102 protein-coding genes, 4 tRNA genes, 3 other RNA genes, 13 pseudogenes and 1 riboswitch (2 of these 123 cut by a window edge) are annotated in these 115,343 nt (G+C 47.4%); of the genes and pseudogenes, 102 read left to right on the top strand and 20 right to left on the bottom strand.

Translation table 11 applies throughout. The features are described 5' to 3' along the window. A protein-coding gene (locus DXA97_RS02555; protein WP_118718466.1) for a PLP-dependent aminotransferase family protein crosses the window boundary here: on the top strand, nt 1-417 show its end. Its footprint begins 996 nt before the window's first position; only the last 417 of its 1,413 coding nucleotides appear in the window; the start codon falls outside the window, past its left edge; its stop codon occupies nt 415-417. A 101-nt stretch (nt 418-518) separates the two neighbouring features. Here DXA97_RS02555 and DXA97_RS20000 read toward each other — a convergent pair whose 3' ends face one another. Further along, entirely contained in the window at nt 519-1,193 is a 675-nt protein-coding gene (locus DXA97_RS20000) for a hypothetical protein (protein WP_182436778.1), read from the bottom strand. 214 nt (nt 1,194-1,407) lie between these two features. Here DXA97_RS20000 and DXA97_RS02545 point away from each other — a divergent pair, with 214 nt between their 5' ends. From DXA97_RS02545 to ytvI, 14 genes and pseudogenes are all read left to right on the top strand, one after another. Beyond that, nucleotides 1,408-1,692: a co-chaperone GroES gene (locus DXA97_RS02545; protein ID WP_118543715.1), complete on the top strand. Its 285-nt coding sequence runs from the start codon at nt 1,408-1,410 to the stop codon at nt 1,690-1,692. 44 nt (nt 1,693-1,736) lie between these two features. Further along, nucleotides 1,737-3,358, top strand: a pseudogene (groL, locus tag DXA97_RS02540) (chaperonin GroEL). Nucleotides 3,359-3,810: 452 nt separating this feature from the next. Further along, nucleotides 3,811-5,263 (top strand): annotated as a pseudogene (guaB, locus tag DXA97_RS02535) (IMP dehydrogenase). Nucleotides 5,264-5,555: 292 nt separating this feature from the next. Beyond that, entirely contained in the window at nt 5,556-6,002 is a 447-nt protein-coding gene (locus tag DXA97_RS02530; RefSeq protein ID WP_118718465.1) for a hypothetical protein, read from the top strand. Further along, nucleotides 5,980-6,306: a hypothetical protein gene (locus tag DXA97_RS20650; protein WP_243107529.1), complete on the top strand. Its 327-nt coding sequence runs from the start codon at nt 5,980-5,982 to the stop codon at nt 6,304-6,306. Before DXA97_RS02530 ends, DXA97_RS20650 begins: the two co-directional genes overlap by 23 nt. Further along, on the top strand, nt 6,224-6,937 hold the full coding sequence (locus DXA97_RS02525; protein ID WP_243107528.1) for an ABC transporter permease: 714 nt from the start codon (nt 6,224-6,226) through the stop codon (nt 6,935-6,937). The genes DXA97_RS20650 and DXA97_RS02525 overlap by 83 nt, the downstream gene beginning before the upstream one ends. 91 nt (nt 6,938-7,028) lie before the next feature. Next, a complete protein-coding gene (gene cdaA / locus DXA97_RS02520; protein ID WP_243107527.1) occupies nt 7,029-7,925 on the top strand; it encodes a diadenylate cyclase CdaA in 897 nt (298 codons plus the stop codon). After that, on the top strand, nt 7,903-9,261 hold the full coding sequence (locus DXA97_RS02515; RefSeq protein ID WP_118718464.1) for a CdaR family protein: 1,359 nt from the start codon (nt 7,903-7,905) through the stop codon (nt 9,259-9,261). Before cdaA ends, DXA97_RS02515 begins: the two co-directional genes overlap by 23 nt. 16 nt (nt 9,262-9,277) lie before the next feature. Next, nucleotides 9,278-9,541 carry an HPr family phosphocarrier protein gene (locus tag DXA97_RS02510; RefSeq protein WP_118718463.1) on the top strand — a complete coding sequence of 88 codons (264 nt, stop codon included), beginning with the start codon at nt 9,278-9,280 and terminating at the stop codon, nt 9,539-9,541. A gap of 33 nt (nt 9,542-9,574) precedes the next feature. Further along, nucleotides 9,575-11,289: pseudogene (ptsP, locus tag DXA97_RS02505) on the top strand (phosphoenolpyruvate--protein phosphotransferase). Between the two features lie 100 nt (nt 11,290-11,389). Continuing rightward, on the top strand, nt 11,390-12,679 hold the full coding sequence (locus DXA97_RS02500; RefSeq protein WP_118718462.1) for an O-antigen polymerase: 1,290 nt from the start codon (nt 11,390-11,392) through the stop codon (nt 12,677-12,679). Nucleotides 12,680-12,834: 155 nt separating this feature from the next. After that, nucleotides 12,835-14,031, top strand: coding sequence for a pyridoxal phosphate-dependent aminotransferase (locus DXA97_RS02495; RefSeq protein ID WP_118718461.1), 1,197 nt, complete (start codon nt 12,835-12,837; stop codon nt 14,029-14,031). 135 nt (nt 14,032-14,166) lie between these two features. Then, nucleotides 14,167-15,224: pseudogene (hisC, locus tag DXA97_RS02490) on the top strand (histidinol-phosphate transaminase). Between the two features lie 231 nt (nt 15,225-15,455). Then, a complete protein-coding gene (gene ytvI / locus DXA97_RS02480) occupies nt 15,456-16,568 on the top strand; it encodes a sporulation integral membrane protein YtvI (RefSeq protein ID WP_118718459.1) in 1,113 nt (370 codons plus the stop codon). A 172-nt stretch (nt 16,569-16,740) separates the two neighbouring features. Here ytvI and DXA97_RS02475 read toward each other — a convergent pair whose 3' ends face one another. Beyond that, on the bottom strand, nt 16,741-17,823 hold the full coding sequence (locus tag DXA97_RS02475) for a DUF4349 domain-containing protein (RefSeq protein ID WP_118718458.1): 1,083 nt from the start codon (nt 17,821-17,823) through the stop codon (nt 16,741-16,743). 258 nt (nt 17,824-18,081) lie between these two features. Between DXA97_RS02475 and guaA the strand changes: the two genes are divergently transcribed. Continuing rightward, nucleotides 18,082-19,626: a glutamine-hydrolyzing GMP synthase gene (guaA, locus tag DXA97_RS02470; protein WP_118543702.1), complete on the top strand. Its 1,545-nt coding sequence runs from the start codon at nt 18,082-18,084 to the stop codon at nt 19,624-19,626. A gap of 292 nt (nt 19,627-19,918) precedes the next feature. On the opposite strand, the gene DXA97_RS02465 is transcribed toward guaA, so the two are convergent. Further along, nucleotides 19,919-20,449: a helix-turn-helix transcriptional regulator gene (locus DXA97_RS02465; RefSeq protein WP_009247529.1), complete on the bottom strand. Its 531-nt coding sequence runs from the start codon at nt 20,447-20,449 to the stop codon at nt 19,919-19,921. A gap of 448 nt (nt 20,450-20,897) precedes the next feature. On the opposite strand from DXA97_RS02465, the gene DXA97_RS02460 reads away from it, so the two are divergent. The 15 genes and pseudogenes from DXA97_RS02460 to DXA97_RS02390 all read left to right on the top strand — a co-directional run bounded on the left by DXA97_RS02460 (nt 20,898) and on the right by DXA97_RS02390 (nt 32,944). Then, nucleotides 20,898-21,086: a transcriptional regulator gene (locus DXA97_RS02460; RefSeq protein ID WP_009247528.1), complete on the top strand. Its 189-nt coding sequence runs from the start codon at nt 20,898-20,900 to the stop codon at nt 21,084-21,086. Then, nucleotides 21,087-22,178: a site-specific integrase gene (locus tag DXA97_RS02455; protein WP_009247527.1), complete on the top strand. Its 1,092-nt coding sequence runs from the start codon at nt 21,087-21,089 to the stop codon at nt 22,176-22,178. After that, nucleotides 22,168-22,503 (top strand): hypothetical protein, encoded by a 336-nt coding sequence (locus DXA97_RS02450; RefSeq protein WP_009247526.1) that lies wholly within the window; start codon nt 22,168-22,170, stop codon nt 22,501-22,503. Before DXA97_RS02455 ends, DXA97_RS02450 begins: the two co-directional genes overlap by 11 nt. Beyond that, nucleotides 22,493-23,647, top strand: a complete 1,155-nt coding sequence (locus tag DXA97_RS02445) for an AAA family ATPase (RefSeq protein WP_009247525.1) — start codon at nt 22,493-22,495, stop codon at nt 23,645-23,647. Before DXA97_RS02450 ends, DXA97_RS02445 begins: the two co-directional genes overlap by 11 nt. Before the next feature lie 354 nt (nt 23,648-24,001). Beyond that, nucleotides 24,002-25,140: pseudogene (locus tag DXA97_RS02440) on the top strand (plasmid recombination protein). Nucleotides 25,141-25,166: 26 nt separating this feature from the next. Continuing rightward, on the top strand, nt 25,167-25,544 hold the full coding sequence (locus DXA97_RS02435) for a TnpV protein (protein WP_009247523.1): 378 nt from the start codon (nt 25,167-25,169) through the stop codon (nt 25,542-25,544). 453 nt (nt 25,545-25,997) lie between these two features. After that, nucleotides 25,998-27,542, top strand: coding sequence for an ATP-binding cassette domain-containing protein (locus DXA97_RS02430; protein WP_009247522.1), 1,545 nt, complete (start codon nt 25,998-26,000; stop codon nt 27,540-27,542). 84 nt (nt 27,543-27,626) lie between these two features. Then, complete coding sequence (locus tag DXA97_RS02425; protein WP_009247521.1) at nt 27,627-28,124, top strand: aminoglycoside nucleotidyltransferase; 498 nt, start codon at nt 27,627-27,629, stop codon at nt 28,122-28,124. Nucleotides 28,125-28,713: 589 nt separating this feature from the next. Next, on the top strand, nt 28,714-30,171 hold the full coding sequence (locus DXA97_RS02420; protein ID WP_243107526.1) for a type III restriction endonuclease subunit R: 1,458 nt from the start codon (nt 28,714-28,716) through the stop codon (nt 30,169-30,171). A gap of 4 nt (nt 30,172-30,175) precedes the next feature. Further along, nucleotides 30,176-30,610, top strand: a complete 435-nt coding sequence (locus tag DXA97_RS02415) for an SWIM zinc finger family protein (RefSeq protein ID WP_118718457.1) — start codon at nt 30,176-30,178, stop codon at nt 30,608-30,610. A gap of 188 nt (nt 30,611-30,798) precedes the next feature. Then, a complete protein-coding gene (locus DXA97_RS02410; protein WP_118543683.1) occupies nt 30,799-31,332 on the top strand; it encodes a hypothetical protein in 534 nt (177 codons plus the stop codon). Further along, the gene (locus DXA97_RS02405; protein ID WP_118718456.1) at nt 31,319-31,516 is read left to right on the top strand and encodes a helix-turn-helix transcriptional regulator; all 198 of its coding nucleotides are present in this window, start codon (nt 31,319-31,321) and stop codon (nt 31,514-31,516) included. Before DXA97_RS02410 ends, DXA97_RS02405 begins: the two co-directional genes overlap by 14 nt. Nucleotides 31,517-31,671: 155 nt before the next feature. Then, the gene (locus DXA97_RS02400) at nt 31,672-31,920 is read left to right on the top strand and encodes an EamA family transporter (RefSeq protein WP_182436777.1); all 249 of its coding nucleotides are present in this window, start codon (nt 31,672-31,674) and stop codon (nt 31,918-31,920) included. Next, entirely contained in the window at nt 31,917-32,426 is a 510-nt protein-coding gene (locus DXA97_RS02395; RefSeq protein ID WP_118718454.1) for a hypothetical protein, read from the top strand. The genes DXA97_RS02400 and DXA97_RS02395 overlap by 4 nt, the downstream gene beginning before the upstream one ends. A 20-nt stretch (nt 32,427-32,446) precedes the next feature. After that, entirely contained in the window at nt 32,447-32,944 is a 498-nt protein-coding gene (locus tag DXA97_RS02390; RefSeq protein ID WP_118543686.1) for a MazG family protein, read from the top strand. Nucleotides 32,945-33,129: 185 nt separating this feature from the next. Here the strand turns inward: DXA97_RS02390 and DXA97_RS02385 are convergent, their stop codons facing one another. After that, nucleotides 33,130-33,660 (bottom strand): NAD(P)H-dependent oxidoreductase, encoded by a 531-nt coding sequence (locus DXA97_RS02385; protein ID WP_118718453.1) that lies wholly within the window; start codon nt 33,658-33,660, stop codon nt 33,130-33,132. A gap of 601 nt (nt 33,661-34,261) precedes the next feature. Here DXA97_RS02385 and DXA97_RS02380 point away from each other — a divergent pair. The 17 genes and pseudogenes from DXA97_RS02380 (at nt 34,262) to DXA97_RS02305 (ending at nt 48,685) form a co-directional block, all read left to right on the top strand. Then, a complete protein-coding gene (locus tag DXA97_RS02380) occupies nt 34,262-35,641 on the top strand; it encodes a Na+/H+ antiporter NhaC family protein (protein ID WP_118718558.1) in 1,380 nt (459 codons plus the stop codon). Nucleotides 35,642-35,656: 15 nt separating this feature from the next. Then, nucleotides 35,657-36,010: a TIGR04076 family protein gene (locus DXA97_RS02375; protein ID WP_118529945.1), complete on the top strand. Its 354-nt coding sequence runs from the start codon at nt 35,657-35,659 to the stop codon at nt 36,008-36,010. An 18-nt stretch (nt 36,011-36,028) separates the two neighbouring features. Then, nucleotides 36,029-37,075 (top strand): aldo/keto reductase, encoded by a 1,047-nt coding sequence (locus tag DXA97_RS02370; RefSeq protein WP_118718452.1) that lies wholly within the window; start codon nt 36,029-36,031, stop codon nt 37,073-37,075. A gap of 18 nt (nt 37,076-37,093) precedes the next feature. Then, complete coding sequence (locus DXA97_RS02365) at nt 37,094-37,390, top strand: hypothetical protein (protein WP_243107524.1); 297 nt, start codon at nt 37,094-37,096, stop codon at nt 37,388-37,390. Between the two features lie 472 nt (nt 37,391-37,862). Then, nucleotides 37,863-38,075, top strand: coding sequence for a DUF6219 family protein (locus tag DXA97_RS02360; protein WP_117649891.1), 213 nt, complete (start codon nt 37,863-37,865; stop codon nt 38,073-38,075). Between the two features lie 3 nt (nt 38,076-38,078). Further along, a complete protein-coding gene (gene bcp / locus DXA97_RS02355) occupies nt 38,079-38,537 on the top strand; it encodes a thioredoxin-dependent thiol peroxidase (RefSeq protein ID WP_118718451.1) in 459 nt (152 codons plus the stop codon). Further along, nucleotides 38,534-39,286, top strand: a complete 753-nt coding sequence (gene yaaA / locus DXA97_RS02350; RefSeq protein WP_118718450.1) for a peroxide stress protein YaaA — start codon at nt 38,534-38,536, stop codon at nt 39,284-39,286. Before bcp ends, yaaA begins: the two co-directional genes overlap by 4 nt. A 125-nt stretch (nt 39,287-39,411) precedes the next feature. Then, nucleotides 39,412-39,807: a transcriptional repressor gene (locus DXA97_RS02345; RefSeq protein ID WP_118543350.1), complete on the top strand. Its 396-nt coding sequence runs from the start codon at nt 39,412-39,414 to the stop codon at nt 39,805-39,807. After that, nucleotides 39,800-40,366: pseudogene (locus DXA97_RS21815) on the top strand (flavin reductase); the annotation flags it as partial. The gene DXA97_RS02345 and the pseudogene DXA97_RS21815, both read left to right, overlap by 8 nt. A gap of 72 nt (nt 40,367-40,438) precedes the next feature. Continuing rightward, nucleotides 40,439-40,980 (top strand): annotated as a pseudogene (gene rbr, locus DXA97_RS20435) (rubrerythrin). A 27-nt stretch (nt 40,981-41,007) separates the two neighbouring features. Then, a pseudogene (locus tag DXA97_RS02335) lies at nt 41,008-41,954 on the top strand (L-lactate dehydrogenase). Nucleotides 41,955-42,426: 472 nt separating this feature from the next. Beyond that, entirely contained in the window at nt 42,427-42,657 is a 231-nt protein-coding gene (locus DXA97_RS02325; protein ID WP_279221126.1) for a transposase, read from the top strand. 195 nt (nt 42,658-42,852) lie between these two features. Next, entirely contained in the window at nt 42,853-43,170 is a 318-nt protein-coding gene (locus tag DXA97_RS02320) for a helix-turn-helix transcriptional regulator (RefSeq protein ID WP_117449860.1), read from the top strand. Nucleotides 43,171-43,302: 132 nt separating this feature from the next. Next, nucleotides 43,303-43,378, top strand: a riboswitch (cyclic di-GMP riboswitch). A gap of 107 nt (nt 43,379-43,485) precedes the next feature. After that, nucleotides 43,486-43,710 carry a response regulator gene (locus tag DXA97_RS02315; protein ID WP_347561436.1) on the top strand — a complete coding sequence of 75 codons (225 nt, stop codon included), beginning with the start codon at nt 43,486-43,488 and terminating at the stop codon, nt 43,708-43,710. A gap of 168 nt (nt 43,711-43,878) precedes the next feature. Then, nucleotides 43,879-44,622, top strand: coding sequence for an ABC transporter substrate-binding protein (locus DXA97_RS20640; protein ID WP_243107523.1), 744 nt, complete (start codon nt 43,879-43,881; stop codon nt 44,620-44,622). Between the two features lie 17 nt (nt 44,623-44,639). Next, complete coding sequence (locus DXA97_RS20635) at nt 44,640-45,728, top strand: hypothetical protein (protein WP_243107522.1); 1,089 nt, start codon at nt 44,640-44,642, stop codon at nt 45,726-45,728. A 5-nt stretch (nt 45,729-45,733) separates the two neighbouring features. Further along, a complete protein-coding gene (locus DXA97_RS02305) occupies nt 45,734-48,685 on the top strand; it encodes a response regulator (RefSeq protein WP_118718449.1) in 2,952 nt (983 codons plus the stop codon). A 52-nt stretch (nt 48,686-48,737) separates the two neighbouring features. Here DXA97_RS02305 and DXA97_RS02300 read toward each other — a convergent pair whose 3' ends face one another. From DXA97_RS02300 to DXA97_RS02290, 3 genes are all read right to left on the bottom strand, one after another. Next, the gene (locus DXA97_RS02300; protein WP_279221119.1) at nt 48,738-49,169 is read right to left on the bottom strand and encodes a PAS domain-containing protein; all 432 of its coding nucleotides are present in this window, start codon (nt 49,167-49,169) and stop codon (nt 48,738-48,740) included. Further along, nucleotides 49,166-50,020 (bottom strand): YitT family protein, encoded by an 855-nt coding sequence (locus DXA97_RS02295; protein WP_118718448.1) that lies wholly within the window; start codon nt 50,018-50,020, stop codon nt 49,166-49,168. The genes DXA97_RS02300 and DXA97_RS02295 overlap by 4 nt, the downstream gene beginning before the upstream one ends. A gap of 118 nt (nt 50,021-50,138) precedes the next feature. Next, a complete protein-coding gene (locus tag DXA97_RS02290; protein WP_118718447.1) occupies nt 50,139-50,579 on the bottom strand; it encodes a peptidylprolyl isomerase in 441 nt (146 codons plus the stop codon). Nucleotides 50,580-50,737: 158 nt separating this feature from the next. Here DXA97_RS02290 and DXA97_RS02285 point away from each other — a divergent pair, with 158 nt between their 5' ends. The 3 genes from DXA97_RS02285 (at nt 50,738) to DXA97_RS02280 (ending at nt 53,224) form a co-directional block, all read left to right on the top strand. Next, on the top strand, nt 50,738-51,544 hold the full coding sequence (locus tag DXA97_RS02285) for an amidohydrolase (protein WP_243107521.1): 807 nt from the start codon (nt 50,738-50,740) through the stop codon (nt 51,542-51,544). Between the two features lie 39 nt (nt 51,545-51,583). Then, the gene (locus tag DXA97_RS20630) at nt 51,584-51,889 is read left to right on the top strand and encodes a M20/M25/M40 family metallo-hydrolase (protein WP_243107520.1); all 306 of its coding nucleotides are present in this window, start codon (nt 51,584-51,586) and stop codon (nt 51,887-51,889) included. 240 nt (nt 51,890-52,129) lie between these two features. Beyond that, a complete protein-coding gene (locus DXA97_RS02280; RefSeq protein ID WP_118718446.1) occupies nt 52,130-53,224 on the top strand; it encodes an iron-containing alcohol dehydrogenase family protein in 1,095 nt (364 codons plus the stop codon). Between the two features lie 19 nt (nt 53,225-53,243). On the opposite strand, the gene brnQ is transcribed toward DXA97_RS02280, so the two are convergent. Next, nucleotides 53,244-54,620, bottom strand: coding sequence for a branched-chain amino acid transport system II carrier protein (gene brnQ / locus DXA97_RS02275; RefSeq protein WP_118718445.1), 1,377 nt, complete (start codon nt 54,618-54,620; stop codon nt 53,244-53,246). Between the two features lie 198 nt (nt 54,621-54,818). Between brnQ and DXA97_RS02270 the strand changes: the two genes are divergently transcribed. The 19 genes and pseudogenes from DXA97_RS02270 to rplT all read left to right on the top strand — a co-directional run bounded on the left by DXA97_RS02270 (nt 54,819) and on the right by rplT (nt 72,813). Next, nucleotides 54,819-55,250 carry a LysR family transcriptional regulator gene (locus DXA97_RS02270; protein WP_118718444.1) on the top strand — a complete coding sequence of 144 codons (432 nt, stop codon included), beginning with the start codon at nt 54,819-54,821 and terminating at the stop codon, nt 55,248-55,250. After that, nucleotides 55,133-55,714 carry a LysR family transcriptional regulator substrate-binding protein gene (locus DXA97_RS02265; protein ID WP_182436776.1) on the top strand — a complete coding sequence of 194 codons (582 nt, stop codon included), beginning with the start codon at nt 55,133-55,135 and terminating at the stop codon, nt 55,712-55,714. The genes DXA97_RS02270 and DXA97_RS02265 overlap by 118 nt, the downstream gene beginning before the upstream one ends. A gap of 605 nt (nt 55,715-56,319) precedes the next feature. Beyond that, nucleotides 56,320-57,363, top strand: coding sequence for a phenylalanine--tRNA ligase subunit alpha (pheS, locus tag DXA97_RS02255; protein WP_118718441.1), 1,044 nt, complete (start codon nt 56,320-56,322; stop codon nt 57,361-57,363). A gap of 20 nt (nt 57,364-57,383) precedes the next feature. After that, the gene (gene pheT, locus DXA97_RS02250; protein ID WP_118718440.1) at nt 57,384-59,804 is read left to right on the top strand and encodes a phenylalanine--tRNA ligase subunit beta; all 2,421 of its coding nucleotides are present in this window, start codon (nt 57,384-57,386) and stop codon (nt 59,802-59,804) included. Nucleotides 59,805-59,957: 153 nt separating this feature from the next. Continuing rightward, nucleotides 59,958-60,185 (top strand): preprotein translocase subunit SecG, encoded by a 228-nt coding sequence (secG, locus tag DXA97_RS02245; protein WP_118718439.1) that lies wholly within the window; start codon nt 59,958-59,960, stop codon nt 60,183-60,185. A 57-nt stretch (nt 60,186-60,242) separates the two neighbouring features. After that, on the top strand, nt 60,243-62,387 hold the full coding sequence (rnr, locus tag DXA97_RS02240) for a ribonuclease R (protein ID WP_118718438.1): 2,145 nt from the start codon (nt 60,243-60,245) through the stop codon (nt 62,385-62,387). 14 nt (nt 62,388-62,401) lie between these two features. Then, a complete protein-coding gene (gene smpB / locus DXA97_RS02235) occupies nt 62,402-62,866 on the top strand; it encodes an SsrA-binding protein SmpB (RefSeq protein WP_118718437.1) in 465 nt (154 codons plus the stop codon). Nucleotides 62,867-63,106: 240 nt separating this feature from the next. Further along, complete coding sequence (locus tag DXA97_RS02230; protein ID WP_118718436.1) at nt 63,107-64,147, top strand: branched-chain amino acid aminotransferase; 1,041 nt, start codon at nt 63,107-63,109, stop codon at nt 64,145-64,147. 187 nt (nt 64,148-64,334) lie between these two features. After that, nucleotides 64,335-64,674: a transfer-messenger RNA gene (ssrA, locus tag DXA97_RS02225) on the top strand. A 104-nt stretch (nt 64,675-64,778) separates the two neighbouring features. Beyond that, a complete protein-coding gene (locus DXA97_RS19885; protein WP_147355534.1) occupies nt 64,779-65,135 on the top strand; it encodes a hypothetical protein in 357 nt (118 codons plus the stop codon). Further along, nucleotides 65,090-65,773, top strand: coding sequence for a DUF5688 family protein (locus DXA97_RS02220; RefSeq protein ID WP_118718435.1), 684 nt, complete (start codon nt 65,090-65,092; stop codon nt 65,771-65,773). Before DXA97_RS19885 ends, DXA97_RS02220 begins: the two co-directional genes overlap by 46 nt. Nucleotides 65,774-66,061: 288 nt before the next feature. After that, a pseudogene (locus DXA97_RS02215) lies at nt 66,062-66,667 on the top strand (DNA/RNA non-specific endonuclease); the annotation flags it as partial. A gap of 228 nt (nt 66,668-66,895) precedes the next feature. Next, the gene (locus tag DXA97_RS02210) at nt 66,896-68,275 is read left to right on the top strand and encodes a hypothetical protein (protein WP_118718434.1); all 1,380 of its coding nucleotides are present in this window, start codon (nt 66,896-66,898) and stop codon (nt 68,273-68,275) included. Then, complete coding sequence (locus DXA97_RS02205) at nt 68,242-68,514, top strand: hypothetical protein (protein WP_147355533.1); 273 nt, start codon at nt 68,242-68,244, stop codon at nt 68,512-68,514. The genes DXA97_RS02210 and DXA97_RS02205 overlap by 34 nt, the downstream gene beginning before the upstream one ends. 495 nt (nt 68,515-69,009) lie before the next feature. Next, entirely contained in the window at nt 69,010-70,947 is a 1,938-nt protein-coding gene (thrS, locus tag DXA97_RS02200; RefSeq protein ID WP_118718432.1) for a threonine--tRNA ligase, read from the top strand. A gap of 157 nt (nt 70,948-71,104) precedes the next feature. Further along, nucleotides 71,105-71,419: a DUF1540 domain-containing protein gene (locus tag DXA97_RS02195; RefSeq protein ID WP_118543373.1), complete on the top strand. Its 315-nt coding sequence runs from the start codon at nt 71,105-71,107 to the stop codon at nt 71,417-71,419. A gap of 278 nt (nt 71,420-71,697) precedes the next feature. Further along, entirely contained in the window at nt 71,698-72,192 is a 495-nt protein-coding gene (infC, locus tag DXA97_RS02190; protein ID WP_118543374.1) for a translation initiation factor IF-3, read from the top strand. 33 nt (nt 72,193-72,225) lie between these two features. Continuing rightward, entirely contained in the window at nt 72,226-72,423 is a 198-nt protein-coding gene (rpmI, locus tag DXA97_RS02185) for a 50S ribosomal protein L35 (RefSeq protein WP_118543375.1), read from the top strand. Nucleotides 72,424-72,456: 33 nt separating this feature from the next. Continuing rightward, nucleotides 72,457-72,813 carry a 50S ribosomal protein L20 gene (gene rplT / locus DXA97_RS02180; protein WP_118529968.1) on the top strand — a complete coding sequence of 119 codons (357 nt, stop codon included), beginning with the start codon at nt 72,457-72,459 and terminating at the stop codon, nt 72,811-72,813. A 65-nt stretch (nt 72,814-72,878) separates the two neighbouring features. Here rplT and DXA97_RS02175 read toward each other — a convergent pair whose 3' ends face one another. Further along, nucleotides 72,879-74,351, bottom strand: a complete 1,473-nt coding sequence (locus DXA97_RS02175; protein ID WP_118718431.1) for a sensor domain-containing diguanylate cyclase — start codon at nt 74,349-74,351, stop codon at nt 72,879-72,881. A gap of 242 nt (nt 74,352-74,593) precedes the next feature. Between DXA97_RS02175 and DXA97_RS02170 the strand changes: the two genes are divergently transcribed. The 12 genes and pseudogenes from DXA97_RS02170 (at nt 74,594) to DXA97_RS02115 (ending at nt 83,953) form a co-directional block, all read left to right on the top strand. Next, a tRNA-Leu gene (locus DXA97_RS02170) sits at nt 74,594-74,677 on the top strand. Between the two features lie 30 nt (nt 74,678-74,707). Continuing rightward, nucleotides 74,708-74,780: transfer RNA gene (locus DXA97_RS02165), tRNA-Asn, on the top strand. 4 nt (nt 74,781-74,784) lie between these two features. Beyond that, nucleotides 74,785-74,868 (top strand) — tRNA-Leu (locus tag DXA97_RS02160). A gap of 262 nt (nt 74,869-75,130) precedes the next feature. Beyond that, a tRNA-Leu gene (locus DXA97_RS02155) sits at nt 75,131-75,214 on the top strand. 128 nt (nt 75,215-75,342) lie between these two features. Continuing rightward, complete coding sequence (locus DXA97_RS02150) at nt 75,343-76,353, top strand: deoxyguanosinetriphosphate triphosphohydrolase (RefSeq protein WP_118718430.1); 1,011 nt, start codon at nt 75,343-75,345, stop codon at nt 76,351-76,353. Nucleotides 76,354-76,397: 44 nt separating this feature from the next. Then, nucleotides 76,398-78,172, top strand: a pseudogene (gene dnaG / locus DXA97_RS02145) (DNA primase). 62 nt (nt 78,173-78,234) lie between these two features. Next, nucleotides 78,235-79,353, top strand: coding sequence for an RNA polymerase sigma factor RpoD (gene rpoD / locus DXA97_RS02140; protein ID WP_118718429.1), 1,119 nt, complete (start codon nt 78,235-78,237; stop codon nt 79,351-79,353). A 29-nt stretch (nt 79,354-79,382) separates the two neighbouring features. Beyond that, entirely contained in the window at nt 79,383-80,036 is a 654-nt protein-coding gene (locus DXA97_RS02135; RefSeq protein ID WP_243107519.1) for a class I SAM-dependent methyltransferase, read from the top strand. Nucleotides 80,037-80,066: 30 nt separating this feature from the next. Beyond that, the gene (locus DXA97_RS02130) at nt 80,067-80,864 is read left to right on the top strand and encodes a Nif3-like dinuclear metal center hexameric protein (protein WP_118718428.1); all 798 of its coding nucleotides are present in this window, start codon (nt 80,067-80,069) and stop codon (nt 80,862-80,864) included. 78 nt (nt 80,865-80,942) lie between these two features. Continuing rightward, complete coding sequence (locus DXA97_RS02125; RefSeq protein ID WP_118718427.1) at nt 80,943-82,598, top strand: nucleoside kinase; 1,656 nt, start codon at nt 80,943-80,945, stop codon at nt 82,596-82,598. 54 nt (nt 82,599-82,652) lie between these two features. Beyond that, nucleotides 82,653-82,999, top strand: an RNA gene (rnpB, locus tag DXA97_RS02120) — RNase P RNA component class A. Between the two features lie 96 nt (nt 83,000-83,095). Next, nucleotides 83,096-83,953, top strand: coding sequence for a hypothetical protein (locus tag DXA97_RS02115; RefSeq protein ID WP_118725772.1), 858 nt, complete (start codon nt 83,096-83,098; stop codon nt 83,951-83,953). A 112-nt stretch (nt 83,954-84,065) separates the two neighbouring features. Here DXA97_RS02115 and abc-f read toward each other — a convergent pair whose 3' ends face one another. Beyond that, nucleotides 84,066-86,084: a ribosomal protection-like ABC-F family protein gene (abc-f, locus tag DXA97_RS02110; protein WP_118718555.1), complete on the bottom strand. Its 2,019-nt coding sequence runs from the start codon at nt 86,082-86,084 to the stop codon at nt 84,066-84,068. Nucleotides 86,085-86,261: 177 nt separating this feature from the next. Between abc-f and DXA97_RS02105 the strand changes: the two genes are divergently transcribed. The 7 genes from DXA97_RS02105 to DXA97_RS02080 all read left to right on the top strand — a co-directional run bounded on the left by DXA97_RS02105 (nt 86,262) and on the right by DXA97_RS02080 (nt 92,183). Continuing rightward, on the top strand, nt 86,262-86,936 hold the full coding sequence (locus DXA97_RS02105) for a redox-sensing transcriptional repressor Rex (protein ID WP_118718425.1): 675 nt from the start codon (nt 86,262-86,264) through the stop codon (nt 86,934-86,936). Between the two features lie 178 nt (nt 86,937-87,114). Beyond that, on the top strand, nt 87,115-88,656 hold the full coding sequence (locus tag DXA97_RS02100) for an NAD(P)H-hydrate dehydratase (protein ID WP_118718424.1): 1,542 nt from the start codon (nt 87,115-87,117) through the stop codon (nt 88,654-88,656). Between the two features lie 37 nt (nt 88,657-88,693). Beyond that, nucleotides 88,694-89,272, top strand: coding sequence for an alanine racemase (locus tag DXA97_RS21810; RefSeq protein WP_347561425.1), 579 nt, complete (start codon nt 88,694-88,696; stop codon nt 89,270-89,272). Next, nucleotides 89,239-89,862, top strand: coding sequence for an alanine racemase (gene alr / locus DXA97_RS21805; RefSeq protein ID WP_347561435.1), 624 nt, complete (start codon nt 89,239-89,241; stop codon nt 89,860-89,862). Before DXA97_RS21810 ends, alr begins: the two co-directional genes overlap by 34 nt. 129 nt (nt 89,863-89,991) lie before the next feature. Next, nucleotides 89,992-90,339, top strand: coding sequence for a type II toxin-antitoxin system PemK/MazF family toxin (locus tag DXA97_RS02090; RefSeq protein WP_118718423.1), 348 nt, complete (start codon nt 89,992-89,994; stop codon nt 90,337-90,339). Between the two features lie 93 nt (nt 90,340-90,432). Further along, nucleotides 90,433-91,347 carry a hemolysin family protein gene (locus DXA97_RS02085; protein WP_118718554.1) on the top strand — a complete coding sequence of 305 codons (915 nt, stop codon included), beginning with the start codon at nt 90,433-90,435 and terminating at the stop codon, nt 91,345-91,347. 98 nt (nt 91,348-91,445) lie between these two features. Beyond that, nucleotides 91,446-92,183 (top strand): YebC/PmpR family DNA-binding transcriptional regulator, encoded by a 738-nt coding sequence (locus DXA97_RS02080; RefSeq protein WP_118718422.1) that lies wholly within the window; start codon nt 91,446-91,448, stop codon nt 92,181-92,183. 109 nt (nt 92,184-92,292) lie between these two features. On the opposite strand, the gene DXA97_RS02075 is transcribed toward DXA97_RS02080, so the two are convergent. The 5 genes from DXA97_RS02075 to DXA97_RS02050 form a co-directional block, all read right to left on the bottom strand. Continuing rightward, complete coding sequence (locus tag DXA97_RS02075) at nt 92,293-92,649, bottom strand: hypothetical protein (protein ID WP_118718421.1); 357 nt, start codon at nt 92,647-92,649, stop codon at nt 92,293-92,295. Further along, nucleotides 92,649-93,368, bottom strand: a complete 720-nt coding sequence (locus tag DXA97_RS02070) for a hypothetical protein (RefSeq protein WP_182436775.1) — start codon at nt 93,366-93,368, stop codon at nt 92,649-92,651. The genes DXA97_RS02075 and DXA97_RS02070 overlap by 1 nt, the downstream gene beginning before the upstream one ends. A 263-nt stretch (nt 93,369-93,631) precedes the next feature. Further along, complete coding sequence (locus DXA97_RS02065) at nt 93,632-93,949, bottom strand: hypothetical protein (RefSeq protein WP_118718419.1); 318 nt, start codon at nt 93,947-93,949, stop codon at nt 93,632-93,634. A gap of 307 nt (nt 93,950-94,256) precedes the next feature. Continuing rightward, nucleotides 94,257-95,531 carry a 3-phosphoshikimate 1-carboxyvinyltransferase gene (gene aroA / locus DXA97_RS02055; RefSeq protein ID WP_118718417.1) on the bottom strand — a complete coding sequence of 425 codons (1,275 nt, stop codon included), beginning with the start codon at nt 95,529-95,531 and terminating at the stop codon, nt 94,257-94,259. Between the two features lie 104 nt (nt 95,532-95,635). Next, nucleotides 95,636-96,736 carry a prephenate dehydrogenase gene (locus DXA97_RS02050; protein ID WP_118718416.1) on the bottom strand — a complete coding sequence of 367 codons (1,101 nt, stop codon included), beginning with the start codon at nt 96,734-96,736 and terminating at the stop codon, nt 95,636-95,638. A gap of 295 nt (nt 96,737-97,031) precedes the next feature. Between DXA97_RS02050 and DXA97_RS02045 the strand changes: the two are divergent. The 4 genes and pseudogenes from DXA97_RS02045 to DXA97_RS02030 all read left to right on the top strand — a co-directional run bounded on the left by DXA97_RS02045 (nt 97,032) and on the right by DXA97_RS02030 (nt 101,579). After that, a pseudogene (locus DXA97_RS02045) lies at nt 97,032-99,133 on the top strand (elongation factor G). Between the two features lie 4 nt (nt 99,134-99,137). Further along, nucleotides 99,138-100,055 (top strand): type II CAAX endopeptidase family protein, encoded by a 918-nt coding sequence (locus DXA97_RS02040; protein WP_182436774.1) that lies wholly within the window; start codon nt 99,138-99,140, stop codon nt 100,053-100,055. Between the two features lie 208 nt (nt 100,056-100,263). Beyond that, the gene (locus DXA97_RS02035) at nt 100,264-100,695 is read left to right on the top strand and encodes an Lrp/AsnC family transcriptional regulator (RefSeq protein ID WP_118718414.1); all 432 of its coding nucleotides are present in this window, start codon (nt 100,264-100,266) and stop codon (nt 100,693-100,695) included. Nucleotides 100,696-100,796: 101 nt separating this feature from the next. Further along, complete coding sequence (locus DXA97_RS02030) at nt 100,797-101,579, top strand: N-acetylmuramoyl-L-alanine amidase (protein WP_118718413.1); 783 nt, start codon at nt 100,797-100,799, stop codon at nt 101,577-101,579. Between the two features lie 111 nt (nt 101,580-101,690). On the opposite strand, the gene DXA97_RS21800 is transcribed toward DXA97_RS02030, so the two are convergent. Next, nucleotides 101,691-101,927: a hypothetical protein gene (locus tag DXA97_RS21800; protein ID WP_347561424.1), complete on the bottom strand. Its 237-nt coding sequence runs from the start codon at nt 101,925-101,927 to the stop codon at nt 101,691-101,693. Further along, nucleotides 101,893-102,624, bottom strand: coding sequence for a radical SAM protein (locus DXA97_RS02025; RefSeq protein ID WP_347561423.1), 732 nt, complete (start codon nt 102,622-102,624; stop codon nt 101,893-101,895). Before DXA97_RS02025 ends, DXA97_RS21800 begins: the two co-directional genes overlap by 35 nt. A gap of 220 nt (nt 102,625-102,844) precedes the next feature. Here DXA97_RS02025 and ssrS point away from each other — a divergent pair. From ssrS to DXA97_RS01980, 8 genes and pseudogenes are all read left to right on the top strand, one after another. Next, nucleotides 102,845-103,022, top strand: a non-coding RNA gene (gene ssrS / locus DXA97_RS02020) — 6S RNA. Nucleotides 103,023-103,169: 147 nt separating this feature from the next. Next, a complete protein-coding gene (locus tag DXA97_RS02015) occupies nt 103,170-104,417 on the top strand; it encodes an AI-2E family transporter (RefSeq protein WP_118718412.1) in 1,248 nt (415 codons plus the stop codon). Beyond that, the gene (locus DXA97_RS02010; RefSeq protein ID WP_118718411.1) at nt 104,414-106,690 is read left to right on the top strand and encodes a SpoIID/LytB domain-containing protein; all 2,277 of its coding nucleotides are present in this window, start codon (nt 104,414-104,416) and stop codon (nt 106,688-106,690) included. Before DXA97_RS02015 ends, DXA97_RS02010 begins: the two co-directional genes overlap by 4 nt. 264 nt (nt 106,691-106,954) lie before the next feature. Beyond that, nucleotides 106,955-108,172 carry a 6-phosphofructokinase gene (locus DXA97_RS02000; RefSeq protein ID WP_118718409.1) on the top strand — a complete coding sequence of 406 codons (1,218 nt, stop codon included), beginning with the start codon at nt 106,955-106,957 and terminating at the stop codon, nt 108,170-108,172. Between the two features lie 186 nt (nt 108,173-108,358). Beyond that, complete coding sequence (locus DXA97_RS01995) at nt 108,359-108,871, top strand: SEC-C metal-binding domain-containing protein (protein WP_118718408.1); 513 nt, start codon at nt 108,359-108,361, stop codon at nt 108,869-108,871. Between the two features lie 160 nt (nt 108,872-109,031). Continuing rightward, nucleotides 109,032-109,784 carry a class I SAM-dependent methyltransferase gene (locus tag DXA97_RS01990; RefSeq protein WP_118718407.1) on the top strand — a complete coding sequence of 251 codons (753 nt, stop codon included), beginning with the start codon at nt 109,032-109,034 and terminating at the stop codon, nt 109,782-109,784. A 94-nt stretch (nt 109,785-109,878) separates the two neighbouring features. Then, nucleotides 109,879-110,759: pseudogene (gene hslO, locus DXA97_RS01985) on the top strand (Hsp33 family molecular chaperone HslO). Between the two features lie 79 nt (nt 110,760-110,838). Further along, entirely contained in the window at nt 110,839-111,384 is a 546-nt protein-coding gene (locus tag DXA97_RS01980; protein ID WP_118718406.1) for a DUF5662 family protein, read from the top strand. A 12-nt stretch (nt 111,385-111,396) separates the two neighbouring features. Here the strand turns inward: DXA97_RS01980 and DXA97_RS01975 are convergent, their stop codons facing one another. The 3 genes and pseudogenes from DXA97_RS01975 to DXA97_RS01965 form a co-directional block, all read right to left on the bottom strand. Then, a complete protein-coding gene (locus tag DXA97_RS01975) occupies nt 111,397-111,690 on the bottom strand; it encodes a hypothetical protein (protein ID WP_118718405.1) in 294 nt (97 codons plus the stop codon). 156 nt (nt 111,691-111,846) lie between these two features. After that, entirely contained in the window at nt 111,847-112,644 is a 798-nt protein-coding gene (locus DXA97_RS01970; RefSeq protein WP_182436773.1) for a hypothetical protein, read from the bottom strand. Between the two features lie 292 nt (nt 112,645-112,936). Continuing rightward, a pseudogene (locus DXA97_RS01965) lies at nt 112,937-114,549 on the bottom strand (CTP synthase). A 229-nt stretch (nt 114,550-114,778) separates the two neighbouring features. On the opposite strand from DXA97_RS01965, the gene ftsH reads away from it, so the two are divergent. Next, nucleotides 114,779-115,343: the 5' end (the start) of an ATP-dependent zinc metalloprotease FtsH gene (gene ftsH / locus DXA97_RS01960; RefSeq protein ID WP_118718403.1), read on the top strand. The gene runs 1,517 nt beyond the window's last position; only the first 565 of its 2,082 coding nucleotides appear in the window; its start codon is at nt 114,779-114,781; the stop codon falls past the right edge of the window.

The raw sequence follows: 115,343 nt of genomic DNA, 5'->3' as shown, positions 1-115,343 counted from the left end.
CAGACATCATTCTATGCGTCTACGGTATCGCGCATTGACCAGAATATTTTGTACCAGTTTTTGTCACAGGGATATTTTGAGCGGCATCTGAACCGTATGCGAGCGATATACAAGACAAAACACGATCTTTTGATCGAACTGATCGAGCCGTTGAAAGAGCAGTTTGAAATCCGCGGAGAACATGCCGGGATCCATATTCTGCTGACTTCGAAATATAATCGGTCCGAGCAGGAACTGATCAGCCTGGCGGCAGAAGCCGGGGTTAAGGTTTATGGACTGAGCAGTTATTTTATCCATCCGGAGCATAACCACCGGTCAGCCACGGTTGTGCTGGGCTATGCCAGCCTGAATGAAGATGCGATCCGGGAGGGCGTAGGAATTTTGACCCGATGCTGGAAGAAAGGGGCATGTAAGTAAAGCCTGGAACAAGCGGGCTGGAAGAAATGAAAAGAGACAGACCGGAAAAAAACGGATCGCGCATCCCCCGAAAAGGAATGCGGATCCGTTTTTTATACCTGTTATGCTTCGGTATCGTCGCTGACTGTGGTTGCGGCTGGCTCTTTAGCAGATGCCTGTCCGTTATTTACCTGTTTTTCTTCCTCAGCCACATCCTCTGCGGAAGTGTCCGTGACCGGAGTATCTTCTGGGGTGATGTCCTCTGCCTTGTCTGCAGCATCCTCCAGTTTTTCTGCGGTTTCAGCCATGGCGTCTTCTACGGTTTCTGTGATGTTCTCAACAGCATCCTCGGTTTTAATGACAGCGTCTTCTACCGCACTTTCCGTTTTTTCTACGACATCTTCTACAACAGTTTCTGCTTTTTCGGCAGCATCCTCAGCGGCACTGCCTGCCTTCTGTGCACCGTCGCGAGCTACGCTGACAGCCTCGCGGGTATTGTCTGCCACGATCGCAGCAGCATCCTTTACCATGTTTTTGGCTGCACTTGCGGCGTCCTTAGCGGCATTCATCATGTCACCTGCAGCTACGAGAAATTCATCCTTGTCGGCGTGAAGAGAAACGTAGTTGCGGCTCATGGTGCTGTCCGGAACCTCGGTGTCGTCCTCATCCTCGAAATCGTGAAAATCCTCGTCCAGTTCCTTATTGAATGACCGGTATTTCGTGAGATAAGAAATGCCGGCAGCAGCAGCTCCTGCAATCGTTGCCAGGACCATAAGCTTCCCAAATTTTTTTGCCATAATACACTACCCCTTTCCTGAATATCTGTCTTGCGTTTATTTTAATACGAAGATGTGAAAAAGAAAAGGGTCAACTTATAAAAAAATAATAAAATTAGCACTCGATACTTGACAGTGCTAACAACTCGTGCTATAAATGGTAATGTACATCAGAGAGGGGAGTTTTTAAGGCCCCGTGAAAGAAAAAAAGATTCGATGTAAGGAGGAGTTATCCATGAAATTAGTACCGTTATTTGATCGGGTTGTATTAAAACAGCTTGTGGCAGAGGAGACTACCAAATCTGGTATCGTACTTCCGGGCCAGGCAAAAGAAAAACCACAGCAGGCAGAGGTTATCGCAGTAGGTCCTGGCGGTGTGGTTGACGGCAAAGAGATCACCATGCAGGTAAAACCGGGTGATAAGGTTATCTACTCCAAGTACTCCGGAACCGAAGTAGAGGTTGAGGACGAGAAGTACGTTGTTGTAAAACAGAATGATATTCTGGCAGTTATTGAATAAGAGATTAAACATTATTTATTGATAGAAACTGGAGGAATTTAGTCATGGCAAAACAGATTAAATATGGCGTAGAAGCAAGAAAAGCCCTGGAGGCAGGTGTTAATCAGTTAGCAGATACCGTTCGTGTAACCCTTGGACCGAAAGGAAGAAACGTTGTTCTGGATAAGTCTTTCGGTGCTCCGCTCATCACCAACGATGGAGTGACCATCGCAAAAGAGATCGAGCTGGAAGATCCGTTTGAGAACATGGGCGCACAGTTGGTAAAAGAAGTAGCAACCAAGACCAACGATGTAGCTGGTGATGGTACCACCACCGCAACTGTTCTGGCACAGGCTATGATCAACGAAGGTATGAAGAACCTGGCAGCAGGCGCTAACCCGATCGTATTAAGAAAGGGCATGAAGAAAGCAACCGAGGCTGCAGTTGAGGCAATCGCAAAGATGAGCCAGCCGATCTCCGGCAGAGACAGCATCGCACGTGTTGCATCTATTTCTGCAGCAGACGATGAGGTCGGCGAGATGGTTGCAGACGCTATGGAGAAAGTTTCCAAAGACGGCGTGATCACCATCGAGGAGTCCAAGACCATGAAGACTGAGCTTGACCTGGTAGAAGGTATGCAGTTCGACCGTGGTTATGTTTCCGCTTATATGTGCACCGATATGGATAAAATGGAAGCAAATCTGGATGATCCGTACATCCTCATTACCGATAAGAAGATTTCCAACATCCAGGAGATCCTTCCGGTTCTGGAGCAGATCGTACAGTCTGGTTCCAAACTGCTGATCGTTGCAGAGGACATCGAGGGCGAGGCACTGACCACCCTGATCGTCAACAAATTAAGAGGTACCTTCACTGTTGTTGGTGTGAAAGCACCGGGCTACGGCGACAGAAGAAAAGAGATGTTAAAGGATCTGGCTATCCTGACCGGCGGTACCGTTATCTCCGAGGAGCTTGGTCTTGAACTGAAAGATACCACTATGGAGCAGCTTGGCCGTGCAAAATCCGTAAAAGTTCAGAAAGAGAACACCATCATCGTTGACGGCTGCGGCAACAAGGACGAGATCGCAGCAAGAGTTGCACAGATCCGTGCACAGATCGGTGAGACCACTTCTGAGTTTGATAAAGAGAAACTGCAGGAGCGTCTTGCAAAACTGGCAGGCGGCGTAGCAGTCATCCGTGTCGGCGCTGCAACCGAGACCGAGATGAAAGAAGCAAAGCTTCGTATGGAAGATGCACTGTCTGCAGCAAGAGCAGCAGTAGAAGAGGGCATCATCGCAGGCGGCGGCTCTGCATATGTTCATGTAACCCAGGAGATCAAGTCTGTAGTAGACAGCCTTGAGGGCGATGAGAAGACCGGTGGTAAGATTATCCTGAAAGCTCTGGAGGCTCCGCTGTTCCACATTTCTGCAAACGCAGGTCTGGAAGGCTCTGTTATTATCAATAAGGTAAAAGAGTCTCCGGTAGGCTATGGCTTCGATGCATACAAGGAAGAGTATGTTGATATGATCAAGGCTGGCATCCTGGATCCGGCTAAGGTTACCAGAAGCGCACTGCAGAACGCAACCAGCGTAGCATCTACCTTCTGACCACCGAGTCTGTAGTAGCAAACATCAAAGAAGAAACTCCGGCAATGCCAGCCGGCGGCGGCATGGGCGGAATGATGTAAGACGCGACCAGGGAAAACAAGCGGCTGCGAAGCAGACATTTGTTTTCCCAGCGTCTTAACGAGTGAACCGTCTGCGACAGCAGACATGGAGCGCGTCAGCGCGGGGTTCACGAGTCTAGACTACTAACGAGTGAACCGTCTGCGATAGCAGACATAGAGCGCGTCAGCGCGGGGTTCACGAGTGAATCTTTGGTGAAAAATATAATACCCACAACCTCACAGGCGGAATTGCCCCTTTCGGAGCGGTTCCGCCTCTTCTTTTTTCAATAAAATTCCTCACGGACAAATTCCTTTCAGAAGTATTTGACAAGCGGACAGAAATTTGCTACAATATGCAATTAATAAGTTCAATAGATTCAATGGAGCCGAAATATTAGCTGTGCTAATAAAATAACGGCGCTACACATTGAAATATTATGAACCAAAAAACAAAAGAAAGAGAGGAACGAATAATGGGTACAATTATTGGTGAGGGCATTACGTTTGACGATGTGCTCCTGGTGCCGGCTTATTCCCAGGTTATTCCGAATCAGGTAGATTTAACCACTTATCTGACCAAGAAGATTAAACTGAACATTCCGCTTATGAGTGCGGGCATGGATACCGTTACAGAGCATCGTATGGCAATTGCATGGCGCGTCAGGGCGGTATTGGTATCATTCACAAGAATATGTCAATTGAAGCGCAGGCAGAGGAAGTAGACAAGGTGAAACGTTCGGAGAATGGTGTCATCACTGATCCGTTTTTCCTCTCCCCGGAGCATACCTTAAAGGATGCTGACGAGCTTATGGCAAAGTTCCGCATCTCTGGTGTCCCGATCACAGAGGGTCGCAAGCTGGTTGGTATCATCACCAACCGTGACTTAAAGTTCGAGGAGGATTTCACTAAGAAGATCAAAGAGTGCATGACCTCCGAACATTTAGTTACAGCAAAAGAGGGCATTACCCTTACTGAGGCAAAGCGTATCCTTGCAAAGGCAAGAGTAGAGAAGCTGCCGATCGTTGATGATGATTTCAACTTAAAAGGACTCATCACCATCAAGGATATTGAAAAACAGATCAAATATCCGCTGTCCGCAAAAGACGAACAGGGCCGTCTGCTCTGTGGCGCGGCTGTCGGTATCACCGCAAACGTGCTGGAGCGTGTAGAGGCTCTGGTAAAAGCACATGTTGATGTTGTTGTTCTGGACTCCGCACACGGACATTCCGAGAATGTTCTGCGCTGTGTCAGAATGATCAAGGAAGCATACCCGGATCTACAGGTTATTGCAGGAAACGTTGCAACCGGTGAGGCAACCAAGGCTCTGATCGAGGCTGGTGTAGACGCAGTTAAGGTTGGTATCGGACCTGGTTCTATCTGTACCACCCGTGTGGTTGCTGGTATCGGTGTTCCGCAGATCACGGCAGTTATGGATTGCTACGCAGTTGCAAAAGAGTACGGTATTCCGATCATCGCCGATGGCGGTATCAAGTACTCCGGAGACATCACCAAGCAATCGCTGCCGGCGGTAATGTCTGCATGATGGGCAGCATGTTCGCAGGATGCGACGAGAGCCCGGGAACCTTCGAACTGTATCAGGGAAGAAAATACAAAGTTTACCGTGGCATGGGTTCTATCGCAGCGATGGAGAATGGAAGCAAAGACCGTTACTTCCAGTCTGATGCGAAGAAGCTGGTTCCGGAAGGCGTTGAGGGACGTGTGGCATACAAGGGTATGGTAGAGGATACCGTATTCCAGATGCTCGGCGGACTTCGTTCCGGTATGGGTTATTGTGGAGCAAAAGATATCCCGACCCTGCAGGAAACCGGACGTTTCGTGAAGATTTCTGCAGCTTCCTTAAAAGAGAGCCATCCGCATGACATCCACATCACCAAAGAGGCTCCAAACTACAGCGTGGATGAATAAACGTTGCCGGATATGTGCGCGTGTGCAGTAACGAATAAAAACGTTATAAAACAGACAAAATAAGTTTGAAAAGATACCGCCGTGTTTTACATGGCGGTATTTTTATGTTATACTGAAAAAGAACAAAAAAACCGTCCGAACGGTGGCATTGACAGAATAAATGTGTTAAAATGTAACGAGTGCAAGAGAGCCAGAAACATGTTTACATGTTTTCGGCGAACGACGAGGCAAACGAGTGACAAAGTCACGAGTAACGAGTATTCTTTTTAATAGATGATGGAGAACATTTTTTATGCTGAATGAAGACAAGATCAAGCTGATGACAAGCATTGCCATGTTTGAAAAGCGGGAAGGGAAGCACATCGCTCCGGCAAACCGCTTTTTCCGCAGCGATTATATCAGTGGCCGTATCATGCGGTCCTTCTTTGTGTATACGGTCTGCTTCATTTTATGTGCGCTGATCTGGGTATTGTACAGCATGGAGCGTCTGCTGAATGTTATGGAGCTGGATGAGGTGGCTGGTGCCGCAAAAGCTGGTGCAGTCCTTTATCTGGCAGGTCTGGTCCTGTATCTGGTCATAACCTGGTTTGTGAGCAGCAAACGCTACGAATATGCAAGGCGTGGCATGCGCGTTTATATCGCAAAGCTGAAAAGGCTGGAAAAACGGTATGATGTTCAGAGTCGTACCAGAGAACTGACGAAGGAGGGCAGCCGCTATGATGATATTTCTCGCACTTAAAGAACGGCTGAAGGAATTTTACGGAAGGTATGCGACACTGGTGAATGGTGCCGTGAAATTTTTATATAGTATGTCAGCGGTAACACTCTTAAATGGAAATATTGGTTACCAGACAGAGCTGACCAGTATGGTAGCCATGCTGGCTATTGCGGTGATCAGCGCATTTCTTCCTTACGGGGCGATCGGCTTTTTGCTGGGTATCGTTATGCTGGCGCACATTTATGCAGTTCCATGGAACTGCACTGATCACGGCTGTGGTCCTGATCATTCTGATCCTGCTGTATTATGGCTTTCAGCCCGGTGACAGCTTCTGGCTGGTGCTGGCTCCTATGGCATTTTTACTGAAGATCCCGTTCGCTGTGCCGCTTTTGGCAGGCTTATCCGGCAGCCTTCTTTCTGTGATCCCGGTAAGCAGTGGCGTTGTGATCTATTTCATTATTTCTTATGTGAAACAGAATGCCGGGGTGCTGACTAACGATGCATCGGTTGATATTACCCAGAAATTTGTACAGATCATCCGCGGGCTGCTTTCCAACCAGGAAATGGCAGTCATGATCATGGTATGTGTGGTTGGAATCCTTTGCGTTTATATGCTTCATAATATGTCTCTGGATTATGCCTGGGAGATTGCAATCGTGACCGGGACGATCGCACAGCTCGCCGCAGTATTTGTGGGAGATTTTATGTTCCATGTATCCATGCCGGTGCCACAGCTTCTGGCGGGTGCACTGGTTTCCCTGCTAGTGGCATTGCTATATCATTTTTTTGTCTTTACGGTAGATTATACCCGTACAGAGTATGTGCAGTATGAGGACGACGATTACGTATACTATGTGAAGGCAGTGCCGAAGGTAGCCGTTGCAAGAACCGATGTTAAGGTCCAGCGCATCAACGATCCGGCAAGAGGCAGACATGAGCGCAGAAATATACGGTAAATGAAAGGCTGCTGGACACGGAGGCGCCGGCACCTCAATTGCTGTACACGTATGCGTGTCCGGCAAATGAAATAGAAAGAGAGGACCAGGTATGGTTGGCATATTCCAGAATTTGGAGATGGTTTTTCAGGGCATGCGCTCCTGGATCTCCTTTTTGCCAAGAATTACATTTTCTAATATCACCGAGATCATCATTCTGACGATCCTGGTGTATTACGCATTGTTATGGGTCAAGAGCACCAGAGCCTGGTATCTGATGCGGGGCATTGCCATGATCATGGCATTTGCAGTAGCAGCAGCGATCTTTCACTGGGACACTATTTTGTGGATCCTGGGAAAGACCGGTGGTATTGCGGTAACAGCACTGGTGATCATTTTCCAGCCGGAGCTGCGCAAGGCCCTGGAACAGCTGGGAAGCAGGAATCTGATCTCAGAGCTTTTTTCGTTTGACGACAATAAAGAAAGCCAGGGCTTTTCTGAGCGTACCGTAAATGAAATTGTGAAGGCTACCTTTGAGATGGCAAAAGTAAAGACCGGGGCACTTATGGTAATTGAGCGGAACGTATCCTTAAAGGAAATCGAGCGGACCGGTATTGAGATCAATGGTCTGGTCAGCAGCCAGCTTCTGATCAATATATTCGAACACAATACACCGCTTCACGACGGTGCAGTTGTAATCCGTGGCAACCGGGTTACGGCGGCAACCTGTTACCTGCCGTTATCCGATAATATGACCATCAGTAAGGACCTGGGAACGAGGCACCGTGCGGCAGTCGGTATCAGCGAGATCACGGACAGTCTTACCGTGGTCGTGTCGGAGGAGACCGGAAGAGTCTCGGTAGTGGAAAAAGGCGGACTGAGGAGAATTTCTACAGCAGACGATCTGAGAAGGGCGCTTGCAGTAGCAGAAACCCAGGAAGAAACCAATGGCACACTGTTAAAGATTTGGAAGGGAAAGCGCAGAAATGAAAGAAAAACTGATAAATAACCTTGGACTTAAGATTCTTTCCTGCTTTCTGGCGTTTTTTGTATGGCTTGTTGTAGTCAATGTTTCAAACCCGGAGGTGACAGGAAGCAAAGAGGTCCCGCTGGAGATTGTAAACGAACAGGTCCTGACCAAGGCAGGAAGAACCTATGAATTGGGCGGAAAAGATACAGTGACCGTGTACTTTGATGTGCGGACCAAGGATGCATACAAGATCCGTTCATCAGATTTCCGCGCCTATGTAGATCTGGCAGAGCTCTACGATGTAACAGGCTCTGTGCAGGTAAAGATCGAAGTACTAAATAATAAAGAACTGGTCTCCAATGCAGAAAGCAGGCCGGGCGTAGTCCGTATCCAGACGGAGGAGCTGCAGAACAAGCAGTTTTCGCTGATCATGAACACCTATGGCAGCCTGGCTGAGGACTATGCGATCAACAAAGCAATCCTGAACCCGGACCATGTAACGGTAGAAGGTCCGACCTCCCAGGTTGGCCTGATCAACCATGTGGGAATTGAATTGAATGTGAATGGTCTGGAAAGCAGTACGGATGGAACTGCTGAGCCGGTCTTTTACGATGCCAACGGCAACGAGATTACCGTCAGCGACCGGGTGAGCGTGAGTCCTGCTGAGATTCAGTACAGTCTGGAAATCAGCAAGGTAAAAACGTTGCCGCTCGATTTTGAGGTGACAGGAGCTGCGGCGTCTGGGTACCAGTACACAGGAGTGGAGTGCAGTGTGAAGAGTGTATCCGTGCTTGGGTTGAAAAATAGTCTGGCAGCGGTCAATAAGATAACCATTCCGTCTTCCGTACTGAGCGTGTCCGGGGCAACCCAGGACAAGGTTCTTACCGTAAATTTAAATGATTATCTTCCAGAGGGCGTCACCCTGGCGAACGCAGACGATACAACGATTACCATCCGCCTGAAGGTGGAACAGCTTACTACCCGCACGATCACTTTGACGGAGCCGGATATTTCCATGGAAAATGGAGCAGATTATTATCATTACCATCTGTCCCCGTCCAGGATCGAGGTAAAGCTTCAGGGCTTAAAGGAAGATCTTGACACATTAAAGCCGGCAGATTTAAAAGCTACGCTGAATCTGTCTGGCCTGCAGCTTGGTTCCCATACCGGAACTCTGGGTATGAGTGGACTTGGCAAGAATTTTAAATTGATTTCTGTTTCCGCATTTAATATAGAAGTTACGGCCGGTGGACCGGCAGCGCAGCTGGAGCAGACCACTGCATCCGAGGAAGAAACAACGGAATCAGAGACCAGCAATGAAAATGATATGACAAAATTACAAGACACAGAGACGAGCGGCGCAAGCGCCGGCTGACAGAAAGAGGGATAACATGGTTAGCAGAAAAATTGTTATCAGAAACGTATCGGGACTTCATCTTCGCCCTACCGGGGTGCTTTGCAATGAGGCAATCAAGTATAAGTCCTCCATTAAATTCCATTTTGGAAATACCACGTCCAATGCAAAGAGTGTGCTCAGTGTACTGGGTGCCTGCATCAAATGCGGGGACGAGGTAGAGTTCATCTGCGAAGGACCGGATGAACAGGAGGCACTTGACGGAATCATTGGAGTCATTGAGAGTGGGCTAGGGGAGTAATAATAAATAATTAATTAATAAGGAGGACGTATCATGTTAAAAGGTACAAACGCTTCTTTTGGAATCGGCATTGGGAGCGCCGTGATCGTAGAAGAAAAGGAACTGGTGATCAAGAGAGAGGCAGTTGCAGACCCAGCAGCTGAGGTAGAACGCTTTAAGGGGGCGCTCGAGAAAACTCTTAAGAAAACCGAGGAGCTTGCAGCAGATCTCGCAACCAGAGTAGGGGAGAAGGAAGCGGAGATCATGCAGGGCCATATGATGCTTTTGATGGATCCGATGCTGACTGGGGAAATTGAAACCGCCATTACCGGCGAAGGCATTTGTGCAGAATATGCGATCGAGCAGGTATGTACGACCTATGCAGATATGTTTGCAGCAATGGATGACGAGCTGATGCAGCAGCGTGCAACCGATATGCGCGACATTAAGACCCGTATGCAGCGGGAGCTGCTCGGGATAGAGAGTGTGGACATCGCATCGCTTCCGGCAGGCAGCATTCTGGTAGCGAAGGACCTGACCCCGTCCATGACGGCAGGAATCAACCCGGAACATGTGACTGGTATCGTGACAGAGCTGGGTGGTAAGACCTCCCATAGTGCGATTCTTGCCCGTGCGCTGGAAATTCCGGCAGTTGTTGCAGTTCCGGATTTAATGAACCAGGTCCACAATGGTCATGTAATTGTGTTAGACGGCAGTGAAGGTCTTGTTTATGTAGATCCAGACCAGGAGGTTGTAGATGAATTCTCCGCAAAACGGGAAAAATTCCTGAAAGAAAAGCAGGAACTGGAGCAGTATATCGGCAAGCAAACCGTGACAAAGGATGGCGTGCATATTGAGCTGGTCGCAAACATCGGTAAGCCGGAAGACTTAGAAAAGGTTCTCCAGTACGATGGAGAAGGCGTTGGTCTTTTCCGCACAGAGTTTTTATTTATGGACCGCACAGCAATGCCGACCGAGGAAGAACAGTTTGAGGCATATAAAGCTGTGGCAGAAGGCCTGAAAGACAAGCCGGTCATTATCCGTACCTGGATATCGGCGGCGATAAAGAAATCCCGTATATGGGCCTGACCAAAGACGAAAACCCATTCCTGGGCTACCGTGCGATCCGTTTCTGTCTGGACCGCAAGGAAGATGTATACAAGCCGCAGCTTCGTGCTCTGCTTCGCGCCAGTGCTTATGGCAACATCAAGATCATGGTGCCGATGGTGACTTGCATCGAAGAGCTTCGCGAGGCAAAGGCACTGATCGAAGAGATCAAGAAGGAATTAGATGAGAAGAATATCCCGTACAAGAAGAATATCGAGGTTGGTATCATGGTAGAGACGGCAGCAGCATCTTTGATGGCAGATGTATTTGCCAAGGAAGCAGCCTTCTTCAGCATCGGAACCAACGACCTGACCCAGTACACGATGTCTGTGGACCGCGGAAATGACAAGGTATCTTACCTGTATTCTACCTTTAACCCGGCAGTGCTTCGCAGCATCAAGCGGATCATTACCTGTGGCCGCGAGGCTGGCATTATGGTAGGCATGTGCGGCGAGGCGGCAAGCGATCCTCTTATGATCCCGCTGCTTCTGGCATTTGGCTTAAATGAGTTCAGTATGAGTGCATCTGCAATCCTGTATTCCAGAAAGCTGATCACCAGCTATAGCATCGGTGAGCTTCAGGCGGTGGCCGACAAGGCCATGAGCTTTGCGACTGCGGCAGAGGTGGAAGCATATATGAGAGAGTTTGCTGCGCGGGCTTAATGAAATTTAGATTTTCGGCTGTCACCTGCATTGCAGGAGGCAGCCATTTATAAAACGATAAAACAGCTACACAAATACATTCACACGAGGAGAAAGAAATATGGCAGTCTATGTGATCTGTTATCTGGCATCTTATATTCTGGCAAGGTTTGGCCATTACCTGATATCTGGCCTGCTGCTTTTGGCAGCAGCCGGATGGCTTTACATGGAGGATTACCGGAAATATAAGAACCTGATCCATTTGCGTGGACTGTTTTCTTTATTCTGGGTAGGCGGCGAGGGATTAGCCTGTATGAAGCTTAGCAATCTCCAGACCGACTGGTCCCGCATGACCTGGTTTTGCCTGTTCCTGGCGTACATAGGCTTCTGGCTGGTATTTGAGATACTGGTCCGTGTGTATGGCTCCGGGTACGATGGCTATGGGCGCTGGAGAAGCTTTTCCGGTGATCCAAAGCCAGTATTTACCATGATCTGCGTTCTGACGGTATTATCGTTTGGCTGTTTTATCGCAGAGGCCGTGACCTTGGGCTATGTTCCCCTGTTTTTGCGCGGGGTGCCGCATGCCTACTCGGAATTTCATCTGACAGGCGTTCATTATTTTACGGTCTCCTGTGTGCTGGTGCCATCGCTTACCGTGCTTTACATCCATATGCGGAATGGAAGAGGAAGTGAGAAGCTTCTCATGGCATCACTCATCATGACCGGCATTTCCCTGCTAGTCCCGATTCTTTGCGTATCCAGGTTTCAGCTTGTATTTGCAGTGCTGCTGGCAGTATTTACCTACATTTCCCTGCAGAAAATGTTCCATCCGGGCTGGCTTTTAGCGCTGTTTGCGGTGCTGCTTCCGTTTTACCTGATCCTGACAGTGGCGAGAAGCCATAACATTGAGTATTTGAATGGAATTTTTGAGATGAAGCGAGCATCCATGCCGATCTTCATCAGCCAGCCGTATATTTACATTGCCAATAACTACGACAACTTCAATTGTCTGGTGGAGGCACTGCCGGGACATAGTTTTGGACTGAAGGGCTTGTTCCCGCTGTGGGCATTGTCGGGACTGAAATTTTTCTTCCCGCAGCTGATTAATTTCCCGATTTATGTGGATAAGACAGAGCTCACGACCCTGACGCTGTTCTACGATGCTTACTATGATTTTGGATGGATCGGAGTCCTGATTTTTTCCTGTATCCTCGGTGCCATTGCCTATATTCTGGTGGTAAAGCTCCGGGAAATGAGAAATCCGCTTGGGTATCTGCTGTATGCGCAGCTTGCAGCATACCTGATGCTATCCTTTTTTACGACCTGGTTTTCCAATACGACAACCTGGTTTTACCTGATCGTGACAGGTGCTATGGCTTTGTTTTACCATTTGAGGGCAAGCCGCTGGTAATTTTATAAAGAATCCTGTATAATAATGCAAAGGAATACATTGCAGCTTTCGCTACAGAGTAATCTGGTGGGAGCTGCTTTGCTATATGCCGTAACTGCGAAGCTATCAAGCAGTTATGTGATACCAAACAATTTTGTGATGAGGAGGATATGAAAATGATCTCAAAAAAAATGAATCCGCTGGTCCAGAATAACTCTGTGATCCGTGTCATGTTCGAAGAAGGAAAGCGCCTGGCAGCTATTTACGGTGCAGAAAATGTCTACGATTTCAGCCTCGGAAATCCGAATGTACCGGCACCGCAGGAGGTAGAAGACTCCATCATCGAGACTTTGAAGGAAGAGGATTCCACCTTTGTTCACGGATATATGAGTAACTCCGGCTATGAGGATGTGCGGGAGACCATCGCACAGGATTTAAACCGCCGTTTCCGGACAAATTTCCACCAGGGTAATATCCTGATGACCGTAGGAGCAGCCAGCGGCCTGAACATCATTTTAAAGACCATCCTGGACCCGGAGGATGAGGTCCTGACTTTTGCTCCTTACTTCGTAGAGTATGGTAACTATGTGCGCAACTACGATGGAAAGCTGATCGTGGTCTCACCGAATACGAAAGACTTCCAGCCAAACCTGGAGGAGTTTGCAGAAAAGATCACGGCACGTACCAAGGCAGTCATCATCAATACCCCGAACAACCCGACCGGTGTTATTTATTCCGATGAAACTCTCACCCGTCTGGCAGACATTCTCCGTGCAAAGAGCGCAGAGCTTGGAATCGAGATCGTGCTGATCTCTGATGAGCCGTACCGTGAGCTGGCTTACGACGGAGCGGTTGTACCGTATGTGACAAAATATTACGCAAACACGGTTGTATGCTATTCCTACAGCAAATCCCTGTCCCTGCCTGGTGAGCGTATCGGCTATCTGGTGATCCCGGATGAGCTGACAGACAGTGCAGAGGTCTTCACGGCAGCCACTATCGCAAACCGCGTCATGGGCTGTGTCAATGCGCCGTCCCTGATCCAGAGAGTCATCAAACGTTGTATTGAGAAAGGCGCTGCAGTCAACTTAGACGCTTACGATAAAAACCGCAACCTCCTCTACAACAGCTTAAAGAAGTTCGGTTTTGAGTGCATCAAACCAGAGGGTGCCTTCTATCTTTTTGTAAAGGCTCCGGTCGCAGATGATAAAGAATTCTGTGCACAGGCCCAGAAGCATAACTTGTTACTGGTACCGGGAAGCTCTTTTGCATGTCCTGGCTATGTGCGTATCGCTTACTGCGTATCTTATGAGCAGATTGAGCGTTCCCTGCCGGCATTCGAGGCAGTAGCAAAAGAATACGGACTGTGCTAAAATCCGAGGTAGTCTTGCACGGAACATGTACGGAAAAAAGAATCTGAGATTACACCAGCTGCTGTGCCGGATGGCAAAGCTTTGCCTGGCACAGCAGCTGTTATTCGGACAGACAAACGACAGGAGGACACGAAGATGAGAGCATGGGAGAGTAATATCCGCAAAGTAGTTCCTTATGTACCGGGGGAGCAGCCGAAGGGGGACCGGCTGATCAAGTTAAATACCAATGAAAATCCATATCCGCCAGCACCAGGGGTAGAAAAAGCGCTGAAAAATATGGAAATTGAATGTTTCCGCAAGTATCCGGACCCGACGGCATCCGAGCTGGTCCATGTGCTGGCGGAGTATTACGGTGTGGGAGATGATCAGGTATTTGTAGGCGTTGGCTCAGACGATGTCATTGCCATGAGCTTTTTGACCTTCTTTAATTCCCAAAAGCCGGTTTTATTTCCGGATGTGAGCTATTCCTTCTATAAGGTATGGGCAGATCTGTTCCAGGTTCCTTATGAGACACCGGCTCTGGATGAAAGCTTTTGCATCCGTCCGGAGGATTATTACCGTGAAAATGGCGGAGTGATCTTCCCGAACCCGAATGCACCGACCGGACTTCTCTTATCTTTGGAAGACGTAGAGGATATCATCCGTCACAATCAGGATGTGGTGGTGATCGTGGATGAGGCTTATATCGATTTTGGCGGAAAGTCAGCCTGGAGCTGATCCAGAAATACGAGAATCTGCTGGTCGTACAGACCTTTAGTAAGTCCCGTTCCATGGCTGGTATGCGTATCGGCTTTGCAATCGGCCACCCGGGCCTCATCAAGGCGCTTAATGATGTGAAATATTCCTATAATTCCTACACCATGAACATGCCGTCCCTGATTTTAGGAACCGAAGCTGTGAAAGATGATGCCTATTTCAAGGAAACCGTGCAGAAGATCATCGATACTAGGGAATGGTCCAAAACCCGTCTGACGGAACTTGGCTTTACTTTCCCGGATTCCATGTCCAATTTTATTTTTGCGTCCCACAGCCGTGTCCCTGCAAAAGAATTGTTTGAGGAATTGAAACAGCAGCAGATCTATGTGCGTTACTTTGATCAGCCGCGCCTTTCTAACTATCTGCGCATCAGCATCGGTACGCGGGAAGAGATGGAAGCATTGTTTGCATTTTTGGAGAAATATCTGGCAGAGTAGGTTATTTTGCGGTTTCCTGCTGGGAAAAGCTGGAAAATCAATGGAAATGAAGCAAATTGGGCCGCTTGTGCTTGGATGGCTGCCAGAAAAGCGGAAACGGACCATAAGGGCATTTTGGCGATCATAAATTTTGGGAAGAATAAAAGGAGAATGATCGGGGAAAAGTATGAAAACAGTCCACTGGTTCCACGTAATCTGATGTAAGGCAGATAAGGATAAGAAGGTGATTGTATGGACAGACGTTATGCCCGTTTGATTTTAAATATTGTGGTTCCGGCAGTGGAGATCTTACTGGTCTGCCTGCTGGGACCAAAGCTCTTGAAATTTTTCATGCCATTTGTGATCGGCTGGATCATTGCCATGATCGCAAACCCGCTGGTCCGTTTTCTGGAGAGTAAGGTAAAAATTGTGCGAAAACACAGTTCTGCATTGATTGTGATCGCGGTACTGGCACTGATCATCGGACTAGGCTATTTCCTGATCTCGCGGCTGGTTATGCAGGCAGTCGAACTGGCAAAAGACCTGCCGCTGTTATATGATACATTATCGGAAGACCTGCAGGCAATTGCGGCCCGGTTCTCCAGCCTGTTTTCCAGACTTCCGGCCGATGTGCAGACAAACTGGCAGGAACTGGTTGGAAACATCGGTCATGCCGCCAGCCTGCTGGTGCAAAAGATCGCATCGCCGACGGTGGAAGTGGCTGGAAATGTAGCAAAGGGAATTCCGAATGCACTGGTCAATGTTGTGGTGACGATTCTTTCGTCCTATTTCTTCATTGCAGAACAGGATAAAATCATCGAATTCTGGAAAAAATATCTGCCGGAAAGTGCGAAAGATTATGGCCGGTATTTAAAAAACGATGTCAAAAAACTGATTGGCGGCTATTTTCTTGCCCAGTTCCGTATTATGTTTGTCGTAGGTGCTATCCTGATCGCCGGGTTTCTGATTCTGGGAATCAAGTATGCATTCCTGCTCGGTGTGCTGGTGGCGATTCTTGATTTTTTGCCGTTCTTTGGAACCGGAACGGTTCTGATCCCGTGGGCACTGTTTAAGCTTTTGTCTGCGGATTATGCGCTGGCAGCAGGGCTTGCGCTTCTCTATGTACTGACGCAGGTGATCCGACAGGTGATTCAGCCAAAGATCGTGGGTGATTCCATGGGACTTCCTCCGCTGTGGACGCTGGCTTTTCTGTATCTGGGATTTAAACTTCATGGGATATCCGGCATGATCATCGCCGTGCCGATTGGGATCTTTGTGATGAATCTCTATGAATATGGTGCGTTCGACCGGATGATCGAAAGTGCGAAGGAGCTGGCAGAAGAAGTGAGGAAAGTGCGCAAGTAACAATATCGTACAGTAAACACAAATGGGCCGGAAGGTTCCGTCCCCGCCGAATGGCGGGGACGAAACCTTTCGGCCCTCGTTCGTTACTGTGTGATATTGTTATTGGATGGGGATGAGTCTTCTTTGGTAGTGATGTCTGATTCGCTGTTGTTTTTTGCTTTATTAGTTGGATTTAGCGTGTTTTTGCGCAGCTCCGTTTCCTCCATATTTTCCGCATAATCCACAGGATGACCAGAATCAGAGCGGCCAGTACAATCAGGATTGGGAGATTGGATACAAACCATACGAGCAGGTCTACGGATGCGGTCTGTAACTGGTTCAGGCTGTGTGCAAATCCTTTCTGGATGCGGACCGGGATGGTGTCCGGGTCGGTGGCGGTGAGTACCTGTACTTCTAGGATGGAGAGGTAAACCGTGCTGTATACAACCTGGTTGTCGAGGGTTCGCAGCTGGGATTCGAGGGATTCGAGCTGATAGCGTACCTCGGACAGGCGGGATTCCAGTGCGATCACGGCATCTACGGAGTCTGCTTTTTCTAAAAGAGCCCAAAGACGGTCCTGTTCCACCTGAAGTGTCTTTTTCCGACTTGTTATGTCGGTGTATTGCAGGGTGACATCCTGGACATTTTCATTCTTATAGGTGATATTTCCCTGTGTGGATACTTCGGAAAGAAATGCATCGAGCTGGTCTGCCGGAATCCGGATCGTCATGTTAGAAGAACGACGGGACTGATTGCCGGACCAGGTTAAGCTGTTGCCGGAAACATCCGATTGCTCAATATAGCCGCCGAAAGAAGCAACGGCATCGGATACAGACTGCAGGAGCGTATCAAATTCGCGTGTTTCCAGATCCAGATTGACGTTGCGGATCAGTTTGCGTTCGGTAGGATCCTGGGCTGCTGCTGCATTTTGCGGAAGCTCTGTGCTTTCGGATCCATTTGAAAAAGTGTCTGAATCTGCCACGTATGCCCCTGCGTCGACCGCAGCTTCCTCCACGGAATCACCTGCATCATTGGAGCGGAAAGATGCGGCTTCAGATTTGGAAAAGGCTGCAGGCATGCCAGCTCCGCCGGAAAATCCGCTGTTTGCTGCCACGTCGTAGGATGCGGCGGCTGTTTCTGTAAGATATGAGGCATTAGAAGCACTTCGCGATGCAGAACCACAGGCGGTCAGACTGCTGGAAAGCAGGGAAAGGAAAAGGGCAGCAGTAAGAAGTTTATGTTTTGCCTCACCTGTTTTGAATGGATATTTTTTCATGATCACGTCCTCCTCTCTTTGCTTTCATTATCCCATATTTTGGAAATAAAACAAGGCGTTCCAGAGAATCTTAAATGGTTGGAAAGCAAATCGTAAGGAAGGATAATTTTTTGGAATCCACTTGTATAGTACAATGATTTTAGGTATAATAACGTGAGATATACCATGATGAGGCAAGCTTATCATTGTTGCTTACAAAAAGCGTATCCAGTAACAATGCGTTATTGTTTCATCATAATAAAATTAGGAGGAATACTCGTGAACAGAGAGAAGATTATTGTAATCGACTTTGGCGGTCAGTACAATCAGCTGGTTGCCCGCCGTGTACGTGAGTGCAATGTTTATTGTGAGATCTATTCTTACAAGACCGATATTGAAAAGATTAAAGAAATGAATCCGAAGGGTATCATCTTAACCGGAGGCCCAAACAGTGTCTATGAAGAGGGCGCAGCAACCTGCAGCAAAGAGCTGTTTGAACTTGGCGTTCCGGTACTGGGATTGTGCTACGGCGCTCAGTTAATGAGCCATGTATTAGGCGGTCATGTCTGCAAGGCTCCTGTCCGTGAGTATGGAAAAATCGAAGTAACCGTGGACAAGTCCAGCAAGCTGTTCGGTAATGTATCCGAGAAGACCATCTGCTGGATGAGCCACAACGACTACATTGAGAAAGAAGCTCCTGGCTTTAAGATCATTGCACATACCCCGGATTGCCCGGTGGCAGCAGCAGAGTGTGCAGAGAAGAATCTCTATGCAATCCAGTTTCATCCGGAAGTACTGCATACCGTAGAGGGAACCAAGATGCTCTCCAACTTCGTGTACGAAGTGTGCGGCTGCGCAGGCGATTGGAAGATGGATGCTTTTGTAGAAAACACCATCAAAGCAGTACGTGAGAAAGTCGGAAACGGTAAAGTGCTCTGTGCGTTATCCGGCGGTGTAGACTCCTCCGTAGCAGCTGTTATGCTGGCAAAGGCAGTTGGTGACCAGCTGACCTGCGTATTTGTAGACCATGGTCTGCTCCGTAAGGACGAGGGAGACGAGGTTGAGGAAGTATTTGGTCCGAACGGCCCGTACAACTTAAACTTCATCCGTGTCAATGCACAGGAGCGTTTCTACGCAAAGCTGAAAGGCGTAGAAGAGCCGGAGCGTAAGCGTAAGATCATCGGCGAAGAATTCATCCGTGTATTTGAGGAAGAAGCAAAGAAAATCGGTGCAGTAGACTTCCTGGTACAGGGAACCATCTACCCGGACGTAGTAGAGAGTGGTCTGGGCGGCGAGTCCGCTGTCATCAAGTCCCACCACAATGTTGGAGGACTCCCGGATTACGTTGATTTCAAAGAAATCATCGAGCCGCTGCGTGACCTGTTCAAAGATGAGGTCCGCAAAGCTGGTCTGGAACTCGGTATCCCGGAGAAGCTGGTATACCGTCAGCCATTCCCGGGGCCGGGACTTGGCATCCGTATCATCGGAGAAGTAACCGCTGAGAAGGTAAAAATGGTACAGGAGGCAGATGCCATCTACCGCGAAGAAATCGCAAACGCAGGTCTCGACCGCAGCATCGGACAGTACTTCGCAGCACTGACCAACATGCGTTCCGTCGGTGTTATGGGCGACGAGAGAACCTATGACTATGCGATCGCATTAAGAGCGGTAAATACCATCGACTTCATGACCGCAGAAGCAGCAGAGATTCCGTGGGAGGTACTTGGAAAGGTAGCCAGCAGAATCGTAAATGAAGTGAAGCATGTGAATAGAGTACTCTATGATTGCACTGGGAAACCGCCGGCAACAATTGAGTTTGAATAAATCGAGTTGCTTAAAAAAGCCAGTGTTTATGCGGGTTTCAGCGATTTCGATTAGTCTTTTGATAACAAATTGATAACAGTCATAGCAAGTGCCATTATTCTTGTTATCCAGTGGTTTATGGGTAACGGAACAATTAACAGGTGGCTTGCAGACTAAAGTTCGGAGCTTGGCTCTGAACAAATTCCATATTATAAACTAAGCCCTTAGCTGTGGTTAATAACCATAGTTAAGGGCTTTTTTGTCGTTGCCAAAGCATCTGTAGGGAGCTGCCAGTGGCAGGTCCTGTAGGTGCTTATTTATCTTTCAAGTGGTCTTTGAATGCTTCCACGAGAGCGTCACTTAATTCCTGTGATGGAACTTTTGCCCAACGCTGTGTGGTGTCGAACTCTGGATAATGGTAACGCCAGTTATCGTATTCTTCTCTGTTGATTTCTTCGGAAGATAGCTTGTCTGCCTGTTCTTTCCAAGCATACAGCATTTTGAGGAGTTCATATGCTTCTCTGCCTTTGTCCTTGTTGACCTTTAAGCATACCTCTCCGTCTGCTTCACTGACAGTAAGACCGTAAATATCTTCAAGGGTAAACAGAGTGTGCATAAGACCGATATAGCTGTCTATGTCAGGAACATCAAGAGCCTGTGGAGAAACATCAAGCACCTGTGCCAATGCATTTGTAAGGTCTGCTTTCGGTTTGCGTGTACCAGTTTCGTACTGTGCCAAACGCACATCAGCACTCTTTTCTGGAAAACCGATTGCTGTACCGAGATACTTTTGTGTCATACCACGCATTAGTCTGAAAAAATGTATTCTTTCGCTGATAGCCATAATGATACGCTCCTTTTATATTTAGTGAAATAAGTATAGCAGAAATGTTTAGTGGAAGTCAAGAAAAACCGAAACAAAAATGTTTAATATTTTCTTTGCAACCACTTGACAATAGCAAATATGTTTAGTAAAATAAATTACGAATTAAACAAATATGCTTAATGCGACAACTGAATGACCGTCCGAAAAGCCAAACCGCCAAGACCTCGTCGGAGCAAGTTCCGTATCGTTCGCTTGTGTGCAAGCACAAAAGCTCATTCGCTGCACTGCTCCTCCTCTTCCCCAAAAGTCTCCGACTTTTCGGGAACCCCTATACGAGCGAGCGCCTGATGTACTGCGGTGCATTGGGACAGCACAGCGCCTGCCGACAAGCAGGAGTGCCTGTTGGAACTTTAACACGGAGAAAGCGGCAAGCAAAAAATTATTTTAAGAAAGGAAGAAAAAGGATATGGAAAACAGATTTATCCGAGCCGAAGATGTGGCTCAGGAACTAAACGTATCAAAACCTTATGCATATAAACTCATCAGACAATTAAATGAGGAATTGAAAGCAAAGGGCTTTATTACGATTGCAGGGCGTGTAAATCGCCAGTATTTTTACGAAAGGCTCTACGGAGCAGGAAAGGGGGAAATGTAAATGCCGGTATTTAAGAATGAAGATAACGGTACTTGGTATGTGATGGCAAGGTATGTGAACTGGAAAGGGGAACGCAAGCAGAAATGCAAGCGTGGCTTTGCTACCAAACGAGAAGCACAGGAATGGGAAAGAATGTTCAAATTGCAGACTTCTTCAGACCTTGATATGAGTTTTGAAGCCTTTACGGAGCTTTATATCAATGATGTGAAGAACCGTTTGAAGGAAAACACGTGGCTTACCAAAGAGCATATCATACGCACAAAGATACTTCCGTATTTCGGGAAACTGAAAATCAGCGAGATTTCCACAAAGGAGATTATTACTTGGCAGAATGAAATGCTTGCCTATCGTGATGAGAAGAAAAAGCCTTATTCACAGACGTATCTGAAAACGCTGCACAATCAGTTGTCCGCCATTTTCAATCACGCTGTCCGCTACTATGAACTGCGTTCCAATCCTGCGGCAAAGGTGGGAAATATGGGACGTGAGGAACACAAGGAAATGCTGTTCTGGACAAAGGAAGAATACAAGAAATTCTCTTTTGAGATGATGGACAAGCCTGTTTCCTTTTATGCGTTTGAAATGCTTTACTGGTGCGGTATCCGAGAGGGCGAGCTGTTAGCTTTGACTCCGGCAGATTTCAACTTTGATAAGGAAACAGTCACAATCAATAAATCCTATCAGCGTTTGAAAGGGCAGGATGTGATTACTTCTCCGAAAACGAAAAAGAGCAACCGCACGATTAAAATGCCGAAGTTTCTGTGTGAGGAAATGAAAGAATATCTCGGTATGCTTTACGGATTGAAGAAGAAAGACCGTATCTTTACGGTGACGAAAAGCTATCTTCATCACGAGATGGACAGAGGGGCAAAGGCGGCAGGCGTGAAGCGTATCCGCATTCACGATCTCCGTCACAGCCACATTTCACTCTTGATTGATATGGGCTTTTCTGCGGTGGCGATTGCTGACCGAGTTGGTCACGAAAGTATTGATATTACTTATCAGTACGCACACCTCTTTCCGTCAAAGCAGATTGAGATGGCAGAAAAATTAGATGATTTAGGGAAAGGAGATTTTGAAAATGTCAGCTAAGAACAGAGATAACAAAAATCGTTGGAGGAATATCACAGTAGGGTTTCGAGTATCGCCCGAAGAAAACGAACTCATTAACAGAGCTGTAGCTCTATCAGGATTGCCAAAACAGGAGTATTGTTACCGCCGTTGCTTAAATCAGGATGTGGTGGTACAGGGCAATCCGAGAGTGTATAAGGCGTTGAAAACGGAATTTGCCACAGTCCTTGCGGAACTGAAAAGGATTGAAGCAGGAAAAGGTGTGGATGATGAACTGCTGAGTGTAATAGAACTGATTTCCATTATTCTCGGCGGTTTGAAAGGAGAGGATGCGAATGGAGAATAAAAAAGAAATGACTATTCCAAATGTATCTGCGGCAACAGATGCGGAACAGTCACTTTCCAAATGTACTGACAATAGTATAGTCAATCAGGATACGGATTTCAAGGGGTACGAGCAATCTTTTGAAGAAATGCAAAGGGAAATACTCAGACAGTTAGACCCTTCCTATCTGAAAACAGTATCAATGACAACGCTGTATGATACGGTGTTTGAGGTTCAGACACCACTTATCGACGGTCTGCTCCAAAGGGGAACTTACCTTTTCGTAGGTTCCCCGAAAGTGGGAAAGAGCTTTATGATGGCACAGCTTGCCTATCATATCAGCACAGGCACACCGCTTTGGGAGTATAAGGTGCGTAAGGCAACGGTGCTTTATTTTGCCCTTGAAGATGATTACCCACGTTTGCAGAAGCGATTGTTTCAGATGTTCGGTGCAAAGGAGACAGGCAATCTGTATTTCGCAACGGAATGTAAAACGGTCAATGGCGGACTGGAAGAACAGATAAGAGGGTTTATGAGGGAACACCCAGACACAGGCTTGATTATCATAGACACCTTAAAGCGTGTGCGTGAAGCAGGCGGAGCAGATTACAGCTACGCAAGTGATTATGATGTTGTGGCAAGGCTGAAAGCGTTGGCAGACAGTTACAAGGTTTCAATGCTTATTGTTCATCATACACGCAAACAAAAATCGGAAGATATATTCGATATGATTTCAGGCACGAATGGTCTGATGGGTGCGGCAGACGGTGCATTTGTTCTCAGTAAGGACAAGCGTACTTCCAACAATGCCACACTTGATGTTGCTGGCAGAGACCAGCAGGATATGAAAATCCATCTTGTAAGGGACAGCGAGCGATTGGTGTGGAACTTTGCAAAATCGGAAACGGAGATGTGGAAAGAACCGCCCGAACCTCTGCTTGAGAAGATAGCGGATACGCTCTTTTCGGAAAGTGACAGATGGGAAGGAACTGCTTCGGAACTTTGCGAAAGGCTTGCGGTGGATATAAAGCCGAATGTACTTTCTTTAAGGCTCAGTATCAACGCAAGCAGGCTGTTTCGTGATTACGGTATCCGTTATCAGAACAGCCGCACACACGACGGAAGAAAGGTTTCACTTTGGAAAGAAACCGAGCAGACGGCGTGACAAACGGTGTCAAAGGTGTCAATGTTTTTGAGAGCAGCACGCTGTGAAAAACATTGTCACCATCGTCACACTTTGACACCGGATAAAGTTTAGGGGAGTGTGCAGAGAGTGCCTTTTCAAAGGCGGCTCTTTGGTCTCGCCTGCTGGCTCGGTCGGTTCGCAGGCGTGTGTGCCACCGGCACACGCTCACCCCTCGGAGAGCCTTCGGAGAACGCAAAACCTGTTTACAGGTCGCATTTTTGATGGGTGTACCCGTCAAAAGTGCTTTTGCGTTACTTTTGACAAAAGTAACAAACCTGAGAATGTTGAAATTTACAGATGGGAGATGAAAAAATGCAGAGAACGATAAGTGCAATGGTCGGTAAAGGCTCGGTCAATCACAATAGCCGAAAGTTCCGAGCAGAAAATGTAGACGGAACTCGTACTCATCTCAATATCGACTACTGCAATGAAAATATAAAGACAGTTTATCACGAATTGTTTGATGAAGCATTGGAAAGATACAATGCCAAGCAGATAAGGTCAGACCGAAAGATAAAAGATTATTATGAAAAAATCCGAAGTTCCAAGCAGGAAAAACCGTTCCACGAAATCATTTTACAGGTGGGCGGTAAGGGAAATATGAACGCCGATACGGAAAACGGAGAACTGGCAAAGCAGATTTTAGATGAATACTATCAGGGTTTTCAGGAGCGAAATCCACAGCTTCGGGTGTTCTCGGCTCATCTGCATATGGATGAAGCTACACCACATCTGCACATAGATTTTGTACCTTTTACCACAGGCAGCAAGCGTGGACTTGATACAAGAGTGTCACTAAAGCAGGCTCTTGCAACGCAAGGTTTTAAGGGCGGCAGTCGTGGCGATACGGAGTGGTCGCAATGGATACAGTCCGAAAAAGAACAGCTTGCGGCGGTGATGGAACGTTATGGGATTGAGTGGGAACATTTAGGCACACACGAAAAACATCTTTCTGTTTTGGATTATAAAAAGCAGGAAAGAGAAAAAGAAGTGGCGGCATTAGGTGCGAAAATCGAGCAGAAACAGATTGAATTTGATGTGTTGTCGGAACGAGTATTGAACTATGATAAGGCAAAAGACGAGCTGTCAAATCTTGAAATAGAGCTTGATACTGCACCGAAATATCAGTTGCCAGAACCAGAGAAATTTATGACTGCAAAGGCATATAAACCAAAATGGCAGAGCCGGTTGTAAGGAAATTGAAGCAACTTGTCAAAACGGTGCTTGCCCGCTGCTTTGAGGGGTGGGACAACTATCATAGGCTGAATACAGCGAATGCACAGTTATACCGCACCAATCAGCGTTTGGAGAAAGTCAATGAAAGATTGACCGAAGAAAACAAAATCCTAAAAGCAGAAAATAAAGATTACAGCCTGCTCCGTAAGGTTTTTGGTCGCAAACAGATAGATGATTTGTTGGAGCAGGCAAGAACAGTTAAAGGTCGCAAGCGTGATAATACACGATCACGATAGACAAAAATCACAGGAGGAAAAGGAAAATGACAAAGACAATTTTTGAAGAAATGGGCGGAACTTATAGACAGGTGGGTGATTATTTATTGCCGAACATCACAGTACCAGCCGAAGAAGAAATAGAGCCGATTGGTTTATGGGGGAAACGACATGCAAGGCATTTAAAGGAACACTATAAAGTGTTATATATGAACCTGCTGACAAGCGGAAAGCTGCATAGTTATCTTGCAGAAGTCGATAAGCAAGCAGAGGATATGTTTCTTCGACTGGTAAAGGAATATGCCGACAGACAAGATGTGACGGAACAATTAAAGAAAGATAATCCCTACGAATGGATTGGAAGAATGAATAATATTCAGGCTTGTGTGAGGGAAGTTGTAGGAACGGAGTTGATTTACACATAAGCGTTTTACGGTATGGTGCTCCTGCGTTTGCTGGAGTGCTGTGGTTGTGGTTGTAAAGAGGTTGTGAAAGATTGAATTTCGTAATGGTTGGATGTATAATTAGGAAGTGAAAATTTTAATTTGCACTTCCATAAGGTGAAATGTATTGACACAAAAAATACAGTATGATAGTATTGCCATTAGAAGAAAGAAAGGCACATTTTGTGTAAGGTGAGGAAATGATTAATAGATAATTTGATTTAAGTAAGACACATATAGTTATTGAGCCTGTAGAGAATAGGTTTGTTTTGTGTACGCTTAAGTTGGATTATCGCAAGAGGCATTTCCTTTGTTTTCCTTTTGGAAAAGAAATAAGGGGCTATTTAGCGAGTCTATTTTTGCGTATGCAAAAAAGACTCGTTTTTGTGTGTTCAAAATAATAATTGGCTCAGACTTCGAAAAGGAGAAACTTTAATGTTGCAGATAAAAAAATTAAATTTAACACATAAAAAAGACCTGAGAATAATTCTTAATGATTTCAACCTTGTGCTAAATGATGGAGATAAGGCAGTTATTATTGGAGAAGAGGGAAATGGGAAATCGACATTAATGAAGTGGATATACAATCCGTCGCTTGTAGAAAACTATATAGAAGCAGATGGGGAAAGGATAATGGGACACGAACGTCTTGGTTATCTTCCGCAGGAGATGCTCGATGAAGATAAGGAAAAAACAATATACGAATATTTTTCTGAAGAGGAAATATTCTGGGAGAAAACGCCTAAAGAATTGTCTGTTATTGCGGGAAAATTTGGAATGAAAAATGATTTTTTCTACAGTAACCAGACAATGGGTAGTCTTTCAGGAGGCGAAAAAGTCAAGACACAACTTATGAGGCTTTTCATTCGCGATGTTTCTGTGCTGTTGTTGGACGAACCTTCCAATGACATCGACATTGCGACGCTTACATTACTGGAAAAAATCATAAATGACTGGAAGCACATTGTGCTTTTTATTTCACACGATGAAACGCTGATAGAGCGTACTGCCAACATGGTGATACATATCGAGCAGATTATACGAAAAACAAAGGCGAGATATACCGTGGCAAAGCTTCCCTATAGACGCTATGTGGAAGAACGGCTTCATAAATTTGAAATCCAAAAACAGCGGGCACTGAGTGACCGTAGGGAGAAAAAGATTCGCGATGAAAAATATCAAAGAGTTATGCAGAGTGTACAAGGTGCATTAAGAAGTTGTACCAGACAAGCACCGTCTGTTGCCAAAAACTTAAAGGACAAAATGCATACGGTTAAGGCAATGGAACGAAGATTTGAAAAAGAAGATGAAAATATGACTCAGATGCCGGAACAGGAAGAAGCAATCTTTGTCAAATTAGGGGATGAAAACTCACACATTCCCGCAGGAAAAACGGTCATAGAATATGAACTTTCAAAGCTTGTGACTCCGGATGGCAAAAGAATTTTAGCAGAAGGAATTCATTTAAAAATAAAAGGTTCAGAAAAAATCTGTATGATAGGAGCCAACGGGGCAGGAAAAACGACTCTTCTAAAAAAGATAGCGGAAGAACTCCTAAATCGGAATGACATTAAAGCAGAATATATGCCTCAAACTTATGAAGACCTGCTGGATTTGGATGTTACACCGGTTGATTACCTTGATAAAACAGGAGATAAAGAAGAGCGTACAAGAATTAGAACATACCTTGGTTCACTTAAATACACACCAGATGAAATGGAGCATCCGATTCGGGAGTTATCAGGCGGACAAAAGGCGAAAGTGCTTCTCTTGAGGATGAGCTTAAGTGGTGCAAATGTTCTTATTCTGGATGAACCGACAAGAAATTTTTCACCATTGTCCGGTCCGGTAATAAGAAAAATGCTCCGAGAATTTCCGGGGGCTGTCATTAGCATTTCTCACGATAGAAAGTATATTGAAGAGGTGTGCGATAAAATATATCAGCTAAATCCTAATGGATTACAGCTAATTGGTGATTGATAACAAAAAGGATGAAAGACTGACAAATTTCAGGCTTTTAGTGAGTTGGAAAGCATACAAAGATTTGAATTTGGAGGATAGATTATGGTACGTACAGAAGATGCATGTGAAATTATAAAATATGCTTTGCAAAACGAAATTAAAGTATATTTAGATGGCGGATGGGGTGTTGATGCACTTCTTAAAAGAGAATCAAGAATACACAATGATATTGATTTGTTTGTTGAACTGAAACATTATCATGATTATATTTATGTGATTAAGCAGCATGGATTTGAGGAAGTAAATACTGATTATACAACGGATGGTCATACTGTCTGGAAAGATGATAAACAAAGAATCATTGATTTACATTGTTTTGAATTTACAGATGACGGAATTGTTTATGAGGGAGATATATTTCCATCAAAAACTTTTTCCGGTATTGGAAAAGTTGGAGATATAACTGTTTCTTGTATTGAACCATTGAGTCAGGTAATGCTTCATTTGGGATATGAACACGATAAAAATGATGTGCATGATGTGATGCTGTTGTGTGAAACATTTCAAATAGCAATACCAGATGAATATAAGGAAAAGTAAAATTTCAGTTTTGTGTTGAATCTCTAAGCAAAATAGCTTATAATTTGACATGCTACATATAGTTATTATCCACAGTTATCGAGTAGGTGTTATCAATGCCGATAACAAAATGATAACATTAGCTCGTATAGGCAGGATAATATGGATATATCAAATAATCAAAAGAACGAGAAACATTACAGAGAATAATTCCTAAACAAAAAGCGTTAGTCTTTGTAGAGTTTGAATAGTAACACAACCCCGCAAACCCTTGAAAAATAAGGGCTTGCGGGGATTTTTTCTGCCCTTTGACCAAACATTGACCCAAAACCAAAAACGAGAATTGTGTGTAGGTGGCGGCATATTATATTTTTGGACTTTTAGAAGGTAATGGGATTTAATTGAAATGGATGATGAAGATGACATGGTTTCTGAACAATGTATGGTTTTTCATATAGGGAGTTATATGAAAAGGGATTTTCTGTTGATACTCTTGAAAATGCAAGAAAGTTTTATTTGAACTATCAGGGACGAATTTCCGAAACATTGTTTCGGAAATTCATAAAAGAGAAATCCGATACATTGTTTCGGATTTCTGGCGATGATGTTCGTGGAAGAGTATAATGATATCATTGGTAGTTTGCAGATCGGCATCGGTGAGGATGACTACATGAAGTATTTGCAGGCGATTCCTGTTGAGAGGACTCACGCCGGATACTTCTCCATAGACAAAAAGGGTAATATGATTGACTCCAAGGTGGGACGAAAGGAAAGCACGACGGATGATGTGGATGCCTATGAGCTGATTATGAAGAACAAAGAATTGCTGTTGGAGCGTGATCCAAAGCGTTCTCCGGTTCGTTTTATCTTCTCTCATTCTGCCCTGAGAGAGGGCTGGGATAACCCGAATGTATTCCAGATCTGTACCTTGAAGCAGAGCAGCAGTGAGGTACGTAAGCGCCAGGAAGTTGGGCGTGGACTGCGCCTTTGCGTCAATCAGGACGGTGAGCGTATGGACGCCAATGCGCTGGGGGAAGACGTACAGAATGTCAATGTGCTGACCGTTATTGCCAGTGAAAGCTATGATAGTTTTGCAAAAGGTTTACAAACAGAAATTGCCGAAGCAGTGGCTGATCGACCTCGTGCGATTACGGAAGACTTATTTGTTGGTAAGGTAATTAAGGATGATAAGGGCAATGAACAGGTTGTCGATCAGGATACGGCAAGAGCGATTCATTTTGACTTGATAGTCAACGGCTACATTGACAAGAAAGGTATCCTCACAGATAAATACTATGCCGACAAGGCTAATCATGAGATTAAGGTTGCTGAGGAAGTGGCAGATTCTGCTGCTTCTGTGATTGAGATTATCGATACTGTTTATGACGGCAAATCTATGATGCCTGAAAATGCCAGAAGTAATAACGTGGAGTTGCATGTGGATGAAAATAAGCTTGCTATGCCTGAATTTAAGGCACTGTGGGCGAAGATTAATGCCAAATCTACCTACGTGGTTGACTTTGATACCGAGGAGCTGATCCGCAAGGCTATTCAGTCTCTTGATTGTAAACTTAGAGTATCCAAAATCGTCTTCAAGGTGGAAACAGGAACAATGGAGACAATTGAGTCCAAGGAAGAGCTGGTATCCGGGGCTTCCTTTGTGAAAGAAGAGTCTGCAAGCTACGGTCGTACTATAACTGCCAGTACGAATGTGAAATACGATCTGATCGGCAAGCTTGTGGATAAAACAGGACTCATCCGCAAGGCAGTCATTCAGGTTCTGAAGGGTATTCAACCAAATGTGTTTAAGCAGTTTAAGGATAATCCGGAAGAATTTATTATCAAGGCTGCGGCTCTTATCAATGACGAAAAGGCCACGGCGATAATCGAGGACATTACTTACGATGTGATGGATGATTATTATGGCATGCGACGGTTTATTAATTTCGAATTTTCAAATCAGTACATGCTTTTCTTAAGAAACTGCGATGGCCTGAATGTTTCGGATAAAAGTTTTAAGGTGGTGAAATTAGAAAACAATAAGATAACATTGGCAGAGGAGGTGTGATGGAATGGGGTTAATAGAACTGGCCAGCGGCAATTCAGTTTGGCGAGGTATGGACTATTATAAAAATAAAAAAGTGCGTTCATGGAAAAAGACGGGAGAAGAGACTTATGATGGAATAGTATTTGGAAGCGACGGAAACAGTTATTCTGTACATATTGATAAACTGCATCCAAGAAAGTCAAATTGTAATTGTCCTTTTGCTGCTGGCAGACGAGTGATCTGCAAGCATATGATAGCCTTGTATTTTACAGCAGAACCTACAGTTGTGGACGAGTTTCTGAAAAAGGTGGAAGAATGGGAGAAGGAGGAAGAAGAGGAGGAACGGCAGCATTTTGAGGAACTTCGGGAATATGTAAACAGTCTTTCGAAGGTGGAATTGCAAGAGCAATTATATAATGCGCTTGTGGAGTTGGAAGATAGAAGAAATGGTTATTGGTAGAGAATAAGATGAAGTCGGGAAATCCATTCATACGCGGATTCTCCGACTTTTTCATAATATCGCGCAACGTCCTGATGTTCGCATTTAAAAGAAAAATGTAAAATAAACTTGACATAATGCACGCGAAATATTACAATGAACTCAACAAGACAAAACACGTAATATAAAAAACAAGGAGGAGGGTTTTTATGTTGAACCATAGTTTTGCCGCACTATTGAGTTTTACGTTAATATTTTGTATCATTTTTCTTGTCACCAGGAAAAAAGCCGGTGCACTGCATTATGATGAAATGCAGCTGCAGATCCGGGGGGATGCGTATAAGCTGGGTTTTTCGGCAGTTATTGTGCTGCTGGCTGTGACGGGACTTTTGTATGACGCAGATGGTTTGAATATCTCGAATTATATGACAACCGATATGCTGCTGTTCGTGATCTTATATGCAGGAGTTACTGTGTTTGCTGTATATTCTATCTTGAACAATGCATTCTTCCGGGTACTGGAAAACGGAAACCGGTATCTTCTGTTATGCGTATTTCTTATTGTGAGCAACGGCGCATCTTTATTCCAGAGCATCCGCAGCGGCCGTTTTTTGGAACATGGTGTGCTGGACTTTGGGGCGGGAGGGGCTAACCTTCTGTGCGTAATCTGTTTCCTGCTGATTTCCGGAGCTATCGTGATTCGAAAAGCCGGTAGAAATGAGGAAGAAGATGAAGAATCTTAGAATGAAGGCTGCGAGAGCCGGAAAGGATCTGTCGCAGGAAGAACTTGCAAAGCTTTGCAGTGTGTCCCGGCAGACGATCAGCGCAATTGAAAAGGGAGACTATAATCCAAGCATTTACTTATGCATCGCAATCTGCAAGGCACTGGATAAAACACTGGATGATTTATTCTGGCCGCAAGAATAGGACGGATTGACAGACAACAGGAGAAACGACATATGGATACTACAAAAAGAAAAGGAACGATCAGTGTTACAATTACATACATCTGCTAGGGATTACTCACCGTATTTTGGAATCTTCTTGCAGAGGTAAATTCCGCTTATGTACTGGCCCAGAGAGTGGTCTGGTCCATGATTTTTATGTTTGGCCATCTGGCCGTGACCGGGTGGATGGGAGATATCAGAAAGATCTTTCATGATAAAAAGACAGTGTGCTGCTGCATGGTCAGTGGTGTGCTGGTGTGTATTAACTGGGGCGTATATATTTTCGCTATCAATTCGGGACATGTGCTGGATGCCAGCCTGGGATATTTTCTGGAGCCGATTTTTGTCACAGCCATCGGCGTGTTTTTCTTTCATGAAGGATGAGCCGGTTAGAGCAGATGACGGCACTGTTTTCCCTGATTGGAGTGGGGTATCTGATTGGTGTGTACCGGATGGTTCCGGTTATGGCTATGGTGATCGGGTTGAGCTTTGCTTTTTACGGAGCTGTGAAAAAGAGTGTGCATTTAGATGCAGGACTTTCCCTGTTTGCGGAAACGTTGTTTGTGACGCCGATCGCGCTTCTTTTCTGTATTTACAGCGAAATGAATGGTAATGGAAGTCTGGGAGTCCTTCATGGAATGCAGTTTCTGCTTTTTCCGATAGCAGGAGCGATTACTTCTGTGCCGCTTTTGTTATTTAACAGGGGAGTCCGCATGATTCCTTATTATTTGACGGGGATTTTGATGTATGTGAATCCTACGATTCAGTTCCTTATGGAACTCTTTTATTTCCATGAACCGCTGGAGGTTCACCGCCTGATCGCGTTTTGCTTTATCTGGGTGGGCGTCGGATTTACGCTATGGCATAATGTAAAAGAAATGAAGAAATAAGATAAAACGGGAGATTTGTTATGAACGACAATTACAATCCATTAGACAAAGAATTAAACCGGCTGGTACAGGTTATTGCCCGTCTTCGCGCGGAGGACGGATGCCCCTGGGACCGGGAGCAGACCCATGGTTCCCTGAAAGCAGCCTGTGTGGAGGAGGCCGCGGAGGTGGTTGGCGGCATCAACATTCTGGAGCAGACGGGAAATGCAGAGAACTTAAAAGAAGAGTTGGGCGACCTGCTTTTGCAGGTGGTCATGCATGCGCAGATTGCAAAGGAAGAAGGCTTATTTACGCTGGAGGATGTCATGCGTGGAATCACGGATAAAATGATTCGCCGGCACCCGCATGTGTTTGGAACCACAGCGGTTTCCGGCTCGGATGAAGTTCTGGTGAACTGGGCTGAAATCAAGAAACAGGAAAAAGAGGGAAAAGAGTGGATGGAAAGCTATCTGCCCGGCGCGTTTGATGAGGCAGAAGAACTGATCGGAGCGGCAAGAAAACGAAAAGGGTTTCGGTAATTATAATGCTTTTTTGCTTTTCCAGGGCCACCCTGTGTTGTAGCCATGTTCCTGCCAGTAAGCATCATCGACTGTGCTCATTTTCTTGTGCTTATGCAGAAAACGATAGAGGGTGAACTCGCACCATACTTTCGGCGACGGAGTCAGATGTCTGGCACAGTGCCGGACATTCCGGGCGGTACGTGTTACCTTATGCTGAATGGATTTCCGGAAAGATTCCGGCAGATCATTCCAGGCGTAATCCCATACGCTTTGGGAAATGCAGTGGGTTCTCGCGAATCCCAGGTTTTCTGTACTGTCTTTGATATCGCGGACGGTGGAGCGCATACCGCCGCCTGCAGCTGTGTTAATGATGACTGCCTGCTTTTCATGAAAGTAAGATCAGGGCGGTGAACCATCCAACGGTATGCGAGGTGGTCAAGCAGGGATTTCATCTGTCCAGGAACATGATATACATAAGTGGGCGCACAGAACAGAATCAGCCCGGACTGTTCCATAGCCTCAAGGATGGGCGCCATGGCGGCAGCACCTCCGCAGGCCTGCTCTTTTCCAAGGATGCAGGCGCGGCATCCGGTACAGATGTGAGGCATGTCATCCGGGAGAAAGAAGGAAAAACAGGTTCCATCTTCCAGGAGTTCTTTGATGAGCATCTGTGCGATCTGGTAAGTGCTTGATCTGGTTTTTCGGCCGGAAGCGTAAATTACCGTGATATTCATAGGCAGTTCCTCTAAAAGCAGATATAGATTCCGGGTCAGGGAATGCAGTGCCCCGGTACCTGTATTATAATAATGGAATGGCCGTCTGTCGAGAAAAATGTCTGAATTACGGCATTCTTACGCTTTTCTAAAAATTATATACTTGACATTTCTCAGTTCCATTGCTATCATTGCTTTAAACCATTGAAGAGGAAGTTGTACCATATAAGCAGTCTCACAGAGAGTTCGGGGTGGTGGAATCCGGACAGAGTGTCGTGGTAAGTGGGCCTCAGAGGGCAAGGTGAAAGGGAATGGTCTGGAAAACAGGTCAGACTTTAGTAGCTGCGACGCAACGGTCAGCGTTAACGGACCAGGAATGTAATGGCATTCTGTAAAGAGTGGGTGCTTGGCACCAAACAAGGTGGTACCGCAGGTATATAACAGCCTGTCCTTGAACGTAGTTCAGGGGCGGGCTTTTTTTGTTTCATAGGAAATAGTGTCTTATGAAATAAAAACGCTCCGCCGGACTCTTGAATGTCAGCCGGAGGTGCCAGGAACAATTTCCAGACAGCTCCTGAAGATTTTTACAGCACAGGAAACAAGAGAAAGGAAGGAAAAAAGTATGAGTGAAGAGAGAAAACTTCAGTTTCGGGGCGGAATCGGGATGTCGCTGATTCCGGTAGCAATTTATGTGTTCTTCTGCATGGTGCTTTTCATTGGATTTAAGGCCTTCAATATGGAGGCACTTGCGGTAGGTGGTTTTCTGGCGCTTCTGATCGGCGGCGTTTTCTGTACCAGCTACAGTGATTTTTGGGAGAGTGCCATCAAGGGCATTTCCTCAATCACATCGGTGTCGGTTGTTGTGATTTTATTGCTGGTCGGTATGTTCAGTGCTCTGATTAAACTGTGCGGCCTTTCCGGCGGTTTTGTGTGGATCGCGAATGCGGTTGGCATGAAGGGCGGCATCTTTGTGGCATTTACATTTATTGCTTCCTGCATTGTTTCCACGGCAACCGGCTCTTCCATCGGAACCATGTTTATCGCGTTTCCGATTTTTTATCCGGCTGGCATTATGCTGGGCGCGAATGAAATGATGATGGCGGGATGTATTGTGTCTGGCGCAATTTTCGGTGACAATCTGGCTCCGATTTCAGATACGACCATTGCATCTGCATCGACCCAGCAGTTTAAAAATGGAAAGCCGGCAGATATCGGCGGTGTTGTTTCCAGTCGTATTAAATATTCCGCAGTGGCGGGCCTGATCACGATTGTGATCTTTGCGGTCTTCGGCGGCATGGGCGGTGTATATGAGGGCGGTTCCATTGACGCGGCAGCCAATCCGGTTTCTCTGGTGATGCTGATCCCGGTTGTTCTGATGTTAACTGTTTCAACAAAAACGAGAAATATTTACGAAGGTATTTTAGTGGGTCTGGTAACGGGTACCGTGGTTGGTCTGGCTGCAGGACTTTTCACTCCGGCCCAGGTGTTTTCTAATGACGCGGCAAACAATGCGGCAGTAGGATTTTTGATTGACGGTATTAACAATATTTTACCGACCTGCGCGCTGGTCATTTCCGTGTTTGGCATCATGGGTGTTCTGAGTGATGCGGGTATGCTGAATCTGATTGCCGAGAAGATTCTGGACAGCCGGATGGCTGGCACCACCCAGGGAGCAGAGCTGGTCTGCATGATGGGCATCGCGTTTACGACGATTCTCTTAGGCGGTGTGACCAGTGCTTCCATTCTGACGTTTGGCCCGATTTTAAATAAGATCGGAGCGGCAAGAAATATTCATCCGTATCGCAGAGCAAACCTGCTGGATGGTACGGCCAACAGTCTCCCGGCCATCATTCCGTTTATGAGTGTGTTTGTATTTATCGGATCTGCCCTGACCGGACTTTCTCCTGTTGTTGTAGCAGGCGGAACTATTTATGGCTTTGTATTATTTGCTGTATTTTTGGGGGCAGTACTGACTGGCTGGGGATGTCAGAAAGAAGAATAAAAAGGAGCAGACAGAATGGATGATACATTTACTTTATATGATTTAAAAGTGGAAGTGATAGCCACAGACCGGCCGATGGTGTGCAGCCACAAGGCGGGAGATTATTTTCTAGTACAGGGGGAAAATCTGGTGTTCCCGAAGGATACATCCTTTTCCATGTATTCCTTAAGTGCCCTTCTTCCGGTGCTTCCGGCAAAGCAGCGGCCACTGGATCCCAATGACTGGATGCTTTCGGATACGGAGATTGCCTGTCCGGATCCGAACTGTGGAGCCAGATTTAAAATCACAAGAGTGGGAAAACGGATTCAGAGTCATGGGCAGTGTACCGTGGTGCCGATCCGGAAACCGGAGAGAGAAAACGAAGTCTAAGAAAAGAGGAAATCTATCATGCGGAAAAAATGTCAATTTAAAAATGGATATACCTTTAACCGAGTCATCAATGGGTGCTGGCAGCTGTCTGCGGAGCATTGTCTGCAGGGACATCTGGACTACGATGATGCCATTCGCGCGTTCCATGAGCTGGTGGAGCAGGGCTTTACAACCTTTGACTGCGCGGATATTTATACGGGGGCAGAGGAAGTGCTGGGCCGGTTTGTTATGGACTTAAAGGGCAGCGGACATTATCAGGAGGAGGATATTCAGATTCACACCAAATTTGTGCCGGATAAAGATGTGCTTCCGGTCATCAATATGAAGTACACGGAAGGCATCGTGGACCGTTCTTTGAAGAGAATGCACCGGGAGGCTCTGGATCTGGTTCAGTTCCATTGGTGGGATTTTGATGTTCCGGGTATGATGGAGACCGCCTTTGATCTGGTGAAGCTGCAGGAGAAAGGAAAGATCCGCAACATCGGCATGTGCAACATGGACACTAATGCGTTAAAACAGATGGTGGATGCGGGAATTCCGGTGGTATCCAATCAGGCACAGTATTCTGTATTTGACCGCCGTCCGGAACGCACACTTCTGGATTACAGCGCGGAGCATGGTATTTATACCTTTGCGTATGGCACGCTGGCAGGGGGATTTCTGGCGGAGCGCTACATGGGAAAAAAATATGAGGCACCGGAAACCCGTTCCCAGGTTAAGTATATGCAGATCATTGAGGATTCGTTGGGCTGGGATGGCATGCAGAAGCTGCTTCCGGTACTGAAGGCCATTGCGGATCATCATGGAGTGACGATTGCCAATGTGGCAACCCAGTATATCTTAAATCAGAAGAGCGTAGGGGCGGTTATGGTTGGAACGAGAAACTCCAAACATGTGAAGTCCAATCTTCAGACACTGGAATTTGATCTGACAGAAGACGAAATGAAACAGATCCGTGATTTCGTGGACCAGTATCCGACACCGGAGGGAGAGTGCTATGAATTAGAGCGGACTTCTCCAAGATATAAGGGAATTATCCTGACAGATCGAAATCATGTGGAATAACCAGGAGGAGCGAAACGAGTGAAGCTGGAAAATTATGAGGTTCATTTACCAAACTATTCAATCGGAGATAAGATTTATGATAAAATCGGTCCGGTCTGCGAATCTTATGGAAAAAAGCTTCTGATCATTGGCGGCAGGCGGGCACTGAACGCTGCGGAAGACAAAATCCGGGCCTATGTGGCGAAAACCAATCTGGAGATCATCGGAACAAAGATTTATGGAACAGACTGTACTTACGCGACAGTAGAGAAGCTGCGTGAACTGCCGGAATACGAAGAAGCAGATATGGCGCCGGCAACGATTGAGTTTGAATAAGGGACAGAACGCCGGAGATGCTGATAAAATGGGCATTTCCGGCGTTGTTTTATGTCGGTTGGCTCTAAAATGGCTCTAATTATTCTATACAATAGAAAGTATGTGGAGCGTGCTTTCTATTGTATAGATGTTTGTCTCTGCCGTAGGCAATGACAACTGTATTTACGGGACGTTCAACGTTCAGGATTTCACGTGGAATCGGCATTTCAGGCCCTCCTTTTATATAGTCTTATAATATCATATATAGTCTCATCGGTTGGGAAAGTTGTAATAGATGGAAAAGAGATGAAATAGTAATTTCCTGAAGGTAAGTTTTGGGTTAGATTTTTCAAAGAAAAATGATAGGATAACAATACATAGTTTTAACCATGATATTCTGAAAAATTTATAGGAATGCGCTATTATCAAATTGACACAGGAATGTGGCAGAGTATAATTACAATTGAATACACTGAAAAAATGGAGGAATTACATGAAAGCACATAAATATTGGTCAGTTGGAGCATTAATTACAATGTTTGGGACTTATTACACTGGATATAAAAAGCTAAAATCAAGTCATAAATACTTTGCTTTAAGTTCTATGTTATGTATGGTAATGGCGATATATACAGGTCATAAAATGATTACTGGGAATAGAAAAGAAAAGGCAAAAAAAGAGAAAGTTACAGATAGGGAGGAATAAATAATGTTGGAAGTAGGAATTAAGGCACCTGATTTTGAGTTGCCAGATCAAAATGGGAAAATACATAGATTATCGGATTATACAGGAAAAAAAGTAATTTTGTATTTTTATCCAAGGGATAATACACCAGGATGTACGAAGCAGGCATGTGGTTTTTCCGAGAGATACCCTCAGTTTACCGAAAAAGGTGCAGTTATTCTTGGAGTCAGTAAGGATTCTGTAGCGTCTCACAAGAGATTTGAGGAAAAATATGGATTGGCATTTACACTTTTAGCAGATCCAGAGCGAAAAGTTATTGAAGCTTATGATGTATGGAAAGAAAAGAAAAATTATGGCAAAGTATCTATGGGAGTAGTAAGAACCACATATCTTATTGATGAACAGGGGGTTATTATAAAGGCAAATGACAAAGTCAAGGCTGCAGATGATCCTGAAAATATGCTTAAGGAATTAGATCAATGAAGATAATATTATCCCCTGCTAAAAAGATGATTACAGATACTGACAGTATTGAACCGGATGCATTGCCTGAATTTATTGAAAAGACGACAGAGATACAAAGTTGGTTGAAAAGTAAGTCAAAAGAGGAACTGAAAGGCATTTGGAAATGTAATGACAAGATTGCAGAACAAAATTTCAATAGATTGGGAAATATGAATCTTTATCAGATGCTCAGTCCGGCTGTTTTATCATATGAAGGAATTGCTTTTCAATATATGGCACCATCTGTGTTTGAAGATATGCAGCTTGAGTATGTGCAAAATCATTTGAGAATATTGTCTGCATTTTATGGTGCTCTGAAACCAATGGATGGTGTGACACCTTATCGTTTGGAAATGCAGGCAAAGATCAGGATTGGAGATGCCAAAAATCTGTATGAGTACTGGGGTGACTTGTTATACCGCTCAGTAATAGATGACAGCAGGATTATTATTAATCTTGCATCAAAAGAATACTCAAAATGTATAGAAAAGTATTTGACACCACAGGACAGATATATTTCGGTTACATTTTGTGAAGCTTCTGGAGATAAAATGGTAACAAAAGGTACATATGCCAAGATGGCTCGTGGTGAAATGGTCAGATTTATGGCAGAAAATAATATTGAGAATCCGCTGGATATTAAGAAATTCGACAGACTTGGTTATTCATTCCGTTCTGATTTATCATCAGAAACTGAATATGTTTTTGAACGAAAAATAAAACAATGATTTAGATAAAAGATGCTCAGCATGGGCATCTTTTAATAATAATGAGAATTATTACTATGTTATTGACAATATAATAATGATGATATATAATCCTTATTAAGAACAAATCCTAATAAGGAGGACTGATGACGAGTAGGAGAAATACCATTCAAAAAGATCTTGTAAGAAATGCCGTGTACGAAATGAGAAGACATGTTACAGCAAATGAAGTGTATGAATTTATAAAAGCAGCATATCCTACGATCGGAAAAGGAACTGTATATAGAAATCTTGATATATTGGTAGATGAGGGTTCGTTAAGGAAGGTTGAAGTTCCGGATGGACCGAACAGGTTCGATTTTTCATTGAAAAATCATTACCATGTCAGGTGTGCAAAATGCGGTGAAGTTTCAGATGTAGATATGGATGAAATACCGGATTTGCTGGAAAGAATTCATAACACTCATGGAATCGAATTTTTGGATTATGATATTTCATTTAAAGGTATTTGCTTAAAATGCAGGGAGGAAAAAAATGGATAGGAAAGCAATGTATAAGTTGAGTTATGGATTGTTTGTACTGACTGCCAGGGAAGATGAAAAAGACAATGGATGTATTATTAATACAGCCATTCAGGCAGCTTCAGAACCGAACCAGTTAAGTATCTGCGTCAACAAAGCAAATTACACGCATGACATGATTCAGAGAACTGGAAAATTCACAGTATCAGTCTTAAGTCAGAAGGCACAGTTTGAATTGTTCAAATATTTTGGCTTCCAATCAGGAAGGGATACCAATAAATTTGAAGCATTTGAAAAGTGTGCTAGGGGTACAAATGGTATTTATTATATTACAGAAGGTACAAATGCATACATTTCTGTAACAGTTAATAAAACGGAGGACTTAGGATCACATACAATGTTTATCGGTGAGATAACAGATATGGAAGTTTTAAGTAATGTTCCTTCTGTCACATATGATTATTACCAGAATAATATTAAACCTAAGCCACAGGCAGTCGGAAAAACCGAGGATGGGCAGACAATATGGCGTTGCAGAATTTGTGGATATGAATATGTAGGAGAAGAATTACCGCATGATTTTATATGTCCTTTATGTAAGCACCCAGCATCAGATTTTGAAAAAATAGTAAAGAAAACGGAGAAAAAAGAAATGGTAGCAAACAAATACGTAGGAACACAGACTGAGAAAAATTTACAGGAGGCATTTGCCGGGGAATCGCAGGCAAGAAATAAGTATACCTATTTTGCTTCTGTAGCGAAAAAGGAAGGCTACGAGCAGATGTCAGCATTGTTTTAAAAACCGCAGATAATGAGAAAGAACATGCAAAGATGTGGTTCAAGGAATTAGCAGGAATTGGTGATACAAAGGAAAACCTGGCGGCAGCGGCAGAAGGCGAAAATTATGAGTGGACAGATATGTATGAAGGCTTTGCTAAAACAGCTGAGGAAGAAGGATTCCCTGAGCTTGCAGCAAAATTCAGGGCAGTAGCTGAGATTGAGAAACACCATGAGGAAAGATATCGTGCACTTCTTAAGAATATTGAAACTGCTAAAGTTTTTGAAAAGAGTGAAGTTAAAGTATGGGAATGCCGTAACTGCGGACATATTGTGGTAGGAACTAAGGCACCTGAAGTATGTCCGGTATGTAATCATCCACAGAGCTATTTTGAAGTACATGAAGAGAATTATTAAGGGGGTGAGATTATTACGAAGAAGAAAGTGATTAATTCAAAAAAAGCAGTAATGATAGGCTGCGGCTTTGTTGGTTCTGCATCGGTATTTGCCTGATGCAGAGTGGCTTATTTACAGAGCTTGTCCTTATCGATGCAGACAAGAACAAGGCAGAGGGAGAAGCAATGGATATCAGTCATGGTATTCCGTTTGCCAGTCCGATGAAGATATATGCTGGAGATTATGATGATGTAGCTGATGCTGCAATTGTTGTCATATCTGCCGGAGCGGGGCAAAAACCGGGAGAGACAAGGCTTGATCTAGTAAATAAAAATGTAGCAATATTTAAGTCAATCATTCCTGAAATAGCAAAGAGAAATTTTGCAGGTATCATGCTTGTAGTAGCGAATCCGGTAGATATTTTGACACAGGTAGCCATAAAGTTATCAGGACTCCCGGAAAACAGGGTTATTGGATCGGGGACAGTGTTAGACAGTGCGCGATTAAGATATAAGCTTGGTGAGCATTTATCTGTGGACAGCAGGAGTGTTCACGCATTTATAGTAGGTGAGCATGGAGACAGTGAAGTTGTAGCATGGTCATCAGCCAATGTATCCGGTGTTCCATTGAGTGAAATGTGTGAAATGCGTGGACATTACAAGCACAAGGAAAACACGGCAGAAATAGCTGCAGCAGTCAAGAACAGTGCTTATGAGATTATAAACAAAAAGCACGCTACATATTATGGAATTGCAATGTCTGTAAAAAGAATCTGCGAAGTGATTATGAGAGATGAAAAATCAATACTCCCGGTATCGCATATGATTCATGGAGTATATGACATTGACGGAGTATCGTTAAGTATGCCGGCTATTGTAGGTGCAGATGGCATTGAGTCTGATATACCTATTAATTTAAGTGGAGAGGAAGCGTTAAAGCTTAAGAAATCCGCAGATTCTTTGAAAAAGATTATAGAGACAATTGAGGGGCTGTGAAAAAACATAGCCTATAAAAAAGAAGGGGCGTGTGAAAAATGATTTCTCATTTTTTCACACGCCCTTAAGCTGACTTCTCATAAAAATCTGAGTTTATGGCATAAGAAAGAGGCCTCTGAATATTTGGTATGCGAGACTAAATTCCACAGGCCGCATCCTAAAAATGTGAATTACGAAATTCCAGTCTGACAGCAGATTTTTATGGTAAGTTAACGGTTAAAGCGAATCAGCTTAGGTGTTAGATTGACCTCGTCGGGTGGAATCGGCCTAAGCTGAAGTGCTTTTAAAATGTCAATGCCGTAGTTTTCGAGTGCAACATCATAAGGAGTGCGGCCACCCAGGATTTCTCTGGGAGTGGAGTTGATATGATCTACAATGGTTCTCAGATCCCATTGAGTGAGAGTATCAAATGTAAATATTTTCGAGCAGCAGGAGCTTCTGAAGAAGCAAAGCAAAGGAATGGGCAGTAAAGATAGCAGCCGAATACGATAAAAAACAGATTGTTCTTGGTCTTGAACCAACCGGCCATTACTGGTTCTGCCTTGCGACCTGGATGATCTCAAATGGGATCAGTGTAGTTCAGGTAAATCCGTATGCAGTAAAGCAGACAAAGGAGCTTGAGGATAACAGCCAGCTGAAAGATGATACAAAAGATCCTACGCCAAGGCGAGAGTTGGCCTCCGTGAAGGAAACTTTTATGTGACAAACATAACTGTCTGTGCTATTATAAAAACGATATAAGCGAAAATGACTTTTGCGGAAACGAAAGTATCTTTATATTTTTTTATCCGTATACTTCCTATAATGCTAATGAATACTTGCAAAGTTGATTGCTAATATTTTTTCATTATTACAGGTACAATAAGAACATGTAATAGCGGAAATGAGGTATAGTTACTTGCAGATAGAGAAGTATATTGCGGATAAAATAACATCTTTATGTGAAAAGCGTGATATCAGTAAATACAGATTATCGCAGCTGTCGGGAATTTCCCAGTCCTCACTGGGAAGAATCATGGCGCAGGAAAACCTGCCGTCGCTGATCACACTTGAAAAAATATGTACAGCTTTGGGCGTGACATTATCGCAGTTTTTTCAGGAAGGTAATTCAGAAAATCTGACAGAAAAACAGAAAGAAGTTCTGGGGATATGGAACGATCTGAGTACAAATGAGCAGGAAACAGTAATGTCAATGCTGCGTGGACTTCGGAAGTAGAAGAACAGTTCGAGTATATATATCGGCTGTTTTTTTTGTTTTCAGGCGTTAAAACGGTAATGTTTTTCTTGTGTACAGTAGAGCGCTATAGTATAATAAAACCAGTTTTTTACATAAGTTTAAAAGATATAATAAGGAAATCGGCAAACCAGATGAAAGTCTGGGACGCAAAGCTACAGGGCCTGTAAAATGGCAGCCAGTTGCATGAAATGAGGTGCACTGTCTGTCTGACAGTGTTTTTTTACGGTGTTATTTCATAGACGTAACAACAATGATTTTATCAGGAAAGAATAAGGAAAATAAAAATTTGATGTCATTCTTATGGATATCATGATGCCGGTAATGAATGGTTATGAAGCAGCAAAAATGATTCGTTCTATGGACAGAGAGGATGCTAAGGAAATACCGATCATTGCAATGACAGCAAATGCCTTCACGGAGGACAGAATAAGAGCAAAAGAAGCAGGAATGGATGAACATGTTGCTAAGCCTGTTGATGTGGAATTACTGATAAAAGTAATTCATAGATTGGTGGGGTGATAAAAAATATGGACAAAAGAAAAAAATACTGATTGTAGATGATTCGAAATTTAAAATGACCGTCAGCTGTATAATCTGAAATTGCATACGTTGTAGTCTTCATTAAAGAAAGATGGCTATATAGGAATTGTTGGATATATTGACAGGGCAAATTAAGGAGAACTCGTAATGAAAAAGATAAAATGGAACAGAGTTTTGGCTGTACTTTTGGCAATGGTGACAGCCGTATCACTTCTGTCAGCATGTGGCAGTAAAAGTGCAGAGAAAGAAGATGCAGACACAATCACGGTGTACTTATGGAACACAAACCTGTATGATAAATATGCACCATACATTCAGAAACAGCTCCCGGATATCAATGTTGAATTTGTCGTAGGTAATAATGATCTGGATTTTTATAAGTTTCTTGATGAAAACGGTGGATTGCCGGATATTATAACCTGCTGTCGCTTTTCCCTGCATGATGCAAGTCCACTGAAAGACAGTCTGATGGATCTTTCCACAACCAATGCGGCAGGTGCTGTCTATGATACTTACCTTAGCAATTTTATGAATGAGGATGGAAGTGTAAACTGGCTTCCGGTGTGTGCAGATGCCCATGGTTTTGTAGTGAATAAGGATCTTTTTGAAAAGTATGATATTCCTCTTCCAACAGATTATGAAAGCTTTGTCTCTGCCTGTCAGGCATTTGAAGAAGTGGGGATCCGTGGCTTTACTGCAGACTATTATTACGATTATACCTGTATGGAGACATTGCAGGGGCTGTCAGCATCAGAGCTGTCTTCTGTAGAAGGACGCAAGTGGCGCACCACCTACAGTGACCCGGATAATACAAATCGAGAAGGTCTGGATAGTACCGTCTGGCCGCAGGCTTTTGAACGTATGGAACAGTTCATACAAGATACAGGCTGAGTCAAAATGATCTGAATATGAATTATGATGATATAGTTGAGATGTATCAAAGTGGTAAGCTTGCCATGTACTTTGGCAGCTCAGCTGCTGTGAAAATGTTTCAGGATCAGGGCATAAACACAACATTTCTTCCATTTTTTCAGGAGAACGGTGAAAAGTGGCTGATGACTACACCATATTTCCAGGTGGCTTTAAACCGCGATCTGACACAGGATGAGACACGTCGAAAGAAAGCAGTGAAGGTACTGAGCACAATGCTTTCAGAGGATGCGCAGAACCGGGTCATTAGTGATGGACAGGATCTGTTAAGCTACAGCCAGGATGTGGATTTTAAGCTTACGGAATATCTGAAGGATGTGAAATCTGTGATTGAAGAAAATCATATGTATATCCGCATTGCGTCAAATGACTTTTTTTCTGTTTCCAAGGATGTGGTTTCCAAGATGATCTCAGGAGAATATGATGCAGAGCAGGCTTATCAGTCATTTAACACCCAGCTCCTTGAGGAAAAATCCACTTCAGAGAATATCGTGCTGGATTCAAAGAAAACGTATTCCAATCGCTTCCATACCAGTGGAGGCAATGAAGCCTATTCTGTTATGGCAAACACTCTGCGCGGTATTTATGGGACGGATGTGTTGATCGCAACTGGAAACAGCTTTACAGGAAATGTGCTGAAAGCCGGATATACAGAAAAAATGGCGAGAGACATGATCATGCCAAATAGTCTTTCGGCTTACAGCAGCAAGATGAGCGGAGTCGAACTGAAAGAGACAGTCAAAAATTTTGTAGAAGGCTATGAGGGCGGATTTACTCCGTTTAACCGAGGCTCTCTGCCTGTGGTCAGCGGCATTTCCGTGGAAGTCAAAGAAACAGATGATGGTTATATATTGAGCAAAGTTACAAAAGATGGAAAAAAAGTTCAGGACGAGGATACTTTCACGGTAACCTGCCTTGCGATATCTAAACACATGGAAGCTTATCCGGCAGATGAGAATATTGTGTTTGATGGAGAAGATACCACTGTAAAAGATACCTGGACAGGATATATTTCAGATGGTGATGCCATTCTTGCAGAGCCTGAAGACTACATGACTCTGAGGTGAGAAGAATGGATATTAAGAATCATAATAAAGGCAGAAAGAAACTTGTCATGGGAAAACCATTCCAGATAGCTGTCTTTACAGCTGTTTTACTGGGAATTGTTCTGATGGTTTTTCAATATTTTGGATTTGTATCGAAAACTATTTATGAGGAAAGTGTTTCTCATCTGACGGAAGTTTTTCATCAGTCTGATAACATGCTGAGAGAACTGACAGATAAGAATCTGACTTATCTTCATATGTGGGGTGAGAATCTGCAGAATATCTCCAGTGAAGACGAAATTCGTAATTATATAAAGAAAGCGCAGGAAGATGCCAGATTTTTAGATTTCTTTTTTCTGTCAGCTGACGGGGACTACAAGATGGCGACAGGGGAAACCGGGTACCTTGGATTACAGGAAAACATTGAAGAGGATATCCGGCAGGGAAATGATGTGATAGCGAATGCAGCAGTTCCCGGAAAATCCCAGCTGCTTGTTTTTGCCACTCCCAGGGCGCATGGAATCTATCAGGGATTTGAATATGATGCAATTGCCATTGCGTATGAAAACTCTGATATTGTAGATGTGCTGGACATTTCTGCTTTCAATGGAAATGCCCAGAGCTTTGTTGTTCATCCGGATGGCCGTGTTGTGGTCGATCATTCTTCTGAGTCATGGGGGAATGTGTACAATTTCTTTGGTGTTCTAAGAGAGCATTCCAATATGTCTGAAAAAGAGGTCAATGAGCTTTCGGAGAAGTTTAAAGCGGGACGCACCGATGCGATGCTGGTAAATCTGGATGAAAGAAACTATTATCTGGTCTATGAAAAATCAGATATTCAGGACTGGGTATTTCTGGGACTTGTACAGGCGGATATTGTCAATGCCAGTATGAACAGTTTGCAGCGTAGTACAATGCTTCTTGTGGCTGCGGTTTTGTTCTGTATTGCCGCCTTTTTTATCGGCCTTATTATTCAAAAAAACAGGATAAGCCTTAGAAGAAAGGACACACAGATCCGGTACAGAGACGAACTTTTTCAAAAGCTGTCAATGAATGTGGATGACGTTTTTCTGATGCTGGATGCAAAAACATATCAGGCAGACTATATAAGTCCAAATGCGGAAAAACTGCTTGGTATTACGGTAGAACAGATCCGCAAAGATATTCGTGTCCTGGGAAAACTGCATCCAGGGGAACATGAAAATCCGGAGGAAAATTATCTTGAGGAAATCCAGGTGAATGAACAAAGAGAATGGGATTTTGAATATGTTCATCAGAAAACAGGGGAAAAACGTGGGTTCCATAATATTGCAATGGGCAGTGAGGTAAATGGGAAAAAGAAATACATCCTGGTTATGTCAGACCGTACTGCTGACTGGAAAATGAATCAGGCACTTTCTGAGGCAGTCCATGCGGCGGAGACAGCAAACAGGGCAAAGAGTACTTTCCTTTCCAATATGTCTCACGATATCCGGACGCCAATGAATGCGATCATCGGCTTTACCACATTGGCTGTAAGTAATATTGATGATCAGAAAAAAGTCCGGGATTATCTGGGCAAGATTCTTTCCTCCAGTAAACATCTGCTTTCACTGATCAATGATATCCTGGATATGAGCCGGATTGAGAGTGGAAAGATCCATCTGGAAGAAACGGAGGTCAGTCTGTCGGATGTGCTTCATGATCTGAAGACCATCATCAGCGGGCAGATCCATGCGAAACAGCTGGAGCTTTATATGGATGCAATGGATGTTACCAATGAGGATGTCTATTGTGACAAGATGCGTTTGAATCAGGTGCTGCTGAATCTTCTGTCCAATGCAATCAAGTTTACTCCTGCAGGCGGAACTGTATCTGTCCGGATGAAACAGTATCCAGGGACGGTAAAAGGCAGTGAACTATACGAGATCCGGGTAAAGGATAACGGAATCGGTATGAGTCAGGAATTTGTACAGAAGATCTTTTCTCCTTTTGAGCGGGAGCGGACTTCCACTGTGAGCAGAACCCAGGGCACAGGACTTGGCATGGCCATCACCAAGAATATTGTGGATATGATGGGTGGCACTATTGAGGTCCGGACAGAGCAGGGGAAAGGCACCGAATTTATTGTCCGTCTGCCATTTCGGACTCAGCCTGAGAATCACCGTATAGAGAAGATTGCAGACCTGGAAGGTCTTAAGGCTCTGGTTGTAGATGACGATTTTAATACCTGTGACAGTGTGACAAAGATGCTTGTGAAGGTTGGAATGCGTTCGGAATGGACACTTTCCGGTAAGGAGGCTGTTCTGCGTGCAAGGCAGTCTATGGAGCTTGGGGATGCATTCCATGCTTATATTATTGACTGGCGTCTGCCGGATATGAATGGTATTGAGGTCACCAGACAGATCCGCAGCCTTGGTGATGATACGCCGATCATTATCATGACTGCTTATGACTGGTCAGATATCGAAGTGGAAGCCAGGGCTGCAGGGGTGACTGCATTCTGTGCGAAGCCTCTGTTCATGTCAGATATCAGAGATACCCTGATGACTGCTATCGGCCAGAGTCAGGCTGAGCAGGAGAATCCCGTTCTTCCTGAGACAAGCTTAGATTTCAGAGGCAAGAGCATACTGCTTGTGGAAGATAATGAACTGAACAGTGAAATTGCGGTGGAGATCCTTAATGAATATGGCTTCCTGGTTGATACTGCAGAAAATGGGGCAGAGGCAGTGGAGAAGGTTAAGAATTCAAAGTCATGTAATTATGATCTGGTGCTGATGGATGTGCAGATGCCGGTAATGAACGGATATGAGGCCACGAAGCAGATCCGTGCCCTTACTGATCCGGCGCTGGCGGGAATTACCATCCTTGCTATGACTGCCAATGCTTTTGACGAAGACAAAAAGAAAGCACTGGAATGTGGTATGAATGGCTTTTTATCCAAGCCAATTGTTATAGAGGAATTGATCAGTACGTTACAAAACAATCTGGTAGATTAGTAAAAAAACTGCTAAGAAGTTCGGTTAACAGCTTTTTAGCAGTTTTTTTTATTTATTCGGAAAATTTATCACTGTAACGAAGCTGCATATCTTCCCAATCCATGAACAATACATAAAATACTTTTCCGTATTGCTGGCTTTCTACGATTCTTCCATGATCAAGCACGGAAAGATAAGTTCCGTCAGCTTTTCGAAGATGAAAGTGAATATAGTCATTGTCATTGCCTGTGTCAATCTGTTCCCAGATACTTGTTTCAATCTGTTGTTGTTCATCTGGTCGGATCAGATTGCGGAACCTTTTTTGAGTAAGCCTGAATAGTTCATCCATGCTCTTATAACCAGTCATATGAAGAAATTCGTGGTCTGCATAAAAGAGCTCATCATCTTCTTTGGCGCCGTAAACGCTTCTAAGGCATTTACGGCGCGTTCGCTGTTTTGGCAGATATAAGAAAAAAGGGACTGACTGGTAGTGTTGTCTCGTCACCGTTTCGGCTGGTACCGCATATCAGAAACATTATAGATGGTAATGAAAGCGAGCGGGTCCTCCCGGCTGATGTAGTTCATGAGCTTCTGGTATTCGCTCTTATCTACAATGGTGATGATCTCGTAGTGCTTTTCCATGTTGTATGCGCCGATCGCTTCGTAGATGGTGGCGCCGCTGTGCAGCTCATTGATAATAAATTGCCGCAGTTCTTCTTCCTTTTTTGTGATGATGCAGACACGCCGCTTTACATTGTGATTAAAAATAAAGTGATCCAGGATGATGCCGTTGAAATAGGTACCGAGGATACTGAGAACAACGGTTTTTTTGTCGTAGACCAACGCCGCGGATAGTGCCACGCACATGCCGGAAAGGGACATGGCCCGGCCGAGGTCCATATGAAGATACTTGTTCATGATCTTGGCTACAATATCCAGGCCGCCGGAGGATGCGTTCCGGTTAAAAAGAATGCTTAATCCGATGCTTACGACAAGAATATAACAGAGAACATCAAGCTCCTGGCTGTCCGTCAGGGAGCCGGTTTCTGGGAATAATGTCTCGAAACAGGCAAGAAAGACGGGGAGCATAATACTGGTGTAAACAGTTTTGGCGCCGAATTCTTTTCCGCAGGTAAAGAAACCGATGATGAGGAGCAACACGTTTAAGATCATCGTGATCGCGGAAAGCGAGAGCGGGACGAAGTTGGAAAGTACAATGCCAAGTCCGGAAATACTGCTGACAGACGCATGGCTTGGGAGAAGAAAGAAGTAAACAGCCGCTGCGATGATGGCCACGGCAATGGTCAGAACAGCGGTCTCTTTGATCAGGGATAAAGGATTATGGTGTTGATTCATGACAGACCTCCAAAAAACAAAATAATCCAGCCTATTTTATCACGGGAAAACAGGTGCGGCAATCGATGAGCCTCCACTGAAGTTTACGCATAAAGTGGAGGCTCATGGTTTTTCGTTATTATTTCACTTCAACCAGCTCGATCTTGAAATTCAGCTCTTTTCCAGCCATTTCATGGTTGGCGTCGAAGGTGATAACGGTTTCTGTTTTTGCAGTTACACAAACCGGGAACTGCTGGCCGTTCTGGTTTGCCAGATAGATGCGCTGTCCTACCTGCAGCTCCTCAGAGCCGGGAAGATCTGCAATCTCGACTTCAAAAATAGCATCCGGGTTTGGCTGGCCGTATGCTTCTTCTGGCATCAGGTGGATCTCTTTTACTTCGCCAACTTCCATATCTGCAACAGCAGCGTCAAAGCCCTTGATCATCTGACCGGCACCGCAGGTAAATTCCAGCGGCTCACCGCGGTCATAAGAAGAATCAAACTGGGTTCCGTCATTGAAGGTTCCTTTGTAATGAGTGCGGCAGATTTTGCCGACATTGCGTCCTGTGATCGTATCCATATAGGTATTCCTCCGTTGATTTAATAGTTTAGATGAAACAGTAAATCCCAGTATACTAAAGAAATGTGAAAATGAAAAGAGAAAACGGAAAAAGAAAATAAAAGCTGGAAGAAATATTAGAGCAGAACGCAAAGGGCCAGGGAAAATTCTTCAAGCTGGTGCTGACAGGCTACTTTGAAAAGTCCAGTCCGATGGATCAGCGTGCCATGCTCGCCTCAGCGCTGCGCGATGTGAAACCGGCACAGACAGGAAAAAAACAGAGCGAGGAAGAAGTAAACCAGCAGATGGGAGCATTTCTTGGCGGTTTCTTAAAAGGAGCAGGTCCATTACTCCATAAGCTTCTGCAGGGACTTCCGATGGAAGGTATACCTGCGTTGGCAACCGGGCTCCCGTTTGCATCCAGACATGAGGGCTGCATGCATGCCTGCGGCCACGATACCCACACGGCAATGCTCTTGGGTGCAGGCAAGGTGCTGTGGGCCCATAAGGATGAGCTGGCCGGTACGGTCCGCCTGATGTTCCAGACGGCAGAGGAGCAGTCCAGGGGCGCAGAGGTTATGATTGAAAATGGCGGCGTGGAGGGCGCAGATGCGGTATTTGGCACCCACATCGGCACCATTCTGGATAAGACGATTCCGGCCGGAACTTTTATCGTGCCGTCGGGCTGCTGCATGGCTGCGTTTGATAAGTTTTTCATTAAGATACACGGAAAGGGCTGCCATGGCTCTACCCCGGAGAAGGGAATCGATCCAGTCAACATTGCAGCGCATATTGTGCTCGCACTGCAGGCCATCACCACAAGAGAGCTGAATGCAACCCGTCCGCTGGTCCTCACTATTGGAAAGATCCAGGGAGGAAGCCAGTACAATGTCATTCCGGATGAGGTAGTGATCGAAGGAACGATCCGCACGCTGGAGGAAGAGGTGCGCCAGTTTACGGCTAAGCGTATCGGTGAGATCGCATAGGCAACTGCTGCGGTATTTGGCGGAACCGTCGACTATGAGATGGTCTGGGGGGCACCGCCGGTCATCAACGATGATGCAATGGCTGCCCTGGCAGCAAAGGCCGCAAAAGCAGTTCTTGGGGAGGATAAGGTGATCACAAAATTACCTGCCCCGAACATGGGCGGAGAAGATTTTGCCTATTATCTGCAGAAGCTTCCGGGCGCATTCATGTTCTTAAGCTCCTCAAACCCGGAAAAAGGCACCGATGTTTCCCATCACAACCCAAAGTTCGATGTGGATGAAGATGTCCTCTGGGAAGGTGCCGCTGTATTTACTGCTATTGTGGAGGAATTTTTTGCATCTTAGGAAATTGCATCCCGGGAAGACGAAGAAAAATGCCTGGAAGCAGGCATGAATGCACATATTGCCAAGCCTCTGGATGTCCAGAGGGTAAAGAAGGTCATAACTGAATGCGTAATGAAACCGTAGATGTAAAACCATGGCTGTGAAACCATGCCATAGCCAGTTGTTGACAGGAGCTTTCTGGGTCGTTTATAATAGAAAATAGCTTTGCGAAACACGGGAATGAGAGGAGTGTAGCGGCCTATGAAGCTTGAAAATTACGAAGTACATTTACCAAATTATTCCATCGGAGACAAGATCTACGACAAGATCGGCCTAGTGTGTGAATCTTATGGAAAAAAGGTCTGGATCGTTGGCGGTAAGCGGGCACTTAAAGCAGCAGAGGCTAAGATCCGGGAGTATGTGGCAAAAACGAATCTGGAAATCATTGGAACAGCTATTTATGGAGAGGACTGCACCTATGCGACAGTAGAAAGGCTGCGTGAACGCCCGGAATACCGCGAAGCAGATATGGTATTTGGCGTGGGCGGTGGGAAAGCCCTCGATACCGTAAAGTGCTTATGCATCACAGATGACAAGCCGGTGTTCGCGTTCCCGACGATCGCATCGAACTGTGCAGCATGTACCTCGGTGTCGATCATGTACAATGACGATGGCACCTTCCTGAAGCCAAACTTTTTTGTGCGTCCGGTCATGCATTCCTTCATTGACACGGAGATCATCGCAAAGGCACCAAGCCAGTATATGTGGGCTGGCATCGGCGATACCTATGCGAAATTCTATGAGGCAACCATCTCTTCCCGGGATGAGCGTCTGGAGCACTTTACTTCCCTGGGCGTTGCGACCAGCCATATGTGCCGGGACCCGTTGCTTATGTATGGTGCCAAGGCACTGGAGGACCACAAAAAAGGTCTTTGCACCTATGAGGTAGAGCAGGTTGTTCTTGCAATCGTAGTCACGACCGGAATTGCCTCCATCTTTCTGACGAAGGACTTCACACCGGATTACAACAGTGGACTTGCCCATGCAGTTTTCTATGCACTGACCTCGTACCCGGTCATTGAGAAACGTCATTTACATGGCGAGGTAGTTGGCTTCGGCGTGCTTCTTCTGCTGCTTGTAGACGGACAGATGGATGAATTCGAAAAGATTTATCAGTTGAACAAGGACTTAAAGCTCCCTGTGTCTCTGGATGACATTGAGATTACGGAGGAACAGTGGCAGGAAAGCATGTCCTGGATCCCGGATATGTCAGACATCCGCCATTATCCGTACAAGGTGACACCTGAAATGCTTGCAGAGGCAATGGAGATTCTGGAAAAAAGAAACTGTTTATAAAAGACGAAAAACTGCAGCCTTACGCGAAGGACTGCAGTTTTTTTGTTATATTTTTATTTCGCTTCCGGGCGGAAAGCCCGATGAGGAGGCCAAGAAAAGCAGGCAGGAGCCAGCCCAGATTCAGACTGAAAAACGGCAGGAAGCGTTCAGCCAGATTTATGGCTGCATCTAGGTGCAAAGTGGTCTGCAGTGGTGCCGGAAGTGCCTTGAAAAAGTCGAACAGGGAGGCACACCAGGTGCATACCGTAACCCAGAAGTAAACCTTGGAGCTATGGCCAAACTGTTTCCCGAACAGCGCCAGCAGGATCAGCGCAATGGCCGGAGGGTAAATGAGCATCAGGACCGGTACGGAATACCGGATGATGGTGGACAGCCCTGCGTTTGAAATGAGAAAAGAAAACGCAGTAAAGAGTACAGCCCAGGCTTTGTAAGAAAGCCGTCCCGGAAACATTTTTTCAAAGGTTTCGGAGCAACTGGTCACCAGCCCGATCGATGTTTTTAAGCAGGCAAAGGTGATGGTGACAGCCAGGATCATAAGCCCGGCCCGGCCAAGGTAGTGGCTGGAAATCTGGGACAGGGCGATGCCGCCGTTTCCGGAGACAGCGAATAAGCCGAGAGACTGAGCGCCCATGAGGATGGTCAGCATGTAGATGAAGGCCATAAGGAGTCCTGCCAGAATCCCGGAATGCAGCACTTCACTGGCAATCGCCGTATCATCCTGCACACCCATCTGCCGGATCACCTGAATGACTACGATACCGAAAGCGAGACCGGCAATGGCATCCATGGTGCCGTAACCTTCGGAAAGTGCATGGAACAGGGCTCCATTCTCATAGGAAGCATCGGGTGCCGTGGAAAAGACCGGTGCGCCCGGGTGCAGCAGGGCAGATACAATGAGAATCGCCAGGAAAAACAAAAACAGCGGGTTGATGATCTTTCCGATCCAGAGCGTGATGTTGCCGGGGCGGAGGGAAAAAAACAGTACCAGTGCAAAGAACACTGCAGAAAAGAGAAACAGTGCCATGCGTGGGGATACTGCAGTGCCGAGCAAGGGAGCAATGCCGGTCGTAAACGATGTGGTGGCACAGCGTGGAATGGCAAAGCATGGACCAATGGTTAAGTAGAGCAGGCAGGTAAAAAAGCAGCCGTACCGTTTTCCAACCCTGGAAGCCAGTGCCTGCAGGCCGTCTGAATGGGTGTTGCCGATGGCAGCAACACCAAGGATCGGAATGCCAACGGCGGTCAGGATAAAACCGATCATGGCCGGAAGCAGGTTTCGTCCGGCTAATTGACCTAAATGAACCGGAAAGATCAGATTCCCGGCACCGAAAAACATGCCAAACAGGGTGGCAGCTACCAACAGCCTCTGTTTGAAAGAAAGATGTTTTTGTTTCATGATGTTTGAACACCTCAAATCTTAATATTTTTATAATCGTTTGTAATGTGAAGCATCGGCAAAAGCTGTTACTGACTGCGCAATGCGTGAGCAGTAGCTTGATATTTATTGTACTGTCCATCTTGCGGTTTGGGAAATCCATGTTTATAATAGAAATATGACAAACTGTAATACCTAATAAAGGAAAGGAACTATGTAATGGATGCGAAGAAACTGGAAATCTTAATGACAGCAGTAGACTTAGGCAGCTTTTCCAGGGCATCGGAGGTGGTCGGATACACCCAGTCTGGGCTTACCCATCTGGTGAACAGCCTGGAGCGGGAAATCGGGTTTCCGCTCATCATCCGGAGCCACAATGGAATCGCCCTGACAGAGGAAGGACGGGAACTGATGCCTGCGATCCGCCAGTTTTTGCAGGCAAATGCAAATCTGGAAAACCAGATCCAGAGCATCACAGAGAAGCAGACAGAAACGATCCGCATCGCGCTTACGCCAGCATTGCCATGTTCTGGATGCCGGAGATCCTGTACCGCTTCCGCCGGATCTGCCCGAATGTCGATGTCGATCTGCGCATGGTGGATCATGCGCTGGAACCATTTGAACTTTTACAGGATCACAAAACAGATGTGATCTTCGCCAGCAGGCAAAACTATGGGAACTGTGAGTGGACGCCCCTTTATCATGAATTACTTTACGCGATTCTGCCGAAGAATTATCCGCTTCATGGACGTACAGAATTTCCGCTGAAGGAGTTTGAGGGAAAGGAATTCCTGATGCCGTATGGGCGGTTTGATATTGATGTGCATGCGGCTTTTCGCGCAGTCGGGGTGAAGGCAAAGGAACAGACCGTGTATGTTGATGATGAGACACTGATCCGTATGGTTGGAAAAGGTCTTGGCATTTCCATGATGTCAGAACTGATGATCCGCGGCAATACCGATGATGTCTGCTGTGTCCCGGTCACGCCAAAGAGTATCCGCGAGCTTGGCATGGGAACGGAGAAGGGTGTGGAACTGCCGGAGAGTATGCGAAAACTGAAGGCGTGTGTGGTAGAATATACATCGCAGCTAAAAAGCAGAGATTTCCGAAACTGAAAATCCGGAAGCATGCAGTGCTGCTGGCCGTTTTTGCCGTTACGATCCACGCAGGCATACACGGTATCGGAAAAAGACCTTGACTTTTCTGCACAGAATGGCTAAAATGTTTCATAGATTATGGATGTCCGTTTCGGACAGACATACCTGCAATCACAAATAAAACTAAGAAAAGCGAAGATCGTGTATTTAAGATCCTGTTTCCGGTCAGAGAGAAGAGGCCATCGGCTGTGAGCCTTTTTCCGTTCAGACAGGTATCCGAATTTCCCACGGGAGCTGCATTGCTGAATGGCAGAAGCGAAACGTCAGTAGATTCTAAGTTGCCTAAGTTGCATTTCACAGGCGCATCGCAGACACAGGCTGAGTAGCATTGCCGTCTGGTGTACGTTACATACCGGAAAGTGTCTGCGGCAGTTTGTGTCTGTCTGCAGGAAGCTGGGTGGTACCGCGGTAAGAATTATCGTCCCTTTGCGCATTTTGCGTGAAGGGATTTTTTTTATTATTTCCCTGGGCAGGTGCGCAGGATTGCAAACATAAGTAGTAACTGCGCAGACCTATTGAACAGTTACCATAAGTATCACAATTATGGATAAAGGAGAAGAATCATGCAGGATTTAAAAGAGCTGAATGAAGTGATCGCTGCGATCAAAGAAGAGATCCGTCAGGGCGCAGATGCTTTGACCACTTCCAGAAGTGTCTATGAGTTTAAGAAGACCTTTCTGGATAACAAGCAGGGCCGGATTGGTCTGCTGATGAAGGAAATGCGCAATGTGCCGAACGACCAGAAGGCAGAGTTCGGTAAGACTATCAACGGCGCAAAAGAGTGGGCAAACCAGTTCTTCGATGAGCTGGATCAGAAATTAAAAGAGAAAGAGCAGCAGCAGCGTTACGAATCCGAAAAGATTGATATTTCCATGCCGCCGGTTAAAATCCGCTATGGAAATCTGCATCCGGTAACTACCGTGCGCAACCAGCTGACGGACATCTTCGCATCTATGGGATTTGAAGTGTATGAGGGTACTGAGATCGAGACCGACTACTACAATTTTACCGCACTGAACACTCCTCAGGACCATCCGGCACGCGATATGCAGGATACCTTCTACCTGTCTCCGGAGTTCTTACTGCGTACCCAGACTTCCGCAGGTCAGGTTCATGTCATGGAAGCCAAGAAGCCTCCGATCAAGGTTGTTTCTCCAGGTAAAGTATTCCGTTCCGATGACGATGCGACCCATTCTCCGATGTTCAGCCAGATGGAGGGCCTGGTTGTAGACGAGGGTATCACCCTCTGCGACTTAAAGGGCATGCTGGACATGTTCGTTCAGAGAATCTTTGGCGAGAGCACCCGCACAAGACTGCGTCCGTCCTACTTCCCGTTCACGGAGCCATCCGTTGAGGTGGATGTCAGCTGCTTCCAGTGTGGCGGCGAAGGATGCAGATTGTGCAAGGGAACCGGATGGATCGAGGTTCTGGGCGCAGGCGTGGTAAATAAGAAGGTGCTGGAGAACTGCGGCATCGATTCCGAGAAGTACAGCGGCTTTGCATTCGGCCTTGGTCTGGAGCGTATCGCAATGCTGAAATACGGCATCAACAACATCAAGATGCTTTTTGAGTCTGATCTGCGCGTGTTAGATCAGATTGATGACTGATCAGGACAGGAGGATTAGAAATGCTTGTACCATTAAGCTGGTTAAATGACTATGTAGATATCAATGTTTCCGCAGATGAACTGGAGACCAAACTCTTTGACTGCGGATTTGAAGTAGAAGAAAAATGGCAGGTGGGTAAGGACATCAGCGGAATTGTTGTTGGTTACGTAGAGTCCTGCGAGCCGATCCCGGAGACCCATCTTCACGTGTGCCAGGTCAATGTAGGCGGCCCGGAGCTCTTACAGATCTGCTGCGGCGCAGACAATGTCAAGGCAGGCGGTAAGTATCCGGTCGCTATGGTTGGGGCACAGGTTTACGCAACCGCAAAAGACCACGTCACCATTGAGGGTGTGGCTACCATTAAAAAAGGAAAATTAAGAGGCTATGAGTCCCACGGTATGCTTTGCTCCGGAACCGAGCTTGGCTTAAACGAAGACCTGTATCCGGGTGCCGGCTACAACGGACTTCTGGTTTTGCCGGAGGATGCTGAGATTGGCGCTGATGTAAAGGAACTGACCGGATTAAACGACTGGATCTTCGATGTTTCCATTACGGCAAACCGTCCGGACTGCCAGAGCATCTTCGGTCTGGCAAGAGAGGTGGCAGCAGCACTGGGCCAGCCACTGAAGACTCCGGCTCTGGACTATACCGAGACTGAGGTAGAAAAAGAGGGCTTTGAGGTCACCGTAGATGCACAGGATCTCTGCCCGCGCTATATTGCCCACTATGTATACGATGTAAAGCTGGGACAGTCCCCGGCATGGATGAGAAGACGCCTTGCCCTGGTCGGCAACAACTCCATTTCCAACATCGTTGATATTACCAACTACATCATGCGCGAGCTGGGCCAGCCGCTCCACGCATTCGACTGTGACTTCCTGGAGGGCAACGCAATCCAGGTAAGACGTGCAGCCGAGGGTGAGAAGATCGTTACCCTGGATGAAAAAGAGTTCACCTTAAATCCGAATAACCTGGTCATCTGTGACGGCAAGAAGCCGGTTGCACTGGCTGGTATCATGGGCGGCTTAAATTCTGAGATCCGCGATACGACCACCGAGGTTATGTTTGAGTCTGCAAAATTTGCCCGCGACAACATCCGCAGAAGCTCCCGTGCCTTGGGCCAGTCTTCCGACGCAAGCCAGAGATATGCGAAGGGTGTCGATGAGTACGCAACCGAGATGGCCATGAAGCGTGCTCTGCATCTGATAGAAGAGCTTGGTGCCGGAAAGGTGTCCAGGACCCACAAGAACGTCAACACCGGAAATTCCTTAGAGCCGGTTACCTTTAAGACCAGCATTAAGAAAGTAAACGGAGTTCTGGGCATTACCGTTCCGGATGAGGATATCGTCCGCATCCTGACCGGTTTAAACTTCCAGCCGGAAATCAACGGCGACGAGCTGACTCTGCACTTCCCGGCATACCGCGAGGATATGGAGGACTACCCGGATGTCGCAGAGGAAGTTATCCGTATGTACGGCTATGACCATATCAAATCCACCTTCCTTCCGACTGCAAAGGTAACCGTCGGCGGAAGCAACCTGCGCCAGAAGACCATCCTGAAGGTGAAGAGAGCGCTGTGCAGCGTTGGCGCATTCGAGGGAATCCATTATTCCTTCTTCTCCCCGTCTGATTTAGACCAGATGGGCTTTGCTGCGGATGCACCGGAGCGTAAGGCAATCCGCATCATGAACCCGATCAACGAGGATCTGTCCCTGATGAGAACCACCCTGGCTCCGCAGATGATCCACGCAATGGGACGTAACCAGAAGAGAGGCATCTTCGAGGGCCGTATCTTCGAAATCGGCAACGCATTCATTCCGAAGTCCCTGCCGCTGACCGAGTATCCGGAGGAGCGGGAGACCCTTTGCATCGGTGTATTCGGCAAGAAGGAATCCTTCTTTACCTTAAAGGGTATGGCAGAGACCGTTGCGGATGTGCTTCATATTTCCTTTACCTACGAGAAGGCAGAAAAGCCGTTTTTACATCCGTACCAGACCGCAGCGATTTTCTGCGACGGCGAGGAGATTGGTTACCTCGGCAAAGTAAAATACGAGATCATGAAGGACGAGGCAATGCGCGAGGATGCTTACGTTCTGGAGATCAGCATGAAAGCTCTGGAGAAATGGTATGGCAAGGCTCCGGTATTTGAGCCGCTTCCAAAATTCGCAGAGGAGAAGCGAGACCTGGCACTGGTTATGGACAAAGACATTACCTGCGGACAGGTTGAGACCTGTATCCGTGAAGCATGCGGTTTCGTCAAGGATGTTACCCTGTTCGACGTTTACGAAGGAAAACAGATTTTAGGAAACAAGAAATCCATGGCATTCACCGTTTTATTCACTCCGAAGGACGAGGCATTTGGTGCAGACAGCGTAGACGGATATGTGAAGAAGATCCTCAAACAGCTGAACAAGACTTATGGAATTGAGCTGAGAAGCTAAGGATAAAAATGTGAAAATTGCCAGAAAACTACCGTAAATGCTGTTAGAGCTGTCTTTTCCGTGTATTCTGGGGCCGACAGCGAGAAAAAGGCTTGTGTTTTCAGTCTGGCTATGCTAAAATGTCAGTGTTTGACTATTAGGAGGTGCATTTAGATGCTGAAAACGATTTTATCCGTGATCTTCGTTCTTATATGTCTGGCTTTGACCGTGATCGTATTACTTCAGGAAGGAAAGTCTCAGGGCCTTGGCGCGATCGGCGGTATGGCAGAGTCTTACTGGGGAAAGAATAAAGGACGTTCCATGGAAGGTACCCTGGAAAAGTTCACGACATTTGCTGCAGTAGCATTTATGGTACTGGCAATCGTATTAAACTTAGTCTAAGCAGAAGAAAAAGCACTCTTGGAAACAAGGGTGCTTTTCGTTTAAAAGAGAGGAATTATGACAGAAGAGTTATTAAAAGAAAGAAAAGAAGCAATGCTGGCCCTGATCAATGATCCGACCTACGTTCCCATGAAGATCAAAGAGCTAGCCATGCTGTTAGATGTCCCGCGGGAAAAACGGGATGAGTTAAAAGAAGTTCTGGATGCCCTGGTGGCAGACGGCAAGGTTGGCCTTTCCAAGCGCGGCAAATACGGAAAGCCGGAGGCATTTACCATGGTCGGAACTTTTTGCGGTCATGCAAAAGGCTTTGGTTTTGTGACCGTGGAGGGCATGGACCAGGACGTGTTTATTCCGGCAGAAAAAACGAAGGATGCCATGCATGGCGATACGGTGCAGATCACGGCAAGCCCGGCAGCAAAGGGAAAACGCCCGGAGGGCGCAGTCATCAAGGTGCTGGAGCGCGCAAACCAGACTCTGGTGGGTTTTTACCAGAAAAATAAAAATTTTGGGTTTGTTGTGCCGGACAACCAGAAGATTAATGCCGATGTATTTATTCCGCAGGGCAAGGATATGGGCGCAGTGACTGGCCACAAGGTTGTTGTACGTCTGACCGATTTTGGCGGGGAGCGCAAGAATCCGGAGGGCATCATCACGGAGATCATCGGTCATGTAAACGATCCGGGAACTGATATTTTATCGATCGTAAAAGCTTACGGTATTCCGGAGGAATACCCGCCGGAGGTCATGAAGCAGGTGAGCCGCATCCCGGATGAGGTGGATAAGGCTGACATGGCTGGAAGAAAGGATATCCGCGATTGGCAGACGGTTACCATCGACGGGGAAGACGCGAAAGACCTCGACGATGCCATTACCATCAGCCGGGAAAGCTACGGCTACAAGCTGGGTGTCCACATCGCGGATGTCAGCCACTATGTGACCGAGGGCAGCCCGCTCGATGAGGAGGCGTTAAACCGCGGCACCAGTGTGTATCTGGTAGACCGTGTTATCCCGATGCTTCCGCATAAGCTTTCCAATGGCATCTGTTCTTTGAATGCAGGAACCGACCGCCTGGCGTTAAGCTGCATCATGGAAATCGATCCGCAGGGCCGCGTGCTGGGGCATGAGATTGCGGAAACCGTGATCCGGGTAGACCGGCGTATGACCTACACGGCAGTGAATGCCATTGTGACTGACCGCGATCCGGACACCATGGCAGAGTACGCAGACTTCGTGGATATGTTCGATTTAATGAAAGAGCTGGCGGATATCCTGCGTGAGAAACGGCGCCAGCGCGGCTCCATCGATTTCGATTTCCCGGAGTCCAAGATCATTCTGGATGAAAAGGGAAAGCCGGTGGATATCAAGCCGTATGAGCGGAATGCGGCAACCAAGATCATCGAGGACTTCATGCTGATGGCGAACGAGACCATCGCAGAGGACTATTTCTGGCAGGAAATTCCGTTCGTATACCGGACTCACGATAACCCGGACCCGGAGAAGATGAAACGCCTGGGCGTCTTCATCAACAACTTTGGCTACACCATCCGCACACACGACGGGGAAGTGCATCCGAAAGAACTGCAGAAACTCTTAAAGAAGATTGAAGGAACCGAAGAAGAGGCATTGATCAGCCGCTTGACCCTGCGCTCCATGAAGCAGGCAAAATACATGCCGGTCTGCAGTGGGCATTTCGGCCTGGCAGCAAAGTATTACACCCATTTCACCTCTCCCATCCGCCGTTATCCGGATCTGCAGATTCACCGTATCATCAAGGAAAACCTGCGGGGCGGCTTAAGTGAGAAGCGCATCGCCCATTATGGTAAGATCCTGACCGGAGTGACCATCCAGTGTTCCGCAACAGAGCGCCGCGCGGAAGAAGCAGAGCGTGAAACCATCAAGCTTAAGAAGTGCGAGTATATGTCCAAACGCATCGGCGAGATTTTTGAGGGCGTGATCTCCGGTGTGACGAACTGGGGCTTTTATGTGGAGCTTCCGAATACCGTAGAGGGCCTGGTGCATGTCAATGAACTGCACGGAGACTACTATGTGTTCAACGAAGAACGCATGGAATTGCGCGGGGAAATGAGTGGAAAAACCTACAAGCTTGGGCAGAAGATCCAGGTGGTGGTAACCGGAACCGACCGGTTAACCAAGACAATCGATTTTATTCCGGCGAAGAATATGGAGCTTCCGGAGGAATAAAAGACAGGAGGGCAATTTTGAAAGAAGCAATCAAACTGGTGGCCAACAATAAGAAGGCTTATCATGATTATTTTATTGACGAGAAATTTGAGTGCGGTATTGAGCTGTTCGGAACCGAAGTCAAGTCCATCCGTATGGGAAAGTGCAGCGTGAAGGAAGCATTTGTCCGCATCGACAAAAATGAAGTTTACATTTACGGCATGCACATCAACCCGTATGAGAAGGGCAATATCTTCAACAAAGATCCGCTCCGTGCGCGTAAACTGCTCATGCACCGCAGCGAGATCAACAAACTGGAAGGCAAGATCCGCGAAAAAGGCCTGACCCTGGTGCCGCTCCAGGTTTATTTTAAAGGCAGCCTGGTAAAGGTAGAGATCGGTCTGGCACGCGGTAAGAAGCTGTATGATAAACGCGACGATATTGCGAAAAAAGATGCGAGACGTGAAGTGGAGCGGGATTATAAGCAGAAACTGCGGTAAACTTTTTTGTGGGAAGAAAATCTGCAAGATAGATCTTGTGGTTATGAAAAAACTGCATGGATATAAGAAATAGTCATATCTAATATGAAGCACATGTATAGTCAAATTGAAAATCAACCATTGATTTTCAGAACAGTCAGGGCTATAATGTTCATTAATCAATCGATTATAAATCTTCCCGCGGATGACAAAACGGCAAAAGCATCAGGATACCGCATCGGGGTCCATGGGAAACCAGAGATGGAGGATAAGACAATGGAAAAGAAAAATCTTGACTGGGGAAATATCGGATTCAGCTATGTAACAACTGACTACCGTTATGTGTCAAACTATAAAGACGGAAAGTGGGACGAGGGAACCCTGACCGAGGATCCAAACGTCGTGATCAATGAGTGCGCAGGCATTCTGCAGTATTGTCAGGAGTGCTTTGAGGGCTTAAAGGCATACACCACCGAGGATGGCAGCATCGTAACCTTCCGCCCGGACTTAAACGCAGAGCGTATGATGGACTCCTGCGCAAGACTGGAGATGCCGCAGTTCCCGAAAGAGCGCTTCATGGAAGCACTCGATAAAGTCGTAAAGGCAAACGAGGCATGGGTACCGCCGTATGGCAGCGGAGCAACCCTTTACATCCGCCCCTACATGTTTGCATCAGGACCGGTTATCGGTGTAAAACCATCTAACGAGTATCAGTTCCGTATTCTGGTAACTCCGGTAGGCCCGTACTTCAAGGGCGGCGCAAAGCCGATCACCATCTGCGTCAGCGACTTCGACCGTGCTGCACCTCACGGAACCGGTCATGTAAAAGCTGGTTTAAACTATGCAATGAGCTTACACGCACATGAGGTTGCACATGACAACGGATTCGATGAGAACATGTTCCTGGATCCGGCAACCAGAACCTATGTAGAGGAGACTGGTGGTGCAAACTTCTTATTTGTAACCAAAGATGGCGAGCTTGTAACTCCGAAGTCTGATTCCATTCTGCCGTCCATTACCAGACGTTCCCTGGTTTATGTAGCAGAGCATTACCTCGGCATGAAGGTAACCCAGCGCCCGGTAAAGCTGTCTGAGCTTGGCGATTTCGCAGAGTGCGGCCTGTGCGGTACTGCAGCCGTTATCTCTCCGGTAGGCAAGGTAGTAGACCACGGCAAAGAGATCTGCTTCCCGAGCGGCATGGAGAAGATGGGACCGGTTACCCAGAAGCTGTATGATACCTTAACCGGCATCCAGATGGGTAAGATCGAAGCTCCGGAAGGCTGGATCCACAAGATCAAATAAGAAAATCAGGCAAGAGGCATTTGATTTTTAAACCAGAAGTTGAAAATTTAGACACCCGGATCTCGTTGACAAAAACGGATCCGGGTGTTACAATATCACATACTTGCAGCGGCGGTTTCACTTCTTTGCGATGCGCCTGCAGCAGGTATTTGTTATGTATCACCGCTGAGTCACGGTGAGCCAGTAAGGGGTTGTACTGGTTTCGACGGGGGTCATGCAGCTGGTGAAGCTATCCGCATGCGGTGCGTTAAACGGCAAAATTAAAATTAAACGCTGAAGATAATTTAGCATACGCAGCCTAATGGCTGCTGTCAGTCTTAGTGCACTCACACATTAAGAGTCTGGCATCGACTATGTGAGAAACGACATGTATTAAGCTTTGCGTGCATGGGCGTATCATGAAGCTACTGAAACTGCGAGGGTGTCTGTTTTCGCGCGGCAGAGGGAATGTCAAATAACAGACTATGATAGTAGAAGAACAGGGAATTGATTTTCGGACAGGGGTTCGATTCCCCTCAGCTCCACGCTAAAAGCCGCGTATTTACGCGGCTTTTTTTATCAAAAGAAACAGTGGAAAAAAGAACGTGAGTTCTGCATAATGAAATATAGAAAACGAAAAGGAGAAGACGGTATGAACTATGAGGAATTTAAAACAGAGTTTATGAAGCGGCTTACGGAAAAGATGGCAGGCATGGAAAACATCTGGAAGTTTAAGCTGTTTGAAGATGGGGCGGTTTCTGAAAATCCAGAGGAAGGTGCTTTTATCCGGGCAACGAATGATAAATACAGCCAGACAGAGAGCGATACGCTGATTGGAGATTTTCTGCGGATCGCGCCGGTAGATAAAACGGAGGGCAGCGAAGCCAGATTTGAGATGAAGTACCTTTACGAGAGCTTTCAGGAAGCAGGATGGGACTTCATCTGGAAATTGTGGAGGCGAATATGCGCTGCGCGAAAAACATCGACATCAAAGACATCAGCAGTGTGATCGATCAGTATGACCAGATCAAAGGCAGGCTGATTTTGCGCCCGCTGAATTATACAGACAACAAGTATGCATTGAAACACTGCATATACAGACAGGTTGGAGATATGGCGCTGGTTTTATATCTGCTGCTCTCAGACAGTAGTGAGTTTGGCCTCACAACGACGAAAATCCAAAAAGAAATTGCAGAAAAATGGGAAAAGAGTACCGAAGAACTCATGGAGACGGCACTGATCAATACCAACATTCGTTCCGTGCCAAGAATGTACAACAGTCCGGCAGAGTCTGCAAATCCGAAGTATCAGACCGGTGCGTACATGTCGGTAGGAGCAAAAAGCAGACTTGCAGCCGGGATGAACAGCAGCATATTTACGACATATCCGAGTGTGAATGGCGCGATCAGTTTCTGGTATCCGGGCGTACAGAAGAAACTGGCTGAGATGGCTGGCGGGGATTATTATGTTGCATTTACGGGAATCCATGAGTTTCATATTCATCCGGTGGGCAGTACGACCCCGCGGGAAATCCTGGAACGGATCAAGCAGATGAACCGCTACATGAACAAGAAAGAAGAAATTCTGAGCAGAAAGGTCTATCGTTATCAGGCCGAAACAGGAGAATTAAAAGAACTGGAATTGTAAGGAAGTAATATGGGCAGAAAAAAGAATGTTTATAATCAGGCAAAACGCGGAGTGAAGCGTTATCAAAAGGCAAAACAGGGGAAAAAGGGCAGAGCAGCAGTGCTTGCAGCTGTGGCGATCATTCTCGCGGCGATCGGTGTCAGCCAGAAAGACATTGGGCGGCTGGAACAGGCAGCAGAACGGGTTCTTGATGCATATGAGACGACTGCGGAAACATCTGTGCAGGGACAGGGAAATTCTGCACCGGGACAGCAGACGTATGATGTGGAAAATCCTTCCGGTGTTCAGATTGGTGCTGGCGTAGAAGTTTATGTGGACCTGGTGGCTATCCCGCCTTATTCCGGTGATCCTTATGCGGTTGTGAATGGAAACGTTCCATACTTTACCGAATCGGATCTGACGAGCGAATCATTTGAGTATTACAGCGACTTAGATGAGCTGGGACGCTGCGGTACTGCCTATTCCAGCGTAGGAACCGATCTGATGCCGACGGAAAAACGCGGTTCCATCAGTAAGGTGAAGCCCACAGGCTGGCAGACTTCGGAATATGAGTTTGTCGATGGAAAACATCTCTACAACCGCTGCCACCTGATCGGATACCAATTAACGGCAGAGAATGCCAACGAGAAAAACCTGATCACAGGTACCCGTTACCTGAACGTAGATGGCATGCTGCCATTTGAAAATCTGGTGGCAGACTATGTAAAGGAAACAGAAAACCATGTGCTGTACCGTGTGACTCCGGTGTTTGAGGAGGACAACCTGGTCGCATCCGGTGTGCTGATGGAAGCGGAATCCGTAGAGGATGAAGGCGCGGGGGTAGAATACTGCGTTTACGTTTATAATGTGCAGCCGGGTGTCGTGATCGATTATGCGACCGGGGAGAATCAAGCGGCAGAATAATGCTGCTGTTAGCCAGAAAATCCCGTTGATGGATACTTATGTGAGAATAGCAACATCACGCCCGTTCATTGCCGCTTCGTTGACGGATGCGATACAACTGTGTTACAATGTAACCTGGTTTTTGCGTAAGAGCGACGAAAAACGTTACGCAAAATAAACATGTGACTGTGAAGCTATGGAACAGTTACGAAGAAACATAAATGGCGGGGTTACATACATATGAAAAAGAAAAGTCTGGTCCGTACGCTTGGAATGAGCATGACAGCGCTTGCGGCCGCGGCAGCGATTACGGTATCTGGAATTCAAAGTGAAGCATCATCTTCCTATTTAAAAGCAGCGACGTATGTGTCGGATGCCTGGGTAAGCAATTTCTGGAATTCGGAAAGTGATCACATGGAGGAGGAGCTGGCGCAGATTGCGGCAGATGGGTTCAACAGCATTGTGCTGGTGATCCCGTGGCGCGAATTTCAGCCGGGCGTGCTTCCAATCTCTTATAACCGTTATGCCTTCCAGAAACTGGATAAAGTAATGTCCGCTGCGCAGGCAAAGGGACTTATGGTGGAGCTGAGAATCGGCTATGTCTGGGATTACTATTCAGATGATGTAGCTACGACCCGGTACAAAGAACTGTTAAAGGATGCTTCTACCCGTGCAGCCTGGCTGGCATACGCAAAGCAGATCTACCGGACGGCATCGGCGCATTCCAATTTTCATGGCGGTTTTATCACCTGGGAGGATTTCTGGAACTATGTGGAGGATGCGGCAAACCTGGGAAAGGGTGCAAACAGCAGGAAAGCAGCAAAGGACTGTGGATATCAGGCATGGCTGAAAAAGCATTACTCTTTAAAACAGATAAATGGCTACTACCAGCCGGCGGAACGTTTTGCCAGCTTTGACGATATTTATATTCCATCCAGAACCAGCTATGCGTATAAGCTGTTTTATGAATTTTACGATGATTTCTTAAATGATCTTTTAGAGGATACCCAGAAGGTTTTCCCCAATCTTTCCATGGAGGTCCGGCTGGATGTTGACCCGGTCGATGCAAACGATGGAAGTGGCCAGGCTGGAGCGGCACATTACAGTACCTTCTCCTGCAAGGATGCAGATCACACAGCGTTGATGTATAGCGTTTCCATGGGGCAGAGCTTCGGTGCCGTGATCTCCGCACAGGAAGCAATCCGGACTATGAATGAGCAGCTTTCTATCGTCCGTTCTAATAATGGGGGAAAGCCGGTCTTCGTTGACCAGCTTCTTTACATGGATGCAACCGAAGGGTTTGAACAGAATGCGCGGCTGGCGGAAAGCCACCGGGGCGCATACCTTACCGGTATCCCGGATACGCTCCGCACCTATACAAACGGGTATGCGGTCTGGACTTACCGGAATTATACGAATAATCCGGTTTATAATCACCAGTTTGCCCTTGGTACCCGTGGCTGGGAGGTGCGTAGCGGTGCTGTGAAGGAACGTAATGGCAGCAGCCAGCTCTTTTTACAGAAAGGCGGTAGCTGTCGCAGAAAGTCGGACACCGGATCGGAGGGCGCTCTACCCACGATGGACATGTGCGTTTTACAGCAGACAGTGATGAGCCTGTGACGCTGACGGTAAAGCTTGGCTCCATGAGCCAGACGGTGGAAGTAAACGGACCAAAGCAGTATGACTTGAATCTTGGGCGCAAAGGATTCTATGATGTAACCTTTGAAACAGATGGTGACGTATATCTGGACAATATTCATGTATACAATTTTGTGCAGGATGGCCAGCTATATGATGTGGATGGCAATGCGCTCAGCTGTCTTGGGGCCATGCGCTCCCTGAATGCGAGCATGAACTAAGAAAGATTCTGCCAGCTTCAAAGAAAATTTCCGGACACCTTTCCAAACGTTTTGGAATGACTTTTGCAAGAATGACTTTTGCAAAATTTTTATGCTTGACATATTTTCCGGCCGTGCTATAATCAGTGACAGATATGAGAAAAGTTTCATATTTACGAACACGTTGATGAGAAGAGTACTTCGGCAGAGCCATTCAGAGAGAGGTGCAAAGGGTGTGAGCATCTTATGGGAAGGCCGGCAGGAAAACCAGCTCGGAGTGGTCCTTAATCGGATCCGGTGATTCCGTTACCATCAGAATGAAGCGGCTGTGTGAATTTACATTCAGGCAGCAAACAGGGTGGAACCGCGATAAATGAATTATCGTCCCTTGTCCGGTGTGTGAAAACACATCAGGCAAGGGGCTTTTTTATTTCAGGATGCAAAAAGCTTTTGCATCGCTTGCCAAAACTTATCGTCCCTTGTATCATAAGAAAAAAATACCAGGAGGAAAAAAGCATGATCATCACATTAAAAGATGGAAGCAAAAAAGAGTATGCACAGGCTATGTCCATTATCGATATTGCCCGTGACATCAGCGAAGGACTGGCACGTGTTGCATGTGTCGGCGAGGTAAACGGCGAGACCGAAGATCTGCGTACCGTTATCGACAAGGACTGCGAGCTGAATATCCTGACTGCAAAGGATGAAGCAGGACTTGCAGCACTTCGTCACACCGCAAGCCATGTTATGGCCCAGGCGATCAAGAGACTGTATCCGAGCGCAAAGCTGGCAATCGGTCCGTCTATCGCAGATGGTTTTTACTACGACATCGATTTTGAGACCCCGATCACTGCAGAAGATCTCGAAAAGATCGAAGCTGAGATGAAAAAGATCATCAAAGAGGCACTTCCGCTGGAGCGTTTCACTCTTCCGAGAGAAGAGGCACTGGCGCTCATGAAAGAGAAAGAGGAGCCGTACAAAGTTGAACTGATCGAGGATCTTCCGGAAGGCGAAGAGATCAGCTTCTACAAGCAGGGTGAGTTTACCGATCTTTGCGCAGGCCCGCACTTAATGAACACCAAAGAGGTCGGAAAGGCTTACAAGCTGACCAGCATTGCCGGTGCATACTGGAGAGGAAACGAGCACAACAAGATGCTGACCCGTATCTACGCTACCGCATTTGCAAAGAAGGAAGAGCTGGAAGCATACTTAACCATGATCGAGGAAGCAAAGAAACGTGACCACAGAAAACTGGGCAAAGAGCTTGGCCTGTTCATGATGCACGAGGCTGGTCCTGGCTTCCCGTTCTTCTTACCGAAGGGCATGGTATTAAAGAACACTCTGTTAGAGTATTGGAGAGAGATCCACAAGAAGGCTGGTTATGTAGAGATTTCCACTCCGGTCATCTTAAACAGAAGCCTGTGGGAGACCTCTGGTCACTGGGATCATTATAAGGATAACATGTACACAACTGTTATCGATGACCAGGATTATGCGATCAAACCGATGAACTGCCCGGGCGGCGTTCTGGTTTATGCATCTGAGCCGCGTTCTTACCGTGATCTTCCGCTCCGTATGGGCGAGCTTGGACTGGTTCACCGTCATGAGAAATCTGGCCAGCTTCACGGCCTGATGCGTGTACGCTGCTTTACTCAGGACGATGCACACATCTTCATGACTCCGGAGCAGATCAAGGACGAGATCAAGGGCGTTGCACAGCTGATCGACAGCGTATATAAACTGTTCGGTTTCAAATATCATGTAGAGCTTTCTACCCGTCCGGAAGACAGCATGGGAAGTGACGAAGACTGGGAGATGGCTACAGACGGTCTGAGAAATGCCCTGGATGAGATGGGCCTGGATTATGTGGTAAATGAAGGTGACGGCGCATTCTACGGCCCGAAGATCGACTTCCACCTGGTAGATGCGATCGGAAGAACCTGGCAGTGCGGTACCATCCAGCTTGACTTCCAGCTTCCGCAGCGCTTTGAGCTGGAGTACATTGGTGCAGACGGCGAGAAACATCGTCCGATCATGATCCACCGTGTAGCATTCGGTTCTATCGAGCGTTTCATCGGTATCCTGATCGAGCATTTCGCAGGTGCATTCCCGACCTGGCTGGCTCCGGTACAGGTAAAGGTACTGCCGATCTCTGATAAGTACATGGATTATGCAGAGAAGGTAAAGGCTGCCCTGGATGCTGCTGATATCCGCACCGAGGTAGATACCCGTTCCGAGAAGATCGGCTACAAGATTCGCGAAGCACAGAAGAACAAGATTCCGTACATGCTGGTCGTAGGCCAGAAGGAAGAGGAAGAGGGCGTTGTATCTGTCCGCAGCCGTTTCAAAGGCGATGAGGGACAGAAGTCCTTAGAGAGCTTCATTGAAGACATCAAAAAGGAAATTGCTTCCAGAGAAGTACGTGCTGTGGAAGTAAAACCAGAGCAGAAATAATACTGGAACAAAAATAATGCCGGTACAATGCTAGTGCAGAAATAAAAAATACGTTGTTGTTTGCGTGATGTGTGAGCAGCAACGTATTTTTTTAATGAAAAAGTCCATACTAGTCCTGTGGAATTATTTAAAATAAGAAACAGGAGGTATGGGTTCCATGACGAAATTAGAGTGCAACGTAACAAACTGTCTTCACAATGCAGATAACTGCTGCTGTAAGCAGGCTATCATGGTAGATGGCCATGATGCAAAAGAAAAAGAGCAGACCTGCTGCGGAAGCTTCGACGAAAACAAAGGCGGTCTCTTTAAAAATGTCTTTAAGACACCGGAAAGCCGCCTGGAGGTTTCCTGCGAGGCAGTGCAGTGCATTTACAATGAAAATCACCGCTGCGCAGCCGAGCATATCGGCATTGCGGGAGACGGCGCAAGCAGGGCGGAGCAGACACTCTGTACTACATTCGAGAAGAATTAAAATTTTATTTTGAAAAATCCCCGGAAAAACGCTTGACTTTTCCGGGGATTCATAGTATAGTGATAAAAGTTGTGAGAGCAACACAGGAAAGTAGGTATCCACCTCACCTCGGCACGAGTAAGTGACCCTGGTTTATAGCAAAGAATGCGTATATGCGGCGGCAACAACGTCCTATGCGATGCTTTTGAGGGTGGGTAGAATATTCTATCTACTTTTTTTATGCAGAAAAACAAACATGCAGAATTCTATGATGGGGGTGCACGACTATTAGCGAGTTAATGATTAACGAACAGATCAGAGACAAAGAAGTTCGATTGATTGGTGCAGACGGCGAGCAGTTAGGAATCATGTCTGCGAAAGAGGCCTTTAAGCTGGCTCAGGACGCAGAACTGGATCTTGTAAAAATTGCTCCGACGGCGAAGCCACCGGTTTGTAAGATTATCGATTACGGTAAATATCGTTACGAACTGGCAAGAAAAGAGAAAGAAGCTAGAAAAAAACAGAAGGTAATCGAGGTTAAGGAAGTGCGGTTGTCTCCGAATATTGACACCAACGACTTAAACACAAAAACGGGCGCAGCACGGAAATTCCTGGAAAAGGGAGATAAAGTCAAAGTTACCTTACGTTTCCGTGGTCGTGAGATGGCGCATATGTCCAAGTCCAAGTACATTCTGGACGATTTTGCTGAGAGCTTAAAAGATATTGCAACCATTGACAAGCCTTCCAAAGTGGAAGGAAGAAGCATGGTTATGTTTTTGACTGCCAAGAAGTAAAAGCAAAGAGAAAGAATTAAGGAGGAAGTTATAATGCCTAAATTAAAAACAAGCAGAGCAGCTGCAAAACGTTTCAAAAAGACCGGTACCGGTAAGCTGGTAAGAAATAAAGCATACAAATCTCACATCTTAACTAAGAAGTCTACCAAGAGAAAGAGAAATCTTAGAAAAGATATCGTTACCGATTCCACCAACGCAAAGGTAATGAAGAAGATTTTACCATATCTGTAATAGACTGATTAGATTAAGAAGGAGGAAAAACCGATGGCAAGAATTAAAGGCGGTATGAACGCAAAGAAGAAACACAATAGAGTGCTGAAAATGGCTAAAGGCTACAGAGGAGCACGTTCTAAACAGTATAGAGTAGCAAAGCAGTCTGTAATGAGAGCTCTGACCAGCTCCTACGCAGGCCGTAAGCAGAGAAAGAGACAGTTCCGTCAGCTGTGGATCGCTCGTATCAACGCAGCAGCACGTATCAATGGTCTGTCCTACAGCAAGTTTATGTACGGCTTAAAGCTGGCTGGTGTTGAGATGAACCGTAAAGTTCTGTCTGACATGGCTATCAACGATGCTGAGGGCTTCGCAAAACTGGCTGAGCTTGCAAAAGCTAAATTAGCTTAATAGGCTTTATAAAAGAACATAAAGAGAGGACCGGCGTTTGCCGGTCCTTTTTGCGCTGCTTGCCGTCAGGCTTTTTCATAGACAGTGTAGTTATTGCGCCCGCCGCGCTTGGTCTGGTAAAGTGCCTTGTCTGCATTGCGGTAGAGCTCATCGAAACGGATGCCCTGTTCCGGGCTAAAGGCAAGGCCGACACTGAAGGTAATGGACTGGTTATCCATCTCTGCATGCTTTACAGCGCGGATCTGGCCGAGCATGGCTTCTACCCGCTTTAGGGCAATGTCTTTGGAACCGATGTTTTTCATGAGGATCACGAATTCATCACCGCCGATACGGCCGATGATGTCCTCATCGCGGAACTGTGCTTTTAAAAATGCGCCTACGCGCTGAAGGATCACATCGCCGACTGCGTGTCCCCAGGTATCGTTTACATCCTTAAATTTGTCGATATCGAGAATCAGAAAGGCGTGGAGCGAATCCGGGCTGCCTGTCCGGAGAAATGCATCGATGACAGGCGGGGTGTGTTCCTTATTATAAAGAGAAGTCAGACCATCGATCTGGGCGGAGTATACAAGCTCCCTCCGGTCTCTGGTATGGATCATGGCAATGCGGCAGACCAGAAGAAGAACCAGGAGCATGAAATAGCAATTCAACGCAAGCTCATAATCGTGGATGAATTCGTAGCTTTGGTTGGCAATGGATACGGGAATGACGTAGCACATCATCCAGTTGTTTAAGTGGAGTGGCGTGTACGCAATATAGCGGCTGGAAGTCGGGTCCTCTGGCTGGATCAACTTTAAAATGCCTTCAGACTGGGACTGGAAGGCGTCGCGGATTTTTTGAAGAGAATCGTTGCTGCGAAAATCCCATTTGCTGTAAAAGTCAAAGAAATTATCGGTGTAGGTGATTTTCTGTGTATCGGCATTACCGTCCAGGGTGATGATATTTCCCTGTTCATCGATGATGATGCAAAAGCCCTGGCTTCCGAACAGATCGTCGAACATTAAGTGGTTCAATGCGGTAATATTATAGGAAGTGCCTAAAACCCCGATGACAGAGCTGTTATGCAGGACCGGAACGCCAAGGATCACACGGGTCTCATGGTCGACACTGCTTTGGACCGGATCGCTTAAGATCCGCTGGCCACTGATCCCTTCTTTAAAATAATTGCGGTGGGAGAGGTCTTTTACATCCCCATTTTCATAGTGCGCGGTTCCGTCCGGCTCGATCAGTGCAACGTGATCGATGGAGGTGGTGGATTTGATGGAGAAAAGCATATCCCGGTTTTCCTGGGAGAGAAGTACGCCGTCCTTTCCAATCTGTGCTGCGATCCCGTCCAGAAACTGGTAGTTGACATCCAGAATATCCTCAAAATGTACGCTCTGCCTGGAAACATTGGTTATCAGCTTTGACTGGGACAGTGATTCTACAGCACGTTGGGAAACTGCGGAAAAAACAACAATGCCAAGCACAGTTGCAACAATGAAGGCTACGATACTGGGGAGATAACCCTGGAGCGGGGTCTCGAATTTCTTTTTCATAAACAGTCACCTCATTCGTTAAAAAGTTGTGAACTCTCTTCAATTATATCGAGTTTGTGTAAAAAAATCTACAAAATGCATAGAAAAAGATGACAAATATAAAAATGTGTATGCCAAAGTGATAAACTTAAGGGCAGAAATGAAATGAAAAAGGGCAAAAAATAAAAAGAAAAAATAAAAAACAAAAAATGATAAAAAGTGCTTGCCAGAAACAGGGAACTGTGGTATAGTATTAAACGTTCGCGGGAGTGCTGGAATTGGCAGACAGGCTAGACTAAGGATCTAGTGGCAGTTATGTCGTGTGGGTTCAAGTCCCATCTCCCGCAGTATCTTCTAAAAAGAGGGTACGGGAACATTCCTCGATAGCTCAGTCGGTAGAGCACGCGGCTGTTAACCGCGCTGTCGTAGGTTCAAGTCCTACTCGGGGAGTTTTGCAGAAGTGGCGGAATTGGCAGACGCGCACGGTTCAGGTCCGTGTGGTAGCAATACCTTGTGGGTTCGACTCCCATCTTCTGCATGAGCAGAGCGAAGAACAATTGGTTCTTCGCTTTTTTCATTTCATGAGAAATCAAGGTCTGTGAAACAAGAACGCTCCGAGAAGCTATAAAGCGCTGGCTATGTATTTGCTGATTGATTGGGAAAAATAAATTCACATAGTTCTGCATGTTTTCACGGAAAAATAAATTTTTATAAAAATTAAAAAATCAGTTGACAAATCAGAATGGGTTGGATATAATATACATGTTGGTTCGGTGAATAATTCATCGGGGCAATGGTTCGCAGAAGTGGCGGAATTGGCAGACGCGCACGGTTCAGGTCCGTGTGGTAGCAATACCTTGTGGGTTCGACTCCCATCTTCTGCACGAGCAGAGCGAAGGACGATTGGTTCTTCGCTCTTTTTGCATACCCTGAAACGGAAAATAGTATGAAAATTTCGGAAATTATGTTATACTTATTATAATTGTGAGTCTGGAAAGGGGGAAATGCTTTTATGAATATCAGAGAGATGAGAGAAGCCTGGGAAGCAGATTATCTGAGTCCCTATGCAGCTTTAAGCAGAGATACACTGGGGCGTGACCGCGAGGAAGAGCCTTGCGACATCCGCACAGCGTACCAGCGTGACCGCGACCGGATCCTGCACTGTAAGTCTTTTCGCAGATTAAAGCATAAAACGCAGGTGTTTCTGGCACCGGAGGGAGACCATTACCGGACCCGCCTGACTCATACACTGGAGGTTGCGCAGATTGCAAGAACCATTTCCCGTGCACTCCGGCTAAACGAAGATCTGACAGAAGCCATTGCCCTCGGACACGATCTGGGGCATACGCCCTTTGGACACTCCGGAGAGCGGATCCTGGATGAGCTTTGTCCCTATGGGTTTGCCCACTATCTTCAGAGTGTGCGTGTCGTGGAGGTGCTCGAAAAGGATGGAAAAGGGCTGAATCTTACAAAAGAGGTCCGGGACGGCATCAAGAATCACAGGACCAGCGGCCATCCTTCTACACTGGAGGGATGTGTGGTGCGTCTTTCTGACAAGATCGCGTATATCAACCACGATATCGACGATGCTATCCGGGCAAAAATCTTCACCGAGGACCAGCTTCCGTCCCGCTACACCGATGTCCTGGGACACAGCGTGCGGGAGCGGCTGAATCTTCTGGTACATGATATCATCCTGCAGAGCATGGATGCTCCGGAAATTAAAATGTCGCCCGCCATCGAGGAAGCGATGCAGGGACTTCGTGGATGGATGTTTGAAAATGTGTACGAAAACAAGGTTCCAAAAGCAGAGGAGGGAAGAGCCCAGCAGCTGCTGGTATTTTTGTACCGGTATTATCTGGAGCACACATCTGAGCTGCCTGAGGAATACCTGTTTATGATCCGGAAACGGGGAGAACCAAAGGAGCGGGTGGTCTGTGATTATATCGCAGGCATGAGCGACAGCTATTCCATCGACAAATTTGAGGAGTTGTTCATCCCGAAATCCTGGAAGGTGCATTAAAGGCTACTGTTATAACCATGATAAGGCGAAAGGAGCAGAGTTTCATGTATTATCCGGAAGATGTCGTAGAAGAGGTACGGACAAGAAATGATATTGTAGATGTGATCTCTGGATATGTAAAGCTTCAGAAAAAAGGGTCAAATTATTTTGGCCTTTGTCCGTTCCATAACGAGAAATCCCCTTCGTTTTCCGTGTCACCACAGAAGCAGATGTATTATTGTTTTGGCTGTGGGGCCGGGGGCAATGCGATCACGTTTGTTATGGAATATGAAAATTATTCCTTCTCGGAGGCATTAAAGGTGCTGGCAGACCGGGCCGGAATCCATTTGCCAGAGGTGGAATATTCAAAAGAGGAGCGGGAGAAGGCGGATAAACGTTCGACATTGCTTGAAATCAATAAGCTGGCGGCAAATTATTTTTATTACCAGCTCCATCAGCCACAGGGAAAGCTGGGCTATGACTATTTCCGGAAGCGGGAATTATCCGACGATACCATCCGGCACTTCGGACTTGGCTTTTCCAACAAGACCAGCAACGATCTGTACCAGTATCTGCGCTCGAAGGGCTATACCGATGAGATCCTGCGCGACAGCGGCCTTGTGACTATGGAGGAACGCGGGACCTACGATAAATTCTGGAACCGTGTTATGTTCCCGATCATGGATGTCAACAACCGTGTGATCGGGTTTGGCGGGCGCGTGCTGGGCGATGGAACCCCGAAGTACTTAAACTCGCCGGAGACGATGATTTTTGATAAGAGCCGGAATCTGTATGGCCTGAATTATGCCCGCACAAGCAGGGAAAAATATATGCTGGCCTGTGAGGGCTACATGGATGTGATCGCTATGCACCAGGCGGGCTTTACCAATGCAGTGGCATCGTTAGGAACTGCCTTTACAACCCAGCATGCCGTGCTGTTAAAGCGCTATACGGACACCGTTATCCTGACCTACGACAGTGACGGAGCCGGCATAAAGGCTGCACTCCGTGCAATCCCGATCCTAAAGGAGGCCGGCATCTCCACAAAGGTACTGAATTTAAAGCCCTATAAGGATCCGGACGAATTTATAAAGAATCTTGGTGCAGATGCTTTCCGGGAGCGGATCGCGTCGGCCCAGAACAGCTTCCTCTACGAGATCGACGTATTAAAACGGGAATACGACTTAGAGGACCCGGAACAGAAAACCCGTTTTTACAATGCTACAGCCAGAAAGCTTCTGGAGTTTCATGAGGCGCTGGAACGGGACAACTATATCAGGGCGGTCGCACAGGCCCAGATGATCCCTTATGAAGACCTGCGCAGCTGGTAAACCGTCTGGGCAGCCAGCTTGGACCGGCTACCGGAAAACGCTATGAGGAGGATAGAAGGGATCCACAGGAGCGCAAAAAGAAGAAGGAAAAGGATGACGGGATCCGCAGATCCCAGCGTCTCCTCCTGACCTGGCTGATCGAGAGTCCCCAGCTGTTTGAAAAGATCGAGGGAATCATCAGCGCAGAGGACTTTCGGGAACCGCTGTATCACGAGGTTGCCTGCATGGTTTTTGACGGTCATAAGCAGGGAAGCCTGAATCCGGCGGGAATCCTGAACCGTTTTATCAACGATGAAGAACAGTATAAGCAGGTGGCGGCTTTGTTTAACGCCAGTCTGCAGGATTCATTAAATAATGAAGAACAGCGAAAAGCATTTTCTGAGACAGTGCTGAAAGTAAAGAAAAACAGCCTGGATGAGGCAAGCCGGAGCGCCACAGACATTGCACAGCTCCAGGAAATCATCCGGCAGCAGGCAGCACTGAAAACGCTTCAGATATCCATTGACTAGGGAAAGAACCGGACGGAAACATTTCCTTCCGGTGGTCTGCAGTTGAGAAAGGGCGGATAGATATGGAAGAACGTACACAGACATTTGAAGAGAAGCTGGGATTACTGTTAGAGGAAGCCAGAAAGAAAAAGAATGTACTGGAGAACCGGGAAATTCTCGATTTTTTCAAGGGTGAGATCCTGGATCCGGAAAAGCTGGACCGTATTTACGATTTTCTGGACCGCAACCAAGTAGATGTCCTCCGGACAGATGAGGAGGATGACATCGATCCAGATCTGTTTTTGGATGAAGAAGCGGAGAAAGAGGAAGAAGCAGAGCTGAACCAGCTGGATCTGTCCGTGCCGGAGGGTGTCAGTGTGGAGGATCCGGTCCGCATGTATCTAAAGGAGATCGGAAAGATCCCTCTTCTGACAACGGACCAGGAGATTGAACTGGCCAAGCGCATGGAATTAGGGGACCAGTCGGCGAAAAAACGTCTGGCAGAGGCAAATCTCCGTCTGGTGGTCAGCATTGCGAAAAAGTATGTGGGAAGAGGCATGCAGTTTCTGGATCTGATCCAGGAGGGAAATCTGGGATTGATCAAGGCTGTGGAAAAATTTGACTACCGCAAGGGCTATAAATTTTCAACCTATGCTACCTGGTGGATCCGGCAGGCGATCACCCGTGCGATCGCTGACCAGTCCAGAACGATCCGTATCCCGGTACATATGGTAGAAACCATCAACCGCCTGATCCGTACCTCCAGGCAGCTTGTACAGGAGCTTGGCCGGGAGCCTACCGCAGAGGAGATTGCCGCTAAAATGGAAATTCCGGTAGAGCGTGTGCGGGAGATCCGGAAAATCTCCCAGGATCCGGTATCGTTAGAAACCCCGATCGGAGAGGAGGAAGACAGCCATCTGGGTGATTTCATCCAGGATGACCATGTGGCTGTCCCGGCGGAAGAGGCAACCTTCACCCTGCTCCATGAACAGCTCATGGAAGCACTGGAAACCTTAACGGAGCGGGAACAGCAGGTATTACGCCTGCGTTTTGGCCTGGATGACGGCAAGCCGAGAACCCTGGAGGAGGTTGGAAAGCAGTTTCATGTGACCCGGGAACGGATCCGCCAGATCGAGGCGAAGGCATTGCGCAAGCTGCGCCATCCAAGCCGCAGCAGGAAGCTGAAGGATTATCTGGATTAAAAATCTATAGAAATAAAGGATATGGTAAGATGCGATTATCAGACAGACTGGAACGGATTGCCGCCACGGCGGCAGCAGTAACAGAAGGATATGTGGCAGATGTGGGGACGGATCATGGATTCGTCCCGATCCGTCTTGTGGAGAGTGGAAACGTAAAGCAGGTCATTGCCATGGATGTGCGTAAAGGGCCGCTTGCCAGAGCCAGTGAGCACGTTCAGGCATATCATATGGAAGGGCAGATCAAGGTACGGCTGAGTGACGGCTTAAAGGAATTAACCCCGGGCGAGGCAGATACCGTGATCATCGCCGGGATGGGCGGAGAGCTGATGCTGCGCATTTTAAAGGATGGCGCACATATGTATAACAGTGTAAAGCATTATGTGCTCTCCCCGCAGTCGGAGCTTTCTGTGTTCCGGCACGGACTGGAAGAGCTTGGCTTTTCTATTCTGGAGGAGCAGATGCTTTTCGATGAGGGAAAATACTATGTGATCTTACAGGTAAGCCCGGGAAGCATGCACTATACGCATGAGTACGAATACCGATACGGTGCAGACCTGATCCGAAAAAAGGACCCCGTCCTGCGTGCCTTCCTTGAGCGGGAGCTGTCCCAGGGCGAAGAGCTTTTAAAGCATTTGTCATTAAGCAATACAGATGGTGCGAAAAAGCGGGCCGAAGGCTGTTAAGGGAACTGGAAGAGACAAAGGAGGCGTATTATGCTTTGCAGGGAGCTGATTGAAAAGCTGGAGAAGCTGGCCCCGCGTGAGCTGGCCTGTGACTGGGATAACCCAGGGTTTCTGGCCGGCCGGGGAGATAAGGAAATTAAGAAGGTGCTGGTTGCTTTGGATGCCACGGACCGGGTTGTAGAGCAGGCGGTAAAGGAGAAGGCAGACTTTCTTCTTACCCATCATCCGCTTGTCTTCCGGCCGTTAAAGCAGGTAAACGATGAGAATTTTATCAGCCGCCGGATCGTGACACTGCTGCAGGCAGATATTTCTTACTTTGCCATGCATACAAACTTTGATGCAGCGCCAGGCTGTATGGCAGATCTGGCAGCGGACCGTCTGGAAATCCTGAACGGGGTACCGCTTGAGGTGACTGGTGAGGTAAACGGCGAAGCGGTTGGGATCGGAAAAGCAGGAAGCCTGAAAGCGCCGGTGCCGCTGGATGCGTTTGCAGACCAGGTAAAAGCAGCCTTTGGCCTGCCGTTTCTTCTCATGTACGGAAGCGATGCGGTAAAGGAGCCGGTCAGCCGCGTGGCAGTGTCTCCGGGTGCGGGAGGCAGCATGATCCGCTATGCACTGGAAAAAAAGGTCCAGGTGCTGGTCACCGGGGACATTGGGCATCACGATGCGATCGATGCAGCGGCATCAGGAATGGCGATCCTGGATGCTGGCCATTATGGGCTGGAGCATATTTTTATCCCGTTTATGGCTGACTATATCAGAAATGTTTCGGGCAGTACGCTAGAGGTACTCCAGGCAGCACCGGATTTTCCGGCCCGTGTGATCTGATATAATGCATAGGTGGGAAAATTCCTTATAACTCCTGTAGCCTGTGATGGAATGGAATCGTTTGAAAGGAGAGTGCGTATGGTTCGCGTGTGTGTATTGGGAGAGGAAAAACAGTATCAGGAGGATACACTCTTAAAAGAAGTGGCAGAAGAATTCCAGTGCCGTTTTTTTCATGAGATCCTGTTGGCTACGGTAGATGGAAAGCTGCAGGAGCTTCATAAGAAAGTAAAAGAAGGAACAAAGATTGAATTTTTAACGGCTGCGGATAGACCGGGAATCCAGACCTACCAGCGCAGTGTGCTTCTGATCCTCTTAAAAGCGTTTTATGAGGTAGCAGGGGCAGAACACATCCGGAAGGTCTCCGTGGAGTATGCCATTGCCAATGGCCTTTTTATTGAATCGGACGGGGACTTTGCCAAAGACCAGGAGCTGGTAGACCGGATCAAAGCGAAGATGACCGAATATGTGGAGGCAAAGCTTCCGATCATGAAGCGGAACGTAACCACGGACGAGGCCATTGAAATCTTTCATAAGCACCGGATGTATGAGAAGGAGCGCCTGTTCCATTACCGCCGGGTATCCCGGGTAAATCTGTACAGCATAGGCGGCTTTGAGGATTATTATTATGGCTATATGGTGCAGAATACCGGTTATTTAAAGTACTTTGACCTGATCACGTACCGGGATGGTTTCATGCTCCTGCTTCCGGAACAGCAGGACCCGGAACATGTGGCACCATTCCACGACCGGGAAAAGCTGGCTGAGGTGTTAAGCGAGACCGAGGGCTGGGGAAGACAGCTGGAGGTTCCGACGGTAGGAGCCCTGGACGATGTCATCTGCAAAGGAAAGATCAGCGAGCTGATCCTGATGCAGGAGGCGCTGATGGAGAAAAAGATTGGCGATATCGCTGAACGGATCGCTGTCCGTCCGGATACGAAGCTTGTCATGATCGCCGGGCCATCTTCGTCGGGAAAGACCACATTTTCCCACAGGCTTTCCATCCAGTTAAAGGCAAAGGGCCTAAAGCCTCACCCGATTGCAGTAGATAATTATTTTGTAAACCGCGTGGACAGTCCGAAGGATGAACACGGCAACTACAATTATGAGGTTCTGGAATGTCTGGATACCGCACTGTTTAACCAGAATATGACAGATCTTCTGGCAGGAAAGACTGTGGAGCTGCCAGAGTATAATTTCATCAAGGGTGAGCGGGAATATCATGGGGATTACCTGACGCTGGGACCGGATGATGTGCTGGTGATCGAAGGAATCCACTGCCTGAATGAAAAGCTTTCCTACGCCCTGCCGAGGAAAAACAAATTTAAGATCTATATCAGTGCCCTGACCCAGTTAAACATCGATGAGCACAACCGGATCCCGACCACAGACGGGCGCCTGATCCGCCGGATCGTGCGGGATGCGAGGACCAGGGGGGCTTCGGCCCAGGCAACCATCCGCATGTGGCCTTCCGTGAGAAAGGGAGAGGAGGATAATATTTTCCCATATCAGGAGGATGCAGATGTGATGTTCAATTCCGCCCTTGTTTATGAGCTTGCAGTATTGAAGCAGTATGCGGAGCCGGTGCTGTTTTCCGTTCCGCGTGACAGCGCGGAGTATGTGGAGGCCAAGCGCCTCTTAAAATTCCTGGATTATTTCCTTGGTGTCAGCAGCGAAGAGATCCCGCATAATTCCCTGATCCGCGAGTTTATCGGTGGAGGATGTTTTAAAGTCTGATATGGACCGGAGATAGTTGACAGTATTTCAGAATGATGGTAGAATAGGGAACATTGAGTAAGACAAATGGTCGCTGCCGCAGAAACGAAAGGCTGCGGGAGAGGAAAGTCCGGGCTTCACAGGGCAGGGTGCCAGATAACGTCTGGCGGAGGTGACTCCAGGGACAGTGCAACAGAAATATACCGCCGGCTTTGCCGGTAAGGGTGGAAGGGCAGTGTAAGAGACTACCGCCCGTCTGGTAACAGACGGGGCACATGTAAACCCCACTCGAAGCAAGACCGAACAGAAAGCATAAGGCGGCCCGCCTGCTTTCGGGTAGGTTGCTTGAACCAGGTGGTGACATCTGGTCTAGATAGATGACCATTCAACGACATAACCCGGCTTATCGTCTTGCTCATAATCTGATCTCGAATGGGGGTGACGCTGTAAAAAGCGCACCTCCTTTTTGTTTATAAGAAATAACGCGTTGCTGCATATGGAGAAAGGATGGGATCGCGATGAACCATAGGTTTCGGAAGGGCGCACTATGCCTGGTGTCTGTTTTGGCGCTTTCGGCCGGTGCCCTGTTTCCTTCCCGGGCAATGGATGCCCCGGGAAGCGGGGGGAAAAACTGGAGCTATGGAAAGGACCACCACTGGACCTACCGGGATGAAGACGGCACATTGCACACAGGCTGGCTCTTTTATGAGGGAGAATGGTACTGGTTCGATGAACGCGGCTGGCTGCAGACCGGTGGCCAGAGGGACATTGACGGGGAACGCTATTTCTTTTTCAGCAATGGCCATATGGCAAGAAACCAGTATGTGGAATTAAAGTTTCTTGGGGAGAACGGACAGGAGGAAAAGAACCATGAGATCCGTGTGATCGGGACAGAGCGGCCCGATGCAGAGGATAAGGACTTGATCACGGACTATCTGTATGAGGTTCCGCGCGGCTGGCTTTCCCAGTTTGTGGAGGATGGCTGGCAGTTCTTGTTTTATAAGAAAAAAAGCTATTTTGAAGCACCATCCACCTCTTCCGGTATCTATTATGTACATCATGATACCGACCGGCGCTATAAAAAGGCAAAATTCTGTGATGCAGACGCGATCCTGCAGGCTTTTGGGGAGTACGCAGGGTATAAGGCGGGCTGTTACCGGGAAGACAGCACCATGATGCAGAAATTCTGGAATGCAGGTCCGGTCCTTGAGGATGTTCTGGAAATCCCGGATTATTATGCGTCGGATGCAGCATTCTGCTTTGGAAAATTATTTTCCGATTATGTGGGTGGCGAGAAAAAAGAAGACCTGCAGCGCGGTTTCCCGGAGGTGTGTGAGGAGTTGGAGAAAATCCTGCATCAGAAAGATGAGAAGTGAGTATTGACAAAAACCATACAATCGGGGATAATAAACCTACTAAAACGATAGGTGATGCAAAAGAGAATATGGAAAGAGAGATAGAAGAGAGATAGAAAAAGGAGCTGGCAGATCATTCTGCCAGCTCTTCCCAGGTCTCATAGAGTTCCTCAAGCTTTTGCTTAAGGGACTCTTTTTCGTTATTCAGTTCCACAAGGCGGGCAACATCGGTGTAAACCTCCTCCTGAGAGAGAAGCGCATCGATCTCGCCGTCGCGTGTCTCAAGACGGTGGATCTCATCCTCGACCTTTTTCAGATCATTCTGGCGCTTGCGGATGCGGGCCTGTTCTTCCTTTTGTGCCTTCCAGTCCAGCTTGACCTCGCTTTCAGCAGTGCCTTTTTGTGCCTCCGGGACACCGGTGGCTTTTAATTTTCCATTTGCGGCAGCAGTGCCGATAGCGCGGTCCCTTTGCACAAGATGCTGGGAGTCTGCCAGCGATGCGTCAGCAGCTCCTGCATGCACCGGAGCAACATATAATTCCTTCATCAGATCCTTCTTTTCCAGATAGTAATCGTAATTGCCAATGTAATTCAAGAAGGTTTGTCCGGTCAGCTCCAGGATCCGGGTAGCGGTCTGGTTGATGAAGTAACGGTCGTGGGAAACGTAAAGCACGGTTCCGGTATAGTTTTTCAATGCGTTTTCCAGAATTTCCTTGGAGGTAATGTCCAGATGGTTGGTCGGCTCATCGAGGATGAGAAAATTGGCTTCGGAAAGCATGAGCTTTGCGAGGGAAACGCGTCCGCGTTCTCCACCGCTTAGATCGGAGATACGCTTAAATACATCGTCACCGGTAAATAAAAATGCGGCAAGAATGTTGCGGATCTGGGTGTTGGTCAGATTTGGGTAAGCGTCTGAAACCTCCTCAAATACAGTCTTTTCCATATGAAGGACATGGTGTTCCTGGTCATAATAGCCGATATGTACCTTCGAGCCGAGGGTAATCGTGCCGGAATCGGCCGGAAGCAGGCCGTTAATGATCTTTAAAATAGTGGTTTTTCCGGTTCCGTTATTTCCGATAATGGCAACCCGCTCCCCACGCTTGATATCCATATCGACATGGGAGAACAGGTGAGTGCTGCCGAAGGATTTGCCCAGATCGCGAACGGTAAGGACATCGTTTCCGCTGACGATATTCGGCTCCAGGCTGATGCGCATCTCGTCCTGGATCTCTGCAGGCTTGTCCAGAACCTGGATCTTAGAGAGCATCTTTTCGCGGCTTTCAGCACGCTTGATGGACTTTTCGCGGTTGAAGGATTTTAACTTGGTAATGACCTCCTCCTGATGCCTGATCTCCTGCTGCTGGTTTAACCAGGCCTTCATCTGGGCAGCGCGGATCATGGCCTTTTTCTCGCTGTAGGCGGTGTAGTTGCCAAGGTAAACCGATGCATGCCCCATCTCGAGCTCCACGACCTTTGTGACTACGCGGTTTAAGAAATACCGGTCATGGGCAACGATGATGACTGCCCCGTTATAGTTTAAAAGATAGGTCTCCAGCCAAGCGATGGATTCCATATCCAGGTGGTTGGTCGGCTCATCGAGCAGGATGATGTCCGGGCGGGAGAGTAAGAGCTTACCAAGGGAAACACGGGTTTTCTGTCCGCCGGAAAGCGTGGAGACAGATTTGTTAAATTCATCCTCGGTAAAGCCCAGGCCCTTTAAGACGCCGGTTAACTCGCTCTGCCATGCATAGCCGTTTTCCAGCTCAAAGGTATGGCTTAAACGGCTGTATGCAGAAAGCATCTGTTCTAATTCCTCGCCGGTGGCATGCTGCATGCGGATCTCCAGATCGCGGATATCGAGCTCCATGTCGATGATGGGCTGTTTGACCTCTTTTAATTCTTCATAGATGGTACGGCTGCTGTCCAGATCCTGATGCTGGGCCAGATAACCGAGCGTTTTTCCCTTTGCCAGTACAACCTCGCCGGAATCGGCGGCAAGCTCGCCTACGATGATCTTTAGCAGGGTGGATTTCCCGGCCCCGTTGATCCCGACAATGGAGGCCTTTTCCTGGTCTTCTATATGGAAGGAAACCTCGGACAGAATCTCATCTGTACCGAATGCTTTGCTGATGTGATTACATGATAAAATCATAAATAACTCCATTTCGTTACATTTTCTACTATAAGACTTATCAAGTATAATACAGGTTTTTGGCACTTGTAAAGGGCTTTCTGTGTATTTTTTGTTCAGGAATTGTTTGAACATTGACATAGATTTCGCAAACGGTTATAATAGAATCCAATAGTTTACGTATAGGAGATGTGCAGCATGGAAAACAGAGAGATATCCAAAGCAGTTATTACAAGGCTTCCGCGGTATTACCGTTACCTCGGAGAGCTTTTGGAATCAGGTGTCGAGCGTATCTCATCCAACGAACTGAGTACCCGGATGAAGGTTACCGCTTCCCAGATCCGCCAGGACTTAAATAATTTCGGTGGGTTTGGACAGCAGGGATACGGCTACAACGTGAAATACCTGTATACAGAGATCGGAAAGATTCTTGGGATCGACCGTCAGCATAACCTGATCATCATTGGTGCCGGTAACTTGGGGCAGGCAATCGCAAATTACGCAAATTTCGAGAAGCGTGGATTTATCATCAAAGGAATGTTCGATATCAATCCAAGACTGATCGGTCTTGTGGTGCGCGGTATTGAGATCCGCGGTGTCGATGATCTGGAGCAGTTCATCAAGGATAACGATGTCCAGATGGCGGCACTGACGATCCCAAAGACAAAGGCACCGGAAATCGCAGACCGTCTGGTAAATGCCGGGATCAAGGCAATCTGGAATTTTGCCCATGTAGACTTAAATGTACCGGAAGACGTCGTTGTTGAGAACGTCCACCTTTCAGAAAGTCTCATGCGCCTGTCTTACCGGGTGTGCAGCATGCAGGACCGCAAGCTGGAAGAGGAAAAGAAAAAGGCACAGAGCGAAGCGTAACGGCAGGATCTCGTTGCTGGGCACGCACGCGTGAGCAGCAATGAAAAAGAGCCGGCAGGCAGGGATAAGGAAAGTTATCGTGCCTGCCGGCTTTTGCTGTTGCTGTTTTGGCAGCACAAAAACAGCAGTTTGGCGTGCTGCGGGCAGGTTCTGTGGCTGTTGCAAGGAGGCAGAAATAGTGGATTATGCAGTAACGGCACAGCAGATGAAGGCTGTTGACCAAAATACCATACAGGGAATCGGAATCCCGTCCATGGTCCTTATGGAGCGTGCTGCGCTTGCAGTTGCAGAGGCAGCAGTGTGCATGGCAGATGAGCGGGGGCTGGGAAAGCGTGCGCGGATCCTGGTGGCCTGCGGAACCGGGAACAATGGTGCAGACGGGGTTGCAGCAGGGCGTATCCTGCAGGGGCGCGGCTATGAAGTCCGCCTGTTCTTTGCGGGAAACCCGGAGCACGATTCGGAAGAGATGAAAGCACAAAAGCGGATCGCGCAAAAGCTGCAGCTTGTGCAGGTTACAGAGGAAACATATGAAAGTGAGCCATATGATATCATTCTGGATGCCTTGTTTGGAATCGGGCTTGGCAGGGAGATTACTGGGGCATACAGACAGGTTTTAGAAACGCTGGAGAGACTGAGGCAGAAATGGAATGCTTCCGTGATCGCGGTAGACACGCCCTCCGGGATTCATGGAAGTACCGGTGAGGTGATGGGCATTGCCTTCAGGGCCGATGTGACGGTAACCTTTGGCTACGCAAAAACCGGCCTGCTCCTTTATCCGGGAAAGCAGTATGCAGGCAGACTGACCGTTGCCGATATTGGTTTTCCGGAAATCAGCCTTCAAAAAGCGGGATGGGATGCAAAGATCCTGACCCCGGAGGATCTTAATCAGCTGCCTGTGCGCAGGCCGGATGGAAATAAGGGAACCTTTGGCAAGGTGCTGATCCTTGCAGGAAGCCGTGGAATGAGCGGGGCAGCTTATTTTTCGGCATTAGGCGCTTACCGCACAGGTGCGGGACTTGTGAAAGTCCTGACAGTGCCAGAAAACCGCCAGATCCTGCAGACACAGCTTCCAGAGGCGATCGTTTCCTGTTATGATCCTGACAATGAGGAAACCATGCAGAAAATCCTGGAGGATGCCTGTGCCTGGGCGGATGTGATCGTGGCGGGACCGGGCCTGGGGCAGGAACCATACACGGAATATCTTCTGGAGACGGTGCTTTCCGATGCCTATGTGCCGATCGTGCTCGATGCAGACGGCTTAAACTGTGTGGCATCCCATCCGTACCTGACACGTTATTTTACAGAGAATATCATCATAACGCCCCACATCGGGGAAATGAGCCGTCTGGTATCGGTTTCGGCAGCCGGTATCAAGAAGGAACCGTTAGAGCAGGCAAGAGCCTACAGCGCGCGGTATGGAACCATCTGTGTGCTGAAGGATGCGGTAACTGTCATAACCGATAAGGATGGAAATGCCTGGATCAACCAGAGTGGCTGCAGTGCCATGGCAAAGGGCGGTTCCGGTGACGTGCTTACCGGGGTGATCGCCGGCCTTTTAGCCCGCGGCATGGAATGTGCAGAGGCGGCTGCCTTTGGAGTCTATCTGCATGGCCGGGCCGGGGAATATGCGGCAGCCATGCTGGGAGACAACGGAGTATTGGCAACAGACCTTGCAAACAGCATTGGAAAAGGACCAGATCATCAGAATAGCCGGAAATAATGGAAAAACAGATAGAAATGAGGAACAAAAGGATATTATGAATCACAAGCAGTACACCCGGGTTTATGCGCCGGTAGATTTAGATGCCATTGTTTTTAATATGGAGTCCATGAGACAGAATATTGACCAGAAAACAGGGATGATCGGAGTCATCAAGACAGATGCATACGGTCACGGCTCCGTGCCGGTGGCAGAGGCCATTGAGCATTATGTGGACGGCTATGCAGTCGCAACAGCAGATGAGGCGATGCTGCTGCGCCGCAACGGGATCCGCAAAATGATCTTGATTTTGGGAGTAACCCATCCATCCCGCTACCAGGAGCTGATCGAGGAGGAGATCCGCCCGGCCATTTTTACCATGGAGCAGGCAAAGCCGCTGTCCGAGATGGCAGTCCGTCTGCATAAGACGGCAAAGGTTCACCTTGCACTCGATACCGGCATGCGCCGGATCGGTATGGAGGCTGATGAAGCCGGAGCAGACCTGGCGGCAGCGATCGGCAGGCTTCCCGGAATTGAGCTGGAGGCTTATTTACCCATTTTTCCAGAGCCGATGAAAAAGAGAAGACCTCTGCAAAAAAGCAGCTGGAGCGGTACCTGCATTTTACGGACCTGCTGAAGGAGCGGGGCATTGAGATCCCGATGAAGCATTGCTCCAACAGTGCCGGGATCATCGATCTGCCGCAGGCAAACTTAAATTATGTGCGTGCCGGAATCACAATCTACGGAATGTATCCGTCGGATGACGTGCAGAAGGACTTGGTTCCGTTAAGGCCGGCGCTTGGCTTAAAATCCTTTGTTACCTATGTAAAGGAGATCGGGCCGGGTGAAGAGATCAGCTATGGCGGCACCTATGTGACAGAGCGCACCATGCGGGTCGCCACTGTGCCGGTGGGCTACGGGGACGGATACCCGAGAAGTTTGTCCAATTGCGGCTATGTGCTGATCTGCGGAAAGCGTGCCCCGATCCTGGGACGTATCTGCATGGACCAGTTTATGGTAGATGTAACGGACATTCCGGGTGTCTGCGTCGATACTCCGGTCACCCTGATCGGAACAGATGGGCAGGAAACCATCACCATGGAAAAGCTGGCTGAGCTCTGCGGCGGCTTCCATTATGAAATGGTATGCGATATTGGCAAGCGCGTGCCGCGTGTTTACTACCGGAATGGCCGGGTTGTGGGAACCATGGACTGTTTTGCGGAATAGACTAATCACAGAGAGGTATCCGTCACTGCAGGCATTTTTGCCAGATCAAATAAAAACGGAAAAGCAGCGTATACACCGCCTGGCAGAGGGCAATAATACCTTTGAAGACCAGAGACGGAGTGTGAAACTGTGATTATCAGACGAGGCGATGTTTATTATGCAGACCTGCGGCCAGTGGTAGGCTCGGAGCAGGGCGGTGTACGGCCGGTGCTCATCATCCAGAACGATGTTGGAAACCGGCATAGTCCTACGGTAATCTGTGCGGCGATCACATCGCGCATGAATAAAGCAAAGCTGCCGACCCATGTGGAGCTGTCGGCAGCAAAGAGCGATATGATCAAGGATTCCGTGATCCTTTTAGAACAGCTTAGGACCATTGACAAGCAGCGGCTGAAGGAGCGCATCTGCCATATCGACAACGAACTGTTAGAGCAGGTGGACCAGGCCTTAAAGGTGAGCCTGAACCTTGTTACATAGTTCGGCATTGACGAAAACAGGGAAGTCTAGTAAAATCAGAAACGTATAGTGTATACAAAAGAAAGAGAAAAGAAGGAGATAGGAAAGATCAGTATGGACGATGGCTATTCGCGCCTGCTTATTCTGGCAGGTGTGCTTTTGCTTTTCCTGGCTGCAGGGTACGCATTGTGGAAATATGTGAGATCCAGGCAGGAAAACGTAACGGAAGAAGATATCATGACTATGGTAAATGAAGGACATGAGCAGGGAGTACTGGAATCCAGCGAGGCTGAGATGATCACCAATATCTTTGAATTCGATGACAAAGAGGCCGGGGATATCATGACCCACCGCAAAAACATTGTGGCACTGGATGCCTCTATGTCTTTAAAGGAGGCGGCACGCTTTGTCTTAAAGGAGGCCAGCAATTCCAGATATCCGGTCTATGGAAAGGATCTGGACGATATCATTGGTACAGTACATATGCGGGACGTGCTGGTTCATGCGGAAAATCTTCAGGAATCCCGCATGGAGATCGCGAATGTGCCGGGGGTACTCCGCCCTGCACATTTTATTCCTGAAACACGCAATATCAATTCCCTGTTTCAGGAGATGCAGTCCCAGAAGATTCATATGGAAATCGTTATAGACGAATATGGACAGACCGCCGGGATCGTTACTATGGAGGATATCCTGGAGGAAATCGTTGGAAATATCTTAGATGAATACGATGTCGATGAGCAGTACATCGTCCGGGGAGAGGGCGATGCGCTGATCATGAGCGGCATGACGCCTCTTGAGGATGCGCAGGAGGAACTTGGTATTACCTTCCCGGAGGAGGATCTGGAAAACTACGATACCATCAATGGCCTTCTGATCTCCCGTCTGGACCGTATCCCGGGAGACGAGGAGCAGCCGGAGATCCAGTATCTTGGGTACCGCTTCTGCGTCCTGAAGGTGGAGAATAAGATGATCCATTCAGTACGTGTTACAAAATTGCCGCAGACTCTTGCAAGCGAAGAAAAATAGTGTTAAAATAGAAAAGATGTTTTTCGCCTGAGCGGAATAGAGCTTCTCCAGGCGGACAAGGACGAAAAGAGAAAGTATAAAGTAAGGAGCGTTATTTTATGTCAGGACATTCTAAATTTGCCAATATTAAGCACAAAAAAGAAAGAAACGATGCAGCAAAGGGAAAAATCTTTACCGTGATCGGCCGTGAGCTTGCCGTAGCAGTAAAAGAGGGTGGCCCGGATCCGGCAAACAACAGCAAGCTTCGCGATGTCATCGCAAAAGCAAAAGCAAACAACATGCCGAACGACACCATCGACCGCGGTATCAAGAAAGCAGCTGGCGATGCAAACTCCGTAAACTACGAGGTACTGACCTACGAGGGTTACGGCCCGAGCGGTGTTGCAGTCATCGTTGACACCCTGACCGACAACAAGAACCGTACCGCTGCAAACGTAAGAAGTGCGTTCACTAAGGGCAACGGTAACATTGGTACTCAGGGAAGCGTATCCTTCATGTTCGACAAGAAGGGCCAGATCATCATCGACAAGGAAGAGTGTGAGCTCGACGCAGACGAGTTAATGATGATGGCATTAGACGCAGGCGCAGAGGATTTTTCTGAGGAGGAGGACAGCTTTGAGGTGATCACTGATCCAGACGATTTCAGTGCTGTCCGTGAGGCTCTTGAGAAAGAGGGCATCCCGATGCTGGAGGCAGACGTTACCATGATCCCGCAGACCTGGGTTGAGCTGACCGACGAAAACGACATTAAGTACATGAACCGTCTGTTAGACCTTCTTGACGACGACGACGATGTACAGGCTGTATACCACAACTGGGATACCGACGAGAGATAAGACAAATAAAATATTTGAGATCAGAATGAAATCAGAAAAGGCCCGGAGCATTTTGCTCCGGGCCTTTTCGTCAGACATCAGGGAGGCGCAGACGCGCCTCATGCTGATGTTACTGGTAAACTAAGTTTACGTTTTTGAAGGTTACATCTGCGCTGCGTGCCACAAACATGCCGACATAAACATGGTCGGAGTCGATTGCAGTCAGCGGGAAGTCAAAGCCTGCGGATACCGGGGCATTGTCACCGAATACACAGGTGTATCCGTCTGGACCTTTGCGGATCTCTACGTGTACGGTCTCACCGGCTTTGTATACGCGGGAGGCGGTACCGCCGGAGGTAAGCTGTCCATTCTTTCTTGCAAAGCAGTTCCATGGGGAGGCAGAGGAGAGCTGGAGCTGTCCGGCTGCAACATAATCGCCCAGGGTATCGTTGACAACGGTGTCGAGGTAGATGTCATCGCGGACCATCAGCCAAAGGAGTTCAAGACGGAAGCGTTATAAGCGTTGATGGTCACATCGGCGGACAGGATAAAGTTTGCGGAGGACGGAACCTCGCGGTAATACATCGCAATACCGTCGCTGCCCTGCTCAATGCCGCCGACCTGCTGAGTTCTGGTGGCACCGGAATTAGTTCCAACTGCCATGTGAATGGAGTTATCGCTGTTGCCCTGCAGGCAGAAATACATGCTGTTTAAGTATTCATATCCATCGATGTTTCCGAATACGGTCGGTTTCCAGTCACCGACAGTCGAAAAGATGCTGCTCACACTGGCTGGTGCGGTAAAGCTCTGTGCATGGTAGTTTGCATTGATGGAGTTATTGTCATATTGCGGGACCTGAGGGTTCGAAATAACATAATTTTTCAGCCCGGAGTTTGATTTTAACAGCTCGTCTGCGATGAACCAGGCATTGCACTGGGCACCATAGAGATTGGTGTGGGTGTTGTCGATGCTGACATCGCGGTTGGATGTTTGAGCGTGGCGGTTCTTGATGCCGTCTGCGCCGAGACGTTCATAGACATCCTTGGTGCGTGCGGTAAGATCCAGGACCGGAACACTCTTGCCGACACCTAACTGGCGGATCGCTTTTGCGTAATCGCCGCCCTGGAAGGTACCTTCCTCATTTTTCTTAGTGCTGGTGATGTGTCCGTCTTCTCCGGTGTAGTTGTTTGCTACATTGCGGCGCACGATCGGGGTTACTAAGATTGGATTAGCCTGTTTGCCTTTTACCGGTTTGATGTACTTTTCATAGAGGTTGTACTGGAAGGAACCGCTGGTGGAGACAGAACCGGCCGGGTTAGAGTAGCGGCCCTGCTCGGTACGCTCATCGTTGTGGCCAAAGCCGATGAGAACATAGTCACCAGCTTGTACACCCTGCAGCAGACGCTGGTACTGCTCAGTGTCGGAGTAGGATTTGGAGCTGGTACCGGATACGGCAAGGTTCTGGATATTTACCCCCTGCAGGTACAGACCGAGCTGGGTTCCCAGCCGTAACGTGGGGAATAGTAGGTTGTATCATTAAATGCAGCGGCAGTGGAATCGCCGACTACCCAGACGGTAGGCGGTGCAGAAGGCTTGTCTACGGAAACTCCGCCGGACTGCGGCTCGCTGTACTCGCCAGGTGCATTGGTGAGGGCTGAATTATTTGTAGATGAGGAACCGCCCGCAACTACCGTGGCAGCAGAGGCAGGAACGGCAGAAAAGGCTGTCGTTACCGCGCAGATACAGCCAAGGAGCAGGGCCTTCATGCGTGAAGCGTTTTTTTTCATGGGTCAGATTCTCCTAAGTTAAAAATTGAGGGCCATTTTGCAAGGCAGAAATGACCCGATGTGCTCCATTATAGACCATGGAAAAAAACTTGCCAAGCTATTTTCTGGAAGATTTGGGAGATTGGAAGAATGTTGTAAGAGAATCTTAAAAAACGGACATGCCGTAAAACGAAGCCGGATACTTCCGGGCTTTCGTTTGCGGCAGGCCTGTGAAAATAAAGATGCATATGGATCCGGCCGATATCATGCCGGGCAGATTGTAACCGGGCAAATGATAGCACGCAGGACAGATGAAACCGGTTAAATTCTACCGGGTCAGTCTCTCCAGATCCTGGTAAAATCCCGGATAGGAGATGTTGACACATTCTGCGCCGAGAATTTCAGTCTCGCCTTCTGCCATACCGGCAGTCACGGCGAAGGTCATGGCAATGCGGTGGTCTAAATGACTGTCGATGACGGCACCGTGAAGCGGCTTGCCACCGTGTATGATCATGCCGTCTTCCGTCTCCTCTACGTCAGCACCCATGGCACTTAAGCTTTCCACCATGACGGCGATGCGGTTGGATTCCTTCACCTTCAGCTCCGCCGCGTCACGGATGATGGTGTCACCTTCTGCAAAGCAGGCCATAGCCGCGATCATAGGAAGCTCATCGATCAGGGTGGGGATGATCTCACCGTGGATATCCATGCCGTGCATGGAAGAGGAACGCACAAGGATATCGGCAACCGGTTCACCGCTTTCTTTTTTGTTTAAGAGGGTAAGATCCCCGCCCATAGCCTGGCATACGCGGATCATGCCGTCACGGGTCGGATTGATCCCGACATTTTTAATAAGGATCTCAGAGCCGGGAACCATGAGTCCTGCCGCGAGGAAAAATGCAGCAGAAGAGATATCGCCCGGAACCTGGATTTCTTTGGCGAAAAGCTCGCTTGCAGGCTGGATGATAGCGGTGGTGCCCTCCGTGCGCACATTAGCCCCAAATTCATTTAGCATCAGTTCTGTATGGTTGCGGGAGAGCAATGGCTCTGTGACCCTGGTTTCGCCGTCGGCGTAAAGCCCGGCCAGGAGAATGGCTGACTTTACCTGGGCGGAAGCGACCGGGGACTGGTAGTGGATCCCGTGCAGCGGCTTTCCGTGGATGGCAAGCGGCGCACAGCCATTTCCATGGATGCTTTGGATGTCAGCACCCATCTGGCTTAAGGGATCCATGATGCGTTTCATAGGCCGTTTCTGGATGGAGGCATCGCCGGTAAGCGTTACGGAAAAATCCTGTGCACAGAGAATGCCGGAGATCAGGCGGGTTGTGGTACCGCTGTTGCCGCAGTCTAAAACCTCATCTGGCTTTTTTAAACCGTGCAGACCGTTTCCGTGGACCAGAACGGTATCGCCGGTGTTTTCGATGGATACCCCCATCTTCTGGAAGCATGCTATGGTGGATAAGCAGTCTGCACCCTGCAGAAAGTCTGTGATCCTTGTGATGCCCTTTGCGAGGGAGCCGAACATGACGCTGCGGTGGGAGATGGACTTATCGCCCGGAATGGTGACTTCGCCCCGCAGACCATTTGATTTTGTGAATTTCATAAATGATTACCTCACTTCCCTGATTCTTCCAAAATATAAGCTTTCTAAAATATAAGCCTTCTAAATAAAACATAGCGTGAAGGAAAAGAAAACCATTAGAAGGCTTAGTGCTTCGGAATCAGTTCGTAATTATATTTTTTCAGCTGTTCCCATGCCTGGTGCATGGCTGCTTCATCGTAGAAAACAATCTTTAAAGCACCGTCGCCCTGCTCCCGGTTGTGGTTGATGCCAATGTTGCAGATGCTGATGCCGCGTGCGCTTAGGATGCAGGATAAGGTCGAGATCGCACCTGGCTCGTCCACGATATCTACGGTAAAGGCGTACTCCGGAGTGACAGAGCCACGCCGTGTTTCCGAGATCGAGTTGCGGTAAGTGCGCGAGGTCTCAAAAAGATGGTAAATGTCTTCGCCCTGTCTGGCCTTTAAGGAGCCCAGAATCTGGTTTAAAGAAGCAATATAGTTTTCCAGCATACTTATGATATTACCGGTGTTTGTCATGCAGATCTGTTCCCACATTTCCGGGGAAGAGGATGCAATGCGGGTGATATCCTTAAATCCGCCTGCAGCAAGACGCTTCATCAGCTCGTCCCTGTTGTCGGAATCGCGGACCAGGTTTACCAGGCTGGAGGCAACCAGATGCGGAAGATGGCTGATCGCGGCCACGATCCGGTCATGCTCGTGGTAGTCCAGCACGATCGGGATGGAACCGGTCAGGCTTGCGACTGCGACGATGCGGTCAGTATCTTTTTTGGAAGAATGTGCAGTAGGGGTTACGATATAATAGGCATTTTCCAGAAGATGATCCGTGGCGTTTTCATAGCCGGTCTTTTCTGAACCAGCCATCGGGTGGCCGCCAACGAAAACCTCTTCCATGTCAAGCTTTGTGACAACCTGATGAATATCTTCCTTTGTGGAGCCAACGTCTGTGATCAGGGCACCCGGCTTTAAAAAGGGGCGGATCTGTGCCAGGTACTGCGCATTGTATTCCACAGGAGTGCACAGGAAAATGATATCGCATTCCTTTAAAGGCTCCCCAATGCCGTCTAAGATAACATCCACAATGCCGTCGGCTTTCGCCTGCTCCAGCTTTGCGCGGGTGCGCATGTATGCCATGATCCGGGCTGTGGGACAGGCACGCTTGATGCCTTTGGCGATCGAGCCGCCGATTAGCCCCAGACCGATAAATCCAAATGTTGTGTCGTTCATGTCAGAATCTCCTTGAAATAATACTGGATCCGTATTCCGCCTGCGGCGTTACATCCAATACGTAATGCAAATACTAAATGCTATTCTAAGATAATATGAAAATGTTGTCAATGCTTTATTGCTTTAAACTGCGATAGTGAAAAGCGAAAAGAATCCAGAAAAGCAGGGACGTATCAGACGAAAAGAAAAATTTTCCAAAAATAATTTGTGCAAATCGTATATTCTACTTGAAATTTTCAAACTTTTTTAGTAGAATATCGTCATAGACTAAAATTGATGTACAGGAGGGAATCATATGAACGTTTATGGTACAAAACAGATCCGAAACGTCGTTTTACTTGGCCACGGCGGGGCCGGCAAGACGACGGTTGCAGAAGCACTTGCCCTGGTAACCGGAGTCACCAAGCGTATGGGCAAGGTTGTTGACGGTAACACCATCAGCGACTACGACAAGGAAGAAATCAAACGTCAGTTTCCATCTCCACGTCTCTGATCCCGATCGAGTATCAGGGCGATGAAGGCATGATGAAGATCAATATCCTGGATACTCCTGGTTATTTTGACTTCGTCGGCGAAGTAGAAGAAGCAGTCAGTGTGGCAGATGCAGCGATCATCGTTGTAAACTGCAAGGCAGGCATCGAGGTCGGCACGGAAAAGGCATGGGAGCTGTGCGATAAGCTCAAACTGCCACGCATCATTTTTGTCACCAACATGGACGATGACCATGCAAGCTTCCGTGAACTTGTACTGAAATTAGAGAGACGCTTCGGCAGAAGCATTGCTCCGTTCCAGCTCCCGATCCGTGAAAATGAAAAGTTTGTCGGATATGTAAACGTTGTCAAAATGGCCGGCAGACGATTTACCAATTTAAGCGATTACGAAGAATGCGAGATTCCTGATTATTCCCAGAAAAACCTCGGCATTGCCAGAGATGCTCTCTTAGAGGCGGTGGCAGAGACCAGTGAGGAATATATGGAGCGCTATTTCTCCGGTGAAGAATTTACACTGGAAGAAATTCAGGGCGCTCTTCGGGAACATGTGATAGATGGCTCTATTGTTCCGGTGCTGATGGGCTCCGGTATCAACTGCCAGGGCTTTAAGACGCTGTTACAGGTTATTGACCGTTACCTTCCGACCCCGGATAAATTCGAGTGTATCGGTGTCGATGTTTCCACCGGTGAGCGTTTCACCGCAAAATACAACGACCAGGTTTCCTTATCCGCAAGAGTGTTCAAGACCATCGTAGACCCGTTCATTGGTAAATATTCGCTTATGAAGGTCTGCACCGGTATCTTAAAACCGGACAGCACCATCTACAATGTCAATAAGGATACCGAGGAAAAGGTCGGCAAGCTGTACCTGCTCCGTGGTAAGGATACGATTGAGGTACCGGAACTGCGCGCAGGCGATATCGGTGCCGTGGCAAAGCTTGGCGTGACCCAGACCGGCGATACCATCGCCCTTCGTTCCGCACCGATCGTATACCACAAACCGCAGACCTCCACTCCGTATACATACATGCGTTATAAGACCGTGACCAAAGGTGACGAGGACAAGGTTTCCAGCGCACTGGCAAAGCTGATGGAAGAGGACCTGACCTTAAAGTCTGTGAACGATAAAGAAAACCGCCAGCTTCTGTTATACGGCATTGGTGACCAGCAGCTCGAGGTGGTTGTCAGCAAGCTGTTAGGCCGCTATAAGGTAGAGATTGAGCTGAGCAAGCCGAAATTTGCATTCCGAGAGACCTTGAGAAAGAAAGTAGAGGTTCAGGGCAAATATAAGAAGCAGTCCGGCGGACATGGCCAGTACGGCGACGTCAAGATGATCTTTGAGCCGTCCGGCGATCTGGAAAAGCCATATGTATTTGAAGAGAAAGTCTTCGGCGGTGCAGTTCCGAAGAACTACTTCCCGGCAGTTGAAAAGGGTGTTGCAGAGAGCTGCGTGAAGGGACCTCTGGCTGCATATCCGGTCGTTGGCGTAAAGGCAACCCTGGTAGATGGTTCTTACCATCCGGTAGACTCCTCCGAGATGGCATTTAAGACCGCTGCCATGATGGCATTCAAGAAGGGCTTTATGGATGCAAATCCGGTTCTCTTAGAGCCGATTGCATCTTTGAAAGTAACTGTCCCGGATAAATTCACCGGCGATGTTATGGGTGACTTAAACCGCAGAAGAGGACGTGTCCTTGGCATGAACTCCGATCATCACGGCAAACAGGTGATTGAGGCAGACATCCCAATGTCCGAGCTCTTTGGTTACAATACAGACCTGCGCTCCATGACCGGCGGTATCGGCTTATATGAGTACGAGTTCAGCCGTTATGAGCAGGCTCCTGGCGATATCCAGAAGAAGGAAGTCGAGGCAAGAGCTGCTAAGGTCGACAAGCTGGATGTATAATCTTATGGATACCAGAAGACAGATATCGAGAATATGCTGGGCTTATACAGCATTTCTGGCAGTCTCTACGGCAGCACAGATTTTTTTCGGTGCATTGTTAGAGCCGCTTGTTCTGATCTTTGGACAGAGCCGTGCGCTTGAGCGTGCGGCTCTTCTGGTGTCAGAATTTGCGATGTACGGAATCGGATTTCCGTTGTTTGCCTGGCTCATGGGACGCATCCCGTCCTGTGAGATGAAAGAAAAAAAGAAGATCAGCATGGGCCAGTTTCTGGGGATGCTGGTTTTATGCTATGGCCTTACCTACATCGGGAATATGCTTGGAAGCATTCTTATGGAAATGGCAGGGAGCATAAGCGGAACCGATTACAGCAATCCGGTGACCGATGTGATCGGTCAGATGGACCTTGGAATGGTCTTTTTAACGGCAGTGCTGATCGCTCCGGTTATGGAGGAACTGGTGTTCCGTAAATATCTGGTGGACCGTCTGGTCCCTTACGGGCAGAAAACAGCAGTGCTCTTGTCTGGCCTGTTTTTTGGCCTGTTCCACGGGAATTTTTACCAGTTTTTTTATGCGGCAGTTCTCGGTGCGGTTTTTGCCTGGCTGTACAGCACGACCGGCCGGATCCGCTATAACATTGCGCTGCATATGCTCATCAATCTCATGGGAGGAGTGCTTCCCATGGTGTTATCCCAGGGCTCAGAGGCAGGAAATCTGTTTGCTTTTCTCGGGTATGGCTTTTTAAATATTTTTGCCTATGTCAGTATGGTGATCTCGGTGATCCTGCTGGCATCGCATTACCGCCAGATCCCGTGGTTTAGCGGCTGGGTTTTCCGTAGGGAGCCGATGCTTGTGACCTGTCTGAAGGCACCTGGCTTCTGGGCATTTCTGGCTGGAAGTGTGCTGTTATTTGTTTTTGGGTAGCTTTCGGATTTTAACAAGTGGTTTTTATTCTTAAATTTTTGTATTGACAAGTGTGCTGTAAAAGGGTATGATACAAAACATGATTAAGTTATGAGAGCGAAGGCGTTCGAACAAAGAGTTCGGGCGCCTTTTTTCTTTGTATCATAGGAAATTGCGTCCTGGGAGATTTCATAGGATCATGGGACCAATTTGAGAGGAGAAAACCATTATGGATGATATCGACAGAAAAATATTAAAGCTTTTGCAGGATAATGCGCGTGTTTCCTTAAAGACCATAGCGGAGAATACCTTTCTTTCCTCCCCGGCTGTTTCTGCCCGGATTGAAAAGCTGGAAAAGGATGGAGTGATCGCCGGTTACCATGCAATGATCGATCCGGAGAAGCTTGGATACCACATCATCGCGTTTATCAACCTTGACGTAGTGCCGGAGGAAAAGCCGCAGTTTTATGCCTATGCGGAAAGTGTTCCGAATGTGCTTGAATGCAATTGCGTAACAGGGGCATATTCCATGCTGTTAAAGGTTGCATTCCAGAGTACCATGGAGTTAGATGTTTTTATCGGGCAGCTGCAGAAGTTTGGAAAAACCAGCACACAGATCGTGTTTTCCACGCATGTGGGGCCGCGTGGAGTTGCGGTATAAAAGACTGGGACAGCCTATCTGGTAATAAATAAGGGTAGAACCAGAATTACTTCCTTTTCATATTGTAATAGAAGAATACAAAATGGAAAGGAAGTATTTTTTTGGCAGAAATAAAAAAGGTGATCCTGGATGCCGGTCATGGCGGGGAAACAGATCCCGGAGCAGTCTATCAGGGACGCCGGGAGAAAAATGACAATTTGCGGATGACTCTGGCAGTAGGACAGATTTTGAGCGAAAATGGTGTAGATGTAGGCTATACAAGAGTGCAGGATGTGTACCAGACGCCGCTTCAGAAGGCCCAGATGGCAAACAACTGGGATGCAGATTATTTTGTTTCCTTTCATAGAAATGCCATGCCGGTTCCCGGGACAGCTTCCGGGACAGAGACTCTGATCTTTTCGAAGGACGGGGAGGCAGAACGTCTGGCGGCTAACATCAATACAGAGCTTAGGCAGGCAGGCTGGAAGGATCTGGGAACGATTGAGCGCCCCGGACTGATCGTCCTCCGGAAAACAGAGATGCCGGCTGTTCTGGTTGAGGCTGGCTTCCTCGACAATGAGGCGGATAACCAGAGGTTTGATGCACAGTTTGAACAGACAGCCCAGGCTATTGCAGATGGGATCCTAAAAACTGTGAACGGACAGGAAGGACAGCCGGAATACTATCAGATCCAGGTAGGAGCCTATGGGCAGAAGGAGCTTGCACAGGCTCTGCTCAGCCAGCTGCAGGCAGCAGGTTATCCGGCATTTCTGGTCTTTCAGGACGGCCTGTACAAGGTGCGGGTCGGGGCTTATCTCAATCTGGATAATGCAGCATGGATGGAAAAAACATTGCGCATGGCCGGGTATCCCACCCTGCTGGTGCAGGAGCCGGCCGTGTACTGAGTGTCTGTAAACAGGCGCCATGCATGGAAAATCTTTCCTGGCAATCTGGACTGTGTACTGAGTGTCCACGAACAGGAATCATATGACAGCCTGCAGGAACGTGCGGCAGATCTACAGGCCTTCTAAATCAAATGCAGGGGTATATTCCTCCTTTGCACTGCTTTTTTCCTGCATAAAACCCTGGGTGAGCCCCAGCTCCAATGCAGCGTCCACAACCTTCTGGTATTCGTAGCTGGTGATGCGGCGGTTCAGCTCTGGAAACTGTGGGTTCTTTTCGTAAGGGGTATACTGGCTCATAAGGCTAATATAAAAGCTATTTTGTGGCAGGGAATCTGCCAGCCAGTGCATCAGGCGGATGGAGTCCTCTTTTTGCCGGCAGTACAAGATGACGGATGATCACACCGCGTTCCATGACCGGGGCAGCTTCCCCTGGTATGGTCCGAAGCTTTGGCGCACCGGTCTGCCGGATCATCTGCGAGATGGCTTTTGTGGCGGTCTGGAAATAGAACGGAGCCTGAGAATAGCGGGCAGAAAGGTCAGAACTTTCGTATTTGAGGTCTGGCAGCCAGATATCCACGTAATCCTTTAAGGCGTCAATGGTTTCTACCCGTTCATAGCCGCCGCAATTATAGACAACAGGAATGAAAAGACGGTCCCGGACCAGATCCAGGGCCGGAAGGATCCAGGGGAGAAAATGGGTGGCAGTTACCAGGCTGATGTTATTGGCCCCCTGATCCTGCAGCCGCAAAAAGGTATCGGCCAGCTCCCGGGTGGTAAGTGCTTTTCCGTACAGCTCGCGGCTGATCCGGTAGTTTTGGCAGAAGCAGCAGCGCAGCGTACAGCCGCTGAAAAATACCGTGCCGCTTCCCCGGGTACCGCTGATGCAGGGCTCCTCCCAGAAATGCAAGGCAGCCCGGGCAGCAACGGCACCGGCCGGTGCCTGGCAAAAGCCCTGCTTTACCGTGCGGTCAACCCCGCACATGCGTGGACAGAGCTGGCAGTGATGAATCTGTTCCTGAAAATAAGCTGATGTGTATTCGGACATAATGATACTCCCATCTAAATGAACGCATTGCTGTTTGCGCAGCATGCGAACACGAACAAAATTGTTTTCGGATTCTTTGCCCAGTATACAAAAATGAAACGAAAAAAGCAAGAATAGGGCAATATGCAATATGGCAATATGGAAAGTCAAGGATGTTTTGAAAAGGAACTTGAAAAAGAGCACCATATGTTGTATAATCAGTTCAGAACAAAAAAGACAGTAATTCCTGAAGTGTTCGACAACCTTACCCATTTTGAACCTACATTACTGACTAAGGGATTCCTATATCTGCTGGCAGATGTCAGGCCTCCACAGAGTGGAAGGCAGAAGCCTGCATGCGGTTGCCCACCTAGCTTTGCTAGGCGTCAATAAGTAAGAACGGCACATTCGGGATTACAAAAGAGAAATAAGCAGCGAGAAATCGCTGCTTTTATTACATCGCTTATCGAGGAGGCGCCAGTGGCGCGTCCGATGATGATAACAGTGCCTGCGTCTGGCAGCTTTGCAGTTCTGTTATGGAACTACATATTGGAAAGGAAAATACCATGAAAAATGATAAGTACCGCACATATATATGCTGGGGCGTTACAGCACTGGTAGTGCTTTTGCTTCTGGTCGCTGCTGTATTTGTAGCGATCCGGTGGTCACTCGTGGCTGCGCTTGGAAAAAAGATCGCCAAGATCCTGGCACCGGTGATCTATGGGGCAGTGTTTGCCTATCTGCTGACACCGGTTTATAACCGGGTACAGGGGGCAGTTATGAAGCTGACAGAGAAGGTGATCCCGGCAGAAAAAAGCCGGAAAAGCTTAGGCGGCTTTCTTGGGACCGTAGCAAGCCTGTTACTTCTGGTGGCTGTGGTGGTAGGACTTATTTCTATGCTAATTCCGCAGCTCATCAACAGCATCCGCGGGGTTATGGACACCCTGCCGGCAAACATCAATAATCTGGAGATCTGGCTGGAAAAGGTTCTGGCAGATAACCCAGACCTGGAGCAGCAGGTGATGCAGCATTATGGAGCAGCAGCCGATTATCTCCAGAACTGGCTAACCAACGTGGTCGTGCCAAACATCTACCGGATCATTGGAGGAGTCTCCAGCGGAGTGGTTCTGGTCGTGAATGCGGTATTTGATATCCTCATTGGCCTCATCGTCATGATCTATCTTCTTAATATGAAGGAAAAGCTGCGTGCCCAGGTCAAAATGATCATTTATGGGTTATTTCCGTTAAAGATTGCGAATAAGATAGTGGAAGAAGCAAGGTATGTGCATCATGTATTTGGTGGGTTCATTATTGGAAAGCTGCTCGATTCTTTGATCATCGGCCTGATCTGCTTTGTGCTTCTCGGCTTTGCCAATATGCCGTATGTTCTGCTTGTCAGCGTGATCGTGGGTGTTACCAATGTTGTGCCGTTCTTCGGCCCGTTTATCGGGGCGGTGCCAAGTGCACTTTTGATCTTGTTATCGGATCCGGTGAAATGCATTTATTTCCTGATTTTTATCCTGCTTTTGCAGCAGTTCGACGGAAATATCCTGGGACCAAAGATCCTGGGGGATTCCACGGGACTTTCCAGCTTCTGGGTGCTCTTTTCCATTCTGCTGTTCGGAGGCCTCTGGGGCTTTGTCGGAATGATCATCGGAGTGCCGACGTTTGCAGTTATTTACCGTCTTGTGGCAGAGTTTACAAGATGGAGACTTGGAAAAAAAGCTTTGTCTGGGAAACTCCGTGAGTACGATGGTCTCGACCACATCGATGAAACTGCAAAGACTTATATCAAGGGCGAGAGGAATTTATGAGAAAACGAAATATGATCCGTTGGATATTTGGAATTCCGGCGATCGTTCTGATCTTGATCGGTATCATTCTTTTTTGTGAACCGGATAGATCGGGAATTACCAGGGCGGCGGCTGCAAAGTCAGTCGCCCTTGCTCTTATATCACCGGAAGAGCTGAATGCATGGGAAAAAGAATACGGCGCATCCCATTTCCCGGCAGATGCCATGGGGGAATGGTATGTTCCGTATCTGGATTATTTATATGAAGCAGGATATCTGGATGAGGCAGATACGCCTGCGGACCGGGAGCATGCAGAGGGTGCCCTGACGTATCTGGAAGCGGCCCAGATCGCAAAAAAAGCCTCGGCCGATACAAAAGGATCAGCGCTGGAAAAACGCCATGGCAAAAATAAAGCATGTCCGGAAGATACTTGGTGGCTGTTTTACGAGACATTTTTAAAGGCTGTGGATCAGGACGGGGCAGTGCAGGAGGAAAACATCAAGGTTTACGGGACGCCGGAAAATATCCAGGGCTGCCCGGCGTGGACCGCTTATACAAGCTTAGGCACGGTCACATTTTATGGTCTGTCCCTGGATTCTTATGTCGATCACGAACTGTCTGTGTGGGTGAGAGACGGGGAGCTGATCCATGTAAAAAAAGATATGGGCCAGAATACGCTGTACCGCAATGTCTGGATCCTGAATGGTGACAGCCAGAGCCTGATGGTATACATCGGTAATATCCAGAGAAAGCTTTCCTTTCAGAAAAGCTGTAAAAAGCCGGAAGAGCTGGCCGGCAACCTGGCAGATATCAGTATGGAGCATGGAAAAATCACAAAGGTATCATTAAAAAAAGAGCGGATCAGCGGAAAGGTGCTTTCTGTACGGGACGATGCCATTGAGCTGGAGGGCTATGGAAGTGTGCCGCTCGATACAGAATATAAGGTATTAAAAACCTACGGCGATGTCAAACGGCTTCCACTTTCTGAGATCCTGGTGGGAAGCAGCAGCCAGGAGTTTGTGGTTGCGAAGGGAATGATCTGTGCAGTCATCAAGGAACGGGAGGATACTGCCAAACAGATCCGTGTCCTGATCCTTGGCGACGGCTTTCAGGATAAAACGCATCAGACGGTTGAGATCAGCTGTCCTGGAAGTGTAAAAGAAATTCAGGGAGAGGAAGAAAAAGAATTAGAGCCGGGCAGCATGGTATCTGTAACCACCGGGGATGGAAGCTGCAGCGCACAGCGCCTGATCCTGGAGCCAGAGACAGGGACAGAGCTTACGGTGACCAGCTTAAACCGCTCGCAGGGGCATCCGTCTTATGCCGGGCGGCTGGAAATCTTAGACACAGAGGAAGGGCTGGTCCTTGTCAACGAACTGCCTCTGGAGGATTATCTGAAAAAGGTGGTGCCGAGTGAAATGCCAGCCAGCTATGAAAAGGAAGCCTTAAAGGCCCAGGCAGTCTGCGCGAGAACCTATGCCTATATGCAGATGAAGAGCAACAGCTACCGCTCCTACGGCGCCCAGATCGATGACAGCACACAGTTTCAGGTCTATAATAATGTGGAAACCGATGCAAAAACAACGCAGGCGGTGCAGGAAACCTATGGGAAAATGTTGTACTATGACGGAAATCCGGTCACGGCCTATTATTTTTCCACATCCTGCGGCACCACTACCAATGCAGCAATCTGGGATAGTGATCCAGAGCAGACCCCGTATCTGCGGAGCCTGAGCCTTCAGACCGCCAGAAGCCGCTTAAGCTTTGAAAACGAAGATGCGTTTGCACAGTTTATTAAGAACAAGGAGTTCCCGGCATATGACGCCTCCTATCCGTTTTACCGCTGGAATTTAAAGACCAATGGCAACGTGATCGCTGCACATGTAGCCGGAGTGGGAACTGTGACGGATGTTTCCGTTACGGAGCGTGGGCCGGGCGGTGTAGCCATGAAGCTTCTGGTAAAGGGCAGTGAAGGGGAAAGAATCATAACCGGGCAGAACGCTATCCGCAGTGCCCTTGGCGATTCTTCCCTCAGCATTAACCGCGGTGATGGAAAAACCTCAGAGGGCTGGGAGCTGCTGCCCAGCGGTTTCCTCATTGTGGAAGCTGCCGGCACAGATCAGAATGGTGTCGCACAGTTCCGTATTTACGGCGGTGGGTACGGACATGGTGTCGGCATGAGCCAGAACGGGGCACAGGCCATGGCTAAGACTGGAGTGAACTATGAAGAAATCCTGAAATATTTTTATGATGGGGTAACGATTGAGGAAAAAGAATCAGCAGATGCGTCATAGGTGCCTTCTGCAATAGGAAATGCAATAAAAATTTTTATTGGATGTATAAAGAAGGAAAGGGAGGACATAATAGGAGTAGTACCAAAGAAAAGAGAAATACTTATCCTCCCCTTTTTATTAAGCTTCGGCATATTGGATGTGCCGGGGCTTAATTTTTTTAAAAATCCAGTGCATGGTTGCAAATTCTTTCAAATATCCGTATAATAAGAAAACATGTGAAACACCAGAAATCAGTTACAGATTGAGACAGAAATGAGGACAGAAATGAAAAATCTATTAGTTGGACAGTCTGGCGGCCCCACCGCTGTGATCAATGCAAGTCTTTATGGAGTTGTGAAGGAAGCGCTGAAGATGCCTGGGATCGGTCATGTGTACGGCATGATCAATGGAATTGAGGGATTGCTGCAGGATCATTATATGGATCTGGGTGCAGAGCTTTCCGGGGAGGATCTGGAGCTTTTAAAGCTGACCCCGGCAGCCTTTTTAGGCTCCTGCCGTTATAAGCTTCCGGAAAACCTGACCGATGCCTTTTATGAGACGGTTTTTGAGAAATTCCGTCAGATGGAGATCGGATATTTCCTCTATATTGGCGGAAATGATTCCATGGATACGGTCAGCAAGCTTTCCCGGTACGCAAAGCACCATGGAAGCGATATCCGGTTTATCGGTATTCCAAAAACCATCGATAACGACCTTATCATGACGGATCATACGCCGGGATATGGCAGTGCAGCCAAGTATGTGGCTGCGGCTGTGCGGGAGATCGCGTTAGACGCTTCCGTGTACCAGCAGAAGGCGGTGACCATTGTAGAGCTGATGGGACGCCATGCCGGCTGGCTTACGGCAGCCAGTGTGCTGGCCCGGAAATTCGAGGGAGACAATCCGGTGCTGATCTATCTGCCAGAGGCAGATTTTGAACTGGAGCAGTTTGCAAAGGATCTGAAAGCAGCACTGGGGAAACAGAACAGTGTAGTTGTGTGCGTGTCGGAGGGAATTTCCGATGCATCCGGAACCTTTATCTGTGAGTACGGAGATGAAGCCATGGTGGACAATTTTGGCCATAAGATGCTGACTGGCTGCGGTAAGGTCCTGGAGAATTTTGTCCGGCACCGTTTTGGTGTCAAGGTGCGTTCCGTGGAGCTGAATGTCAGCCAGCGCTGCAGTGGCATGCTGGCATCGGAGACTGATATCACGGAGGCGGCTCTGGCAGGACAGGAGGGCGTCCGGGCTGCTGTATCCGGGAAGACTGGACAGATGGTAGCCTTTGAACGGGTAACCGCAGAGCCGTACTGCATGGAGTGCCGACTGGTGGATGTGAATGAAGTCTGCAACCAGGAAAAAAAGGTTCCACAGGAGTGGATCACCAGTGGTGGAAGTGATGTGGCACAGGCATTCATCGATTATGCTTTGCCGATGATCCAGGGAGAACCAAAGCGCCCTATGGAGCATGGAATTCCGAAATATCTGTACCGGAAGGTGTGAAAGAGTGCATTGCTTACAGGGACAGATTTTTTGAACAGGAAATGAATTGAAAATTCTGAACATTCCGGACTGAAAATTCTGCATAAATGATTTGCAAAATACTGAGAAATGTTATATACTTATCGGGAATATGCACGTTGTCCTTAATGTGCGAACAGGATTATAGAAAAAGGAAGGATATACAATATGGCAACCTTATTAGAAAACTGGAGAAACCTTGCTTACGGCAATGGTCTAGATGATAAACAGAGAGAGCAGCTGTGGACTGGCTATTTCACAATTGAGAAGGGTATCTACGAGCAGATCTTAAGCAACCCGGCAGAAGTTGTTTCCGGAACCGTAAAAGAGCTGGCAGATAAGTACCAGACTGAGGTTCTGATCATGACTGGCTTCTTAGACGGCATCAACGAGAGCTTAAAGGGCTATGAGAACCCGATCGAGACCATGGATGAGAACACCCAGGTAAAGATCGAGATCGATCCGGAGAAGCTTTACTACAACATGGTAGAGGCAAAAGCAGAATGGCTGTACACTCTGCCGCAGTGGGACTCCATCTTAAGCGAAGAGAAGAGAAAAGAGCTTTACAAGCAGCAGAAGGCTTCCGGAACCATCCGCAAGGAAAAGAAAATTTTCCCGAACGATCCGTGTCCGTGTGGAAGCGGCAAGAAATACAAAAAGTGCTGCGGTAAGAACGCATAAGGAATCGATGAACGGTAAGCAGGAGTGTCTATTGGACGTTCCTGCTTTTCTTTGCATTGCATATCAGGGAGGTGCCAGTGACGCCTCTGCCAATTCGTGAGCGTGAGAATCCGGCAATCCGGCTTCTTGCAGCAACAAGTATTCGAAGGAGGTTTGAAGCATGGAGGCATATACAGGTTTTGCGTCTGTGTACGATCTGTTCATGGACAATATTCCATACAGGGACTGGTGTGATTATGTGACCAGCCTTTTAAAAGAATACGGTGTGACGGATGGTCTTGTCTTGGATCTTGGATGTGGTACCGGAAAGCTGACGCGGCTTCTTGCAAAAAAGGGCTACGATATGATCGGTGTGGATCTTTCCGAGGAGATGCTAGAGATAGCATTGGAGCATGAGATGGAAGAGCCGCAGCAGATTTTATATCTGCAGCAGGATATGCGGGAGTTTGAACTGTATGGTACGGTCCGCGCCATCGTCAGTATCTGTGATTCCATGAATTACCTGGAGGATCATGAGGACCTGGTGCAGGTCTTAAAGCTTGCAAACAACTATCTGGATCCAAAGGGCGTATTTATTTTTGATATGAATACCGTCTACAAATACCGGGAACAGTTAGGGGAGCAGACGATTGCAGAGAACCGGGAAGAAAGCAGCTTCATCTGGGAAAACTATTTCGATGAAGCGGAAATGGTCAATGAGTACGATCTGACGCTGTTTATCCGTGAGGAGGATGGGCGGTATTCTAAATATGAAGAGACGCATTACCAGAAGGCTTTTGAGATCAGCGAGGTGAAGGAGGCTGTGAAAGAGGCAGGCATGGAGCTTGTAGCTGTGTATGATGCCTTTACCAGAAAGCCGCCGAGAGAAGACAGTGACCGTGTTTATTTTGTTGTGCGGGAATGCGGAAAATAACTTATGTGTGTTGCCCATAAAGATGGACGGAAAAGAAAATCCGGAATTGTATCCATAAAAAGGGAATTGTATCCATAAAAAGGAGGAACGACATATGTCAGACTATATTATCAGAGCAACTGCGGCCGAGGGACAGATCCGTGCCTTTGCTGCGACTACAAGAGAATTAACCGAATATGCGCGTCAGGCGCACAATACCAGTCCAGTGGCAACCGCAGCGTTAGGACGTCTTCTGACGGCTGGTGCCATGATGGGCGTTATGATGAAGGGCGCCAACGATCTTCTCACCATTAAAATTGAGGGGGACGGTCCGATCGGCGGTCTGACTGTGACGGCAGATTCCAAAGGAGATGTGAAGGGCTATGCCTACCATCCGGAGGTTATGCTTCCGCCGAATGAGAAGGGGAAGCTGGATGTTGGCGGTGCCTGGGTATCGGCGTGCTCAGCGTGATCAAAGACATCGGCTTAAAGGAGCCGTATGTCGGCCAGACCATTCTGGTGACCAGTGAGATTGCGGAGGATCTGACCTATTATTTTGCAACCTCTGAGCAGACTCCTTCCAGCGTAGCCCTGGGCGTGCTGATGAATAAGGACAACACCGTCCGCCAGGCGGGGGGATTTATCTTACAGCTTCTCCCGGGAGCTTCTGAGGAGGTTATTTCTACCCTGGAGACCCGCTTAAAGGAGATCACCTCCATTACCTCCCTGCTGGATGCAGGCAATACCCCGGAGATGATCCTGGAACATATTCTTGGTGATTTCGGTCTGGAGATCCTGGATAAGATGCCGGCGCAGTTTGCCTGCAATTGCTCCAGGGAGCGCATAGAGAAGGCATTGATCAGCATTGGAAAGAAAGAACTGCAGGAGATGATTGATGAAGGTAAGACCATCGAGATGAACTGTCATTTCTGCAATAAACACTACCCGGTTACAGTGGACGAGCTGAAGGGCTTACTGGAGAAAGCAAGCCGCTAAGAAGCATCGTGGCTGGTGTATCATGGTGAAACGACAGAATCGTTAGGAAAGAAACATGAAAGACTAGGAGGTTTTAAGGATGGAGCATAAGGCGTGGCACCATTTTTGTACGATCACACAGCATAAGCTGCTGGTCATGCAGAACTGCTTTCGTGTGGGGTTATATAAACAGGGACTGCTTCATGATCTCTCAAAGTACAGCCCGGCAGAATTTCTGACTGGTGTTCATTATTACCAGGGAGACCGCAGCCCGAATGCGGCAGAACGGGAAGAAAAGGGCTATTCTACCGCATGGCTCCACCACAAGGGCCGGAATAAGCATCATTTTGAATACTGGATGGATTTTTCAAAAACCAGCCAGGGGATTGCCGGGGCGAAAATGCCGGTAAATTATCTGGTGGAAATGGTCATGGACCGGATCGCAGCATGTAAGGTTTACCGGGGCAAAGATTATACCGATGGGGCTGCATGGGACTATTACCAGAGAGAACGCCCTTATCTGGATAGAGCGATGCACCCGGAAACGAAAGCGGAGCTGGAAAAAATCCTGATGATGTTAAAGCTGCGCGGGGAGAAGACGACCTTTGCGTATCTCCGGAAGCTTTTAAAAAAGGGAAGCTATTAATTTTTGGAAGCATTATCCGTGGAAAATATCGGCGGGATAATGGTATACCTCTGCATAGGATTCCAGAACTGCTTTGGAATCGGTGCCGGATGGAATCAGGCCGGTGCAGTCGGTAACGGAAGCGGCGCGGACATCCAGCGTGTCCGGGTCATCGGTTCCGTATGGGTCCTGCACAGGTGCTTTTTTGGGGCTGTCTGCCGGTTCTTCCGGCGGCAGCTCTTTTGGCATTTTAGACGGTGGGAGCGTGGATGGCTCATTCTGGGCTTTTCTTACGAGCTCAAGATTTTGCAAAACAAGATCCTTCATGAAAATCATCTCCTTTATGGGCAGTATGCCCGGATGCTGGAAGCTCATGCAGGAAAAAGAATGAAATAAAAAGTGGACACCAAAATCCCTTGGGAAATGTGTCCACTTTTTTATTTCAAATTCATACCGGTGAGATACCGGTGGCGCGTCTGGTGATTAGCTTCTGGAGGAACCGGCTACAATGACATTCTGTCTGCCGTTCTCAGCGTCTGCAGTGCTTTCCTGGGAGGACTGCTGGCTCTGCTGGCTGTTATTGCTGCTCTCGGTGCCAGTTGTATGGGACGGAATACCGGACAGGGTAGTGGTGCAGGTTCCGTCTGCGTTGAAGGTGTAGCTTACGCCGCTGATGGTTTTGGTGGTGCCTGCAACCATAACGCCGTTGGACGGATCGAAGTAGTAGGTTGCGCCGTTTACGTTGTGGAAGCCAGTCTGCATTTTACCGTCTTCGCCAAACAGGAACCAGTTTCCGTCAATCGGCATTGCAATGTTCAGTGCGCATTTGCCGGAAGCCGGATCGAAGTAGTATCTGGAACCGCTGATGGTCTTCCAGCCGGTACCCAGGGAACCATCTTCGTCCATGTGGTAATAGCTGCCGTCTAAATTGAGCCAGCCGATCACAAGAGTACCATCGGACTGTCCGTAATAATATTTGTCAGAGGCTGCATCGTGGATCAGGCCAGTCTGCATGATTCCGTTGGAGCCGAAATAGTATAATTTATCGTTGATCTTTTTTAAGCCGGTGGTCATAACGCCGGTGGAAAGATCCATATAGTAGTAGCCGTCGTTGGTCTGGATCCAGCCTTTATGTAAGCTGCCATTATCATCGTAATAGACATAGGAATTTCCGTTCTGGATCCAGCCGGTTGCAGCCAGGGCAGTGATGCCGGTTGCAAGACTTACGGTACTTAACACACCTGCAGCCATAGCTGCAGCTACATAGCGCTTTATTTTCATGATCAAAAAGTCCTTTCTTTGGTTATTGTGGATTTTGTTTTTTTCATAAACCAGTATAACCTTGCAAAAACACGGATTCAAGAGGTTTCCCTTATTTTTCAGAAAAATGTAAGATAACGCGGAAACGTGTACCGATTTCTGTAATGAGAATGTGTAAAAACGATGCTGGTAAATTTCTGTAATGGGAATGTGTAAAATCGGTGTTGGTAACTGTCTGTTCGGAAAACAATGTGAAGCAATACAAAGAATGCCGCAGGGACCAGCCATGATCTCTGCGGCATAAAGGTTAACGTTAATTCTGTGATTTCTGATATTTTAAGGAAGCTTCGATAAAGCCCCTGAACAATGGATGCGGACGGTTCGGTCTGGATTTTAACTCAGGATGTGCCTGGGTTGCCACGAACCATGGGTGGTCCGGGAGCTCGATCATCTCAACAATGCGGCCATCCGGGGAAATACCGGAGAGCATCATGCCGTGTTCCTGGAGCACGTTGCGGTAATCGTTATTGACCTCGTAACGGTGACGGTGACGTTCATGAATGGTTTCCGTGCCATAAAGTGCATAGGCCTTGGACTCTTTATTCAGGACACACGGGTAGGAACCAAGACGTAAGGTGCCGCCGATATCCTCGATACCATCCTGATCTGGCATCAGGTGGATGACCGGATGAACCGTGGAAGGATCTAACTCTGCACTGTGTGCGTCGGTGTAGCCGATCACGTCGCGGGCAAATTCCACGATGGAAAGCTGCATGCCAAGCAAAGGCCAAGGAACGGAACCTGATGCTCACGGGCATATTTGATGGCAAGGATCTTTCCTTCGATGCCGCGGGAGCCAAAACCGCCAGGGACTAAAATACCGCTGACATCGCCAAGAAGCTCATTTACATTCTCAGCAGTTACGGTCTCGGAGTCGATCCATTTGATGTTGACACTGGCACGGTTTGCCACGCCGCCGTGCTTTAAGGATTCCACAACAGAGATGTAGGCATCGTGGAGCTGGATATATTTTCCGACCAGGGCAACGGTAACCTCTTTTTCCGGGTGCTTCCAGGCATCAATCATCGCACGCCATTCTGTCAGATCCGGCTCAGGGCATGGCAGGTTTAAGCACTGGCACGCAACCTCAGCCAGATGTTCCTCCTCCATGGCAAGCGGAGCCTCGTAAAGTACCTCTACATCGAGGTTCTGGAGTACATGGGTTTTCGGTACGTTACAGAAGAGGGCAATCTTGCTGCGCAGACCATCATCTAACGGATGCTCACTGCGGCATACCAGAATGTCTGGCCAGATTCCCATAGCCTGCAGGTCTTTTACACTTGCCTGGGTCGGCTTGGTCTTTAATTCGCCGGAGGCCTTTAAATAAGGAATAAGGGTAACATGGATCAAAATGGCATTCTCATGTCCAACCTCATGCTGGAACTGGCGGATCGCTTCCAAAAACGGCTGGCTTTCGATATCGCCGACGGTGCCGCCAACCTCAATGATGGCGATCTCGGTTTCTGTGGTTGAGAAGTTGCGGTGGAAGCGGCTCTTGATCTCGTTGGTAATGTGGGGAATGACCTGGACCGTGCCTCCTCCGAAATCACCGCGGCGTTCCTTCTGGAGAACACTCCAGTATACCTTACCGGTGGTGACATTGGAGTTTTTGGTGAGACTTTCATCGATGAAGCGCTCGTAATGTCCTAAGTCAAGATCAGTTTCGGCACCGTCATCGGTGACGAACACTTCACCGTGCTGGACTGGGTTCATGGTACCCGGATCGATGTTGATATAGGGGTCAAATTTCTGCATGGTCACTTTGTAACCGCGCGCTTTCAGCAGACGTCCTAAGGATGCTGCGGTAATACCTTTACCGAGGCCGGAAACAACGCCGCCGGTAACGAAAACATACTTTACAGGCATGGTAAAACCTCCTTGCTATAATATGGGATTATGTGGGGTGTGTAACTCTTTCTCGAAAAAATAACTCAATCATTATACAACTGTGATATGCTAAAATCTAGGCATTTTTTTAAAACTTTATTTTTTTAAGTGGAGTTTTCTTGATTTATGTGAAAACTACCTTTATAATGGTTCATAAATGCAAAATGGCATTTTATCGCCTAAATAAAAAACAGGAGAATGACCGTTTATGGATAACCAACAGAGTCAGCAGCCGCAGGACGGCAACAATGGAAAGAATGACGGCAACGGCAAATTTCCAAAAAACCAGCTTCTGATCGTCCTGATCGCAGCTTTTATCACGTTTGCGATCGCAGGCTTTATGAGAGGCTATATGGCCGATAAGAGTCAGAAGGAGATCACCTACGACGAATTTATCTCAGAGGTAGAGCATGGGGATGTAAAGGCCGTAACCATTAAGAATTCCCAGATCGACATCCAGTATAAGGAGGATTCTGAGCAGTTCAACCCGATCTTAAAAACCTATACCGTACCGGTCGAGCGGGATTATAAACTGGCAGACCGGCTGCTTGCCGGTGGTGTGGAGATCCGCAGGGAGCGTCAGGACGGTATGGCCATGATCGAATCCCTGGTAAGCTTTGTCCTTCCATTTTTACTGATCGTCATCATGATGAATTTTATGATGAAGCGCATGGGCGGGGTCGGCAAGAGCACTGCCAAAATGTATATGGAAAAGGAGACGGGTGTTACCTTCGCAGATGTAGCTGGAGAAGACGAGGCGAAGGAATCCCTGG

This window comes from Clostridium sp. OF09-36, assembly GCF_003481985.1.
Classification (GTDB): domain Bacteria; phylum Bacillota; class Clostridia; order Lachnospirales; family Lachnospiraceae; genus Brotaphodocola.
This window is presented reverse-complemented; position numbering and strand designations above follow the sequence as displayed.

Coding starts and splice junctions, on each gene's coding strand:
- DXA97_RS20000 (WP_182436778.1), bottom strand. CDS start 1,193: ATGGCAAAAAAATTTGGGAAGCTTATGGTCCTGGCAACGATTGCAGGA.
- DXA97_RS02545 (WP_118543715.1), top strand. CDS start 1,408: ATGAAATTAGTACCGTTATTTGATCGGGTTGTATTAAAACAGCTTGTG.
- DXA97_RS02530 (WP_118718465.1), top strand. CDS start 5,556: ATGCTGAATGAAGACAAGATCAAGCTGATGACAAGCATTGCCATGTTT.
- DXA97_RS20650 (WP_243107529.1), top strand. CDS start 5,980: ATGATGATATTTCTCGCACTTAAAGAACGGCTGAAGGAATTTTACGGA.
- DXA97_RS02525 (WP_243107528.1), top strand. CDS start 6,224: ATGCAGTTCCATGGAACTGCACTGATCACGGCTGTGGTCCTGATCATT.
- cdaA (WP_243107527.1), top strand. CDS start 7,029: ATGGTTGGCATATTCCAGAATTTGGAGATGGTTTTTCAGGGCATGCGC.
- DXA97_RS02515 (WP_118718464.1), top strand. CDS start 7,903: ATGAAAGAAAAACTGATAAATAACCTTGGACTTAAGATTCTTTCCTGC.
- DXA97_RS02510 (WP_118718463.1), top strand. CDS start 9,278: ATGGTTAGCAGAAAAATTGTTATCAGAAACGTATCGGGACTTCATCTT.
- DXA97_RS02500 (WP_118718462.1), top strand. CDS start 11,390: ATGGCAGTCTATGTGATCTGTTATCTGGCATCTTATATTCTGGCAAGG.
- DXA97_RS02495 (WP_118718461.1), top strand. CDS start 12,835: ATGATCTCAAAAAAAATGAATCCGCTGGTCCAGAATAACTCTGTGATC.
- ytvI (WP_118718459.1), top strand. CDS start 15,456: ATGGACAGACGTTATGCCCGTTTGATTTTAAATATTGTGGTTCCGGCA.
- DXA97_RS02475 (WP_118718458.1), bottom strand. CDS start 17,823: ATGAAAAAATATCCATTCAAAACAGGTGAGGCAAAACATAAACTTCTT.
- DXA97_RS02465 (WP_009247529.1), bottom strand. CDS start 20,449: ATGGCTATCAGCGAAAGAATACATTTTTTCAGACTAATGCGTGGTATG.
- DXA97_RS02460 (WP_009247528.1), top strand. CDS start 20,898: ATGGAAAACAGATTTATCCGAGCCGAAGATGTGGCTCAGGAACTAAAC.
- DXA97_RS02455 (WP_009247527.1), top strand. CDS start 21,087: ATGCCGGTATTTAAGAATGAAGATAACGGTACTTGGTATGTGATGGCA.
- DXA97_RS02450 (WP_009247526.1), top strand. CDS start 22,168: ATGTCAGCTAAGAACAGAGATAACAAAAATCGTTGGAGGAATATCACA.
- DXA97_RS02445 (WP_009247525.1), top strand. CDS start 22,493: ATGGAGAATAAAAAAGAAATGACTATTCCAAATGTATCTGCGGCAACA.
- DXA97_RS02435 (WP_009247523.1), top strand. CDS start 25,167: ATGACAAAGACAATTTTTGAAGAAATGGGCGGAACTTATAGACAGGTG.
- DXA97_RS02430 (WP_009247522.1), top strand. CDS start 25,998: ATGTTGCAGATAAAAAAATTAAATTTAACACATAAAAAAGACCTGAGA.
- DXA97_RS02425 (WP_009247521.1), top strand. CDS start 27,627: ATGGTACGTACAGAAGATGCATGTGAAATTATAAAATATGCTTTGCAA.
- DXA97_RS02415 (WP_118718457.1), top strand. CDS start 30,176: ATGGGGTTAATAGAACTGGCCAGCGGCAATTCAGTTTGGCGAGGTATG.
- DXA97_RS02410 (WP_118543683.1), top strand. CDS start 30,799: ATGTTGAACCATAGTTTTGCCGCACTATTGAGTTTTACGTTAATATTT.
- DXA97_RS02405 (WP_118718456.1), top strand. CDS start 31,319: ATGAAGAATCTTAGAATGAAGGCTGCGAGAGCCGGAAAGGATCTGTCG.
- DXA97_RS02395 (WP_118718454.1), top strand. CDS start 31,917: ATGAGCCGGTTAGAGCAGATGACGGCACTGTTTTCCCTGATTGGAGTG.
- DXA97_RS02390 (WP_118543686.1), top strand. CDS start 32,447: ATGAACGACAATTACAATCCATTAGACAAAGAATTAAACCGGCTGGTA.
- DXA97_RS02385 (WP_118718453.1), bottom strand. CDS start 33,660: ATGAATATCACGGTAATTTACGCTTCCGGCCGAAAAACCAGATCAAGC.
- DXA97_RS02380 (WP_118718558.1), top strand. CDS start 34,262: ATGAGTGAAGAGAGAAAACTTCAGTTTCGGGGCGGAATCGGGATGTCG.
- DXA97_RS02375 (WP_118529945.1), top strand. CDS start 35,657: ATGGATGATACATTTACTTTATATGATTTAAAAGTGGAAGTGATAGCC.
- DXA97_RS02370 (WP_118718452.1), top strand. CDS start 36,029: ATGCGGAAAAAATGTCAATTTAAAAATGGATATACCTTTAACCGAGTC.
- DXA97_RS02360 (WP_117649891.1), top strand. CDS start 37,863: ATGAAAGCACATAAATATTGGTCAGTTGGAGCATTAATTACAATGTTT.
- bcp (WP_118718451.1), top strand. CDS start 38,079: ATGTTGGAAGTAGGAATTAAGGCACCTGATTTTGAGTTGCCAGATCAA.
- yaaA (WP_118718450.1), top strand. CDS start 38,534: ATGAAGATAATATTATCCCCTGCTAAAAAGATGATTACAGATACTGAC.
- DXA97_RS02345 (WP_118543350.1), top strand. CDS start 39,412: ATGACGAGTAGGAGAAATACCATTCAAAAAGATCTTGTAAGAAATGCC.
- DXA97_RS20640 (WP_243107523.1), top strand. CDS start 43,879: ATGAAAAAGATAAAATGGAACAGAGTTTTGGCTGTACTTTTGGCAATG.
- DXA97_RS20635 (WP_243107522.1), top strand. CDS start 44,640: ATGAATTATGATGATATAGTTGAGATGTATCAAAGTGGTAAGCTTGCC.
- DXA97_RS02305 (WP_118718449.1), top strand. CDS start 45,734: ATGGATATTAAGAATCATAATAAAGGCAGAAAGAAACTTGTCATGGGA.
- DXA97_RS02295 (WP_118718448.1), bottom strand. CDS start 50,020: ATGAATCAACACCATAATCCTTTATCCCTGATCAAAGAGACCGCTGTT.
- DXA97_RS02290 (WP_118718447.1), bottom strand. CDS start 50,579: ATGGATACGATCACAGGACGCAATGTCGGCAAAATCTGCCGCACTCAT.
- DXA97_RS20630 (WP_243107520.1), top strand. CDS start 51,584: ATGGTCTGGGGGGCACCGCCGGTCATCAACGATGATGCAATGGCTGCC.
- DXA97_RS02280 (WP_118718446.1), top strand. CDS start 52,130: ATGAAGCTTGAAAATTACGAAGTACATTTACCAAATTATTCCATCGGA.
- brnQ (WP_118718445.1), bottom strand. CDS start 54,620: ATGAAACAAAAACATCTTTCTTTCAAACAGAGGCTGTTGGTAGCTGCC.
- DXA97_RS02270 (WP_118718444.1), top strand. CDS start 54,819: ATGGATGCGAAGAAACTGGAAATCTTAATGACAGCAGTAGACTTAGGC.
- DXA97_RS02265 (WP_182436776.1), top strand. CDS start 55,133: ATGCCGGAGATCCTGTACCGCTTCCGCCGGATCTGCCCGAATGTCGAT.
- pheS (WP_118718441.1), top strand. CDS start 56,320: ATGCAGGATTTAAAAGAGCTGAATGAAGTGATCGCTGCGATCAAAGAA.
- pheT (WP_118718440.1), top strand. CDS start 57,384: ATGCTTGTACCATTAAGCTGGTTAAATGACTATGTAGATATCAATGTT.
- secG (WP_118718439.1), top strand. CDS start 59,958: ATGCTGAAAACGATTTTATCCGTGATCTTCGTTCTTATATGTCTGGCT.
- rnr (WP_118718438.1), top strand. CDS start 60,243: ATGACAGAAGAGTTATTAAAAGAAAGAAAAGAAGCAATGCTGGCCCTG.
- DXA97_RS02230 (WP_118718436.1), top strand. CDS start 63,107: ATGGAGGATAAGACAATGGAAAAGAAAAATCTTGACTGGGGAAATATC.
- DXA97_RS19885 (WP_147355534.1), top strand. CDS start 64,779: ATGAACTATGAGGAATTTAAAACAGAGTTTATGAAGCGGCTTACGGAA.
- DXA97_RS02220 (WP_118718435.1), top strand. CDS start 65,090: ATGCGCTGCGCGAAAAACATCGACATCAAAGACATCAGCAGTGTGATC.
- DXA97_RS02210 (WP_118718434.1), top strand. CDS start 66,896: ATGAAAAAGAAAAGTCTGGTCCGTACGCTTGGAATGAGCATGACAGCG.
- thrS (WP_118718432.1), top strand. CDS start 69,010: ATGATCATCACATTAAAAGATGGAAGCAAAAAAGAGTATGCACAGGCT.
- DXA97_RS02195 (WP_118543373.1), top strand. CDS start 71,105: ATGACGAAATTAGAGTGCAACGTAACAAACTGTCTTCACAATGCAGAT.
- infC (WP_118543374.1), top strand. CDS start 71,698: ATGATTAACGAACAGATCAGAGACAAAGAAGTTCGATTGATTGGTGCA.
- rpmI (WP_118543375.1), top strand. CDS start 72,226: ATGCCTAAATTAAAAACAAGCAGAGCAGCTGCAAAACGTTTCAAAAAG.
- rplT (WP_118529968.1), top strand. CDS start 72,457: ATGGCAAGAATTAAAGGCGGTATGAACGCAAAGAAGAAACACAATAGA.
- DXA97_RS02175 (WP_118718431.1), bottom strand. CDS start 74,351: ATGAAAAAGAAATTCGAGACCCCGCTCCAGGGTTATCTCCCCAGTATC.
- DXA97_RS02150 (WP_118718430.1), top strand. CDS start 75,343: ATGAATATCAGAGAGATGAGAGAAGCCTGGGAAGCAGATTATCTGAGT.
- rpoD (WP_118718429.1), top strand. CDS start 78,235: ATGGAAGAACGTACACAGACATTTGAAGAGAAGCTGGGATTACTGTTA.
- DXA97_RS02135 (WP_243107519.1), top strand. CDS start 79,383: ATGCGATTATCAGACAGACTGGAACGGATTGCCGCCACGGCGGCAGCA.
- DXA97_RS02130 (WP_118718428.1), top strand. CDS start 80,067: ATGCTTTGCAGGGAGCTGATTGAAAAGCTGGAGAAGCTGGCCCCGCGT.
- DXA97_RS02125 (WP_118718427.1), top strand. CDS start 80,943: ATGGTTCGCGTGTGTGTATTGGGAGAGGAAAAACAGTATCAGGAGGAT.
- DXA97_RS02115 (WP_118725772.1), top strand. CDS start 83,096: ATGAACCATAGGTTTCGGAAGGGCGCACTATGCCTGGTGTCTGTTTTG.
- abc-f (WP_118718555.1), bottom strand. CDS start 86,084: ATGATTTTATCATGTAATCACATCAGCAAAGCATTCGGTACAGATGAG.
- DXA97_RS02105 (WP_118718425.1), top strand. CDS start 86,262: ATGGAAAACAGAGAGATATCCAAAGCAGTTATTACAAGGCTTCCGCGG.
- DXA97_RS21810 (WP_347561425.1), top strand. CDS start 88,694: ATGAATCACAAGCAGTACACCCGGGTTTATGCGCCGGTAGATTTAGAT.
- DXA97_RS02085 (WP_118718554.1), top strand. CDS start 90,433: ATGGACGATGGCTATTCGCGCCTGCTTATTCTGGCAGGTGTGCTTTTG.
- DXA97_RS02080 (WP_118718422.1), top strand. CDS start 91,446: ATGTCAGGACATTCTAAATTTGCCAATATTAAGCACAAAAAAGAAAGA.
- DXA97_RS02075 (WP_118718421.1), bottom strand. CDS start 92,649: ATGGTCCGCGATGACATCTACCTCGACACCGTTGTCAACGATACCCTG.
- DXA97_RS02065 (WP_118718419.1), bottom strand. CDS start 93,949: ATGAAAAAAAACGCTTCACGCATGAAGGCCCTGCTCCTTGGCTGTATC.
- aroA (WP_118718417.1), bottom strand. CDS start 95,531: ATGAAATTCACAAAATCAAATGGTCTGCGGGGCGAAGTCACCATTCCG.
- DXA97_RS02050 (WP_118718416.1), bottom strand. CDS start 96,736: ATGAACGACACAACATTTGGATTTATCGGTCTGGGGCTAATCGGCGGC.
- DXA97_RS02040 (WP_182436774.1), top strand. CDS start 99,138: ATGGATACCAGAAGACAGATATCGAGAATATGCTGGGCTTATACAGCA.
- DXA97_RS02035 (WP_118718414.1), top strand. CDS start 100,264: ATGGATGATATCGACAGAAAAATATTAAAGCTTTTGCAGGATAATGCG.
- DXA97_RS21800 (WP_347561424.1), bottom strand. CDS start 101,927: ATGCACTGGCTGGCAGATTCCCTGCCACAAAATAGCTTTTATATTAGC.
- DXA97_RS02025 (WP_347561423.1), bottom strand. CDS start 102,624: ATGTCCGAATACACATCAGCTTATTTTCAGGAACAGATTCATCACTGC.
- DXA97_RS02015 (WP_118718412.1), top strand. CDS start 103,170: ATGAAAAATGATAAGTACCGCACATATATATGCTGGGGCGTTACAGCA.
- DXA97_RS02010 (WP_118718411.1), top strand. CDS start 104,414: ATGAGAAAACGAAATATGATCCGTTGGATATTTGGAATTCCGGCGATC.
- DXA97_RS02000 (WP_118718409.1), top strand. CDS start 106,955: ATGAAAAATCTATTAGTTGGACAGTCTGGCGGCCCCACCGCTGTGATC.
- DXA97_RS01995 (WP_118718408.1), top strand. CDS start 108,359: ATGGCAACCTTATTAGAAAACTGGAGAAACCTTGCTTACGGCAATGGT.
- DXA97_RS01990 (WP_118718407.1), top strand. CDS start 109,032: ATGGAGGCATATACAGGTTTTGCGTCTGTGTACGATCTGTTCATGGAC.
- DXA97_RS01980 (WP_118718406.1), top strand. CDS start 110,839: ATGGAGCATAAGGCGTGGCACCATTTTTGTACGATCACACAGCATAAG.
- DXA97_RS01975 (WP_118718405.1), bottom strand. CDS start 111,690: ATGAAGGATCTTGTTTTGCAAAATCTTGAGCTCGTAAGAAAAGCCCAG.
- DXA97_RS01970 (WP_182436773.1), bottom strand. CDS start 112,644: ATGAAAATAAAGCGCTATGTAGCTGCAGCTATGGCTGCAGGTGTGTTA.